This window comes from Nocardia jiangsuensis, from assembly GCF_042650385.1.
GTDB lineage: Bacteria > Actinomycetota > Actinomycetes > Mycobacteriales > Mycobacteriaceae > Nocardia > Nocardia jiangsuensis.
In genome coordinates this window covers 1-100,223 of the sequence record NZ_JBHSAX010000019.1, presented here as the reverse complement: position 1 = coordinate 100,223, position 100,223 = coordinate 1, and the positions used below count along the sequence as shown (strand labels likewise).

At 73.0% G+C, this 100,223-nt stretch carries 100 protein-coding genes and 2 pseudogenes; 66 read left to right on the top strand and 36 right to left on the bottom strand.

All coding sequences use genetic code 11. The features are described from left to right. The 7 genes from ACFO0B_RS23335 to ACFO0B_RS23305 all read right to left on the bottom strand — a co-directional run. Positions 1-471: M14 family zinc carboxypeptidase (locus ACFO0B_RS23335; protein ID WP_378614698.1), on the bottom strand; the 471-nt coding region annotated here is incomplete at its 3' end. Positions 472-557: 86 nt separating this feature from the next. After that, entirely contained in the window at positions 558-1,115 is a 558-nt protein-coding gene (locus ACFO0B_RS23330; protein WP_269821826.1) for a MerR family transcriptional regulator, read from the bottom strand. A gap of 253 nt (positions 1,116-1,368) precedes the next feature. Beyond that, positions 1,369-1,842, bottom strand: a complete 474-nt coding sequence (locus tag ACFO0B_RS23325; RefSeq protein ID WP_378614697.1) for a bifunctional nuclease family protein — start codon at positions 1,840-1,842, stop codon at positions 1,369-1,371. A 161-nt stretch (positions 1,843-2,003) separates the two neighbouring features. Further along, entirely contained in the window at positions 2,004-2,762 is a 759-nt protein-coding gene (gene ftsR, locus ACFO0B_RS23320; RefSeq protein ID WP_378614695.1) for a transcriptional regulator FtsR, read from the bottom strand. A gap of 118 nt (positions 2,763-2,880) precedes the next feature. After that, on the bottom strand, positions 2,881-3,366 hold the full coding sequence (gene odhI / locus ACFO0B_RS23315; RefSeq protein WP_378614694.1) for an oxoglutarate dehydrogenase inhibitor Odhl: 486 nt from the start codon (positions 3,364-3,366) through the stop codon (positions 2,881-2,883). Positions 3,367-3,531: 165 nt separating this feature from the next. Then, on the bottom strand, positions 3,532-3,930 hold the full coding sequence (gcvH, locus tag ACFO0B_RS23310; RefSeq protein WP_378614693.1) for a glycine cleavage system protein GcvH: 399 nt from the start codon (positions 3,928-3,930) through the stop codon (positions 3,532-3,534). Next, entirely contained in the window at positions 3,927-4,553 is a 627-nt protein-coding gene (locus ACFO0B_RS23305; RefSeq protein WP_378614692.1) for a CDP-alcohol phosphatidyltransferase family protein, read from the bottom strand. The genes gcvH and ACFO0B_RS23305 overlap by 4 nt, the downstream gene beginning before the upstream one ends. Before the next feature lie 225 nt (positions 4,554-4,778). On the opposite strand from ACFO0B_RS23305, the gene ACFO0B_RS23300 reads away from it, so the two are divergent. Then, a complete protein-coding gene (locus ACFO0B_RS23300) occupies positions 4,779-6,128 on the top strand; it encodes a DUF2252 domain-containing protein (RefSeq protein WP_378615279.1) in 1,350 nt (449 codons plus the stop codon). 54 nt (positions 6,129-6,182) lie between these two features. Further along, a complete protein-coding gene (locus ACFO0B_RS23295) occupies positions 6,183-7,061 on the top strand; it encodes a nuclease-related domain-containing protein (RefSeq protein ID WP_378614691.1) in 879 nt (292 codons plus the stop codon). Between the two features lie 42 nt (positions 7,062-7,103). Here ACFO0B_RS23295 and ACFO0B_RS23290 read toward each other — a convergent pair whose 3' ends face one another. Further along, positions 7,104-9,041 carry an acyl-CoA dehydrogenase family protein gene (locus tag ACFO0B_RS23290; protein WP_378614690.1) on the bottom strand — a complete coding sequence of 646 codons (1,938 nt, stop codon included), beginning with the start codon at positions 9,039-9,041 and terminating at the stop codon, positions 7,104-7,106. Between the two features lie 115 nt (positions 9,042-9,156). On the opposite strand from ACFO0B_RS23290, the gene ACFO0B_RS23285 reads away from it, so the two are divergent. The 8 genes from ACFO0B_RS23285 (at position 9,157) to ACFO0B_RS23250 (ending at position 18,675) form a co-directional block, all read left to right on the top strand. Beyond that, a complete protein-coding gene (locus tag ACFO0B_RS23285; protein WP_378614689.1) occupies positions 9,157-9,789 on the top strand; it encodes a TetR/AcrR family transcriptional regulator in 633 nt (210 codons plus the stop codon). Continuing rightward, positions 9,789-10,709 carry an ABC transporter ATP-binding protein gene (locus ACFO0B_RS23280; protein WP_378614688.1) on the top strand — a complete coding sequence of 307 codons (921 nt, stop codon included), beginning with the start codon at positions 9,789-9,791 and terminating at the stop codon, positions 10,707-10,709. The genes ACFO0B_RS23285 and ACFO0B_RS23280 overlap by 1 nt, the downstream gene beginning before the upstream one ends. Beyond that, positions 10,706-12,385 carry an ABC transporter permease gene (locus ACFO0B_RS23275; protein ID WP_378614687.1) on the top strand — a complete coding sequence of 560 codons (1,680 nt, stop codon included), beginning with the start codon at positions 10,706-10,708 and terminating at the stop codon, positions 12,383-12,385. The genes ACFO0B_RS23280 and ACFO0B_RS23275 overlap by 4 nt, the downstream gene beginning before the upstream one ends. Positions 12,386-12,673: 288 nt before the next feature. Further along, positions 12,674-14,155 (top strand): threonine/serine exporter family protein, encoded by a 1,482-nt coding sequence (locus ACFO0B_RS23270; protein ID WP_378615277.1) that lies wholly within the window; start codon positions 12,674-12,676, stop codon positions 14,153-14,155. A gap of 64 nt (positions 14,156-14,219) precedes the next feature. Further along, the gene (locus ACFO0B_RS23265) at positions 14,220-14,882 is read left to right on the top strand and encodes a biliverdin-producing heme oxygenase (RefSeq protein WP_378614686.1); all 663 of its coding nucleotides are present in this window, start codon (positions 14,220-14,222) and stop codon (positions 14,880-14,882) included. 353 nt (positions 14,883-15,235) lie between these two features. Further along, positions 15,236-16,291: an SDR family oxidoreductase gene (locus tag ACFO0B_RS23260; RefSeq protein ID WP_378614685.1), complete on the top strand. Its 1,056-nt coding sequence runs from the start codon at positions 15,236-15,238 to the stop codon at positions 16,289-16,291. A gap of 63 nt (positions 16,292-16,354) precedes the next feature. Beyond that, positions 16,355-17,002 carry a TetR/AcrR family transcriptional regulator gene (locus tag ACFO0B_RS23255; RefSeq protein WP_378614684.1) on the top strand — a complete coding sequence of 216 codons (648 nt, stop codon included), beginning with the start codon at positions 16,355-16,357 and terminating at the stop codon, positions 17,000-17,002. Then, the gene (locus ACFO0B_RS23250; RefSeq protein WP_378614683.1) at positions 16,999-18,675 is read left to right on the top strand and encodes an FAD-binding dehydrogenase; all 1,677 of its coding nucleotides are present in this window, start codon (positions 16,999-17,001) and stop codon (positions 18,673-18,675) included. Before ACFO0B_RS23255 ends, ACFO0B_RS23250 begins: the two co-directional genes overlap by 4 nt. Before the next feature lie 9 nt (positions 18,676-18,684). Here ACFO0B_RS23250 and ACFO0B_RS23245 read toward each other — a convergent pair whose 3' ends face one another. The 4 genes from ACFO0B_RS23245 to ACFO0B_RS23230 form a co-directional block, all read right to left on the bottom strand. Beyond that, entirely contained in the window at positions 18,685-19,497 is an 813-nt protein-coding gene (locus ACFO0B_RS23245) for an IclR family transcriptional regulator (RefSeq protein WP_378614682.1), read from the bottom strand. 130 nt (positions 19,498-19,627) lie between these two features. Further along, positions 19,628-19,888, bottom strand: a complete 261-nt coding sequence (locus tag ACFO0B_RS23240) for a three-helix bundle dimerization domain-containing protein (RefSeq protein WP_378614681.1) — start codon at positions 19,886-19,888, stop codon at positions 19,628-19,630. Between the two features lie 140 nt (positions 19,889-20,028). Continuing rightward, positions 20,029-21,096, bottom strand: a complete 1,068-nt coding sequence (locus ACFO0B_RS23235) for an NAD(P)H-dependent amine dehydrogenase family protein (protein WP_378614680.1) — start codon at positions 21,094-21,096, stop codon at positions 20,029-20,031. A gap of 1 nt (position 21,097) precedes the next feature. Beyond that, positions 21,098-21,889 carry an SDR family oxidoreductase gene (locus ACFO0B_RS23230; RefSeq protein ID WP_378614679.1) on the bottom strand — a complete coding sequence of 264 codons (792 nt, stop codon included), beginning with the start codon at positions 21,887-21,889 and terminating at the stop codon, positions 21,098-21,100. 112 nt (positions 21,890-22,001) lie between these two features. On the opposite strand from ACFO0B_RS23230, the gene ACFO0B_RS23225 reads away from it, so the two are divergent. The 6 genes from ACFO0B_RS23225 (at position 22,002) to idi (ending at position 29,874) form a co-directional block, all read left to right on the top strand. Beyond that, positions 22,002-22,862 carry a helix-turn-helix domain-containing protein gene (locus tag ACFO0B_RS23225; protein ID WP_378614678.1) on the top strand — a complete coding sequence of 287 codons (861 nt, stop codon included), beginning with the start codon at positions 22,002-22,004 and terminating at the stop codon, positions 22,860-22,862. A gap of 345 nt (positions 22,863-23,207) precedes the next feature. Then, positions 23,208-24,608: a family 2B encapsulin nanocompartment shell protein gene (locus ACFO0B_RS23220; RefSeq protein WP_378614677.1), complete on the top strand. Its 1,401-nt coding sequence runs from the start codon at positions 23,208-23,210 to the stop codon at positions 24,606-24,608. Between the two features lie 4 nt (positions 24,609-24,612). Further along, the gene (locus ACFO0B_RS23215; RefSeq protein ID WP_378614676.1) at positions 24,613-26,886 is read left to right on the top strand and encodes a terpene synthase family protein; all 2,274 of its coding nucleotides are present in this window, start codon (positions 24,613-24,615) and stop codon (positions 26,884-26,886) included. Then, positions 26,883-28,262 (top strand): family 2B encapsulin nanocompartment shell protein, encoded by a 1,380-nt coding sequence (locus ACFO0B_RS23210; protein WP_378614675.1) that lies wholly within the window; start codon positions 26,883-26,885, stop codon positions 28,260-28,262. Before ACFO0B_RS23215 ends, ACFO0B_RS23210 begins: the two co-directional genes overlap by 4 nt. A gap of 35 nt (positions 28,263-28,297) precedes the next feature. Then, a complete protein-coding gene (locus ACFO0B_RS23205) occupies positions 28,298-29,329 on the top strand; it encodes a polyprenyl synthetase family protein (protein WP_378614674.1) in 1,032 nt (343 codons plus the stop codon). After that, positions 29,323-29,874, top strand: coding sequence for an isopentenyl-diphosphate Delta-isomerase (idi, locus tag ACFO0B_RS23200; RefSeq protein ID WP_378614673.1), 552 nt, complete (start codon positions 29,323-29,325; stop codon positions 29,872-29,874). The genes ACFO0B_RS23205 and idi overlap by 7 nt, the downstream gene beginning before the upstream one ends. On the opposite strand, the gene ACFO0B_RS23195 is transcribed toward idi, so the two are convergent. Then, entirely contained in the window at positions 29,875-30,240 is a 366-nt protein-coding gene (locus ACFO0B_RS23195; RefSeq protein ID WP_378614672.1) for a hypothetical protein, read from the bottom strand. Between the two features lie 81 nt (positions 30,241-30,321). Between ACFO0B_RS23195 and ACFO0B_RS23190 the strand changes: the two genes are divergently transcribed. The 3 genes from ACFO0B_RS23190 to ACFO0B_RS23180 all read left to right on the top strand — a co-directional run bounded on the left by ACFO0B_RS23190 (position 30,322) and on the right by ACFO0B_RS23180 (position 32,389). Then, a complete protein-coding gene (locus ACFO0B_RS23190) occupies positions 30,322-30,957 on the top strand; it encodes a maleylpyruvate isomerase family mycothiol-dependent enzyme (RefSeq protein ID WP_378614671.1) in 636 nt (211 codons plus the stop codon). Between the two features lie 164 nt (positions 30,958-31,121). Next, positions 31,122-31,643 carry a DinB family protein gene (locus ACFO0B_RS23185; protein ID WP_378614670.1) on the top strand — a complete coding sequence of 174 codons (522 nt, stop codon included), beginning with the start codon at positions 31,122-31,124 and terminating at the stop codon, positions 31,641-31,643. Positions 31,644-31,717: 74 nt separating this feature from the next. Further along, positions 31,718-32,389 (top strand): PaaI family thioesterase, encoded by a 672-nt coding sequence (locus tag ACFO0B_RS23180; RefSeq protein ID WP_378614669.1) that lies wholly within the window; start codon positions 31,718-31,720, stop codon positions 32,387-32,389. Between the two features lie 3 nt (positions 32,390-32,392). On the opposite strand, the gene ACFO0B_RS23175 is transcribed toward ACFO0B_RS23180, so the two are convergent. From ACFO0B_RS23175 to ACFO0B_RS23165, 3 genes are read right to left on the bottom strand one after another with little or no spacing between them, the layout of a single operon-like run. Then, complete coding sequence (locus tag ACFO0B_RS23175) at positions 32,393-33,559, bottom strand: sulfotransferase family protein (protein WP_378614668.1); 1,167 nt, start codon at positions 33,557-33,559, stop codon at positions 32,393-32,395. 10 nt (positions 33,560-33,569) lie between these two features. Continuing rightward, positions 33,570-34,409, bottom strand: coding sequence for an SDR family oxidoreductase (locus ACFO0B_RS23170; protein ID WP_378614667.1), 840 nt, complete (start codon positions 34,407-34,409; stop codon positions 33,570-33,572). Further along, positions 34,406-35,566, bottom strand: a complete 1,161-nt coding sequence (locus tag ACFO0B_RS23165) for a hypothetical protein (protein WP_378614665.1) — start codon at positions 35,564-35,566, stop codon at positions 34,406-34,408. The genes ACFO0B_RS23170 and ACFO0B_RS23165 overlap by 4 nt, the downstream gene beginning before the upstream one ends. 88 nt (positions 35,567-35,654) lie before the next feature. Here ACFO0B_RS23165 and ACFO0B_RS23160 point away from each other — a divergent pair, with 88 nt between their 5' ends. From ACFO0B_RS23160 to ACFO0B_RS23105, 12 genes are all read left to right on the top strand, one after another. Continuing rightward, complete coding sequence (locus ACFO0B_RS23160; RefSeq protein ID WP_378614664.1) at positions 35,655-36,563, top strand: helix-turn-helix domain-containing protein; 909 nt, start codon at positions 35,655-35,657, stop codon at positions 36,561-36,563. A gap of 41 nt (positions 36,564-36,604) precedes the next feature. After that, entirely contained in the window at positions 36,605-37,534 is a 930-nt protein-coding gene (gene cysD / locus ACFO0B_RS23155) for a sulfate adenylyltransferase subunit CysD (RefSeq protein ID WP_378614663.1), read from the top strand. Then, positions 37,534-39,360, top strand: a complete 1,827-nt coding sequence (gene cysC, locus ACFO0B_RS23150; RefSeq protein ID WP_378614662.1) for an adenylyl-sulfate kinase — start codon at positions 37,534-37,536, stop codon at positions 39,358-39,360. The genes cysD and cysC overlap by 1 nt, the downstream gene beginning before the upstream one ends. A gap of 59 nt (positions 39,361-39,419) precedes the next feature. Continuing rightward, positions 39,420-41,213 carry an acyl-CoA dehydrogenase gene (locus ACFO0B_RS23145; protein WP_378614661.1) on the top strand — a complete coding sequence of 598 codons (1,794 nt, stop codon included), beginning with the start codon at positions 39,420-39,422 and terminating at the stop codon, positions 41,211-41,213. Then, positions 41,204-41,821, top strand: a complete 618-nt coding sequence (locus ACFO0B_RS23140; RefSeq protein ID WP_378614660.1) for a QsdR family transcriptional regulator — start codon at positions 41,204-41,206, stop codon at positions 41,819-41,821. The genes ACFO0B_RS23145 and ACFO0B_RS23140 overlap by 10 nt, the downstream gene beginning before the upstream one ends. A gap of 316 nt (positions 41,822-42,137) precedes the next feature. Beyond that, on the top strand, positions 42,138-42,932 hold the full coding sequence (locus tag ACFO0B_RS23135) for a GntR family transcriptional regulator (protein WP_378614659.1): 795 nt from the start codon (positions 42,138-42,140) through the stop codon (positions 42,930-42,932). Further along, complete coding sequence (locus tag ACFO0B_RS23130; protein ID WP_357013138.1) at positions 42,933-43,160, top strand: 4Fe-4S dicluster domain-containing protein; 228 nt, start codon at positions 42,933-42,935, stop codon at positions 43,158-43,160. A gap of 8 nt (positions 43,161-43,168) precedes the next feature. Continuing rightward, on the top strand, positions 43,169-44,548 hold the full coding sequence (locus ACFO0B_RS23125; RefSeq protein WP_378614658.1) for an ABC transporter substrate-binding protein: 1,380 nt from the start codon (positions 43,169-43,171) through the stop codon (positions 44,546-44,548). 134 nt (positions 44,549-44,682) lie between these two features. Continuing rightward, on the top strand, positions 44,683-45,522 hold the full coding sequence (locus ACFO0B_RS23120) for an ABC transporter permease (RefSeq protein ID WP_378615275.1): 840 nt from the start codon (positions 44,683-44,685) through the stop codon (positions 45,520-45,522). Then, positions 45,519-46,256: an ABC transporter ATP-binding protein gene (locus ACFO0B_RS23115; RefSeq protein WP_378614657.1), complete on the top strand. Its 738-nt coding sequence runs from the start codon at positions 45,519-45,521 to the stop codon at positions 46,254-46,256. Before ACFO0B_RS23120 ends, ACFO0B_RS23115 begins: the two co-directional genes overlap by 4 nt. A 202-nt stretch (positions 46,257-46,458) precedes the next feature. Next, complete coding sequence (locus ACFO0B_RS23110) at positions 46,459-49,377, top strand: fumarate reductase/succinate dehydrogenase flavoprotein subunit (protein ID WP_378614656.1); 2,919 nt, start codon at positions 46,459-46,461, stop codon at positions 49,375-49,377. Positions 49,378-49,489: 112 nt separating this feature from the next. Continuing rightward, entirely contained in the window at positions 49,490-50,671 is a 1,182-nt protein-coding gene (locus ACFO0B_RS23105) for a MarP family serine protease (protein WP_378614655.1), read from the top strand. Between the two features lie 66 nt (positions 50,672-50,737). Here the strand turns inward: ACFO0B_RS23105 and ACFO0B_RS23100 are convergent, their stop codons facing one another. Beyond that, positions 50,738-51,205: a DUF4254 domain-containing protein gene (locus ACFO0B_RS23100; protein ID WP_378614654.1), complete on the bottom strand. Its 468-nt coding sequence runs from the start codon at positions 51,203-51,205 to the stop codon at positions 50,738-50,740. A 114-nt stretch (positions 51,206-51,319) separates the two neighbouring features. Next, the gene (locus tag ACFO0B_RS23095) at positions 51,320-51,772 is read right to left on the bottom strand and encodes a MarR family winged helix-turn-helix transcriptional regulator (RefSeq protein ID WP_378615273.1); all 453 of its coding nucleotides are present in this window, start codon (positions 51,770-51,772) and stop codon (positions 51,320-51,322) included. 295 nt (positions 51,773-52,067) lie between these two features. Between ACFO0B_RS23095 and ACFO0B_RS23090 the strand changes: the two genes are divergently transcribed. After that, positions 52,068-52,421 carry a hypothetical protein gene (locus ACFO0B_RS23090; RefSeq protein WP_378614653.1) on the top strand — a complete coding sequence of 118 codons (354 nt, stop codon included), beginning with the start codon at positions 52,068-52,070 and terminating at the stop codon, positions 52,419-52,421. Here the strand turns inward: ACFO0B_RS23090 and ACFO0B_RS23085 are convergent, their stop codons facing one another. Next, the gene (locus ACFO0B_RS23085; protein ID WP_378614652.1) at positions 52,422-53,159 is read right to left on the bottom strand and encodes an ATP-binding protein; all 738 of its coding nucleotides are present in this window, start codon (positions 53,157-53,159) and stop codon (positions 52,422-52,424) included. Between the two features lie 104 nt (positions 53,160-53,263). Between ACFO0B_RS23085 and ACFO0B_RS23080 the strand changes: the two genes are divergently transcribed. Then, complete coding sequence (locus tag ACFO0B_RS23080) at positions 53,264-53,728, top strand: hypothetical protein (protein WP_378614651.1); 465 nt, start codon at positions 53,264-53,266, stop codon at positions 53,726-53,728. Positions 53,729-53,746: 18 nt separating this feature from the next. On the opposite strand, the gene ACFO0B_RS23075 is transcribed toward ACFO0B_RS23080, so the two are convergent. After that, entirely contained in the window at positions 53,747-53,890 is a 144-nt protein-coding gene (locus ACFO0B_RS23075; protein WP_378614650.1) for a hypothetical protein, read from the bottom strand. Between the two features lie 344 nt (positions 53,891-54,234). Here ACFO0B_RS23075 and ACFO0B_RS23070 point away from each other — a divergent pair, with 344 nt between their 5' ends. The 4 genes from ACFO0B_RS23070 to ACFO0B_RS23055 all read left to right on the top strand — a co-directional run bounded on the left by ACFO0B_RS23070 (position 54,235) and on the right by ACFO0B_RS23055 (position 58,051). Next, on the top strand, positions 54,235-54,591 hold the full coding sequence (locus ACFO0B_RS23070) for a histone-like nucleoid-structuring protein Lsr2 (RefSeq protein WP_378615271.1): 357 nt from the start codon (positions 54,235-54,237) through the stop codon (positions 54,589-54,591). A 129-nt stretch (positions 54,592-54,720) separates the two neighbouring features. Further along, positions 54,721-55,947, top strand: a complete 1,227-nt coding sequence (locus tag ACFO0B_RS23065; RefSeq protein WP_378614649.1) for a transcriptional regulator — start codon at positions 54,721-54,723, stop codon at positions 55,945-55,947. Between the two features lie 188 nt (positions 55,948-56,135). Next, a complete protein-coding gene (adh, locus tag ACFO0B_RS23060; RefSeq protein WP_378614648.1) occupies positions 56,136-57,653 on the top strand; it encodes an aldehyde dehydrogenase in 1,518 nt (505 codons plus the stop codon). Next, positions 57,653-58,051, top strand: coding sequence for a DUF779 domain-containing protein (locus tag ACFO0B_RS23055; protein ID WP_378614647.1), 399 nt, complete (start codon positions 57,653-57,655; stop codon positions 58,049-58,051). Before adh ends, ACFO0B_RS23055 begins: the two co-directional genes overlap by 1 nt. 155 nt (positions 58,052-58,206) lie before the next feature. On the opposite strand, the gene ACFO0B_RS23050 is transcribed toward ACFO0B_RS23055, so the two are convergent. Then, positions 58,207-59,895 (bottom strand): putative PEP-binding protein, encoded by a 1,689-nt coding sequence (locus ACFO0B_RS23050; RefSeq protein ID WP_378614646.1) that lies wholly within the window; start codon positions 59,893-59,895, stop codon positions 58,207-58,209. A gap of 127 nt (positions 59,896-60,022) precedes the next feature. Between ACFO0B_RS23050 and ACFO0B_RS23045 the strand changes: the two genes are divergently transcribed. From ACFO0B_RS23045 to ACFO0B_RS22995, 11 genes are all read left to right on the top strand, one after another. Then, positions 60,023-60,790: a DeoR/GlpR family DNA-binding transcription regulator gene (locus ACFO0B_RS23045; protein WP_378614645.1), complete on the top strand. Its 768-nt coding sequence runs from the start codon at positions 60,023-60,025 to the stop codon at positions 60,788-60,790. Beyond that, positions 60,787-61,737 (top strand): 1-phosphofructokinase family hexose kinase, encoded by a 951-nt coding sequence (locus ACFO0B_RS23040; protein ID WP_378614644.1) that lies wholly within the window; start codon positions 60,787-60,789, stop codon positions 61,735-61,737. The genes ACFO0B_RS23045 and ACFO0B_RS23040 overlap by 4 nt, the downstream gene beginning before the upstream one ends. Positions 61,738-61,748: 11 nt before the next feature. After that, positions 61,749-63,992, top strand: a complete 2,244-nt coding sequence (locus ACFO0B_RS23035; RefSeq protein ID WP_378614643.1) for a PTS fructose transporter subunit IIABC — start codon at positions 61,749-61,751, stop codon at positions 63,990-63,992. Positions 63,993-64,034: 42 nt separating this feature from the next. Beyond that, positions 64,035-64,292: an HPr family phosphocarrier protein gene (locus ACFO0B_RS23030; RefSeq protein ID WP_378615269.1), complete on the top strand. Its 258-nt coding sequence runs from the start codon at positions 64,035-64,037 to the stop codon at positions 64,290-64,292. An 81-nt stretch (positions 64,293-64,373) separates the two neighbouring features. Then, positions 64,374-65,018, top strand: a complete 645-nt coding sequence (locus ACFO0B_RS23025; RefSeq protein ID WP_378614642.1) for a DUF6968 family protein — start codon at positions 64,374-64,376, stop codon at positions 65,016-65,018. An 18-nt stretch (positions 65,019-65,036) separates the two neighbouring features. Further along, complete coding sequence (lexA, locus tag ACFO0B_RS23020) at positions 65,037-65,702, top strand: transcriptional repressor LexA (RefSeq protein WP_378614641.1); 666 nt, start codon at positions 65,037-65,039, stop codon at positions 65,700-65,702. Positions 65,703-66,004: 302 nt separating this feature from the next. Then, the gene (locus ACFO0B_RS23015; RefSeq protein ID WP_378614640.1) at positions 66,005-66,535 is read left to right on the top strand and encodes a hypothetical protein; all 531 of its coding nucleotides are present in this window, start codon (positions 66,005-66,007) and stop codon (positions 66,533-66,535) included. A gap of 136 nt (positions 66,536-66,671) precedes the next feature. After that, entirely contained in the window at positions 66,672-67,088 is a 417-nt protein-coding gene (locus tag ACFO0B_RS23010) for an anti-sigma factor (RefSeq protein ID WP_378614638.1), read from the top strand. A gap of 117 nt (positions 67,089-67,205) precedes the next feature. After that, positions 67,206-68,477, top strand: coding sequence for a PP2C family protein-serine/threonine phosphatase (locus tag ACFO0B_RS23005; protein ID WP_378614637.1), 1,272 nt, complete (start codon positions 67,206-67,208; stop codon positions 68,475-68,477). Then, positions 68,474-70,093, top strand: coding sequence for a sensor histidine kinase (locus ACFO0B_RS23000; RefSeq protein WP_378614636.1), 1,620 nt, complete (start codon positions 68,474-68,476; stop codon positions 70,091-70,093). The genes ACFO0B_RS23005 and ACFO0B_RS23000 overlap by 4 nt, the downstream gene beginning before the upstream one ends. After that, the gene (locus tag ACFO0B_RS22995; RefSeq protein ID WP_378614635.1) at positions 70,090-70,533 is read left to right on the top strand and encodes a response regulator; all 444 of its coding nucleotides are present in this window, start codon (positions 70,090-70,092) and stop codon (positions 70,531-70,533) included. The genes ACFO0B_RS23000 and ACFO0B_RS22995 overlap by 4 nt, the downstream gene beginning before the upstream one ends. 155 nt (positions 70,534-70,688) lie before the next feature. On the opposite strand, the gene ACFO0B_RS22990 is transcribed toward ACFO0B_RS22995, so the two are convergent. After that, a complete protein-coding gene (locus tag ACFO0B_RS22990; RefSeq protein ID WP_067649504.1) occupies positions 70,689-71,051 on the bottom strand; it encodes an STAS domain-containing protein in 363 nt (120 codons plus the stop codon). 175 nt (positions 71,052-71,226) lie between these two features. Further along, the gene (locus ACFO0B_RS22985) at positions 71,227-71,976 is read right to left on the bottom strand and encodes an oxygenase MpaB family protein (protein WP_378614634.1); all 750 of its coding nucleotides are present in this window, start codon (positions 71,974-71,976) and stop codon (positions 71,227-71,229) included. Between the two features lie 138 nt (positions 71,977-72,114). Between ACFO0B_RS22985 and ACFO0B_RS22980 the strand changes: the two genes are divergently transcribed. Beyond that, positions 72,115-73,569 carry an MDR family MFS transporter gene (locus ACFO0B_RS22980; RefSeq protein WP_378614633.1) on the top strand — a complete coding sequence of 485 codons (1,455 nt, stop codon included), beginning with the start codon at positions 72,115-72,117 and terminating at the stop codon, positions 73,567-73,569. A gap of 160 nt (positions 73,570-73,729) precedes the next feature. On the opposite strand, the gene ACFO0B_RS22975 is transcribed toward ACFO0B_RS22980, so the two are convergent. Further along, positions 73,730-74,806: an NAD-dependent epimerase/dehydratase family protein gene (locus tag ACFO0B_RS22975; RefSeq protein ID WP_378614632.1), complete on the bottom strand. Its 1,077-nt coding sequence runs from the start codon at positions 74,804-74,806 to the stop codon at positions 73,730-73,732. Positions 74,807-74,942: 136 nt separating this feature from the next. On the opposite strand from ACFO0B_RS22975, the gene ACFO0B_RS22970 reads away from it, so the two are divergent. The 4 genes from ACFO0B_RS22970 to ACFO0B_RS22955 all read left to right on the top strand — a co-directional run bounded on the left by ACFO0B_RS22970 (position 74,943) and on the right by ACFO0B_RS22955 (position 78,355). Then, the gene (locus ACFO0B_RS22970) at positions 74,943-75,695 is read left to right on the top strand and encodes a siderophore-interacting protein (protein ID WP_378614631.1); all 753 of its coding nucleotides are present in this window, start codon (positions 74,943-74,945) and stop codon (positions 75,693-75,695) included. A 104-nt stretch (positions 75,696-75,799) separates the two neighbouring features. Beyond that, positions 75,800-76,852, top strand: a complete 1,053-nt coding sequence (locus ACFO0B_RS22965; protein WP_378614630.1) for a Gfo/Idh/MocA family protein — start codon at positions 75,800-75,802, stop codon at positions 76,850-76,852. A gap of 65 nt (positions 76,853-76,917) precedes the next feature. Beyond that, positions 76,918-77,709, top strand: a complete 792-nt coding sequence (locus ACFO0B_RS22960) for a M50 family metallopeptidase (RefSeq protein WP_378614629.1) — start codon at positions 76,918-76,920, stop codon at positions 77,707-77,709. 82 nt (positions 77,710-77,791) lie between these two features. Beyond that, a complete protein-coding gene (locus ACFO0B_RS22955; protein ID WP_378614628.1) occupies positions 77,792-78,355 on the top strand; it encodes a type 1 glutamine amidotransferase domain-containing protein in 564 nt (187 codons plus the stop codon). 4 nt (positions 78,356-78,359) lie between these two features. Here the strand turns inward: ACFO0B_RS22955 and ACFO0B_RS22950 are convergent, their stop codons facing one another. Continuing rightward, the gene (locus ACFO0B_RS22950) at positions 78,360-78,848 is read right to left on the bottom strand and encodes a gluconokinase (protein WP_378614627.1); all 489 of its coding nucleotides are present in this window, start codon (positions 78,846-78,848) and stop codon (positions 78,360-78,362) included. Then, entirely contained in the window at positions 78,845-78,976 is a 132-nt protein-coding gene (locus tag ACFO0B_RS22945; protein WP_378614626.1) for a hypothetical protein, read from the bottom strand. Before ACFO0B_RS22945 ends, ACFO0B_RS22950 begins: the two co-directional genes overlap by 4 nt. 273 nt (positions 78,977-79,249) lie before the next feature. On the opposite strand from ACFO0B_RS22945, the gene ACFO0B_RS22940 reads away from it, so the two are divergent. The 5 genes from ACFO0B_RS22940 to ACFO0B_RS22920 all read left to right on the top strand — a co-directional run bounded on the left by ACFO0B_RS22940 (position 79,250) and on the right by ACFO0B_RS22920 (position 83,122). Continuing rightward, a complete protein-coding gene (locus ACFO0B_RS22940; RefSeq protein WP_378614625.1) occupies positions 79,250-80,167 on the top strand; it encodes an LLM class F420-dependent oxidoreductase in 918 nt (305 codons plus the stop codon). A 104-nt stretch (positions 80,168-80,271) separates the two neighbouring features. Beyond that, positions 80,272-80,511 carry a microaggregate-binding protein 1 gene (gene mbp1, locus ACFO0B_RS22935; protein ID WP_378614624.1) on the top strand — a complete coding sequence of 80 codons (240 nt, stop codon included), beginning with the start codon at positions 80,272-80,274 and terminating at the stop codon, positions 80,509-80,511. Positions 80,512-80,640: 129 nt separating this feature from the next. Next, on the top strand, positions 80,641-81,456 hold the full coding sequence (locus ACFO0B_RS22930) for an RNA polymerase sigma factor SigF (RefSeq protein WP_378614623.1): 816 nt from the start codon (positions 80,641-80,643) through the stop codon (positions 81,454-81,456). Then, positions 81,446-81,985 (top strand): CinA family protein, encoded by a 540-nt coding sequence (locus ACFO0B_RS22925; protein WP_378614622.1) that lies wholly within the window; start codon positions 81,446-81,448, stop codon positions 81,983-81,985. Before ACFO0B_RS22930 ends, ACFO0B_RS22925 begins: the two co-directional genes overlap by 11 nt. 18 nt (positions 81,986-82,003) lie before the next feature. Next, entirely contained in the window at positions 82,004-83,122 is a 1,119-nt protein-coding gene (locus ACFO0B_RS22920; RefSeq protein ID WP_378614621.1) for a PQQ-dependent sugar dehydrogenase, read from the top strand. Here ACFO0B_RS22920 and ACFO0B_RS22915 read toward each other — a convergent pair. Beyond that, positions 83,096-83,537: pseudogene (locus ACFO0B_RS22915) on the bottom strand (transglycosylase family protein); the annotation flags it as partial. The gene ACFO0B_RS22920 and the pseudogene ACFO0B_RS22915 sit on opposite strands and share 27 nt — an antisense overlap. 288 nt (positions 83,538-83,825) lie before the next feature. After that, positions 83,826-85,391, bottom strand: a complete 1,566-nt coding sequence (locus tag ACFO0B_RS22910) for a phytoene desaturase family protein (RefSeq protein WP_378614620.1) — start codon at positions 85,389-85,391, stop codon at positions 83,826-83,828. Between the two features lie 176 nt (positions 85,392-85,567). On the opposite strand from ACFO0B_RS22910, the gene ACFO0B_RS22905 reads away from it, so the two are divergent. Beyond that, positions 85,568-85,792 carry a hypothetical protein gene (locus ACFO0B_RS22905; RefSeq protein WP_378614619.1) on the top strand — a complete coding sequence of 75 codons (225 nt, stop codon included), beginning with the start codon at positions 85,568-85,570 and terminating at the stop codon, positions 85,790-85,792. A 3-nt stretch (positions 85,793-85,795) separates the two neighbouring features. On the opposite strand, the gene ACFO0B_RS22900 is transcribed toward ACFO0B_RS22905, so the two are convergent. Both ACFO0B_RS22900 and ACFO0B_RS22895 read right to left on the bottom strand, forming a co-directional pair. Continuing rightward, positions 85,796-86,173 (bottom strand): hypothetical protein, encoded by a 378-nt coding sequence (locus ACFO0B_RS22900; protein WP_378614618.1) that lies wholly within the window; start codon positions 86,171-86,173, stop codon positions 85,796-85,798. A 332-nt stretch (positions 86,174-86,505) separates the two neighbouring features. After that, complete coding sequence (locus tag ACFO0B_RS22895) at positions 86,506-87,363, bottom strand: universal stress protein (RefSeq protein ID WP_378615267.1); 858 nt, start codon at positions 87,361-87,363, stop codon at positions 86,506-86,508. 161 nt (positions 87,364-87,524) lie between these two features. On the opposite strand from ACFO0B_RS22895, the gene ACFO0B_RS22890 reads away from it, so the two are divergent. The 5 genes from ACFO0B_RS22890 to ACFO0B_RS22870 are packed head-to-tail and all read left to right on the top strand — an operon-like array spanning position 87,525 to position 92,547. Further along, positions 87,525-89,081 (top strand): amidase, encoded by a 1,557-nt coding sequence (locus ACFO0B_RS22890; protein ID WP_378614617.1) that lies wholly within the window; start codon positions 87,525-87,527, stop codon positions 89,079-89,081. Then, on the top strand, positions 88,996-89,496 hold the full coding sequence (locus tag ACFO0B_RS22885; RefSeq protein WP_378614616.1) for a hemerythrin domain-containing protein: 501 nt from the start codon (positions 88,996-88,998) through the stop codon (positions 89,494-89,496). The genes ACFO0B_RS22890 and ACFO0B_RS22885 overlap by 86 nt, the downstream gene beginning before the upstream one ends. Continuing rightward, positions 89,496-90,614 carry a carboxylate-amine ligase gene (locus ACFO0B_RS22880; protein ID WP_378614615.1) on the top strand — a complete coding sequence of 373 codons (1,119 nt, stop codon included), beginning with the start codon at positions 89,496-89,498 and terminating at the stop codon, positions 90,612-90,614. Before ACFO0B_RS22885 ends, ACFO0B_RS22880 begins: the two co-directional genes overlap by 1 nt. A gap of 26 nt (positions 90,615-90,640) precedes the next feature. Continuing rightward, a complete protein-coding gene (locus tag ACFO0B_RS22875) occupies positions 90,641-91,828 on the top strand; it encodes a zinc-dependent alcohol dehydrogenase (RefSeq protein WP_378614614.1) in 1,188 nt (395 codons plus the stop codon). Positions 91,829-91,869: 41 nt separating this feature from the next. Further along, positions 91,870-92,547, top strand: a complete 678-nt coding sequence (locus tag ACFO0B_RS22870; protein ID WP_378614613.1) for a phosphoribosylanthranilate isomerase — start codon at positions 91,870-91,872, stop codon at positions 92,545-92,547. 51 nt (positions 92,548-92,598) lie between these two features. On the opposite strand, the gene ACFO0B_RS22865 is transcribed toward ACFO0B_RS22870, so the two are convergent. The 5 genes from ACFO0B_RS22865 to aztB form a co-directional block, all read right to left on the bottom strand. Continuing rightward, a complete protein-coding gene (locus ACFO0B_RS22865) occupies positions 92,599-93,183 on the bottom strand; it encodes a dihydrofolate reductase family protein (protein WP_378614612.1) in 585 nt (194 codons plus the stop codon). Between the two features lie 70 nt (positions 93,184-93,253). Then, positions 93,254-93,916 (bottom strand): S1 family peptidase, encoded by a 663-nt coding sequence (locus ACFO0B_RS22860; protein WP_378614611.1) that lies wholly within the window; start codon positions 93,914-93,916, stop codon positions 93,254-93,256. A gap of 86 nt (positions 93,917-94,002) precedes the next feature. Beyond that, positions 94,003-95,139, bottom strand: coding sequence for a zinc metallochaperone AztD (aztD, locus tag ACFO0B_RS22855; protein WP_378614610.1), 1,137 nt, complete (start codon positions 95,137-95,139; stop codon positions 94,003-94,005). 20 nt (positions 95,140-95,159) lie between these two features. Continuing rightward, a complete protein-coding gene (gene aztC, locus ACFO0B_RS22850; protein WP_378614609.1) occupies positions 95,160-96,050 on the bottom strand; it encodes a zinc ABC transporter substrate-binding protein AztC in 891 nt (296 codons plus the stop codon). After that, the gene (aztB, locus tag ACFO0B_RS22845; RefSeq protein WP_378614608.1) at positions 96,047-98,098 is read right to left on the bottom strand and encodes a zinc ABC transporter permease AztB; all 2,052 of its coding nucleotides are present in this window, start codon (positions 98,096-98,098) and stop codon (positions 96,047-96,049) included. The genes aztC and aztB overlap by 4 nt, the downstream gene beginning before the upstream one ends. 59 nt (positions 98,099-98,157) lie before the next feature. Between aztB and aztA the strand changes: the two genes are divergently transcribed. Both aztA and ACFO0B_RS22835 read left to right on the top strand, forming a co-directional pair. After that, positions 98,158-98,850, top strand: coding sequence for a zinc ABC transporter ATP-binding protein AztA (aztA, locus tag ACFO0B_RS22840; RefSeq protein WP_378614607.1), 693 nt, complete (start codon positions 98,158-98,160; stop codon positions 98,848-98,850). 56 nt (positions 98,851-98,906) lie between these two features. Next, positions 98,907-99,800 (top strand): SGNH/GDSL hydrolase family protein, encoded by an 894-nt coding sequence (locus ACFO0B_RS22835; protein WP_378614606.1) that lies wholly within the window; start codon positions 98,907-98,909, stop codon positions 99,798-99,800. A 236-nt stretch (positions 99,801-100,036) separates the two neighbouring features. On the opposite strand, the pseudogene ACFO0B_RS22830 reads toward ACFO0B_RS22835, so the two are convergent. After that, positions 100,037-100,223, bottom strand: a pseudogene (locus tag ACFO0B_RS22830) (ATP-binding protein); the annotation flags it as partial.

The window sequence follows — 100,223 nt, the reverse complement described above, 5'->3', positions numbered from 1 at the left end:
GGGGGCCCCGCGCCAGGTGGTCGGGAAGCACCACTCGGGCTGCTCGGCGGCGGGCGGGCGGTAGAAGTGCCTGGCGACCGCGGTGCGGGTGAGCGGCCCGGCGTACCACTCCTCGTTCAGCCGGGTGCCGTCCGGATCGACGCAGAGCACGAAGTGCCAGGTGGCGCCGAGGCAGTCGGATTCGGGAGCGGCCAGCCTGCCGAGCAGGTGCCTGATGGTGGCGAGCCCGATCGGCTCGTTCGGGTGCGGATTGCCGAAGACCAGGATGTTGTGCCCGCCCGACCCCACGCGGACCGCGCGGATCGGGTCACCGCCGCGGGAGCGGCCGAGCTCGCTGATCCGGACCCGGTCCGGGTGCGCGGCGGCAAGCCGGTCGGCGAAGGCGTAGAGCTCGTCCACCGTGGGAAAGGCGTCGATCTCGCCGATCCGGCCGACGACCTCCGCCACCCCCATCACGTCCCCCTGGCTCACGTCCCCCCTCTGTCCTGCCGATCCGCACCGCCCGCCGACGCGGCACCGGCCGGCCCTCCCGGGCCGGCGCCGCGCGTCCCCCGCGATCAGCCGGTCTTGCGGTTCAATTTCGCCTTGCGCCGGTACGCCAGCTCGTCCTCCGGCCGGTCGGTGGCCGAGGTTGCCCGCTCCGCCGGGAAGTTGGCGATCACCCCGGAGAGTTCCCGCATGGCGCCGCTCACCGCGATGCCGAAGACGCCCTGCCCGCCCTGCAGTAGATCGACGACCTCCTCGGCCGACGTGCATTCGTAGACCGACGTCCCGTCCGAGAACAACGTGATCCCGGCCAGATCCCGCACCCCCCTGCTGCGCAGATGATCGACGGCGATCCGGATGTTCTGTAAGGAAATACCGGCGTCCAGCAGTCGTTTCACGATCTTCAGGACCAGGATGTCCTTGAACGAATAGAGACGCTGACTCCCCGAGCCCGCCGCACCGCGGACGGACGGCACCACCAGGCCGGTTCTGGCCCAGTAATCGAGCTGCCGATAGGTGATGCCGGCCACCTGGCAGGCACTGGGCACGCGGTAACCGACGAGCTCGTCGGGCACCGTGTCGTCGGGAAACAGGCCTGGCTGTACTGCGTCCTGCGATTCCTCTGCCATTGACCACTCCCTTGCTACGCGACGCCGCACCCGACCGGCGCGCACCCGATGCATCTCGGCACCGGGCCGCGCTCACCTCACGGCACTGGTCACCGTCCGGCTTTGTCACCACCGGTTCCCCGCACCTGGGGTCCCGGTCCAACTTTCGAGATTACTCTTTCTGTTTAGATTCTCGGTCGAAGGGCATCGTCGAACCAAACGCGACGCGCGGTCAATGTCTAGACCTGTACTTCAGGTCAAGACATTTTCCGGCTCAGCTGTCGGTGGCCTTGAAATCATCGGGCGAAACCGACTCGAGGAATTCCTTGAATTTCTCGACCTCGTCCTCGCGCTCGTCCGGCATCACCAGCCCGGCCTCCGCCAGCACCGGCTCCTCGGCGTAGATGGGGCAGCCGACGCGCAGCGCGATGGCCACCGAGTCCGACGGGCGGGCCGAGATCCGCTTGTCGTTGTCGAAGACCAGGTCGGCGTAGAAGGTGCCCTCCTGCAGGTCGACGATGCGGACCTCCTTGAGGGTATGCCCGAGCTCGGTGACGATGAGCTTGATCAGGTCGTGGGTGAGCGGCCGGATCGGCGTCACGCCCTCCTGCTCCAGCACGATCGCGGTGGCCTCGGCCTGCCCGATCCAGATCGGCAGGTACCGGTCGCCGGAGACCTCGCGGAGCAGCAGCACGGGCTGGTTCTGTGGCTGCTCCACACGGATGCCGATCACGCGCATTTCGCTCATCGCACTGCCTCCCATACCTCGCCGGCCAACCGGCATGACGCCGCGGAGCTCGCCGCACCACGAGTCTAAGCGAATTCCGAGCGGCACCGCGATGGCCCGGATCCGGCGCGCGGCGCGCCGGAAGAGCGTTGCCCCAGCAAGACCGGGGTGCCGCGGGGCGGTCAGCTGCCGAGTGCGCGCACGCCGGCCTTCACCAGGCAGGCATGCAGGGTGAGCGAGAGCGCGGCCAGTTCGCGCACGGTCTCGTCGGCGCGCGCCCGTGCGCCCGCGTCCCGGTTCTTGGCGATCGGCGCGACGATCTGGGCCACCAGCGCGGCCTCCCGATCGGCGGCCAGCTTGAAGGCGCGCAGGTGTCTGGCCTCCAGGCCGAACTCGGCCATCGCCCGCGCGACCCTGGCCAGGGTGACGGCGTCGCCGTCGAAGAAGCCGGCCGCGCCCGGCGTGATCAGCCCGGCACGGATCAGGTCGTTGAGGAAGGCATCGGTGATCTCGGCCTGGGCGCACAGGTCGGCTCTCGTCACCCGAATCTGGTGGTCCACTCGCAGCTCGTCCGCGCTGATCTCCCCCGGAACGACACCGAGCCGGCGCGGCGGCGGCACGCTCGCCGGACCGCGCGGCGCGCGATCGGCCGGACGCTCCGGCGCAGCCGCCCGCGCGCGCGCTTCCCGCACGCCGAGCGTCGCGGCGCCGCTGTCGATCGCCTCCAGCTGCTCCTTGATCACCTTGAGCGGGAGGTATTGGTCCCGCTGCGCGGTGAGCACGAAGCGCAGCCGTTCACAGTCGGCCACCGAGAAGCGGCGGTACCCGGACGGCGTGCGTTCGGGGCGGATGAGCCCCTCGGATTCCAGGAAGCGGATCTTGGAGATGGTGATGTCCGGGAAATCGGGGCGCAGCAGATCCAGCACGGAGCCGATCGACATTCCTCCGCGTGCCCACTGCGCCGCCCCGGTCACCGCAATCCGTCCCTTTCCGTCCGGAACCGTGTGCGGCGCCGGAGCCAGGGCGGTGCACCACCGCCCTGCCCCGGCGCCGCCGATCTCACAGGCTGCCCGCGCCCGTCGACGACTCGTTCACCGAGGCGCGCGGCCCGGTGAGGAAGACCAGACGGAACTTGCCGATCTGTACCTCGTCGCCGTTCTGCAGCTCCGAGGAGTCGACCGGCTCCCGGTTGACGTAGGTGCCGTTCAGGCTGCCGACGTCGACCACCTGGAAGGAATCGTCGTCCTGCCGGAACTCGGCGTGCCGACGGCTCACGGTGACGTCGTCGAGGAAGATGTCGCTGTCCGGATGGCGGCCCGCCGACGTGGTCGGCTGGTCCAGCAGGAACCGCGAACCCGCGTTGGGACCCCGCTTGACGACCAGGAGGGCGGCCCCGACGGGCAGCCCCTCGACCCCCTGCACCGGCTGTTCGCCGGTCGGCTCTGCGGAGCGCGACGCCTCGACCTCGTTCAGGAAATCCGCGCGGAAGACCGACGTGGTCTCAGCCGCGCTCTCCCCGTAACCCGGGTCATTGTTCTCGCTCACCGTTTCTCTCCTCCTCGAACCTGATTATCCATGCAAGCAGGTGAAGCCATGTCCGACACGAGCGTGTCGCGACGCCGGATTCCGCATTCGGCGACGGCCGATGGCGTTGGCATCGACCGTACCCTGCCAGGGTGTCGCTGTGCAGGGAGAACCGGGAAGGCTGGATCAGCCCCCGATAACTCCTCGATAACCCTCCGCGTCGAGCAGTTCGTCGAGCGTTTTCCCGAGGCCGTCCGCGTCGGCGACCTCCAGCTCGAAGAGCCACCCGGCGTCGTACGGGTCGCTGTTCAGCGCCTCCGGCGCCGACCCCAGATCCTCGTTCACCGCAACGATTCTCGCGGCCAGCGGGGCGTAGATGTCGGAGACGCTCTTGGTCGACTCCACCTCCGCGATGCCGTCACCCGCGGCGACCTCCTTGTCGACCTCGGGCAACTGCACGAACACGACGTCACCCAGTTGTGACTGGGCGTAGTCGGTGATGCCGACCCGGACCCGCGCCGGGCCGACCCTGCGCACCCACTCGTGCTCCTCGGTGTACCGCAGGTCCTCCGGAGTCAGGGTCACGGGCCGTCCTTTCGTCGTGAACGTCGGGGCAACTCTATGCGAGGACCGGCACCGGCGACCGGCGGGATCGCCCGCGCCACCGCGGCGGCCTTCCCGAGGTAGAGCAGGCCGGTCCAGACGTACACGGCCGTGCCCCAGATCAACAGTGCCCCGCCGAAGGCCCGTCCGAAACCGTCGGCGGGCCAGTCCATCTCCCCCGCGAGCAGCCAGGGCAGCGCCGACATCAGCGCGAAGGTGGCCGCCTTGCCCAGGTAGATCACCTCGGGCGGGGGCAGCTCGCGGCGCCGGTAGATCGGCAGCGTCGCGGTCAGGATCAGATCCCGGCCGACGAGGATCAGCGCCACCCAGAGCGGAAGCAGGTCGCGCAGGACGAAGGCGGCCAGCGTGGTGACCAGGAAGAGCCGGTCGACGAACGGGTCGAGCAGCGCGCCGAGCTTCGAGGACTGGTCGAGCAGCCGGGCCAGCTTGCCGTCGAGGAAGTCGGTGAAGCCGCTGGCGAGCAGCAGCGCGAAGGCCCAGCCGTCGGCGCGCTCCACCAGCAGCAGCCAGAGGAATACCGGGACGCCGACCAGGCGCAGCACACTCAGCACGTTGGGCACGGTGAGTATCCGGTCGCTCGTCACGCCCCGTGCTTACCGCACGCATCGCCGCCGCGCCACGGCCGGGCCGGTGTTTCGGCGCCGCGGGCTCGCGGGAATGTGCCGAAGATCATCTCGGCGCCGTGGTCCGAACCGGACGTTCCGGGCGAGCATCGCGCCGCGCCCCGCCGGGAGCCCGGCAACCGGCTAGCGTATTCCTTCGTGTCCGATGAGCTGCTCGACCTGCGCAGGTACTCCCCCGCCGCGGAGATGCGCGAACGCGGCCGCGCGCTGCGACAGCGCACGCCGCTCGGCGCGCGGGACCGGGCGGCCGAGGGCGCGCACCGCCCGGCGGTGCTCGACTTCATCGCGGCCAGCAACCGCGGGCGGCTGCCCCACCTGATCCCGCTGCGGATGGGGCGGATGGCGGCATCGCCGTTCAGCTTCTACCGCGGCGCCGCCGGGCTGATGGCCGCCGATCTGGCCGGCGGCCCGGAGAGCGGGCTCACCGCGCAGCTCTGCGGCGACGCGCACGCCGCCAACTTCGGGCTCTACGGCAGCGCCTCCGGCGAGATCATCATGGACATCAACGACTTCGACGAGACCGTCGCGGGGCCATGGGAGTGGGACCTGGAGCGGCTCGCCGCCAGCCTGGTGCTGGCCGGGCGGGTGGCCGGGGCAGGCGAGGACGACTGCCGCACCGCCGCCCGCGACGCCGCGCGCTCCTACCGCAGGGCCGCCGCCGAGCTGGCCGAGCTGCCGTTCATGCAGTCCTGGTCCGCGCTGCCGGACGAGTCGGTGCTGGAGCGGGCGCAGGCGCACGGGCTCATCGACGACTTCGAGAAGGCCGCGAAGAAGGCGCGCAAGAACACCAGCGCCAAGGTGGTCGCCAAGTGGGTGGAGGAGCGCGACGAGCACGGCGAGGGGCTGCGCAGGCACCGCTTCGTCAGCGACCCGCCGCTGCTCACCCGGGTCGAGGAGAGCGTGCGCGAGGCGGTGCTCGGCGGGCTGGAGCGGTACGGCGCCTCGCTGCGCGAATCGCGGCGCACCCTGCTCTCCCGCTTCGCGCTCTCCGACGTGGCGCTCCGGATCGTCGGCACCGGCAGCGTCGGGCTGCGCACCTACGTGGCGCTGCTGCACGGCAACGGACGCGAATCGCTGGTGCTGCAGGTGAAGCAGGCCATCCCGTCCTCGCTCGCGCCCTTCCTGCCCGGCACGCCGCCCGCGCACGACGGCGAGCGGATCGTGCAGGGCGCCAGGCTGGTTCAGGTCGACACCGACATCCTGCTCGGCTGGACCTCGTTCGACCCGGACGGGACCGGCACCGAGCTGCCCTTCATCGTGCGGCAGTTCCGCAACCAGAAGGGCAGCATCGACCCGGCCGGGCTCACCAGCCAGGATCTGGACGACTACGGCAGGCTCGCCGGCGCGCTGCTGGCCAGGGCGCACACCCGCTCGCTCGACCCGCGGCTGCTCGCCGGATACCTCGGCGACGAGGCGGAATTCGACGCCGCCGTGGAGAATTTCGCGGTCCGCTACGCCGACCGCACCGAGGCCGATCACGCCGAGCTGACCTCGGCCATCCGCTCCGGCGTTGTCGCGGCGGAGGAGCCCCGGTAATTTCGAACACGTCACTTTCGACGCGAAGGGCGGTTCTCTCGAATGCTCGTCCGCATGCAGAACTCCGGGGGCAGCAATGCCGAACGCGCCCTGCTCGACTGGTTGCGCACCTGGAAGGACCCGCGCAGCCCGCACGGCGTCGCCACGCTCAATGTCAGCCTGTTCCACACCAATCGGCTCTTCCCGCTGGACGCGGTGATCTGGACGCCGACCAGCTGCGTGATCATCGAGGCCGAGGCGCTCGCCGCGCGCCAGGACGGCGTGCTCCGCATTCCGCTGAACGGGCCGTGGACCATCGACGGCGAGCCGGCCGCCGTGGAGAGCCGGGATCGGCGCACCCCGCTGGAGCGCTCCCGCGAGCACACCTTCGCGCTGCAGGACTGGCTCTCCGCGCGCGGGCTCGGGCAGCGGGTGGTGCACGGGCTGGCGCTGATCGTGCCGGTGCGCGGTGCCGACGTCTCGGTCGAACAGGGCTGGAGCGATCCGAGTTTCGACGTCATCCTCGGTGACGACCCGGAGCGGCTGCGGCACTACTTCCAGACGCTCGCGGTGCAGGAGAAGCACCTGTGGACGGCGAACGACATCGCCGTCGCCTTCCGCGGCCTCGGCATCCTGCCCTACCTGCCTGCCCCGCAGGAGCTGCTCAACGAGGGGTTCCTCGGGCCGATCGACATCACGCTCTGGCACGGCGGGCCGAACCAGGCGCAGGCCGAGGCCTACGCCGCCGAGCAGGCGGCGGGCACCGACACCCGGCTTCCGCTGCTCGCCGTCGAGACCCCCTGGTACAGCCCGTGGAAGCTGTACCCGCGCAAGCACGACGACATCGACTTCGGCCAGGCGGTCATGCGCACCGGCCTCGCCATCGGCATGTTCGTCGCCTTCGTCTGGGTCCTCTGGTTCGTCGTGACAGCGGTCCTCACCGTCGCCACCTGACCCGCGGGCCGCACCTCCGGCGAAAGGCCCGGCGCGCGGGGGTCAGCGGCTGCGGTCGTAGACGCTGGCGTCGCTGAGCAGGGCGGCGCGGAGCATGGAGTCCGGAACGCCCATGGCGTCGACCAGGGTGAGGGCGTCCGGGCGCAGCCGGTCGACCAGCTCGTTGACGCCGCGGCGCACCGCCTTGGCCCGCTCCACGGACATGAAGCGGTGCATGATGTACCAGTCCGCGTTCTCCTCCAGGGTGGAGAAGACGAAGAGGTCGCAGACGGTCTCGGCGAGGGTTCGGGCATCCGGGTCCTCGATGTCGGCGATGCCCTCGATGAACGTCTCCAGGATCAGCCGGTCGATGTGCGCGGTGCCCGCGGTCAGGATGTGGTCCTGGGCGTTGTTGAAGGCCTCGAAGGGGCCGGTCTCCTGCGCCCTGGCGCGGAGCCGGTGCGCGGCGGTGCGCACCAGGTAGTCCTCGCGGTCGGCGAAGAGCGCGAGCTGGGTGGAGCGGCGGGAGAGGTCGCCCTCGTCCACCGCGTCGTCGCCGCGGTCGCGCAGTGTCTGGATGAGCTGGCGCACGCCGGAGCGCTTGCGCACGACGTCGCCCGCGGTGGTCGCGACGAACCGCACCCAGCCGAGCGCGTCCAGGTCGCGCACCTCGTCGGCGTAGGCGGTGAGCAGCTCCTTGGCGACGAGCTGGGTGAGCACCACGTTGTCGCCCTCGAAGGTGGTGAAGACGTCGGTGTCGGCCTTCAGCGTCACCAGCCGGTTCTCGGTGAGGTAGCCTGCGCCGCCGCAGGCCTCGCGGCACTCCTGGATGGCCCTGGTGGCATGCCTGGTCTGCGCCACCTTGAGCCCGGCGGCCCGCTTCTCCAGCGCGCGCTGCGAGCTGGCGTCCAGGTCCTGCCCGGTCTGGATGAGGTGCATCCGGCGCACCAGGTCGTTCTGCGCGAAGGCGAGCGCGTAGGACTTGGCGATCAGCGGAAACAGCCTGCGCTGGTGCGCCCGGTAGTCCATGAGCACGACCTCCTCCCCGGTGTCCGGGTCGGAGAACTGCTTGCGCTGCACCGCGTACTTGACCGCGATGCTGAGCGCCACCCTGGCGCCGGCGGCGGCCGCGCCGCCCACGCTGATCCGGCCGCGCACCAGGGTGCCGAGGGTGGTGAAGAAGCGCCTGCTCGGGTTCTCGATCTCGGAGGTGTACGCACCGTCGGGGGCGACATCGGCGTACCGGTTGAGCAGGTTCTCCCGCGGGATGCGCACCTGGTCGAAGACGATCCGGCCGTTGTCGACGCCGGGCAGCCCGCCCTTGAGGCCGTCGTCGGAGGTGGTGACGCCGGGCAGGTCGTTGCCGTCGGAGTCCCGGATCGGGACCAGGAAGCAGTGCACGCCCCTGCTCTCGCCGCCGGTGATCAGCTGCGCGAAGACCGCCGCCATGCTGGCGTGCTCGGCGGCGCCGCCGATGTAGTCCTTGCGCGCCGACGGGGTCGGCGAGTGCACCACGAACTCCTGGGTCGCCGGGTCGTAGGTGGCGGTGGTCTCCAGGCTCTGCACGTCGCTGCCGTGGCCGGTCTCGGTCATGGCGAAGCAGCCGAGCAGGTCGAGCGTGATGAGCCTGCGCACGTACTCGCGGTGCCGCTCGGTGCCGAGGTTCTCCACCGCGCCGCCGAAGAGCCCCCACTGCACGCCGGACTTCACCCAGAGCGAGAGGTCGGCGTAGGCCAGCATCTCCAACCCGACCACGGCGGCGCCCGGCTCGCCGGTGCCGCCGTTCTCCCTGCGGAAGTTACGGTCGGCGATGCCGAGCTTGGTGATCTCCCGCATCTGCTCCAGGACCCGGGCGCGGGCCGCCTTGTGATCGAGGGTCGGATCACCGGCGAACTTCTCGTCCGCCAGCAGCGCCCTCGCTTCCTCCCGGACGGCGCCCCACGGACCGTCCAGAGCACCGCGCAGGTGCGTGATCACGGGGTTCTCGGTCGTCGTCGACATGCCGCTCTCCATATCTCAGACGATAGCCCGCTGGATGCCGGGCAAACCGTGACGAACATCGTGTCGCCCCGCTCGACCCCTTGTGGTTTAAACGCGCGTTCAATATCCTGTACGAGTGTTCAACCAGAGCGCCGACCTCAGCACCGCGGCCCGGATCCGCGATGCCGCCGTCGCCGAGTTCGGGCACAACGGCTTCGGGGTCGGCGTCCGGGCCATCGCGGCCCGCGCCGGGGTCTCCCCCGGCCTGGTCAACCACCATTTCGGCTCCAAGGAGGGATTGCGCCGGGCCTGCGACGACCACGTGCTCGGCTTCGTCCGCGAGCACAAGGCGAGCGTGCTGAGCGGCGACGACCTGGCCGGCGGGATGCTCGCCGCCATCGCCGAGCTGGACGAGTTCGCCCCGCTCTTCGCGTACCTGGTGCGCAGCCTGGAGGACGGCGGGCCGCTGGCGGACCAGCTCTTCGACCACATGGTCGACGACGCCGTCGCCTACACCGAGCAGGCGGTGGCGGCCGGAATCGTCAAACCGAGCCGCGATCCGCATGCCCGCGCCCGCTACCTCATGCTTCTCAACCTGGGCGCCACCCTGCTCTACCTGCGCATGCGGCGCGCCCGCGAACCCGAGCTCGACGATCGGCAGGCGCTGCGCGACCTCATGTCCGAACTCACCGTCCCGGCGCTGGAGATGTACACCCAGGGCCTGCTCACCGACCCCACCGTTCTCGATTCCTTCACACAGGAGAAGTGATGTCCGAGGTCATCGACATCAAGGGCTTGCGCAAGACCTTCGGCCACGTGGCCGCGCTCGACGGGCTGGAACTGTCCGTCGCCGAAGGCGAGATCCACGGCTTCCTCGGCCCCAACGGGGCGGGCAAGTCGACCACCATCCGGGTGCTGCTCGGGCTGATCAGGGCGACCTCCGGCGCGGTCGCGCTGCTCGGCCGCGACCCGTGGCGGGACGCGGTGGCGCTGCACCGGCAGCTGGCCTACGTGCCGGGCGACGTCACGCTGTGGCCGTCGCTCTCCGGCGGCGAGACCATCGACCTGCTGGCCCGGCTGCGCGGCGGGATCGACCAGGAGCGGCGGGCGGAGCTGATCGAGCGCTTCGACTTCGACCCGCGCAAGAAGGCGCGCACCTACTCCAAGGGCAACCGGCAGAAGGTCGCGCTGATCTCGGCCTTCGCCTCCGACGTTCCGCTGCTGCTGCTGGACGAGCCGACCTCGGGGCTGGACCCGCTGATGGAGCAGGTCTTCCGGGAGTGCGTGCGGGAGGCGGGGGCGCGCGGTGCCACGGTGCTGCTCTCCAGCCACATCCTCTCCGAGGTGGAGGCGCTGTGCGAGCGGGTCACCATCATCCGGGCCGGGAAGACGGTGGAGACCGGGTCGCTGGCCGCCATGCGGCACCTGAGCCGCACCTCGATCACGGCCGAGCTGACCGGCGACCCCGGTGATGTGGCCGCGCTGCCCGGCGTCGCCGACGTCCAGCGGGACGGGCCGATCCTGAAGTTGCAGGTGGACGGGGAGCACCTGGGCGCGGTCGTCCGGCTGCTCGGCGACGCCGGGGTGCGCAGCCTGACCAGCGCGCCGCCGACGCTGGAGGAACTGTTCCTGCGGCACTACAGCGCCGACGGCACCGAGCCCGCCGACCGGCAGCAGGTCCGGGCATGAGCGCGCCGGGCCGGGAGGCGGGAAATTCGGGGAGCCGCGCGGGGTCCGCGTCCGATCGCCCCGGGGCGGGAACCGCTTCCGTGCCGCGCCGGGCGGCGGATTTCACCGGCACCCGCCGGCTTTTCCTGCTCTCCCTGCGGCGGGATCGGGTCGTCGCGCCGCTGTGGGCGCTGGCGATCGGGCTGATGCCCGCGGTCCAGCTGGTCAGCGTCGAGGACCTGTACTCGTCGCAGGAGCAGCTGGCGCAGTTCGCCGCGACCACCGCGGCCAGCCCGGCACTGCTCGCCATGTACGGGCCGGTGTTCGGGACGTCGCTCGGGTCGATCGGCACCTGGAAGGCGGGGGCGATGTACACCGTCATCGCCATCGCCGCCGTGCTCACCGTGGTCAGGCACACCAGGGTCGAGGAGGAGACCGGGCGCGCGGAGCTGGTCGGCGCCACCGGGATCGGCCGCTTCGCCGGGCTCACCGCGGCGCTGCTGCTCACCGGCGGCGGATCGCTGGTGGCCGGGCTGGTGTGCGCGCTCTCGCTGCTCGGCAGCGGCGAGCCGCTCGCCGGTTCGGTGGCATGGGGTACGTCACTGGCCGCCTCCGGGCTGGTCTGGGCCGGGATCGCGGCGGTCGCGGCGCAGGCGAGCACCGGCGCTCGGGTGGCCCGCGGCATCGCCTTCGCCGCGCTCGGCACCGCCTTCGCGCTGCGCGCGGCGGGCGACGCGGGCAACGGCGTGCTCTCCTGGTTCTCCCCGCTCGGCTGGTGCCTGCAGATCCGCCCCTACGCCGGCGAGCGCTGGTGGGTGCTGCTGCCGCTGCTCACCGTCGCGGTCTTCGCGGTGGGGTTCGCCTACGCGCTGCTGGACCGGCGCGACACCGGCGCCGGGCTGATCGCGGAGCGGCCGGGCCGTCCGGCCGCGAAGAAATCGCTCTCCGGCGCCTTCCGGCTCGCGGCTCGTCTGCAGCGCGGCGCGCTGCTCGGCTGGGCGATCGGGTTCGCGCTCTACGGGCTGCTGATCGGCGGCGCGGTCGGCAGCGTCGGGGACATGCTCGGCGACAACGACACGCTCCGCGACCTCATGGACCGGATGGGCGGGTCGTCGGCGCTGGAGGACTCCTTCGTCACCTACGCGCTCACCCTGCTCGCCGCGGTCGCCGCCGCCTACTCGGTCTCGGCGCTGCTCCGGCTGCACGACGAGGAGAGCAGCGGGCGGATGGAGGCCACGCTCGCGGGCGCGGTGAGCCGACCCCGGCTCGCCGCCGCGCACCTGACCTTCGCCCTCGGCGGCCCCGCCCTGCTGCTCTTCGTGGCGAGCGCCGCGATCGGGCTCGTCTACGCGCCGCAGACCGCCGACCCCGAGCACACCTTCGACGCCGTGGTCGCCGCGGCGGCGGTGCAGCTGCCCGCGGTCTGGGTGGTCACCGGGATCGCGACCGCGCTCTACGGGTCGCTTCCCCGCTTCGCCCCGTTCGCCTGGGGGGTGCTGAGCGCCATGATCGTGCTCTACTTCGTCGGCTCGCTGGACGCGCTGCCGCAGTGGGTGATGGACCTGGTGCCGTTCACCCATCCGCCGAAGCTGCCCGGCGGGGAGTTCACCGCCGAACCGCTGCTCTGGTTGCTTGCGATCGCCACGATTCTGATCGCCGCAGGGATGATCTGCTTTCGACGGCGTGATCTGCGCTGATACCGACCGGCCGGGGTGTGATGGGAGCCATTTCCGCGCAGGGGCGGATGCGAGCCGCGCGGTGATGTGACTACTTTCGCGGGCATGGTGCGAGGAATCTTCCCCGGAATCGGAGCCGCCCGCGATGCCCGCGGCGCGGCCCGGGCCCCCCGCGCCGATGTCCTCGGTGGCGGATCCGCAGTGGATGCGCTCTCGCGCGGCGTCGGCGCCGACGAGACAGCGGGCGGTGCGCCCGGCCGGAGTATCCAGCACGGCTCGCGGCGCGCGCCGTGGCGCCGACGCAGCCCGGTGTCGCCGGTGGTCAGCCAGGCGGTCGGCCTGCTCGTCGCGGACCGGCAGGCGACCGCCGACACCATCGTCTCCGCACCCGCCCCGCTGCAGCCGATCGACCTCGGCGACGACGCCCAGGTCACCGAGGTGCTCGACCTGGCGGTCCGGGTCGGCGAGGTGGTGCTCGCCTCCGGCACCGGCGTGATCGACACGACCACGCAGGTGCAGTTCATCGCCGCCACCTACGGCCTGGCCAAGGTGGACGTGGACGTCACCTACGACAGCATCCGAATCTGGGCCGACCGCGGCTCGCTGCTGCCACCGGCCAGCATGATGCGGGTGGTGCGGTACCGCTCGCTCGACTTCACCCGGCTCGCCGCGGTGGACCGGCTGACCCGCCGGATCCGCTCGGAGATCGTCTCCCCCGGCGACGCGCGCGCCGCGCTGGACGCCATCACCACCGCCCCGCACCCCTACCAGCGCTGGGCGGCGACCCTCGGCTGGTCGCTGCTGGCGGCATCGATCGCGGCGCTGCTCGGCGCGGGGCCGATCGTGGCGCTGCTCGCCTTCCTGACCACGGCCGTCATCGACCGGACCAACCGGCTGCTGAACCGGTTCGGGCTCCCCTTCTTCTTCCAGCACATGGTGGGCGGGATGCTGGCCGCCGCCCCCGCGGTCGGGCTGGCCGCGGTGGCGGGGCCGCTCGGCCTCTCGGTGGATCCGACGCTGATCATCGCGGCCGGGATCACCGTGCTGCTCTCCGGGTTGTCGCTGGTCGGCTCGGTGCAGGACGCGATAACCGGGGCGCCGATCACGGCGGCGGCGCGGATGCTGGAGGTGGTCATGATGACCGGCGCGATCATCGCCGGGATCGCGCTGGCGCTGCGGGTCGGCGAGGTGATCGCGACCCCGGTGCTGCCGGTGGACATGAGCCCGGCGCGCGCGCTCACCGACCTGCCGGTGCAGATCGTCGCGGGCGCCGTCGCGGCGCTCGCCTTCGCGCTGGCCTGCTACGCGGAGCGGCGCGCGCTGGCCGCGGCGGCGTTCAGCGGGGCGGCGGGCACCATCTGTTACGTGATCGCCGGGCACATCGGCTTCGGCCCGGTGACCGGCTCCGGCTTCGCGGCCACCGTGGTCGGGCTGGCGGGCGGCCTCATGGCGCGCCGCGCGCTGACGCCGCCGCTGGTCGTCGCGGTCGCCGGGATCACCCCGCTGCTGCCCGGCCTCGCGCTGTACCGGGGGCTGTACGGGCTGCTGAACGACCAGCTGCTACTCGGCTTCAACCAGCTCTTCGGCGCCATCGGCATCGGCTGCGCGCTGGCCGCGGGCGTCACGCTCGGCGAGTGGGTCGACCGGACCGTCCGCAGGCCGCGCATCCTGCGCCGCTTCGGCGCGCTGCGCAGGCCGACCATCGTCCGGCGGCAGAAGATCTCGCTGCGCCGCAGGCGCGCATCGCCAACGGGGGACAACGCTGCTGCGGCACGCGGGGCCGCCCGGTAAAGTCGAGACGTCAATCAGGTCATCCGGCTGCCGCCGGGCGGCGAGTCGAGGTGGAGGCCCGCTCATGTCGGATACGGTTCCGTTCTCCGTGCAGATCCGTACCGCCACCGAGCGGCAGCACACCGAGGCGGAGAACTCCCGCTTCATGGCCGACATGCTCGGCGGCATGCTCGGCCTCGACTCCTACCAGCGCTACACCGGCCAGCTGTGGTTCGTGTACCGGGCGCTGGAGGGCCGCTGGGACGAGCTCGCGGCCGATCCCGTCGCCGGCCCGTTCATCAAGCCGGAGCTGGCCCGCACCGCCGAACTCGAGCGCGACCTCACCCACCTCGTCGGGCCGGACTGGCGCGCCGGCCTCACCGCGCTCCCGGCGACCGCCGCCTACGCGGCCCGCATCGACGAGTGCGCCAGGGACTGGCCGGCCGGCTACATCGCCCACCACTACACCCGCTACCTCGGCGATCTCTCCGGCGGGCAGGTGATCCGCGGGACCGCCGAGAAGCTCTGGGATCTGCCGCACCGCGGCGACGGCGTGCGCTTCTACGTCTTCGAGGGCGTCCGGAATCCGGCCGCCTTCAAGCGCGAATACCGCGCCCTGCTGGACGAACTCGACCTCGACGACCTGGAGCGGCGGCGGGTGCTCGACGAGGGGCAGCGCGCATTCTCGCTGAACACCGCGGTCTTCGCCGAACTGGACGCCGAGTTCGCCGAGCGCAGGCTCTCCTGACACGAGATCGACATCTTTCTCGTAATCCCTTGTCACACTCGGGGATTACCCCTGTCCGGAGCTGTCCGGCGTAACAGATCACATTGCCCCGTGTGCGGGCTCACCATTACCATCGACTATCAGTCGGGACGACGACGTTCCATCCGCGGGGCCCGACAGACAGAATTCTTGCCGTTGCCCCCGCACTCGGTTCCCCGAACGTGAACTGCCCGGGAGCCGGTGTCGCACACCCCGTTCCCCGTGTGATGCCGCACACGCCGGCCGGTCTCCACCATGCCCTGGGTCACAACGCGCGGGGGACCCACCCGAGGCACCGCCGCCTCCGCACACCCCCAGCCGACCCCGGAGGAGTCATGGTTTCCTACATCGTCACCGGCGGCAGCGAGTTCCTGCGCGGGCGAGTCGTGCGGCGACTACTCGACGCCGACGGCACCGCCGTCGTGCACGTGCCGACCGACCGCACCGGTGCCACCCTGCTCGCGCTGCCCGCCGGAGTCCGGGTGCCGCAGCGCGACGTCCCCGCCATCGACCACATCGTGCACCTCGGCCCGGCGAGCGCCGCCGCCGAGCAGGCCAACCACGTCACCGAGCTGCGCTGGACCCTCGCCTCCGCCGCCCGGCTCGGCGCCACGCTCAACTACCTCTCCTCGGTCGCCGTCGCCGGCGCGCACCCCGGCCGCTTCTTCGAGGACGACTTCGACATCGGCCAGCCGCTCACCTGCGCCGCGCACCGCGTCGCCTTCGCCGCCGAGGAGCTGGTGCGCCGCGCCCGCGACGTGCACTGGCGGATCTTCCGCTCCGGCATCCTCACCGGCGACTCGCGCACCGGCGAGATCGACCGCGGCGGCGGCACCGCGCCCTTCCTCGCCGCGGTCGCCCGGCTCACCGGGCTCCCCGCCGAGCTGCCGGTGATCCTGCCGGACTGGGGCACCACCAATGTGGTCCCGGTCGACTACGTGGCCGCCGCGCTGGCCGAGCTGGTGCGCAGGCCCGGCCAGCACAGCCGCACCTTCCACCTGGTGAACCCGGCCAGGCAGGGCTTCGGCGAGCTGTACGCGGCACTGGCCCGCGCGGCGGGCGCCCCGCGCGGGATCGCGCTGCCCGGCAGCGGAATCCTCTTCGACCGGCTGGCCCGGCTACCCGGCTACCCGCTGCTCCGCGACCACGTGCTCGACCTGCTCGGCATCCCCGCGCTCGCGCCCGCCCAGGTCCGGGTGCCGGCCGAGTTCATCGATGACACCACCCGCGCCCGGCTGCGGAACACCGGCATCGCAGTGCCCGCCTTCGACAGCTACGCCGACCGGCTCTGGACGCACTGGCGGCGCGAGACCGAGACCGCCCCGCTCGCCCTGGAGACCATCCACCGCGTCGCCGCCCCCGCCCCGCGGCGCGCACTCGCCGAGGTCTGAGCACCGAACCGCTCTCGATACAGAGACGTATCTGATACCTTCGTGTATCGAGAGTGAGGGGCGATGATGCCTGCGGTCGGCGGCAAGCGGGTCACGCGGCGGCGCGAGGAGACGCGCGCCCGGCTGCTCGCCGCCGCCTACGAGGTCTTCGCCGAGGACGGGTTCGGCCGCGCCACCGTCGAGAGGGTCTGCGAGCGCGCCGGGTTCACCCGCGGCGCCTTCTACTCCAATTTCACCTCACTGGACGAGCTCTTCCTCGCCATGTGGGAGCAGCGCTCGGCCGCCATGGTCGCCGGGGTGGCCGCCGCCCTCGACGAGCTCGCCGCGGGCGCGGAGCCCGGCCTCACCGCCATGGTCGCCCGCTTCGAGCAGGCCGTCCCGGTCGAGGAGGCCTGGTACCGGATCACCGCCGAGTTCACCACGCACGCCCTGCGCAACCCCGCGCTGCGCCGGGTCACCGCCGCGCGCGAGGAGGCCATCGTCGCCGCGCTGATGCCGACCGTCGTCGCCGCGCTGGCCCGCACCGGCCGCGTCGTCCCCGACCCGGCCGCGCTCGGCCGCGCGCTGGTCGCGGTGCACGACGGCACCAGCCTGCAGATCGTGCTCGCCCCCGACGATCCCGCGGTGCGGCGCGAGCGCACCGAACTCTTCCGGCGGGTGGTGCTCGCCTACAGCACACCCCGCCGGACCACCACGGAAGGAAATCCATGACATCGATCGGTAGCGACCCCGAGGTGATCGTCGTCGGAGCGGGGCTGGCCGGCCTCGTCGCCACCTACGAACTCACCAGGGCCGGGCACCGGGTGCGCGTGCTCGACCAGGAGAACCGGGCCAACCTGGGCGGGCAGGCGTTCTGGTCGCTCGGCGGGCTGTTCCTGGTCGACACCCCCGAGCAGCGCAGGCTCGGCATCGAGGATTCCTACGAGCTGGCGCTGCAGGACTGGTACGGCTCGGCCGGGTTCGACCGGGCGGACGAGGACCACTGGGCGCGGCGCTGGGCCGAGGCCTACGTGCGCTTCGCCGCCACCGAGAAGCGCGAGTACCTGCGCGAACTCGGGCTGCGGGTGACCCCGCTGGTCGGCTGGGCCGAGCGCGGCGGCGCGCTCGCCGACGGCCACGGCAACTCGGTGCCGCGCTTCCACCTCACCTGGGGCACCGGCCCCGAGGTGGTCCGGGTCTTCCTGGAGCCGGTGCTCGAGGCCGAGCGGCGCGGGCTGGTGACCTTCGAGTTCCGGCACCGGGTGGACGAGCTGCTGGTCGCCGACGGCGCGGTCACCGGGGTGCGCGGCAGCGTGCTCGAGCCCAGCGGGCTGGAGCGCGGGCAGGCCAGCTCGCGCGAGGTCACCGGCGAGTTCGAGTTCAGCGGGAAGGCGGTGGTGGTGACCTCCGGCGGGATCGGGCACAACCACGAGCTGATCCGGCGCAACTGGCCCACCGAGCGGCTCGGGAAGTGCCCGGAGACGCTGATCTCCGGCGTTCCCGCGCACGTGGACGGCCGGATGCTCGGCATCTCCGAGGCCGCGGGCGGGCGGATCGTGAACCGCGACCGCATGTGGCACTACACCGAGGGCATCGTCAACTGGGATCCGATCTGGCCGGACCACGCCATCCGGATCATCCCCGGCCCCTCCTCGCTCTGGTTCGACGCCGACGGCAAGCGGCTCCCCGCCCCCTGCTTCCCCGGCTTCGACACCAACAGCACGATGAAGGCGATCCTGGCCGGCGGTCACGACTACTCGTGGTTCGTGCTCACCCAGTCGATCATCGAGAAGGAGTTCGCGCTGTCGGGCTCCGAGCAGAACCCCGACGTCACCGGCAAGGACCTCACGCTGGTGCTGAAGAGCCGGGTGGCCAAGGGCGCACCCGGCCCGGTGGAGGCGTTCAAGAAGCACGGCGTCGACTTCGTGGTCGCCGACACGCTGCCCGCGCTGGTCGACGGCATGAACGCCATCGCCCGCGGCCCGAAGCTCGACCACGACGAACTGGAGCGCCAGATCGTCGCCAGGGACCGCGAGATCACCAACAAGTTCACCAAGGACGCCCAGGTCATGGCGATCCACAACGCCCGCAACTTCTTCGGTGACAAGGCGGGGCGGGTGGCCAAGCCGCACCGCATCCTGGACCCGGAGGCGGGGCCGCTGATCGCGGTCCGGCTGAACATCCTGACCCGCAAGACGCTCGGCGGGCTGCAGACCGATCTGGATTCCCGGGTCATCGGCCCGGACGGCGGGCCGCTGCCGGGGCTCTGGGCCGCGGGCGAGGTCGCCGGGTTCGGCGGCGGCGGGGTGCACGGGTACAACGCGCTGGAGGGCACGTTCCTCGGCGGCTGCATCTTCTCCGGCCGGTCGGCCGGGCGGGCGATCGCCGCGGAGCTGTCGCGCTGAGCCGGTAGGTCAGTGCCTGCCGGGGGGCTGCGGGCGCAGTGAGCGCCCGCACTCCTGGGCCACCTCGACCAGCAGCCCGGCGAGCCGGGCGGTGTCGAGCGCGGGCAGTTCGACGCCTGCCCGGACGGAGAGCGAGAGCGCGGCGACCACCGAGCCGGGGGTGCGCACCGGCACCGCGACGCAGGTGACGCCGGTGAAGGACTCCTCGCTGTCCACCGCGACGCACTGCCTGCCGCGGATGCGGGAGAGTTCGCGATTCAGCTCGACCCGGTCGCAGATGGTGCGCGGGGTGAGCCGGGGCAGCGGCTCGCGCGCCGCGGCGACGATGCCGCGCTCCTGGGCGGCCAGCATGGCCTTGCCGAGCGCGGTGCTGTGCGCGGGCATGCGGCCGCCGAGCCGGGTGGGCAGCGTCGGGCAGGAGCGGCCGACCTTGTCCAGGTAGAGCACCTCGCGGCCGTCGAGGACACCGAGGTGGCCGACCATGTCGGCGCGGTACGCGAGATCGTGCAGCAGCGGGCTGACCGCCTCGCGCACCTCGTTGTGGTCGGCGGCGAGGCCGCCCAGCTCCAGGGTGCGCGAGCCGAGCCGGTAGCCGCCCGGAGCGTGCGCCAGCCAGCGCAGCTTGATCATCTGGTCCAGGATGCGGTGCACCGTCGAACGCGGCAGCCCGGTGCGTTCGCACAGCTCGACCAGGGTGAGCGCGGGCGAGGCGGCGTCGAAGGCCTCCAGGATCAGCGTCATCCGCTCGATCATCGACACCGGTGCGGTGGCGGGGCAGCGGCCGATCGGCCTGGTCGCGTGGGGTGGCGCGTCGACCGTCATCACACATCCTCCAAAGACTGGCGGCCCCAGCTTAGGGGGATTCCCGTTGTGCACACACCATTCCGAGCGGTTCTCCCGTGTGACGTGTCACAGCGTTCGGTGCGGCGACCGGGCAGCTACCCCGCGCGGATCAGGATTCCGCGCGCTCGTTCTCCGCCGCGTCCTGCAGCTGCTCGCGGGTGTTGCGCTCGGCGAGCAGCGGCAGGAAGGTCTCGACGGTGGCGCCCTCGGCGACCTCCTCGTAGGAGTCGTGCAGGGCGCGCTCGATGGTGGTCTCGTCGGCGACGTCGCCGTACTCCTGCTCCAGGCGCCGCGCGGCGGCCCGCAGCGCGAGGTCGGGGTCGAGGGCGGGGTCGTGCTGCGGGGGCGGGGCGATGTGCTCGTCGCTCATCGGAGACTCCTCGGTGTGCGGGTTCGGCACGGCACGGGTCCCCCGTGCCGTTCGTCCGATTACCCGGCGGGTCAGGTGCGACACCGCGCCCCGGGTGAACACCCGGCACCGCTCCGGTTAACAGCGGTGCCGGGCGAGGGTCAGCGCGTGGCGGGCGCGGTGATGAGCGGGATATCGAGCGCGGTCAGGATGCCGGGACCCGCGGCGACCACGGCAGGCACCGCGTTCACGATCCGCATGGCGGTGCCGACCAGGGTGGCGTAGTTGTGGTCGCCGTTGCGGCTGGAGGCGACCAGGTCCAGCGCGTACGACGGCTCGCCGGTGATCCGCACCTGGTAGCAGCCCTCGGGGTGGGTTGGCTGCGGCCACTCCGGACACAGGTCCCGGCGCAGCCGGGTGACGTGCTCCAGCACCGTGACCACGCGGTCTCCCGCCATGCCGCGCACCTCGAACCGCAGCGCCGCCGCGCTGCCTGCCGCGATGTGCCCGGTCGCGATGTCGAACGGCTCCGGCGCGGGCGCGCGCTCGTAGGTCTCGGTGACGGCGTCCAGCTCGACCCCGATCCCCGCGGCGAGCTGCCGCACCACGCTCCCCCAGGCCAGCGAAAGGACACCGGGCTGCAGCAGCATCGGCGTCTCGTCCAGCGGCCTGCCGAACCCCATGATGTCGACCATGACCGCGCGGTTGTCGTAGCTGGCGTAGTCGACGATCTCCAGGCAGCGCACCTGCTCGACGGAGAGGCAGGTGCCGGTGAGCGCCAGCGGCAGCAGGTCGTTGGCGAAGCCGGGGTCGATGCCGTTGACCCACAGGGTGGCCCCGCCCGCCGCGGCGGCCTCCTCGATCGGGCGGAGCAGGTCGTCCGGCAGGACGCCGTACGGGTACTGGAAGAAGACCGGCGCGCAGGCCACGACGTCGACCCCGGCGCGCAGGATCGCCGCCAGCTCCTGCACCGCCTCGAACAGGCGGTTGTCGGTCATGGCGCAGTAGACGACGCAGTCCGGCTCCGCCGCGAGCAGCGCGGCGGTGTCGGTGGTGGCGGCGACGCCGGACGGGTCGGGCAGCCCGGCCAGGGTGGCGGCGTCCACCCCGGCCTTGGCGTCGGAGCTGACCCGCACGCCGACGAGGTCGAGGCCGGGGTTGGCGATGATGCCGGCCAGGGCGTGCCGCCCCACGTTGCCGGTGCCGAAGAGCGCTACGCGAAGTGTCATGTCAGAGATCCGCAATCGGGAGTGCGAGGTTGGGGGTGATCAGCCCGCCGTCGGCCTCCAGCACCTTGCCGGTGAGGTAGGCGCCCGCGGGCGAGGCCAGGTAGACGGCGGCGGCGGCGATGTCCTCCGGGGTGCCGAGCCGGCGCAGCGGGGTGTGCTTCTCGATCTCGCCGCGCATGCCCGGGTCGTTCGCCACGAACTCCAGCGCCGAGGTGTGGATGGCGCCGGGGGCGATGGCGTTCACCCGGATGCGCGGGTTCAGGTCGAGCGCGGCCAGCCGGGTGTAGTGCGCGAGCGCGGCCTTGGCGGTGCCGTAGGCGGCGAAGGCGCGGCCGGGCAGCCTGCCCATGGTGGAGGTGATGTTGATGATCGCGCCCTCGCCCGCGCTCTCCAGGATGTGCGGGACGGCCGCGCGGGTGAGCGCGTGCGCGGTGCCGACATTGAACTCGAAGGCCGCGGTCAGCGCCTTCGGCGTGAGGTCGAGCAGCGGGGTGGGCGGGGCGCCGCCGACATTGTTGACCACGATGTCGAGCCGGTCGAAGCGGGCCACGGCGGCGTCCGCCAGACCGGCGACCGCGTCCAGGTCGCGCAGGTCGGCCGGGACGACGTGCGCCTGCCTGCCCCGCGCGCTGACCCGCTCGGCCACCTCGTGCAGCTGGTCGGAGGTGCGCGCCGAGATGAGCACGTCCGCGCCCGCCTCGGCGAAGGCGATCGCGATGGCGGCGCCCAGCCCGCGGCCCGCACCGGTGACGACGGCGACCTTGCCGTCGAGCCGGAATCTGTCGAGAATCATGATCCTCCCATACCGTCGAATATTCGACGATCTAGCGACTAATATTCGTCATGGTACGAACCAGTGCGCGCGGATCACAAGGTTTCGCGCGGAATCCGGTCTGGAGGTCGCCGTGGATCGCTCGCCCTCACCCCCGACCCGGCGGGTGCTGGACGTGCTCACGCTGCTCGCCGACGCGGCCGAGGCGCTGCCGGTGGCGGCGGTGGCGGACCGGCTCGGGCTGGCCCGCGCCACGGTCACCGCCATCCTGGCCGAGCTGGACGCGGCGGGCTGGGCGCAGCGCGACGCCGAGCGGCGCTACCGGCTCGGCCCCGCCCCAGCCGCGCTGCTCGGCGCCGCCCCCGACACCGGCGTCGCCGAGGCGCTGGCGGCGCTGGTGGCGCGCACCGGCGCGGGCGCGACGCTCTCCCGGGTGGACAGCGACGGCATCACCGTGCTCGCGGTGCGGCACGGGCCGGACCGGGACATCGCGGGCGTCCCGCTCGGGCACCGCATTCCGATCCGCTTCCCGGTCGGCGCGGCGGTGCTGCCCTGGCGGCCGAAGGCCGAGCTGCGGCGCTGGCTGGCCACCGCGCCGGACGCCGAGCGCGCGGCCGCCCTGCCGGAGCTGGTGCGGGCGCGCGGGGTCGCGGTGTTCGGGCCGCGCGCCGAGGACGCGAACACCGTCGAGCTGCTCGCCGACCTGCTCACCGCGCTCGGGCCGGAGATGCTGGAGCCGCGGTTGCGCACCCGCACCCTGCGCGGGCTGAGCGAGCTCACCGGAAGGCCCTACACCGCCGCCGATCTGGACTCGGCCGACCCGCTCCCGGTCAGCTACCTGGCCGCGCCGGTCTTCGCCGGGGACACCGCCACGCACGAGGTGCAGCTGGGGCCGCTGCGCTCGGCCGTCACCAGGGCCGAGCGGGACGCCTACGTGGCGGCGACAATCGCTGCCGCACAGCGGATCAGCGCCGCGCTCGGCAGCGCGCACTGAGCGCGAAACAGCGGGATATCGTGCGACACAGCGGTTCGCGCCGTCCCGTCGCCCGTGTCGCGCGGGATCGGTCGTCCCCCGGACTGTTTCCGCGCCGCTGAGCCGCGCCGCGGCTTCCCCGCGCCGGTACCGACAAGATCATCGGTCTGGAAATCAGCGGAAAGCTGTTCCCCATCAACAATTTTCGGCACTGGCGGCGCCCGGCCGATCTCAGCTACCATTGCGAGCGCACCATTCAATAACCGGGGGATTGCTGCTCTAGCCCTCCGTTTTCGCTCGGACGCCATCTGCTGACGCACGCACACCGCGAAACGAGAAGAGCTCATGACTGAACTGGCTGAACCTGTGTCCGGAATCGATGAGGCTCCGCAGCTGAGCCTCAGTACCGACGCCGCGCGGAATCTCGCGACCACCACCAAGTCCACTCCGCAAATGCAGGGCATCACCTCCCGGTGGCTGCTGCGGTTGCTGCCGTGGGTGCAGGCCGACGGCGGCGTGTACCGGGTCAACCGGCGGCTCACCTACACCCTGGGCGACGGGCTGATCACCGTCTTCACCACCGCGGGCGCGACGAAGGTGCTCGCGCCCGAGCTGCGCGAGCTGCGCTACCTGCGCGATTTCGGCGATGAGGCGGCGCTGCAGGCGCTCGCCGACCGGTTCGTCGAACGCCGGTACGAGGCAGGCGAAGTCATCGCCGAGGCCGGGCGCCCGGCGGCCGAGCTGGTGGTGCTCGCGCACGGCAAGGCCGACAAGCGCGGCACCGGCCGGTACGGCGAGGAGACCAGCCTGGAGGTGCTCACCAGCGGCCGCTTCTTCGGCGAGCAGCTGCTCGCCGCGGACACCACGCCCACCGACTTCACGGTCAGGGCCGTCACCCCGTGCACCGTGCTCACGCTCACCGAGCGCGCGCTGGCCGAGGCGGGCGACCGCATCGAGGCGCTGCGCGAGCACGTGCGCGACGCGCGGCTGGCGGAGACCAGCCGCAACGGCTTCGCCAATCCGCACGGCGAGGCCTCGATCGACCTGATCTCGGCGCACCAGGGCGAGCCCCGGCTGCCCGGTACCTTCGTCGACTACGAATTGTCCCCGCGCGAGTACGAATTGAGCGTCGCGCAGACCGTGCTGCGGGTGCACAGCCGGGTCGCCGACCTCTACAACAAGCCGATGGACCAGATCGAGCAGCAGCTGCGGCTGACCGTCGAGGCGCTGCGCGAGCGCCAGGAGGACGAGACCGTCAACAACCGCGAGTTCGGGCTGCTGCACAATGCCGCCCCGCAGCAGCGGATCAGCACCCGCTCCGGCCCGCCGACCCCGGACGACCTGGACGAGCTGCTGGCCCTGGTCTGGAAGGAGCCGAGCTTCCTGCTCGCCCACCCGAAGGCCATCGCGGCGTTCGGTGCCGAGTGCAGCAAGCGCGGCATCTACCCGGCGACCACCGAGCTGAACGGGCACAAGGTGCCGTCCTGGCGCGGGGTCCCGCTGCTGCCGTGCAACAAGCTCGGGGTCTCGGCGACCCGCACCACCTCGATCATGCTGCTGCGCACCGGCGAAGCGGCGCAGGGCGTGATCGGGCTGCGGCAGACCGGGATCCCGGACGAGTACGAGCCGGGGCTGAACGTGCGCTTCATGGGCGTCGACGACCGGGCCATCATCTCCTACCTGGTCAGCACCTACTACTCGGCGGCGATCCTGGTGCCGGACGCGCTCGGCATCCTCGACGACGTGCAGCTCGGCGCCGAAAGCTGAGCCGGTGCAGCCCTTCGCACTGCCGGATTTCTACACCGCCCATCCGGCACGGCTGAACCCGCACGTGGAGACCGCGCGCACGCACACCAAGCACTGGGCCTACGAGATGGGCATGCTCGGTGATTCGGTGGGCGGCGCGGTGGTGTGGGACGAGGCGAGCTTCGACGGCATGGACTACGCGGGGCTGTGCGCGTACACCCACCCGGAGGCCGACGCGGCGACCCTGGACACCGTCACCGATTGGTACACCTGGGTCTTCTACTTCGACGACCACTTCCTCGAGCGGTTCAAGCGCACCGGCGATCTGGAGGGCGCACGGGCCTACCTGGACCGGCTGGCCGGCTTCATGCCCGCCGACGGCGCCGCCGCGCCGGAGCCGACCAACCCCGACGAGCGGGGGCTGGGCGATCTGTGGGCGCGCACGGTGCCCGCGATGTCGATCGGCTGGCGCGAGCGGTTCGCGCAGAGCACCAGGAATCTGCTGCTCGACTGCGTGTGGGAGCTGCGCAACATCAACACCGCGCGGGTGCCGAACCCGATCGACTACATCGAGATGCGGCGCAAGGTCGGCGGCGCGCCGTGGTCGGCGGATCTGGTGGAGTACGCGCGCGGCACCGAGATCCCGCCCGCGCTGGTCGGCACCAGGGCGCTGCGGGTGCTGAAGGACACCTTCGCCGACGCGGTGCACCTGCGCAACGACATCTTCTCCTACCAGCGCGAGACCGAGCAGGAGGGCGAGGTGAACAACGGGGTCCTGGTGCTGGAGCGGTTCTTCGGCTGTTCGCCGCAGCAGGCCGCCGATATCGTCAACGACCAGCTGACCTCCCGGATGCACCAGTTCGAGAACACGGTGCTGACCGAGCTGCCGGTGCTCTTCGAGGAGCACGCGCTGGACGCGGCGCAGCGCGCGGCGGCGCTGTCGTACGCGCAGGGGTTGCAGGACTGGCAGTCCGGCGGGCACGAGTGGCACCTGCGCTCCAACCGCTACATGAACGCCGGTGCGCGCGCTGTGCCGCTGGGGCCGAGCGGAATCGGCACCGAGCTGTCCCGGCCCGGGTTCTGGCGCGGGCTGGCGGGCCCCGGCGGCGCGCGCAGCCACACCCCGGTTCCGTTCCGGAGTACCGGCCCGCTGCCGCTGCCCGAGTTCGACGTTCCCTTCGATCTCGGGCTGAGCCCGCACCTCGGTACCGCGCGGGCGGAGAGCGTGGAGTGGGCCGAGCGGGTCGGGTTCCACGATCCGCTGCCCGAGTTCGGCGGCAGGCGGCTCTGGACGCGGGCCGACACCGTCGGCTTCGATTTCGCGCTCTGCTCGGCGGGGCTCGACCCGGACGCCGGGCCCGACGCGCTGACGCTGTCGGCGGAGTGGCTCACCTGGGGTACCTGGGGTGACGACTACTTCCCGGTCGCCTTCCCGGCCTCGGGCTCGGTGGGATCGTTGGCGGCGGCCAAGGCCTGCGCCGCCCGGCTGGCGGAGTTCACGCCGCTCGCGCTCGATGCCATGCCCGAGCCGGGCACCCCGCTGGAGCGCGGCCTGGCCGAGCTGTGGCCGCGCACCGCGGGGCCGATGCCCGCTGCGGCCCGAGCGACCTTCCGCGCGGCCGTGCACTCGATGGTCGAGAGCTGGCTGTGGGAGCTGGCCAACCACATCCAGCACCGGGTGCCCGACCCGGTCGACTACCTGGAGATGCGGCGCCGCACCTTCGGCTCGGATCTCACCATCGCGCTCTCCAAGCTCGCGCGCGGCGGCACCGTGCCGGACGCGGTGTTCGAGTCCACCACCATGCGGGGCATCGAGCACGCCGCGCAGGACTACGGCTGCCTCATCAACGACCTGTTCTCCTACCAGAAGGAGATCGAGTACGAGGGCGAGCTGCACAATGCCGTGCTGGTGGTCGAGACCTTCTTCGGCTGCGGGCGGGAGCGGGCCGCCGCCGTGGTCGACGATCTGATGCGGGCCAGGATGCGCCAGTTCCAGCGGCTCGTCGCCGAGGAGCTGCCGGTGCTGTTCGAGCACCACCGGCTCGACAGCGCGGCCCGCGCCGCGGTCACCGGCTACATCGGCGAGCTGCGCGACTGGATCGCGGGCATCCTGCACTGGCACCGCGGCACCAGCCGGTACCGGCCGGAGAACCTGCGCCACCCGGTCGGGCACGCACCGGCGGGCGGCGCCCCGGCGGCGCCGGCCGGGGCACCGCGCGGGCTCGGCACCTCGGCGGCGCGGATCGCCGCCCGCCCGCGCTCCGGGTATCGGACCATCGAGGGAAGGACCGCTTCGTGACCACTCCCGACACCACCCGCGCGGCGCCGACCGCGCTGCACCCGGCCGCGGCGAGGGCGCTGGCGACAACGACCAAGTCGGTGCCGCAGATGCAGGGCAGCACGCCGCGCTGGCTGCTGCGCATGCTGCCCTGGGTGGAGGTGGACAGCGGCACCTACCGGGTGAACCGGCGGCTCACCTACACCGTCGGCGACGGCCGGATCACCTGCACCGCCGCCGCCGGTGAGTACCGCCTGGTGCCCGCGGAGCTGCAGGAGGTCAGGGCGCTGCGCGGGCTCGACGACGACGCGCTCCGGCAGCTCGCGACGGCGTTCCGGCAGCGCGAGTACCAGCCGGGCGAGACGCTCTGCGAGTTCGGCAACGAGCTCGACGCGGTGCACGTGATCGCGCACGGCCGGGTCACCGTCGACGTCCCGGACGCCTACGGCGCGCGGGTCCGGCTGGAGGTGATCGACGCGGGCGCCCACATCGGCGCCGAGCTGCTGGCCGGGGCGCGGCCGATCTGGGAGTTCACCGCCACCGCCGAGACGGCGTGCACCGTGCTCTCGCTCCCGCGCGCCCGGTTCGATCCGCTCCGCACCGAAATCCCCGGCCTGGCAGGCCATCTGGCCGGCTTCCGGGAGGCGGCCGGTACCGACAGGTTCGGCCAGGCGGCCATCGATCTCAGCGCGGGCCACGACGGCGAGCCCGCCATCCCCGGCACCTACGTCGACTACGAACCGCGGCCGCGGGAGTACGCGCTCAGCGTGGCGCAGCTGCGGCTCCGGGTGCACACCCGCGTCACCGACCTCTACAACGAGCCGATGGACCAGCTGGAGCAGCAGCTGCGGCTCTCGCTGGAAGCGCTGCGGGAGCGGCAGGAGCGCGATCTGCTGACCCACCCCGACTACGGGCTGCTGCACAATGTGGACCCGTCCCAGCGGGTGGTCCCGGCCACCGGCCCGCCGACCCCGGCCGATCTCGACCGGCTGCTCGCCCGCCGCCGCAAGACCGCCTTCTTCCTCGCGCACCCCCTGGTCATCGCCCAGTTCGGCCGGGAGTGCACCGCGCGCGGCATCTACCCGCACCCGGTCGAGGTAGAGGGCAGGCGGGTGCAGGCCTGGCGCGACATCCCGTTCCTGCCCTCGGACAAGATCCCGATCACGGCGGCGCGCACGAGCACCGTGCTCGCCATGCGGATCGGCGAGCGCGACGACGGGGTGATCGGGCTCAGGCAGACCGGGCTCCCGGACGAGTACCGGCCGGGCATCTCGGTGCGCTTCGGCGGCATCGACGACCACGCCGTCGCCTCGTACCTGATCAGCGCCAACCATGCCGCGGCGGTGCTGGTGCCGGACGCGCTCGGCGCGCTCACCGATGTGCAACTGAGTCTCTGACATTCCATCCCTGCGAACCGATCAGGACACCGCTCATGACCCGGGAAATCGCCAAGGATCACCACACCGACGTACTCGCCAACGGCCGTGCGGCGTGTGCGGCCACCCTGCACGCCGCCGTCGACGCCATGCCGCCCACGATCCGCCACATCGCCGGCTACCACTTCGGGTGGTGGGACCGGGACGGGCGGCCCGAGCAACACACCGGCGGCAAGGCGCTGCGGCCCGCCTTCGTGCTGGCGGCCACCACCGTGACCGGCGGCGAGATCGCGAACGCGCTGCCCGCCGCCGCCGCAGTGGAACTCGTGCACAACTTCTCGCTGCTGCACGACGACGTCATGGACCGCGACACCACCCGCAGGCACCGGCCCACCGCGTGGACCGTCTTCGGCATCGGGCCCGCGATCCTGGCAGGCGACGCGCTCGCCGGCCAGGCCTTCGCGCTGCTCGCCGGGACCGCGGACGCCAGGGCCGCCGCCGCGGCCGAGCTGCTGAACCACGCGGTGCTCGAGCTCGTCGAAGGGCAGTGCGCCGACCTGAGTTTCGAGGGCCGCCGCGACGTCACCGTCGCCGAGTGCCTGGCGATGACCGATCGGAAGACCGGCGCGCTCTTCGGCTGCGCGGCCGAGCTCGGCGGGCTCTTCGGTGCCGCCGGACCGGGTGAGCGGCTGCGGCTGCGCGAGATCGGCAGGCTCGTCGGCCGGGCCTTCCAGCACGTCGACGACCTGCTCGGGATCTGGGGCGACGCGCACAGCACCGGCAAATCGGTCTACTCCGATCTGCGCAGCCGGAAGAAATCGCTGCCGGTGGTCTTCGCGCTCGCCGCCGGGACGGCCGAGGCAACCGCGCTCGCCACGCTCTACCACCGGGACGAGCCGCTCGACGACGCCGAGCTGCGCACGGCGGCGGAGCTCGTCGAGGCCGCGGGCGGGCGGGACTGGAGCCGGAGCCAGGCCGCCGAGCTGTGCGAGCGGGCGCGGACGATGATCGCGAAGCTGAGCAGCGATCCGGCGGCCGGTGCGGATCTGGACGCACTCGCCGCGCTCGCCGCGGACCGGACATGGTGAACGACGACGCGCCGACCGGCCGGGAGGCGCTGCCGATCGAGCTGGTCGACGCGGCCGGGGCGGCGGTCGGCACCTGCTCGGTGGCGCGGGCGCACCGCTCCCCCGGCATGCTGCACCGCGCCTTCTCGGTGCTGCTCTTCGACGCCTCCGGGCGGGTGCTGCTCCAGCAGCGGGCAGCGGTGAAGACCCGGTTCCCGCTGCGCTGGGCCAACACCTGCTGCGGGCACCCGGCGCCGGGGCAGCCGGTGACCGAGGCCGCTGCCATCCGGCTCCGCGAGGAGCTCGGCCTCGCCGCCGCGCTCGGCGAGGCCGGTGCCTTCACCTACCGGGCCGCCGACCCGCGCACCGGGCGGGTCGAGTTCGAGTACGACCACGTGGTCGTCGGCCCGCACGCGGGCGACGAACCGCACCCGGACCCGGCGGAGGTCGCCGACTACGCCTGGGTCGAGCCGGGGCAGCTCGAGCGCGACCTGCGGGAACACCCGGAGCGGTACGCGCCGTGGCTGGGCGGGGTGCTCGGGCTCGCCCTCGTGGCATCCCGCTGATCAGTCGTCCCGGTCGAGCCGGGCGACCTCGGCGTCGAACCGGGCCAGCGCGTCGTCCATGACGTCGAGCGCGGACTCGAAGCCGCCGAGGCCGTCCAGCATGCCGGTGAGTTCGTCGCGGAGCGCGCGCATCTCGGCGACGGCCGGGTCGATCCGCGACCAGGCGACGGTGCGGTGCCACCACGCCTCCCCGTCCAGCCAGGACACCAGGACGTCGCGGACCAGCACGGCGTCCGCGGTGAAGAGCTGGTAGCGGTCGCCGCCGGCGCCGTGCTCGAGCTCGTACATCCCGTCAGGCAGCCGCCGGGCCAGGATGTGGTCGGCGCCGCGGCGGATCTCCAGCAGCGGTGCGCGGTTCTCGGACACGAACCCGAGTGTCGCAGATACCGATGACTCCGGCGGCCGGGCACCGTCTCCACTCTGCAGAGCGACCCTGAAGGGAGACGTATGTCCGACACCGAGGTGCGCGCCGCCATCGCGGCCGAGCGCACCGAGCTCGCCGAGGTCTTCGCCGGGCTCGACGCCGCGGCGTGGGAGGCGCCGACGCTGTGCGCCGGCTGGCGGCCGCGCGAGGTACTGGCGCACATGACGATGGCCTACCGCCTCTCGCTGCCGCGCTTCGCGCTGGACATGGTGAAGGCGCGCGGGAACTTCAACCGGATGTCCGATCGCCGGGCGCGCGCCGATGCCGCCGCGCTGACGCCGGAGGAGCTGGTGGCGAGCCTGCGCGACAACGCAGACCACCCCTGGAAGCCGCCGGGCAGCGGATACGAGGCCACGCTGGCGCACGAGGTGATCCACGGCATGGACATCACGGTCGCGCTCGGCCTGCCGCGCCGGGTCCCGGTCGACCGGGTCGCGGTCGTGCTCGCCGACACCGAGGTGGAGCAGGTGCGGTACTTCGGCACCGACCTGTCCGGGGTCGAGCTCCGCGCCGACGACCTGGACTGGAGCCTGGCGGGCGATGCCCCGGAGTCCGTCGTCACCGGCGCCGCCCAGGACCTGTTGCTCGTGCTCTGCGGGCGCAAGCTCCCCGCCGGGCGGCTCGCCGGGGAGCAGGCTGCCCGGTACGAGGCCCGGTAGCCGCGGCGAGCTCCGCTCGCGAGGCGTCGGGCGGAGCGCACAGTCCGCGCTCGGTCGTGCGAGGTGCGGTACCCGCGCGCAGCGTGCGGGTCCGGCGCCGGGTGCGCGGCGCCGCGGCGTGACATCGTTCGCGGAGCGATCGCGCCCGCACTACCGTCACCGGCGTGACATGGACAGCACCGGCCGTCGAGCGCGACCCCGTCCCGCCGACCGGCACCGAGGCGGCGCAGCTGCGCGCGCGGCTCGCGCACCAGCGCGCCACCCTGCTCGACCGCTGCGCCGGACTCGACGGCGAGCAACTCGCCCGCCGGGCGATCCCACCCTCAACCCTGTCCCTGCTCGGGCTGGTCCGGCACCTGTCCGAGGTCGAGCGCGGCTGGCTCCGCGCAACTGCCGCGGCCGCGGATCTCGGCTACCTCTACTGCGCCACGGACAACCCGGACGGCGATTTCGACGACGCCCGCCCGGCGGACGCCGCCACCGATTTCGCGACCTACCACCGGGAGACGACGGCGGCCGACGCGGCGGTCGGACAGCTCGCCCTCGACCACGAGGGCCGCCACCCGATCACCGGAACGGCGTACTCGCTGCGCTGGATCTACCTGCACCTGATCGAGGAGTACGCCCGGCACAACGGCCACGCCGACCTGCTCCGCCAGTGCGTCGACGGCCGTACCGGCAGCTGAGCGGAGTGTGCCGCTGCTCACCTCCACCGTTCCCGCCCGCGAAGCGACCATCCGGTTACCGATACCGTGAGGGGATGAACGAACAGCGGCTCGACCCGGCGCTGCCGAGCGCCGACCACCACGAAGGCGGCTTCCGGCCGATGGTCGAGCTGATCGAGGCGAACGCGGCGGCGGACGCGGCCAAGCGCGGCGGCGAACTCTACGGCGACTTCATCGAACAGGTCCGGCTGCTCATGGACCGGGCCCGCATGGCCGACCCCGGCGACGAACTCTCCCAGCACATCATCACCCAGCTGACCAAGCTGAACGACGAACTGGCCGGTGCTGCGGTGGACGAGTGGTCGCTGCCCAACTGGACCCGCAACGACCTGCCCTCCCGCGGCAACCTGACGCTGCCGCCCTACCAGATCGACGCTGCCGACGCGACCGGCGTGCACGGCCGCATCGTCTTCCGCGCCTTCCACCTCGGCGGCAACGCGGCCGCGCACGGCGGCCACATCGCGCTCGGCTTCGACGACCTGCTCGGCATGGCCGCCGCGCTCACCTCCGGCGCGATCACCCGCACCGCCTCGCTCACCGTCGACTACCGCGCCATCACCCCGCTCGACCGCGAACTGAAGCTGCACGCGTGGACCGAGCGGCAGGAGGGCCGCAAGGTCTACGTCCGCGGCACGCTGCACGACGGCGACCGCCTCTGCGCCGAGGCACACGGCCTCTTCATCGTCCTGAAGCCGGGCCAGCAGTAACCGCTATCCGGGGAAGTGCGCGGCGCGGTACTCCGCGAAACGCTCGTCGACCTGCTCGGTGGTGAGCCCGTAGTCGTCCAGCGTGTACCGGTGCTGCGGCCGGGCCGCGCCGGAGGTGCTCCGGTTGTGCAGCGCGGTCATCTTCTGCTCGGCGGCCGGGGTCAGGTCGATGCCGAAGTGCCGGTAGATGCCGCGCACGGCGGCGATCGGGTCGGCGACGAAGTCGTCGTAGCGGACATCGATGAACTGGCCCCGGTCGTACTTCGCCCGATCGGCGCGGAAGGTGTCGGCGCCGCGCGCCCACAGCTCGAGCTGGGTGCTGCCGACCACGTCGCCGCGGAACTTCTCCGACCACCCCTCGCTGGCCTTCTCGTTCAAGCTGCACACCGAGGCGATGATGGTGCTCGGCTCGCGGTGCAGCTGCACCACCAGCGCGTCCGGGTAGACGGCGAAGAGGGCGTCGAGGGCGAAGAGGTGGCTGGGGTTCTTGAGCACCCAGCGCTGCTCGGCATTGGGTAACCCGATGAGCTGCAAGTTCTTCTTGTGCCGCCGATAGGCCGGGGTCCAGTCCTGACCGCGCAGCCAGTCGGAGTAGGTGGGCAGGTAGGCGAGGCACTCGTAGGAGATCGACATGGCGGACTGCCGCAGCAGCTGCCAGCACTCCTCGACCTGGTCGGCCGAGATGTGGTGCACGCCCATGAATTCGGGATGCTCCACGTGATGTTTCTCGTACCCGGCCGCGATGCCCTGGTACACCGGGTTGGCCGCCCAGGTCTCGCGCGGCGGGCGCGGCTGCGGCATCTCGGTGAGCCACATCTCCAGCCCCTGGTGCATGGGGTCGGCGGTGAGCAGCCGGTGCACCGCCGTGGTGCCGGAGCGCGGCAGCCCGGTGACGAAGATCGGGCGCTCGATCGGCACCCGCGCGTGCTCGGGGTACTTCTGCCAAGCGCTCTCGCTCAGCGCCCTGGCGATCAGCCCGCCGCGCAGCAGCGCCCGGTTGATCTTGTTCCCCCACGGGGTCAGCTCGGCGTCGGCGGCATACGACTCCAGCAGCACCTCCAGCCCCGCCCGGTAGTCGTCGGCGCCGAAATCCTCGAGACCGATCACCTTGGTCGCCGAGGCGTGCAGGTCGTCGATCGTGCCGATCTCGGCACGGCCCATCGTGGTCATGGCAGTGCTCCTAGTGGTGGAATTCGCCGGCGTTGACGTCGAGACAGGCGCCGGTGACGATGCGGGAGAGCGGGGAGGCGAAGAAGAGCACCGCGTCGGCGATCTCGTCCGGCTCCGGCAGTTTGCGCAGGTCGGTGGTTTCGGCGGTCTCCGCGTAGACCTCCTCGTGGGTGATCCCGCGCTCCTCGGCCTGGTAGTCGAAGTACCACTTCAGGTTGCCCGCGTAGATGTAGCCGGGGGCGACCGAGTTCACCCGGATGCCCTGCGGGCCGAGCTCGGTGGCCAGGCTCTGTGCCAGCGCCAGCAGGCTGGCCTTGGCCATCTTGTACGGGCCGAAGGTGCGCCTGGAGTGCCGCAGCACCGCCGAGTTGATCATCACGACCGAGCCCCTCGCCTCGGCCAGCGCGGGCACGAAGAGCCGGGTCAGCCGCAGCGCGGCCAGCACGTTGGTCTCGAAGCCGGCGCGGACGCCGTCCAGCTCGACGGTGACGAGGTCGGTGATCGGCGGGATCGCGAAGGCATTGTTCACCAGCGCGTCCACCCGGCCGAGTTCGTCCACCGTCCTGCGCACCAGGTTCTCGGCGGCGGCCTCGTCGGTGATGTCGGTGGGAACCACCAGGGCCTTCCGGCCGATCTCGCGCACCTCGGCGGCGACCTTGTCCAGCCGCTTCTCGGTGCGCGAGGCGAGCACGACGTCGGCGCCTGCCCGCGCCGCCCGGACGGCGATCGAGCGGCCGAGCCCGGGGCCGATCCCGGAGACCACCACGACCTTGCCGGTCAGCAGCCCGGCGCCGCCGAGCGCGGCGTCGGCGGCCGCGTCGTGGCCGGTTCCGATACGCGTGTCGCTCATCCCAGCATCCGATCCGCGTGCGTGCGCTGGCGGAAGGCGATCCGTTCGCGCCACTGCTCGGGCGTCACCCTGGCCTCGTCGTAGTAGGGCAGCTTCTCCGGGAGTTCGTCGAACGAGACGAGTTGCACCTCGGGACCATCCTCCGGTTTCAGGTCGCGGGCCAGCCGCTGCCAGCGGAACTGCAGGTAGCCGCGGTCGTGGCCGGTGCGCTCGACCCAGTTGGCCAGCCCGGGGTCGCGCTCGCTGACGACGAGCCGGATCTTTCCGTCCGGGTCCACCCGGGACTGGTCGGCGTTCAGGCTGGTCTGGTGGTTGATGTAGTCCAGCGAGAGGTACCAGATGGTGCCGAGCTGGAAGCCCTGGTACGGGGCATCCGACTTCGGCACGGTCAGGATGAGCACCTGGTCGTCGGTGAGGTCGTAGTGGCCGACCGAGGAGAACTGGGTGGAGAGCCCGCCGGGGGTGCGGCGCGGCTCGGTCATGGTGTTGACCGGCAGGTTCAGATAGAACCACTCCGGGAAGGCGAGGAAGGTGCGCAGCCGGGAGGTGAGGTTCCTGGCCGCCACCCGGTACCGCTTGGCGAGCAGGTCGCGGGTGAGCGCGGGCGGCGCATCGCCGACGGTGTCCACCCGCTCGATCCGGATGGTGCCGGGCCGCTCGGACCAGTCGCCGTAGACCTCGCGCACCGCGAGCATGGACGAGTCCGCGGCGAGCTGCACGTAGCCGGGCCGGGCCGGGCCCGGGCCGAAGCGGATCCGGTAGCTGCCGTCCGGCGCGATATCCAGTTCGCGGTCGTCGAAGGCGGTCAGGCTGTCCGGCACCTCGGCGGGGGTGTAATTGCCGTTGAGCACCTGGAAGCTCAGGTCGCGGGTGGTGCCGCGGACCCCGGTGACCAAGTACTCCGCGTTCGGGCGGAGGAAGGCGTGGAAGTAGAGGGTGTCCGGGTTGTCCAGCCCCATCTTGGTGTAGGGGCCGGTGGACCTGGCGAAGAACGGGAAGTCGCGGTCGTAGGCCCAGGCCAGCTGGAGCGCGGCGCGAATGCTGCCGCCGAGATAGTCGAACCCCTCGACGAGGTCCTGTTCGGTCTTCACCTGCGCGGCCGAGGTGATGATCTCCTCCGCCTCGGCGATCGCCTCCGCGAACGGCTTGCTGAGCACGTAGCCTCCCGGTCGTGTTCCATATATGTACCGGCGTGGTACATTTCGTCTGTTCGAAGATTAGAACTTGTTCTAGGAGTGGTCAACAGTGTCCAAGGTCGCGATCGGAGACGGCACCGTCGCCCGGCGCTCCGCCCCCACCGTCCGGGTGCTGCGGGTGCTCGATTTCCTGGTGGCGAACCGCGGCTCGCGCTACGGCCTCTCCGAGATCGCGCGCGAACTCGGGCTCGCCAAACCCACCTGCCTGGGCATTCTCACCGAGCTCACCGCCGCCGGGTACCTGATCCGGGACCCGCGCACCCGTGGCTACGGGCTCGGCCCCGCGCTGATCGGGGCCGGGCGGGCGGCCCAGGAGAACTTCGCGGTCTCCGCGCTGGCCCGCGCCGAGCTGGAGCCGCTGAGCGTGCGCTACCGCACCACCTGCACGGCATCGGCCGTGGTCGGCGACAAGATCGTGGTACTGGACGCCACCGGGCCGGGCCGGGTGCAGGTGGGCGCCACCTACCCCTTCGCGCCGCCGGTCGGGCTCATGTACGTGCTCTGGGACACCGACGCCGCCCTCGACGCCTGGCTGCGCACCCCGGCAGCGGTGCCGCTGGAGCAGGACGAGCGGCGGCTGCGCACGGTCGTCGCCGAGTGTCGCGAGCGCGGCTACCTGATCGAGAGCACCTCGGCCGCGGGGCGGCGACTCTACTCGCTGCTGGCTGGCGCGGCAGGCGCAGAAATGCCCGCCGAGCTGCGCGAACTCGTCGCCGAGTTGGTGACGAGCCTGGGCGAGCGGGTGTATCTGGGCAGCGATCTGCGCCCGCGCAAGGAGCACCCGGTGAGCCTGCTCGCCGCGCCCACCTACGACGAGCGCGGCAGGCAGAGCATGGTGCTCACGATGTACGTCGGCAGGGCGGTCACCGGGGCCGAGATCGAGCGCCGCGGCACCGCGCTCGCGGCCGCGGCGGCGGCCGTCACCGCGGCCGCGGGCGGGCGGCCGCCGCTGCGCTGAAGCGTTGACGGTCAGACCGAAACGTGTTCTAGTTTTTTCTCGTGAGCCCGAACCAGAAGTCCGTCACCGGCTGGGAGCTGTCGCACCTCGACGCGCTCGAAGCCGAATCGGTGCACATCTTCCGCGAGGTGGCCGCCACCTTCGAACGCCCCGTGCTGCTCTTCTCCGGCGGCAAGGACTCGGTGGTCATGCTGCACCTGGCCGCCAAGGCGTTCTGGCCCGCGCCGCTGCCATTCCCGGTGTTGCACGTCGACACCGGCCACAACTTCGACGAGGTGATCGCCTACCGGGACGAGACCGTCGCGCGGCTCGGCCTGCGGCTGCTGGTCGGCAGCGTGCAGGACGACATCGACGCGGGCGCGGTCACCGAGGAGACCGGCCCGCGGGCCAGCCGCAACCGGCTGCAGACGCACACGCTGCTGCGCTCGATCCGGGAGGGCGGCTTCGACGCCGTCTTCGGCGGCGCCAGGCGCGACGAGGAGAAGGCGCGCGCCAAGGAGCGGGTCTTCAGCTTCCGCGACGAGTACGGCCAGTGGGACCCGCGCAACCAGCGCCCCGAGCTCTGGAACCTGTACAACGGCAGGCACCGGCGCGGCGAGCACATCCGGGTCTTCCCGCTCTCCAACTGGACCGAGCTGGACATCTGGAACTACGTCGCCGCGGAGGAGATCGCGCTGCCGCCGCTCTACTACGCACACCGCAGGGAGGTGGTGCAGCGCGACGGCATGCTGCTGGCGCACACCGGGTTCCTGCGGCTGCTCGACGGGGAGCAGCCCTACGAGGCCACCGTGCGGTTCCGCACCGTCGGCGACGCCACCTGCACCGGCTGCGTGGAGTCGACCGCGGCGAACGCGGACGACGTGGTGCTCGAGGTGGCCGCAACCCGGGTCACCGAACGCGGCGCCACCCGCGCCGACGACCGCATCTCCGAGGCGGGGATGGAAGATCGCAAACGCGAGGGGTACTTCTGATGACCACCCTGCTCCGGCTGGCCACCGCGGGCAGCGTCGACGACGGTAAGTCGACGCTGATCGGGCGCCTGCTCTTCGATTCCAAGGCGATCCTCGCCGACCAGCTCGCCGCGGTCGAGCGCACCAGCAAGGAGCGCGGCGCGGGCCGGACCGACCTCTCGCTGCTCACCGACGGCCTGCGCGCCGAGCGCGAGCAGGGCATCACCATCGACGTCGCGCACCGCTACTTCACCACGCCGCGGCGGAAGTTCGTCATCGCCGACACCCCGGGGCACATCCAGTACACCCGCAACATGGTCACCGGCGCCTCCACCGCCGACGTCGCGCTGATCCTGGTCGACGCGCGCAAGGGCGTGGTGGAGCAGACCCGCAGGCACGCCTTCCTCGCCGGGCTGCTCGGCGTGGCGCACCTGGTGCTCTGCGTGAACAAGATGGACCTGGTGGACTGGAGCCAGGAGCGCTTCGAGGAGATCAGGGACGACTTCACCCGGTTCGCCGCCCGGCTCGAGGTGAGCGACCTGACCTTCGTGCCCATGTCGGCGCTGACCGGCGACAACATCGTGCACCGCACCGCGAGCATGCCCTGGTACGAGGGCACTCCCCTGCTGCACCAGCTGGAGCAGGTGCACATCGCCTCGGACCGCAACCTGATCGACGCCAGGCTGCCGGTGCAGTACGTGACCCGCACGCACAACCCGGATTTCCGCGGGTACGCGGGCACCGTGGCCGGCGGCGTTTTCAAGCCGGGTGACGAGGTCACCGTGCTGCCGTCGGGGTTCAGCACGACGGTGGCGGCGCTGTGGGGTCCGGGCGGCGCGCCGCTGGCCGAGGCCTTCCCGCCGCAGGCGGTGACGGTGCAGCTCACCGACGAGCTCGACGTGGCCCGCGGCGACCTGCTCTGCCGCCCGGCGAACCGGCCGCAGACGGCCCGCGACCTGGACGCCATGGTCTGCTGGTTCGCCGAGGAGAGCGCGCTCACCCCCGGCGCCACCTACACGCTGCGGCACACCACCCGCGCCGAACCGGTGCGGGTGCAGCGGCTGGACTACCGGCTGGACGTCAACACCTTGCACCGCGACGAGACCGCGAACGCGCTGGCGCTCAACGAGATCGGGCGGGTGCAGCTGCGCGCGCGGCGGCCGGTGCTCTTCGACCCGTACCGGCGCAACCGGAACACCGGCAGCTTCGTGCTGGTCGACGACGTCACCAACAACACCGTGGCGGCCGGCATGATCACCGGGCCGACGCCGACCGCCGCCGGGGTGGTGTGGCACCGCAGCGCGGTGGAGCGCACCGAGCGCGCGACCCGCGGCGGCACGGTCTGGCTCACCGGGCTCTCCGCCTCCGGGAAGTCCACGGTCGCGGTGGAGCTGGAGCGCAGGCTGGTCGCCTCGGGCAGGCCCGCCTTCCTGCTGGACGGCGACAACCTGCGGCACGGGCTCAACGCCGACCTCGGCTTCGCCCCCGAGGACCGCACCGAGAACATCCGCCGGGTGGCCGAGGTGGCCAAGCTCTTCGCCGAGGCCGGGGTGCTCGCGGTGGTCTCGCTGATCAGCCCGTACCGGGAGGATCGGGAGCGGGCCAGGCAGGCGCACCTGGCCGCCGGGCTTCCGTTCCTGGAGATCTTCGTCGACACGCCGCTCGCGATGTGCGAGGCTCGCGACCCGAAGGGGCTCTACGCCAAGGCGCGCGCGGGCGAGGTGCGCGGCTTCACCGGGATCGACGCCCCGTACGAGGCGCCGGAGCAGCCGGACCTGGTGCTGCGGCCGGACGACGGCGACCCGGCCGAGCAGGCGGCGCGGATCGCGGCGCTGCTGGGGTTCTGATCCGGCGGGGTGCGCATATTTGATACTCTGCGCGATACGTGTCTCGAAAGGACGGGCGTATGCGCACCCTGCTGCTCAACCCGCGCGATCTGGAGTTCCTGCTCTACCGGTGGCTCGATGTCGAGGCGCTGACGAAGCACCCGCGCTTCACCGAGCACTCGCGGGAGACCTTCGACGCGGTGCTCGCGCTCAGCGCCGAGATCGCCGAGACGCACTTCGCGCCGCACAACAAGAAGGCCGACGCCAACGAGCCGCGGTTCGTGGACGGCAAGGTGGAGCTGATCCCGGAGGTCGCGACGGCGCTGCGGGCCTTCGCCGCGGCCGGGCTGCCCGGCGCCACCGTGGCCACCGAGCTCGGCGGCATCCAGCTGCCCGCCGTCGTGGCCCAGGCCTCCTTCGCCTGGTTCCACGCCGCCAACACCGGAACGGCCGCCTATCCCTTCCTCACCATCGCCAATGCGAATCTGCTGATCGCGCACGGCGAGCAGTACGTGGAGCGGTTCGTCCGGCCGATGCTGGAGGGGCGCTTCTTCGGGACCATGTGCCTCTCCGAGCCGCAGGCCGGGTCGTCGCTGGCCGACATCACCACGCGCGCCGAGCCGCAGGGCGACGGCAGCTACCGGCTCTTCGGCACCAAGATGTGGATCTCCGGCGGGGATCACGAGCTCGGCGAGAACATCGTGCACCTGGTGCTGGCCCGGATCCCGGGCGGGCCTGCGGGCACACGGGGGATCTCGTTGTTCGTGGTGCCGCGCTTCCTGGTGGGCGAGGACGGCGTGCTGGGCGAGCGCAACGACGTCACGCTGGCCGGGCTGAACCACAAGATGGGGTTCCGCGGCACCGTCAACACGCTGTTGAACTTCGGCGAGGGCACGCACACCCCCGGCGGGGCGCCCGGCGCGATCGGGTACCTGGTCGGCGCGGAGCACCGCGGGCTGAGCCTGATGTTCCACATGATGAACGAGGCGCGGATCGGGGTCGGGCTGGTGGCGGCGGCGCTCGGGTACACCGGGTACCTCAAGTCGCTGGAGTACGCGCGGGGCAGGCCGCAGGGGCGGGCCAAGGTCGGGGCGGATCCGGCGAGCCCGCAGCGACCCATCGTGGAGCACGCCGACGTGCGGCGCATGCTGCTGGCGCAGAAGAGCTACGCCGAGGGGGCGCTGGCGCTGGTGCTGTACAGCGCGCGGCTGGTCGACGAGCAGCGGATCGCAGAGACCGAGGACGAGCGTCGGCGTCTCGGGCTGCTGCTCGACATCCTCACGCCGATCGCCAAGAGCTGGCCGTCGCAGTGGTGCCTGACCGCCAACGACCTGGCCATCCAGGTGCTCGGGGGGTACGGGTACACGCGGGAGTACGACGTCGAGCAGCACTACCGGGACAACCGGCTCAACCCGATCCACGAGGGAACGCACGGGATCCAGGGGCTGGACCTGCTTGGGCGCAAGGTGACGCAGCAGGGTGGGGCGAGCCTGCTCGCGCTCGACGCGCGGATTCGGGCCACGCTGGACGCCGCCGCCGCGGCGGGTGGTGAGGCGGGCGCGCTGGGGGCCGGGCTCGGGACGGTCTGGCAGCGGGTGGTCGAGGTGACCGCGGGGCTCTTCGCGAGCGGGGACATCGAGGCGGCGCTGGCCAACAGCAGCGTCTACCTGGAGGTGTTCGGGCACACGGTGGTGGCGTGGATCTGGTTGGAGCAGTACCTCGCCGCAGCGGAGGGCGAGGACGCGTTCCACGAGGGAAAGCGGCAGGCGGCGCGGTACTTCCATCGGTACGAGTTGCCCAGGACGGGGGCGGGGCTGGAGCTGCTGGCAAGTCTGGATCGGACCACGCTCGATATGCGCGAGGAGTGGTTCTGAGCGGGCCGGAGGCGCGGCAGCGGACGCCGCGACGGCCGGGGCGGCCCGCGGCGGCCACCCCGGCAGAGGTCGTGGCCGCGGCGCGGGCCGCGTTCCTGGCGGGTGAGCGGATCGATGTGCAGTCCATCGCCGCCGGGCTCGGATTGAGCCGGGCCTCGGTGTACCGCTGGTTCGGGTCGCGCGAGGGGCTGCTCGGGGCGGTGCTCGCCGGGGAGTACGAGGCGCTGGTCGCGCGGGCCGACAGCCGCAGGCGCAGTGCGGGCGGAGCCCGCGTGCTCGAGGTGCTGGCCAGGGTGAACCGCTGGATGAGCGACAACGAGCCGTTTCGGCGCTACTTCGAGCACGAGCAGCGGGCGGGGTTGCGCACCCTCACCGCGGGTGACGGGCCGGTGCAGCCACGTGCGGTGCGCGCGGTCGAGGAACTGGTGCGGCGTGCGGTCCGCGACGACGGCTACGAGCCGCCCATGGCTCCGGACCTGCTGGCCTACGCCATGGTGCGGCTCGGCGAGGCGTTCCTCTACAACGACAGTGCCGTCGGCATCACCGGCGATGTGGAGCGGTTGCGGACCGTCCAGGCGGCGCTGCTCGGCCTGCCCGCCGACAGCTGACCGGGGCGGTTCCGCGCGGCGCGCGCGTCGCGGCGCCCGCGGCGGCTCGGCTGATTCCTGCGGAGTGTCCTGACGGTCGCCGAGTGCGCTCACCGAGGCTCGCGGGCAACCCGGCGGACCGGTGCCGCGCCGCCGGGAGTGGAACCGGGACTGTTCCGATCACTGTGATCGCAAGTCCCCGCCCGCCGAGCCGGGTGGCGCAATGCCGGGTGGGACCCAGGTCGCACCCGCCCGTACCCGGCGCATTCCGAGCGCGTGAACGCGGTTCGCATCCGCACCGGCGAACCAACCGCCGCGAGCCCGTTATCGTCGGTTCATGCAGGTCAGAGGTGTGGATCCAATTCCCGAGCCGGGCGAGGCGCACGGTCAGGCGCCGGTGCGGCGGCTGCGGGCGGATCAGGCGCGCCGGGTGGCGGACGTGCTGCGGCACCAGATCCACACCGGCGCGTTCCCGGACGGGCTGCCGTCGGAACCGAGCCTGGCCGAGGAGTTCGAGACCTCCCGCAACACCGTGCGCGAGGCGCTGGCGCTGCTGCGCGACGAGGGGCTGATCGACCGCGCGCCCCGGCTCGGCACCCGGGTGGCCAACCGCAAGTACGACCACGGGCTCGACGCCCTGCTCGGCTTGCAGGAGACGCTCAAGGGGCACGGCACGGTGCGCAACGAGGTGCGCGCCGCGACCGCCGTCACCGCTCCGCCCGCGGTGGCCCGCAGGCTGCGACTGGAGCCGGGCGAGCGGGTGGTCTACCTGGAGCGGCTGCGCTACCTGGGCGATACCCCGCTCAGCCTCGACCTGACCTACCTGGCCCCCGACATCGGCGCCGCCGTCCTCGACCTGGACCTGGCGGGCACCGACATCTTCGTGCTCATCGAGCAGGTCAGCGGCCAGTCGCTCGGCTCGGCGGACCTGGCGCTGGAGGCCGTCTCCGCCGACCCGCACACCGCCGCGACCCTGGAGACCGCCGACGGCGCCGCGCTGCTCATGCTCGAGCGGCTGACCAGGCTGGAGGACGGCAGACCGGTCGATCTCGAGTACATCCGGATGCGCGGCGACCGGATCACCATGCGGGGCAGCCTGTCCCGCACCGCACCCGAGTGGAAGGTCCTGTAGATGGCCCTCGCGAACAACCGCGCCGACGTGCCGGTGACGATCGACGAATCGCTCTGTATCGAGGGCTGCACGCTCTGCGTCGAGATCTGCCCGCTCGACTCGCTCGCCATCGACACCAGCACCGGCAAGGCGTTCATGCACGTGGACGAGTGCTGGTACTGCGGCCCGTGCGCCGCCCGCTGCCCCACCGGTGCCGTCACCGTCAACATGCCGTATCTCCTGAGGTGAAGAACTCCATGAAACGCCTGATCGCGGTGGCCGCCGCCGCTGCCCTCACCCTGACCGGCTGCTCGCTGGAGCAGTCCGCCGCCGGCGGCGGCGACACCGTGCGCGTCGTCGTCGGCTACCAGTCCAAGACCGTCAACACCGTCACCGCGGGCACCCTGCTGCGCGCCAAGGGCTACCTGGAGCAGCGGTTGCGGGCGATCACCGACGCGGGCGGCGCGGCGTACGAGGTGGAGTGGCAGGACTACGACACCGGAGCCCCGATCACCGCCCAGATGGTGGCGGAGAAGATCGACATCGGCTCGATGGGCGACTACCCGCTGCTGATCAACGGCTCCCGCACGCAGGCCGGCGAGCGTTCGCGCACCGACTTCGTCTCGGTCACCGGGTACAACCCGAAGGGCGCGCTGAACATGGTGGTGGTGCCGCCGGATTCGCCCGCCACCACGCTCGCCGACCTGCGCGGGCAGAAGATCTCGGCCAGCGTCGGCTCGGCCGGGCACGGCACCCTGGTGCAGGCGCTCACCCGCGCCGGGATCGACCCCGGCACCGGGGTCGAGGTGCTGAACCAGCAGCCGCAGGTGGGGGCGTCGGCGCTGGAATCCGGCCAGGTGGCCGCGCTCTCGCAGTTCGTGGCCTGGCCCGGGCTGCTGGTCTTCCAGGGCAAGGCCGAGCTGCTCTACGACGGCGCCGAGCTGAACGTGCCGACTTTCCACGGCGTCGTCGCGCGGCAGGACTACACCGAGCGGCACCCGGAGGTGCTCGACGCCTTCCTGCAGGCCCAGCTGGACGCCACCGAGTTCCTGCACGGTGCGCCGCTGGCGGCGGCGAAGCTCGTGGCCGACGGGTCGGGGCTGCCGCAGGAGGTGGTCTATCTCTACAACGGCCCGGGCGGCACCACCTTCGACACCACGCTCGAGCCGAGCCTGATCGCGGCCTTCAAGGACGACGTGCGGTACCTGGAGTCCATCGGTGACTTCGCCGAGCTCGACATCGACGGCTTCGTCGACGACGCCGCGCTGCGCAAGGCCTTCGCCGAGCGCGGCGGCACCACCTACGACGCCGCGCTGGCCGACACCGGCAATGCGACCACCGGCTCCGGCAACGAGGTCTGGGTGGACGGGCAGCAGCAGACCAGGCCCGCCGCCGACCCCACCGAGCTGCTTCGCATCGTCAACCAGGCGCGGGCGCGGGGCGAGACGGTGCGCACCGCCTACGTGCTCGATGCCGAGCTCGGCACCCGCTGGTTCGCGAACGAGTCGGTCTGGCTGCGCGACGGTGACCGCTTCCTGCCCTTCACCACCGAGGCGGCCGCGCAGCGCTACCGCGGTGCCCACCCCGGTGCGGTTCCGGTGAGTTACGACCAGGCGGTCCAGGAGGTGCGGACGTGACGCGCACCGACGCGGTCACCGCTCCGGCGACCGCGGCCGGAACCGCGCAGCCGGATGCCGTGCCGCGCACGGACGCACCGGATTCCGCGGCGGACCCGACGCCCGGATCGGTCGCGCCGGACCCGACGCCCGAGCTGGTCGAGGCGGGCCCGGCGGCGGCCGCGCTCACCCCGGCACCGGCGAAGGGCACGGGCTCCCCCTGGCCCGGCCGGCTGACCAAACTGGTCTCGGTCAGTGCCGCGATCGGCGTCTGGCAGCTGCTGACAGCGAACGACGTCCGGTTCTGGCTCCGCTTCGACACCCTGCCGACGGTCACCGAGATCCTCACCGCCTTCGGCCGCCGGCTCGGCACCGACACCTACTTCCTCGACCTGGCGCAGTCGCTGCTCCGCATCCTCAGCGGCTTCGGCCTCGCCACGGTGGCGGGCGTGCTCACCGGGATCGCGCTCGGCCGCTCGCGGAGGTTCGCGAACGTGGTCGGCCCGCTCACCGAACTGGCCCGCCCGGTCCCGGCGATCGCGGTGGTGCCGATCGCCATCCTGCTCTTCCCGGACGACGAAGCGGGCATCGTCTTCATCACCTTCCTCGCCGCCTACTTCCCGATCATGGTCAGCACCAGGCACGCGGTGCGCGCGCTGCCGACGCTGTGGGAGGACTCGGTGCGCACGCTCGGCGGCGGCCGCTGGGACGTGCTGCTGCGGGTGGTCTTCCCCGGCTCGCTGCCCGGCGTGTTCGGCGGGCTCTCGGTCGGGATCGGGGTGGCGTGGATCTGCGTCATCTCCGCGGAGATGATCTCCGGCAGGCTCGGCGTCGGCTACCGCACCTGGCAGGCGTACACCATCGTCGACTACCCCGGCGTCTTCGTCGGCATCATCACCATCGGCGTGCTCGGCTTCGGCACATCGGCCGCGGTGGAGCTGCTCGGCAGGCGGGTCACCCGCTGGCTGCCGCGCGGACAGGAGAACGCGCGATGACCACCGCGAACCGCACCGGCATGGGGCTCGGCCTCGCCGACGTACACCTCTCCTACGGTGGGGACCCGGTGATCGCCGGGCTCACCCTCGACGTGCGCCCCGGCGAGATCCTGGTGCTCACCGGCCCATCCGGCTGCGGCAAGTCCACGGTGCTGCGCGCGCTGGCCGGGCTGCTCGCGCCGGACTCCGGCCGCGTGCTGGCCGACGGGGAGCCGGTGCGCACCACCTCGCGTGACCGCGCGGTGGTCTTCCAGGACAACGCGCTGCTGCCCTGGCGCACCGTGCGCGCCAATATCGAGCTGGCGCTGAAGCTGCGCGGCGAGCCGAGGCAGGGGCGGCGGGCGGCCGCGGAGCGGTGGATCGACGAGGTCGGGCTGACCGGGTTCGGCGACTTCCTGCCCAAGAGCCTCTCCGGCGGGATGCGGCAGCGGGTACAGCTGGCCCGCGGGCTGGCCGGGGCGCCGCGCGCGGTCATGATGGACGAGCCGTTCGGCGCGCTGGACACCCAGACCCGCGCCACCGTGCAGCGGCTGCTGATCGACACCTGGAACACGCACCCGGCCACCGTCGTCTTCGTCACCCACGACGTGGACGAGGCGCTGCTGATCGGCGACCGGGTCGCCGTGCTCGGCCGGGCCGGGCAGCCGCTGCGCGCCCTCGTCGACCTCCCCGAGCCGCGGACCGGGGCCGATCGCTCCGCCGCGCGCGCCGAGATCCTGGCGGCGCTCTCGTGACGGGCTGCTGTCCGCCCGCTCCCCGATCCGGCGGCTCACCCCGGCTCGGCGGCCCTGAACTCCACCCCGCGCCGTACGCCGGGAATGACGACTCCGCTCCCCCGGCTCCGGCACGAGCACTCCCCCGGGCCGCCACGTCCACCGGCCGGGCCCGGCTCCGGTGCACGGCCCTTCCGCACCCCCCGACCGTTGGAGGCCGCTCATGACCGCCCCCGCGCCGACCCCGGCGATCCCCGACCTCGCGGACGCGATCCGCCTGGACTGCGACGTCCTCGTCATCGGCGGCGGCACCGCGGGAACCATGGCCGCGCTCACCGCCGCCGAGCGCGGCGCGAACGTGCTGCTGCTGGAGAAGGCGCACGTGCGGCACTCCGGCGCGCTCGCCATGGGCATGGACGGCGTGAACAACGCCGTCGTGCCGGGCAAGGCCGAGCCGGAGGACTACGTCGCCGAGATCACCCGGGCCAACGACGGCATCGTCGACCAGCGCACCGTCTACCAGACGGCGACCCGCGGCTTCGCCATGGTGCAGCGGCTGGAGCGGTACGGGGTGAAGTTCGAGAAGGACGCCTACGGCGAGTACGCGGTGCGCCGCGTGCACCGCTCCGGCTCCTACGTGCTGCCGATGCCGGAGGGCAAGGACGTCAAGAAGGCGCTGTACCGGGTGCTGCGCCAGCGCAGCATGCGCGAGCGGATCCGGATCGAGAACCGGCTCATGCCGGTCCGGGTACTCACCGCGGGCGGCCGCGCGGTCGGCGCCGCCGCCCTGAACACGCGCACCGGCGAGTTCGTCACGGTCGCCGCGAAGGCGGTGATCCTGGCGACCGGCCCGTGCGGCCGGCTCGGGCTGCCCGCCTCCGGCTACCTGTACGGCACCTACGAGAACCCGACCAATGCCGGCGACGGCTACTCCATGGCCTACCACGCGGGCGCGGAGCTGTCCGGGATCGAGTGCTTCCAGATCAACCCGCTGATCAAGGATTACAACGGCCCGGCCTGCGCCTACGTCGCCAACCCGTTCGGCGGGTACCAGGTGAACGCGCACGGCGAGCGCTTCGTCGACTCCGACTACTGGTCCGGCGCGATGATGGCCGAGGTCAAGCGGGAGATCGAGTCCGCGCGCGGCCCCATCTACCTGAAGGTGTCGCATCTGCCCGAGGAGACGCTCTCCACCCTGGAGGGCATCCTGCACACCACCGAGCGGCCCACCCGCGGCACCTTCCACGCCAATCGCGGCCACGACTACCGCACGCACGACATCGAGATGCACATCTCCGAGATCGGGCTGTGCGGCGGGCATTCGGCCTCCGGCGTCTGGGTGGACGACCGCGCCCGCACCACCGTCCCCGGGCTGTACGCCGCCGGTGACCTGGCCTGCGTACCGCACAACTACATGATCGGCGCCTTCGTCTACGGCGATCTGGCCGGCGAGCACGCGGCGTCCACGCTGGCCGAGCTGGACGCGCCCGCCGAGCTGCCCGCCGACCAGCTGGCGGCGGCGCACGAGCTGATCTACCGGCCGCTGCGCAACCCGGAGGGGCCGCCACAGCCGCAGGTCGAGTACAAGCTGCGCCGCTTCGTCAACGACTACGTGGCGCCGCCGAAGACGGCCGCCAAGCTCTCGCTCGCGGTGGAGACCTTCGAGCGGATGCGCGCCGAGGTCGAGGGGATCGGGGCGCGCACCGCGCACGAGCTCATGCGCGCCGCGGAGGTGTCGTTCATCCGGGACTGCGCGGAGATGGCGGCGCGCAGCTCGCTGACCCGCACCGAATCGCGCTGGGGGCTCTACCACGACCGGGCCGACCTGCCCGAGCGCGACGACGTCGACTGGCGCTACCACCTGAACCTGCGCAAGAACGGCTCCGGCGAGATGGAGTTCGTCAAGCGGGCGGTGGCGCCGTACCTGGTCCAGGTGCCGGAGTTCGACGACGTGCCGGGCGCGGTGCCGGCCGAGGTGCCGGTGCGGGCCACGGAGCCGGTCGCGGTCCGCGGTGGCGCGCAGCCGACGCCGGAGCGGATCGAGCCGGTACTGCGCGAGGAGGCGCCGTCGCCGCGGATCGTCACGCTGCTGGCACTGGACGCGCCGGATGTCGCGGAGCTGGAGCCGTACCTGCGCGATTCCGACCCGGTGGTGCGGGTCGCCGCGCTCTCGGTGCTCACCGAGCACACGCCGGACGGCTTCGCCGGTGCGCTGATCCCGGCGTTGGACGACCCGGCGGTCACCGTACGCCGGGCCGCGGCGGACAGTCTGCGCGAGCTGGTCGAGGTGCTGCCCGAGCACGCCGGGCTGCCGGAGCGGATCGGCTCCCCGGACGCCGGGGTGCGCGCCACCGTGGTGGATCTGGTGCGCGCGCTGCGCGGCGGATCCGCCGGCTGGTTCGCGGGCGCGGCGCGCGACCCCGATCACCGGGTGCGGCTGGAGGCGGTGCGCGGGCTGGTCTCGCTGGACGAGGCCGCCGGCGTCGCCGCGCTCGCGGGTGACCCCAACCGCGAGGTGCGCGTGGTGGTCGCGCACGGGTTGGCCGAGATCGGCCCGGTCGCCGTCGCGGCCGGCGCGCGCCAGGTCATCCGGGCCCTCGCCGCCGACCCGGACCCCCTGGTCCGCGCCGCCGCCCTCGCCGCCTTCGGCCCCCTCGGCGCCGAGGGCCCGTTCGACGCCGTCGGCTCCGGACCGTCCACACCGGCGCCGCACACCGGCGGCGTGAGCGCGGGTGCACCCGCCACGACCGCGAGCGCGCCGGCAGGCGGGAACGCCGTGACTCCGCAGGCCGAGGGCGGCGCCGCACGAACCAACGGCGTCGCGCCGCGGGCACCGCGCAGGCGGGCGCCCGCGCCGGGGGACGACGTGGCCCTGCTCATCGCGGCACTCTCCGACACCGCGTGGCAGGTCCGGGTCGGCGCGGCGAAGGGGCTGGCGGGGGCCGATCCGGGCGCCGCGATCCCGGCCCTGAGCACCGCGCTGGGCGATCCGCACCTGGATGTGCGCAAGGCGGCGGTACTGTCGGTGAGCGCTCGTGCCGAGCGGGACGACGCGCAGGACGCGCTGGCCCGCGCGGTGCACGACAGCGATGCCGACGTCAGGGCGTACGCGCGCCGCGCGGCGCGGTTGCTGCCCCGCTGATCGGTCGCTAGTTTGTCGGCGTGACCGTGGCCGACTCCCGAGCGGCCCGCGGTTGCCGGGCGCGGTCGGCCCGGCGCTGGGTCGGCTCGGGCCGGTGGACGGGAGACGCGGCGTGACGGTGGCGATCTGGCTCGATCTCGTCGTGCTCGTCGCCGCCGTGCTCGCCGCACTGGCGGGCTGGCGGCGCGGCGCGATCGTTGGGCTGCTCGGCTTCGCCGGGGTCGTCCTCGGCGCCGTGCTCGGCGCGCTGCTCGCGGGCGGGGTGCTGCACCGGGTGCAGCCGGGCTGGCCCCGGCTCACCGTGGTGATCGCGGTGGTCGCGATCTTCCTGGTCACCGGCGAGCTGATCGGCCACCGGATCGGCCGCTCGGCGCGGGACGCCGTGCGCGGCAGCGGAACCAGGAGGGCCGACGCGGTCGGCGGCGCGGTCACGCACGCCGCCGCGGTGCCGGTGCTGGTCTGGCTGGTGGCGGGCGCCTTGGCCGGCTCCGCGCAGGCGCAGGCGGTGCAGGGCTCGGTGGTGCTCCGCACCGTGGACGACCTGGCCCCCGGCTGGGCCGCCGACCTGCCGGAGCGCGTCGCCGAGCCGCTGCGCGACGCCGGGCTGCCCGCCGCCTCCGCCTGGCCCCGCGAGGAGACCGGGCGCTCCCGCGAACAGCCCGACCCCGCCGTCGCCGGGCTCCCGCTCACCACCGCACTGCAGCCGAGCGTGCTCCGGATCCGGGACATCGCAGCGGATTGCGGTTTGCGGCAGACCGGATCCGGTTTCGTGATCGCGGCCGAGCGGGTGCTGACCAACGCGCACGTAGTCGCGGGCGCCACGAACATCTCGGTGGACACCCCCGATGGCCCGCTCGACGCCCGGGTGGTGCAGTTCGAGCCCGCCATCGATATCGCGGTGCTCGCGGTGCCCGGGCTCACCGCGGTCCCGGTGCCGATCGCGCCGCTGCCCGCCGAGCCGGGCGACGACGCCGTCGTGCTCGGCTATCCGCAGGGCGGCCCGTACACCGCGAGCGCGGCGCGGGTGCGCAGCCGGGTGCAGCGCCCGGTGCGCGACATCTACCGCACCGCGGGCATCGAGCGGAAGTTCTACGCGGTGGCCGGCGAGATCCGCAGCGGCAACTCCGGCGGGCCGCTGGTGGATGCGGAGGGCCGGGTGCTCGGCGTGGTCTTCGGAGTCGACGAGGAGCGCGGCGAACTCGGCTACGCCTCCGGGCTCCCGGACGTCCTCGAGCAGCTCGGCGAGCGCTGGCGGTCGGGTACCCCCGTCGGCGCCGGAAACTGCGCGCCCTGAACCCAGCTCTGCCGGGACCGCGCGCCTCGGACGCGGTTCAGCGAGCCCGCGGGTCCTGACCACGATTCAGCGCGGCAGTGCGAGCCAGCCGCTCTCCAGCGCCGCGGCCAGCTCCCCGTAGCCGATCTCCTGCTCGGCCAGCGCGGTCCACGCCGCGTGCATCTCGTCGCTACCGGGGTCGATCGTCATGAGCAGGTCGAAGGCACGCTCGGAGGCCGCCGCCATCCGGTCGATCACGGCGCCGAGCGGGTCCGGGTGGCACCGCGCCCCCGCCCGCGGCGCCGGCAGGTTGCGCCGCACCCAGCCGTCGATGCGGCGCACCAGATCGGCGCGATCCCGGTCGAATTCGGCGGCGCGGGCGGGCAGCCGACGGCGGGCCCGGTGCAGCTCGGCGATGGCGTGCGCCTCCCGGCAGAGCGGCCCGGCGAGGTAGTGGCCGCGCAGCGCGGCCAGCAGCTCGTCCTTCGAGGGGAGCACCGGGTCGGCCGGCGGCTCGGTCTCGGACAGCGCGCGCCGAACTTGTTGCGCTGTCATCGGACCGACCTCCCGTCCACGGCGACACGAGTCACATCACGTCGGATTCACACGCCGCGCCGAACGGAAACCGTGGCGCAGATCGCGTTTCTCCCGCAGTGACATGACGCGTGGTCAGCCGCGTGCGCCGGCCACCGCGGGCGGGCGTAGCCGCTCGGGGGCGAGCGCGGAGAGCTCGGCGGCGTGCTGGCGATCGGCGGTGATGGCGTCCAGGCGCTTACCGAGCGCCTTCACCTCGTCGCGCAGCGCGATCACCCGGTCCAGCGGGTAATCCACCTCGGCCAGCACGGATTCCACCATGCGCCTGGCCTGGCGCTGCAGCGCGCGCCCTGCCTCGGTGGCGCGCAGCTCGACGGCGCGGCGGTCGTGCGCGCTGCGCACGCTCTCCACCAGGCCGTGCGCCTGCAGCCGCTGGATCAGCGGGGAGACGGTGCCGTAGTCGAGGTGCAGCTTCTCGCCGAGTTCGCGCATGGTCATGCCCGGCCGCTCCCAGAGCGCGAGCAGCGCCAGGTACTGCGGGTAGGTCACCCGCATCTCGTCCAGGAAGGGACGGTAGGCCGCGGTCATCGACCGGGAGGTGGAGTAGAGCGCGAAGCAGAGCTGAGCGGTGAGCGAGAGCGGGTCGGCGCCGGGTAGCGCGGCCCCGGCGGGGGCGCTCCGGTGCGGGCGGAATTCGGATTCTCGGGCAAGATCGGGCAACGGTGCCTCGGGCATGACTGCACTGTACGCACCGGGCCGACCCGGGCGTGCCGGGTCGGCCGGGTATACCGCGCGGTCTGCGAATTTCGGCCGGCGACGCCGATCTCGGCCACCCGGTTGTGCGCAATGTTTGTGACGAGCCACTCCGGCAATCACCGGGCACGTGGTGAACGATGTCGAGAAGCGCTGGAACGACCCGGGCGCCGTGCGCGGCGCGACCCGCTACCTCGCGGCGGTGCTCGTGATCACCGCCGCGGTCTTCGGAGTCTGCGTGCTCTGGGCGAGCGGCCGCGCCGAGTGCTCCGGCGAGCGCATGCTCTGCGACACCGCGGCGCAGGGCGTCACGCTGCTCGCGCCCGCGGTGACCCTGCTGCTCGGCGCGATCGGCGCCTTCGTCCGGACGTTCCTGGTGTGGCGGCGGGGCGGTAGCTGGCCGATCTGGCAGGGCGCGGGCTGGTTCGCCCTCGTCCTCTTCATGGCCTACCTGTCGATCGGCGGCGGCGCACTCGCCGGGTGATCACACCGGCAGCGTCGCCCAGACCACCTTCCCCGTCGGCCAGCACGGCGCGCAGCCCCAGGCCGCGGCCAGATCGGCGACCACGTGCAGGCCGTACGCCTGCACCTCGCCCGCGGCGGGCTCGCGCAGCACGGCGGGCTGCGGATCGGCATCGGCCACCGCGACGGTGACCCCGCGGGCCCGCAGGTCGAGCCGGACCCGGACGTCGCCGATCGCGTGCCGCATCGCGTTCTCCACCAGCTCGGTCACCAGCAGCTGCGCGTCGTTGAAGAGTTCCGCGATGCGCCAGCGCACACACATCCGCGCCACGAACTCGCGCGCGGCCCGGGCACTGGCCGCGGCGGCAGCCATGTCCAGCCGAGCCCGCTGCCGGTACGGCGGCACCGGCGCCTGCGCGAGCGCGGCAGGCACCGACTCCAGCACCGGCACCCGGCGCACCACGGCCGCCACCCGCCGGCGCAGCGGCTCGTCCGCCGCGGCGAGCAGGATCGGCACCCCCGGCCAGTCGCCGACCCGGATCCGGGCGGCGCTGAAGGCGGTGAGCGCACCGTCGTCGGCGAGCGCGAGTTCGTCCAGTGCGACGATCAGCGCCCGCGGCTCGTCCATCGCGAACCGCACCAGGTCGGCACCGAAGCGCCGATACGTGTCGGTGTCGAGCACGCCGCGCGGCCGCAGCACCGCGCACTCCCCCGCGATCTCGGGCCGCCAGGAGACCTTTCCGCCACTGATCCGCTCCACCCGGATCGGCTACCCGTCCGCACCGCACTCAACCGGATTTACGGCCGGGCCAGCGGGTATAGCGGGCACACAGCCTCAGGGGACGATCGAGAAAGGGACGCCACATGACCGAGACGGCCACTGAAAGCGCCGCGATCACCGACCGCCCGTCCCCGGAGCATCGCCGGCCGCCGGGGGTGGACGACGCGACGGTCGCCGCGGGCGGCAAGCTCTCCGAGGCACTGGAGACCATCGAGCGCGCCAGGGGCCACCTCTACGAGCTGCACCAGCTGATCGGCGGCGCCGACCTGCGGCTCGACGAGGCGGTGTCGAAGTTCAGGGAGGCAGGCCACCCGGAGATCGCCGAGCGCATCGAGCGCGAGCTGATCGGCCGGAACGTGCTGCCCGGCCGCTGGACCTTCCAGATCGTCGAGGAGTTCGACGACGGGTACTACGCGGAGTTCCTGCAGATCGAACGGGACGTCCGCGACAAGCTGTTCGACGGCAAGCGCCACCTATTCGAGGCGGAGATGAAGGAAGCGCGCCGCACCCGAGGGCGCAAGGGCCATTCGGCCGCGCCCCGAGGGTAGCCGCCCCGGAATAGCGCCTCAGCCGCCGACGGGCCGCTCGGGCAACCGGACGGCGGCGCGGCGTGCCTCCAGCCAGAAGGTGGCGCCGACCGTCAGATACGAGGCGACCACCGCGAGCAGGGGAAGACCGAGGATCATCAGCAACACCGGGAACATCGACATGGCCCGCGCCCCTCTCCACCGCACAGCACTCGTCCCGTGGCCCGATACCCGGACCCGGGGGCGCCACCTGCGCCTGCTCGGCTATTACCCGGAACCGATCGCCACACGCGATCCATACCGCAACATCACTGTGAATTGGGTCACCGACCCTCGCTAATTCCCCGACGCCGCCACCGGCGCCAATTCGGCGTTCCGCTCCGGTGCGAATTCGCTATCGATTGCCGAAAGTCCGGAGCGCCTTTGCCGGAACCACCCGCAAAGGCGTATGCGGCACCGCGGGGCGCGGAATGGGATGTAATGTCGTGCTGTCGAATCCGGCGTCCGGAAAGGGGCAGCACAACAATATGGCCAAGAAGGTCATCGTCCAGACCATCGACGATCTCGACGGCGAGTCGGTCGCGGACGAAACGATCGAGTTCGCGCTCGACGGAGTCGGTTACGAAATCGACCTGTCCAGCGCCAACGCGAAGAAGCTGCGCGACGAGCTGGAGGCGTGGGCCAAACATGCCCGCCGGGTGAGCGGCAGACGGCGCCAGCCCAAGACCCCAGCCCCGCGTGCCAAGTCCGCCGACAACCGCGAGCAGACCGCGGCGATCCGGGAATGGGCCCGCAACAACGGGTTCGAGGTCTCCGCCCGTGGCCGGATCCCGGCCGAGGTGCAGCAGGCCTACCGCGCCGCGAACAGCGACCCGGAGGACTGACCCGCCGCGCGGTCGGCGGGCCGTTTCCCGGCCCGCCCCCGCTCGCGCCGGGTTCCGCCCCGCACGGTGCCGCGCCGGGGCAGAATGGAGTTCCGCGCACCATCGAACCAACGACCCCAGGATCGCGGGATGGCCCAACGGCGTAGCCTCTCGCAGCGACGAGCTGCCCTCGAAGCGGAATGGACCCGCCGGGTGCCCGGCGTGCCCGGCCCGGATGCCATCCGGGCACCCGCCGAACTCGCGCGGCCCGATGCGCTCGACTCCGCCGTCGCGCAGTCCTGGGCGCGATCGCTGCGCACCGTCGACCCGGCCAGGGACCACGCACCGGGCGATGCCGTCGACGTCAGGACCCGCTGGGCCGAGTCGCCGCTGCGCACCCCCGTGCTGGAGCTGGCCGATCAGCTGCGCGCGGTGGCCGACGGCTCCGGTTTCGTCGCCGCCGTCACCGACGAGAGCGGCACCATCCTCTGGTCCTACGGCGGGCCGGTCATGCGCCGCCGCGCCGAACAGGTGAACTTCGCCCCCGGCGGCCGCTGGGACGAGCCGCACATGGGCACCAACGCGCTCTCGCTGGCGCTGCGCACCGAGCGGCCGCACACCGTCTTCTCCGCCGAGCATCTGGTCGCCGCGCTGCACGGCTGGGTCTGCTACTGCGCGCCGATCCACGGCACCGACGGCAGGCAGCTGGGCGTGCTCGACCTCTCCACCGCCTGGGACCGGGCGCACCCGCTCGCCATGTCCACCGCCATGGCGCTGGCCAGCGCGATCGAGGCGCGGGTCAGGCCGGCCGCGCCCGGCGCGCGGCTGCGCTGCCTCGGCGGCGCGGAGCTGGTGCGCGCGGGCCGGCCGGTGCGGCTGCGGCCCCGGCACCTGGAGATCCTCACGCTGCTGGCGCTGGAGCCGGAGGGGTTCACGCACGAGCGGCTGCACTTCGCCGTCTACGGCGACCGGCCGGTCGGGACCAGCACGCTGAAATCGGAGATGTCGTACCTGCGCCGGGCCACCGACGGGGAGATCAGCAGCCGGGTCTACCGGCTGGCGCACCCGCCCGCCTGCGATGCCGTCGAGCTGCTCGCCGCGCTGGAGGCCGGTGACACCGGCGCCGCCGTCGAGCTGTACCGCGGGCCGCTGCTGCCGGGTTCGGACACCCCGGGGATCGTCACCTGGCGCGATCACCTCGAGGTGGCGATCCGCACCGCCGTGCTCTCCAGCCCGGACCCCGGCCACGCGCTGCGCTACGGCGAGTTCGCCCCGGACGACATCGCCGTGCACGAGCACGCGCTCCACCTGCTCGCACCCGGCGACACCCGGCGCGCCATCGCCGCCGCTCGACTGCATTCCGCCCTTCGCGACTGAACCGCGCCGTCGCTGCCGTGCGCGACTGCACCACGCCGGTACGACCGGGTACGGCGCGCCGGGGCGCCACACGGCGGCACCTTCGGTTCCGGGCGTCAACGTTTCGCCAACCTCGGCGGCGCATAGTGACACGCGTCACGGCCGTGCGCCGTGGGTTCACTGTCGCCAACAGCGAGGAGTCGTTCGCCATGATCTACGCGAAGCCGGGAGCCGAGGGCAGCGTCGTCGAGTACGCCCGCCGATACGACAACTTCATCGGCGGTGACTGGGTGGCCCCGGCGGAGGGCCGCTACTTCGAGAACCCCTCCCCGGTGGACGGCGCCACCTTCACCGAGGTCGCCCGCTCCACCGCCCCCGACGTCGACCGCGCGCTGGACGCCGCGCACCAGGCCGCCGACGGCTGGGGCCGCACCTCGACCACCGAGCGCGCCAATATCCTGAACCGCATCGCCGACCGGATCGAGGAGAACCTCACCGCGCTCGCCGTCGCGGAGACCTGGGAGAACGGCAAGCCGGTCCGCGAGACCCTGGCCGCCGACCTGCCGCTCGCCGTCGACCACTTCCGCTATTTCGCCGGGGCGCTGCGGGCCCAGGAGGGCGGCATCTCGGAGATCGACGGCGACACCATCGCCTACCACTTCCACGAGCCGCTCGGCGTGGTCGGCCAGATCATCCCGTGGAATTTCCCGATCCTGATGGCCACCTGGAAGCTGGCCCCCGCGCTCGCCGCGGGCAATGCCGTGGTGCTCAAGCCCGCCGAGCAGACCCCGGCCTCCATTCTCAAGGTGGTCGAGCTGATCGCCGACCTGCTCCCGCCCGGTGTGCTGAACGTGGTCAACGGCTTCGGCGTCGAGGCGGGCAAGCCGCTCGCCTCCAGCCCGCGGGTGGCCAAGATCGCCTTCACCGGCGAGACCACCACCGGCAGGCTGATCATGCAGTACGCCAGCGAGAACATCATCCCGGTCACCCTGGAACTGGGCGGCAAGAGCCCGAACATCTTCCTGCCGGACGTGGCCGCCGCGGACGACGAGTTCTTCGACAAGGCGATCGAGGGCTTCGTCATGTTCGCCCTGAACCAGGGCGAGGTCTGCACCTGCCCCTCGCGCGCGCTGGTGCACTCCTCGATCTACGACGAGTTCATGGAGCGCGCGGTGGCGCGCACCGAGGCCATCGTGAGCGGCAACCCGCTCGACGACGCCACCATGATCGGCGCGCAGGCCAGCAACGACCAGTACGAGAAGATCCTCTCCTACATCGACATCGGGCGACAGGAGGGCGCCGAGGTGCTCACCGGCGGCGGCACCCGCACGGTCGACGGCCTTCCCGACGGGTACTACGTGGAGCCGACCATCTTCAAGGGCCGCAACGACATGCGGATCTTCCAGGAGGAGATCTTCGGCCCCGTGGTCTCGGTGACGACCTTCGACTCGGTGGACGAGGCGCTCAAGATCGCCAACGACACCCTGTACGGGCTCGGCGCCGGCGTCTGGTCGCGGGACATGAACACCGCCTACCGGCTGGGCCGGGAGATCAAGGCGGGGCGGGTGTGGACCAACTGCTACCACGCCTACCCGGCGCACGCGGCGTTCGGCGGCTACAAGAAGTCGGGCATCGGGCGGGAGAACCACCGCATGATGCTCGAGCACTACCAGCAGACCAAGAACCTGCTGGTCAGCTACTCCCCCAACAAGCAGGGCTTCTTCTGATGGCTGTGCCGCGGGTGGAACTCACCGATCCGGCGACCGAGCTGCTGCGCGCGCTGGAGGCGCAGCACGGGCCGGTGATGTTCCACCAGTCGGGCGGCTGCTGCGACGGCAGCGCTCCGATGTGTTACCCGCGCAACGAGTTCCGGGTGGGCTCGGCCGATGTGCTGCTCGGCCGGGTCGCCGGCGACACCCCGTTCTGGATGAGCGCGGACCAGTTCGAGTACTGGAAGCACACGCATCTCACCGTGGACGTGGTGCCCGGCCGGGGCAGCGGATTCTCGCTGGAGGCGCCGGAGGGCGTGCGCTTCCTGATCCGGTCCCGGCTGCTCACCGACGACGAGGTGCTGGCGCTGGCGGCCGAGCCGCCGCCGGCGACCGGGGCCGAGTACGAGGGGTGAGTTCGTGGAGCGGGCCGGCACTTCGGTGCCCGCCCGTTTCGCATTCCGGAGATGCGGCCCACCGGGCTCGGTGCACACCGCATGCGGACCGGCCGCCCGAGTGGCCCCGCGCAGCGCAGGCTATGACGGTGCACCGCGTACGGCCCGCCCCTCGCTCAGTAGCCGAGAGCGGCACGGGCGGCCGTACGGGCTCCCTGCGGATCCTCCGCGGTGCTCGCCGCGGCGGCCGCGCGTTCGCAGTCCTTGGCGGTGACCCCGGCCAGCGCGGCGCCGACGGCGGCGACCGCACCCGCGGCGGCGGAGAGCGAGGTGACTCCGAGCCCGACCAGCACGCAGGCGAGCAGCGGGTCGGCCGCGGCCTCGCCGCACACCCCGACCGGCTTCTCCCGCACCCGCCCGGCCAGCGCGGTGCGCCCGATCAACCCGAGCACCGGCGGCTGCCACGGGTCGGTGAGCGCGGCCAGCTCGGCCGACATGCGATCCGCCGCCATCGTGTACTGGGTGAGGTCGTTGGTGCCGATGGACAGGAAGTCGACGTGCCGCAGGATCGCGGTCGCCGCCAGCGCCGCCGATGGCACCTCGATCATCACCCCCGGCACCAGCCCGCGCTCGCGTACCTTGCCCGCGAACCACTCCGCCTCCGCCGGCGTCGCCACCATGGGCGCCATCACCCACGGCACCGGGGTACGGCCGCGCGCGGCCTCGGCGATGGCGTCCAGCTGGCGGTCGAGGATGCCGCTCTCGCGCAGCGCGATTCGCAGCCCGCGCACGCCGAGCGCCGGATTGGCTTCGTCCGGGTGCCCGGCGAAGCGGAGCGGTTTGTCCGAGCCGGCGTCCAGGGTGCGGAGCACGACCTTGCGGCCGGGGTAGGCGTCGAGCACCTCGCGGTAGACGCCGGCCTGCTCGGCGACGGACGGCTCGGCTTCCCGGTCGAGAAAGCAGAGCTCGGTGCGGAAGAGCCCGATCCCCGCGGCCGGGGTCGCGGCGGCGGCGCGGGCGCCCGCGCCGTCCTGCACGTTGGCGAGCACCTCGATCGGGCGGCCGTCGGCGGTGCGGCCCGGCCCGGTCCAGGCGGCGCTGCGGGCCGCGGTGTCACGGTGCGCGGCCAGCGCGGCGGCGGCGCGCTCGGGGTCGGGAGCGACCCGGATCTCGCCGGTTCCGCCGTCGACGAGCACCTCGGTGCCCGCGGTGAGCCCGGCCGCACCCGGTACGGCGACCACGCACGGGATGTTCAGCTGCCTGGCGATGATGGCGGTGTGGCTGGTCGGCCCGCCGAGCGCGGTGACGATCGCGATCACCAGCGCCGGGTCGAGCCCGGCGGTGTCGGCGGGGGCGAGGTCGTCGGCGACCAGGATCGAAGGGCGCTCCGGCACCGGGATACCCGGCTCGGGTGCGCCGAGCAGCTCGGCGACCACCCGGTCGCAGATATCGCGCAGGTCGGTGACGCGCTCGGCCAGCACCCCGCCGAGCTTGGTCAGCATGCCCGCGAAGCGCTCGCTCGCGGCGATCGCGGCGGCGGGTGCGGGGGTACCGGTGCCGATGGCCTGCTCGGCGGTGGCGAGCCAGCCCCGATCGGCGGCCAGCGCGGCATTCGCGGCCAGTACCTCGGAGGCGGCGCCGGTCGCGTTCGCCGCCCTTGCCCGCAGCCGTGCGGCCACGGTGGCCGCTGCCGCACGGAACGCCTCGGCCTCGCCCGCCCGTTCGGACTCGGGCACTGTCCGATCGGACATGTCCGGACGCACCCGGGCCGCGGCCCTGATCACCGGGCCGAGAGCGACACCGGGCACGGCCGGGGTGCCGACGAGCACATCACCATCCGGGATCACCTGCTTGTTTCGGATCATCGGTCCTCCTGGGAGCGCGTCGGCCGGTCGATATCGGTTGTGACCCAGCTTACGCGGATCGCTTGACAAAGCAATACATCCGGGCATAAAACAATATAAGCAAACATTCCAGCGGTCGGAGGTTCACATGTACGCGGAGGAGCGCCAGCAGGCGATCGCCACCCTCGTCGGGCAGGCCGGCCGCGTCTCCGTCGCGGAGCTGGCGGCGCTGTACGAGGTCACCAACGAGACGGTGCGCCGGGATCTGGCGGCGCTGGACCGGATGGGGCTGGTCCGCCGGGTGCACGGCGGCGCGGTCCCGGCCGCCGCGCTCACCGCCATCGAGCTCGGCACCGGCGAGCGCGAGCACACCAGGGCGGGCGAGAAGGACCGGATCGCCAAGGCCGCGCTGGACTTCCTGCCGCCGAGCAGCGGCACGGTCCTCTTCGACGCGGGCACCACCACCGCGCGGGTGGCCGCCGCGCTGCCCGCCGATCGGGAGCTCTTCGCGGTCACCAACTCGGTGCCGATCGCGGCCCGGCTCAGCGCCGCCGCCGGGGTGCACCTGCACCTGCTCGGCGGCCGGGTCCGCGGGGTCACGCAGGCCGCGGTCGGTGCCGAGACGCTGCGCATGCTCGGTGATCTACGGGTGGATGTCGCCTTCGTCGGCACCAACGCGATCTCCGTGCCGCACGGCCTCTCCACCCCGGACCCGGACGAGGCGGCGGTCAAGCGCGCGATGATCGCCGCGGCCAACCGGATCGTGGTGGTGGCCGACTCGCGCAAGATCGGGCGCGAGGATTTCGTCCGGTTCGGCACCGTGGACGAGGTCGACGTGCTGGTCACCGACACCGAACTCGCGCCGTCGGTCGGCCGGGAGCTCGCCGACCACGGCATCGAGGTGGTGACCGCGTGATCGTCACCCTGACCGCCAACCCGAGCATCGACCGCACGGTCACGCTGCCGGGGCCGCTGCGCCCCGGCGCGGTACACCGCGCGCTGGCCGTCACCTCCGAACCGGGCGGCAAGGGCGTCAACGTCTCCCGAGTGCTGGCCGCGGCCGGGGCCGAGACCGTCGCGGTGCTGCCGACCCGGCCGGACGATCCGCTGCCCGGGCTGCTCGCCGCCGCCCGGATCCCGATGCGCACGGTTCCGGCCGGTGGGCCGGTGCGGATCAATCTGGCCGTCACCGAGCCGGACGGCACCACCACCAAGATCAACGAGCCCGGGGCGGCGCTGCCCGCGGCGTCGCGGGGTGAGCTGGCGGCGCTGCTGGCCGGGCTCGCGGCGGAGGCCGAGTGGGTGGTGCTCTCCGGCTCGCTGCCGCCGGGCGTGCCCGCGGAGTGGTACGCCGAGCTGGTCGCGCTGCTGCCGGATACCAGGGTCGCGGTGGACACCTCGGACGCGCCGCTCGCCGCGCTCGCCGCCCGGCTCGACCGCGCCGCCCCGCAGCTGCTGAAACCCAACGGCGAGGAGCTGGCCCAGCTCACCGGCGCCGACCCGGCCGGGCTGGACGATCCCGCCGCCGCGGCGGCCGCCGCGGGCGAACTGGTGCGGCGCGGGGTCGGCGCGGTGCTGGCCACGCTCGGCGCGGCCGGCGCCGTCCTGGTGGACGCGACCGGTGCCTGGCACGCCACCGCGCCGCCGATCGTGCCGCGCAGCACCGTCGGCGCGGGCGATTCCGCGCTCGCCGGCTACCTGCTCGCCGACCTCGCCGGGGCCGATGCCCCCGGCCGCCTGCGGCACGCCGTCGCGAGCGGCAGCGCCGCCGCGGCGCTGCCCGGCACCCAGCTGCCCGCTCCGGGCGACCTCGACCCCGGCGCGGTATCCGTCACCGCGCTCACCCCCCTCCCTCATCGTTGAAGGACACCCCGATGGCCGATCCGATCATCACCCCGGAACTGATCGCCCTCGACGCCGACCTCGGCGCCGACAAGGACGCGGTGATCGCCGCGCTCGCCGGCACCCTCGCCGCCGCGGGGCGTGCCTCCGACGCGGGCGAGCTGCGCGCCGCCGCGCTGGCGCGCGAGGCGCAGTCGGCCACCGGGCTGCCCGGCGGGATCGCCATTCCGCACTGCCGGAGCGCGGCGGTGCGCACGGCGTCGCTCGGGTTCGCCCGGCTCTCCCCCGCCGTCGATTTCGGTGCTGCGGACGGCCCCGCCGATCTGGTGTTCCTGATCGCCGCCCCGGAGGGGGCCGGGAGCGAGCACATGAAGCTGCTCTCCGCGCTGGCGCGGGCGCTGGTGCGCAAGGATTTCGTCGCCGCGCTGCGCGGGGCGGGGTCGGCGGACCAGGTTGTCGCGCTCGTCGAGGGTGTGGTGGGCGGAAGGAGCTCCGCCGGCGCAACGGGCGCTCCCGCGAACACGGCCGCCGGGGTCACGGGTGCCGGCAGCAAAGCAGGCACCGCGGGCGGCGGCGGTGCCGCGGCCAATGCGGCGGTAGGCACCGAGGCAGCCGCGGACGGCGGGTCGGCGACGAGCACCGCCTCGACGCCGGGCGCCGGGTCGGCCGCGACGGGTACTGCGGCGGCGGGTGCCGGTGTGGCAGCCGGTAGCGCGACAGCGGGCGACGGTTCGGCGGCCGGCGGAGTCGCTGCCGCCTCGTCCGGTGTTGCTGCCGCTGCCGACGGCACCGGAGGAGGCGAGGCAGCTGACCGCCCGCTGATCGTCGCGGTCACCGCGTGCCCGACCGGGATCGCGCACACCTATATGGCGGCCGACGCCCTGGTCGCCGCGGGGCATGAGGCCGGGGTCGAGGTGCAGGTCGAGACCCAGGGCTCGAGCGGGAGCACGCCGCTGGCCGCGAGCACGCTGGCCAGGGCCGCCGCGGTCATCTTCGCCACCGATGTCGGAGTGCGTGGGCGCGAACGCTTCGCGGGCAAGCCGGTGATCGAGTCCGGCGTGAAACGCGCGATCAGCGAGCCGGGCACCATGGTGGCCGAGGCGCTGCGCGCGGCGCGCGACCCGAAGGCCGCCACCGTCGCGGGGGCGACCCCGGCCGACGGTCCCGGCGAGCAGGCGACGCTCGGCTGGGGTACCCGGCTCCGGCAGATCCTGCTCACCGGTGTGAGCTACATGATCCCGTTCGTCGCGGCGGGCGGCCTGCTCATCGCCCTCGGCTTCCTGCTCGGCGGCTACGAGATCTCCGACAACGCGAAGACCATCGTGCTGGAGAACTCGCTGACCGCGCTGCCTGCTGGCGGGCTCGGCACCTACCTGGGCGCGCTGCTCTACCAGCTCGGCTCTCTCGCCTTCTCGTTCCTGGTCCCGGCGCTGGCGGGCTACATCGCCTACGCCATCGCCGACCGGCCCGGCCTGGCGCCAGGTTTCACGGCGGGCGCGGTGGCCGTGTTCGTCGGCGCGGGCTTCCTCGGCGGCCTGGTCGGCGGCATCGTCGCCGGTTTCCTCGCGCTCTGGGTGGCCCGCATTCCGGTGCCGCAGTGGGCCCGCGGCCTCATGCCGGTGGTGGTGATCCCGCTGCTCGCCACGCTCGGCGTCGGCGTGCTCATGTTCGCCGTGCTCGGCAAGCCGCTGGCCGCGGTGAGCAGCGGCCTCACCGACTGGCTGAACGGCCTGAGCGGCACCTCCGCCATCGCGCTCGGCGTGATCCTCGGGCTGATGATGTGCTTCGACCTCGGCGGCCCGGTGAACAAGGCGGCGTACTCGTTCGCGGCGGCCGGGCTCTCGGTCACCGACCCCGCGTCGCTGCGGATCATGGCCGCGGTGATGGCGGCGGGCATGGTGCCGCCGCTGGCCATGGCGCTGGCCGCGCTGGTGCGGCCGCGGCTCTTCACCCCCGCCGAGCGGGAGAACGGCAAGGCGGCCTGGCTGCTCGGTGCCTCCTTCATCTCCGAGGGTGCCATCCCGTTCGCCGCGGCCGACCCGCTGCGGGTGATCCCGTCGATGATGGCGGGCGGCGCCGTGACCGGCGCGATCGTCATGGCGGCCGGGACGACGCTGCGTGCCCCGCACGGCGGCATCTTCGTCTTCTTCGCGGTCGGCGGACTCGGCGGCTTCCTGCTCGCGCTGGCCGCGGGCACGGTGGTCGGCGCGGGCTGCGTGGTCGCCGCCAAGCAGTTCACCCGGCGGACGCCCGTCGCCGCGGCCGTCCCCGCCTGACTTCAGCACCGAATACCCGACATGTCCGAACAGGAGAACCCCATGCACACCGTCACCGTCGCCGTCGGATCCTCGATCGGCCTGCACGCCCGCCCCGCCGCCGTCATCTCCGAAGCCGTGATCGCGGCGGGCACCCCGATCACCCTCGCGCTGGGTGACGGCGAGCCGGTGCCTGCCGACTCCGCGCTCATGATCATGACGCTCGGCGCGACGCAGGGCACCGAGGTGGTGGTGGCCGGCGAGGACCGAGCCGCCGTCGACCGGATCGCCGAGCTGGTCGCCCAGGATCTCGACGCCTGAACTCCGCAGGCCACGACGGCTGCCGCCGGCCGTGGCCGCGACCAGGTTACGAAAACGGACCGATCGGGTACCCAGTGACACATGAGACCGATAGACATCCGGGAAAGGGAGGACACGGCGCCGCCCGCGGTGGGCGGGTCCGGCCACCACACCGGCGGGCACCAGTGGCGGCGCATCCGTGACGTGATCGCGTCGCGGACGGTGTCCGATGGTTCGCGACCGGTCTCCATCGACATCGGGGCGCCGCAGGTCGCCGCCGAGACGCAGGGGGTGGTGTGCGGATTCCGCATCGCGGGGGTCGGCGAGCGCTGGGCCTCCGGCACCGATTCGCTGGCCGCGCTCTACCGCGCGCTGCTCGGCGTCGCCGACGACCTCGCCGCCGCCAACCGCCGCGGCGCCCGCTTCGAACTGCTCGACCCGGCCGATCTCGCCTTCCCGGCACCGGCGACGGGCACCACCCTGCGTCCCGCCGACCCGGAGCACACGTCGCAGTCGCTGGTCGCCGCGCGCACCCTGCACGGCGCGGACGGGCCGTACTCGATCATCGTCGGCCGTCCGTACCCGTCCGAGGACGGCCGGTACACACTGTGCCGCTTCCACATCAGCGAGCATCGGCCCGCCGTCGCCTCCGGGGTGGACGGAATCCAGGCGCTGCTCACCGCGTTCCGGATGATCGCCGGGCTGTGCGACCTGCCCGCGGACTGGCCGGTCAGCCGGCTCGCCTGACCGATCTAGCATGAGCGGGTGACCCGCTTCCGCCAGCCCGCCCCCGACCTCGACCTTCCCGACACCTCGGTGCTGCCGCCGCGACAGCGGCAGATCCTCGGCGCCATCCGGGATTGGGCCGTCGCGCACGGGTATTCGCCCTCGACCAGGCAGATCGGCGATGCGGTCGGGCTGCGCTCCACCTCGACCGTGTCCCGGCACCTGCGCGACCTGGAGGAGCGTGGCTTCCTGCGGCGCGGCGCAGCCGCCACCCGGCCGATCGATGTCCGGCTGTTCCTCGCCACCGACGGCGAGCGGGCCGGTTCTCCCGATTCGGTGCCGGTGCCGCTGCTCGGCGATATCGCCGCCGGTGCGCCGATCACCGCCGAGGAGCACTTGGACGAGGTGCTCGACCTGCCGCGCGAGCTGGTCGGCCGCGGCGAGGTGTTCGCGCTCCGGGTGCGCGGCGACTCCATGGTCGACGCCGCCATCTGCGACGGCGACACCGTGGTGGTGCGGCGCCAACCGGACGCGCACTCCGGCGAGATCGTCGCCGCGCTGCTGGACGGCGAGGCCACCGTGAAGGTGCTGCGCAGGCGGGGCGGCCACGTCTTCCTCGAGCCGCGCAACCCCGCCTACCCGGTGCTCGACGGCGACGGGGCGGCGGTGCTCGGCAAGGTGGTTTCGGTGCTGCGCCGGGTCTGAGCCGCGGCCCCGACGCGCCGCTGATCCGGCCGTGCACTCGGCGATTCCCGTCCGAATCCGCCGAAACGATTGCCCCGCACCGCAGCTCACGCGAGAATGAACAGGCCGAATGCCTCCGGGCATTCCGCACGCAGGGGACGTACCGGCCGCGCGCCGAGTTCGATCCCGCGCCCGGCGACCGGTCGAGACCTCCGGCCGCGCCGCGGACGCGTGCGCCGCGCTCGACGTGGCCGGATCTCCCGCTCGGGTGCCGCGCGGCCGAATCGAACTCGGCCGCCGTTGCCGAGAGACAGTGGGGAATCATGAGAGTCGATCGAATCGCCGTCACCGCCGTGCTCGCCGCCGCCGTCACCGCCGGCGCCGCGGGGGTGGTGCACGCCGCGCCCGCCCCGGCCGCCGCGGTTTCGGTGCAGGGCAACGAGCAGGGCATCGCCTTCACCACCACGCCGGCCGCCGACGGCAGGCTGGTCACCACCGTCGCGGCCGGGAGCTTCGCGGTCACCGGCGGGGCCGTCGCGCTCAGCGACGCGGCAGGCACCGTCGTTGCCGTGGTCCCCCTGACCGTGCAGACCGGGGGCGGCGCGGTCGACCTGCGGCCCGTCGTCGGCGACGCCGGGCGCACGCTCACCCTCGCCCCGGTCTCCGCGACCGGCGAGGTGCAGCCGGTGCAGGACGAGACGACGGCGCGCAAGCAGTACAACGCGGGGGTCGGCGCCATCATCGGGGCCGGGATCGGCGCGGTGCTCGGCTTCTTCCTCGGGGGGGTCGGGGCGCTGGTCACGGTGCCGATCGGGGCCGGAATCGGCGCGCTCATCGGTTTCTCCACCCCGTGAGCGAAGCTCTGTCGCAGCACGCGCGGCGCGTCTGCCCCTCGGGGACAGGCGCGCCGCGCGCGTTGCGGGGAAGTTCTCCCGGCGCCACGCCCGGCGTCCCCTCGGGGCGCATCCTCGGCCCGACGGCGGGCGTGTGATGGCGATGCCGGAGCCGGAGGTCGCGGCGCCGGGGGACACCGTGGTGACGGTGCGGATCCCGGCGGCGGCGGAGCGGCTGCCGACGCTGCGGGCGCTCGCGGTCGCGACCGCGGCGGCGGCCGGGTTCGGGGCGCGTGAGTCCGGCGAGGTGCGGGACGCGCTGGGCCGGGTCGCCGAGGCATTGCTGGCCCGAACGGTGCCGGGCAGCGCCGTCGACGGCACGCTGACCGGTCGGGGCGGAACCGTGCTGGTCCGGCTGCAGACGGTGACCAGGGCCGGGCCCATCCCGCGGACCGCAGTCGGCGCTGCCACCCCGTCGCTGACGCACCGCGCCGCCGCCTTCCGCGCGCCCTTCGACGGCACCGCAGGCGGGCACCCGACCGTGGTCGACCTCTGCTGGGCCGGCCCGGAGTGAGACCGGGCGCGCCACGCCGCCGATCCGCGCGCGCGGGTGCGCACCGAATGTGGCACAGTTGCGCGGCGGCACCGGTGACCCTGTCGGTCGCGCGGGACGATCGAGGAGGCGAGGCGCATGCTGTCCGGGCAGCGGGAGTCGGCGGTCGGCGCCGCGCGCGCGGAGGCCGAGCGCGTCGCAGCGGGGCTCGTGCACGCCGCCGGTGACTTCCAGGTGCAGGCCGAGCCCGCCGTGCTGCTGGTCGAGGACGACCGGGCGGACGCGCTGCTGGTCGAGGAGCTGGTCGCGGACGGCGCCCCCGGCCTCCGGATGACCTGGGTGCGCACCATGGCCGAGGCCGGGGAGCACCTGGAGCGGCACCGCCCCGACTGCGTCCTGCTCGACCTGCACCTGCCCGATGCCAGCGGCATGGAGGCGGTCGCCCGGATCCGCGGCTTCACCGACCAGGTCGCCATCGTGGTGCTCACCGGCCTGGACGAGGAGCAGACCGGGCTCGCCGCGGTCGCGGCGGGCGCGCAGGACTACCTGGTCAAGGGCCGGGTGGAGCCGGAGCTGTTCGGCCGCGCGGTGCGCTACGCCATCCAGCGCAAGCAGACCGAGCGCGCCGCCGTCGCGCTGCGCGCCAGCCAGATGCAGGCGCAGGAGAACTCCCGGCTGGAGCGCGGCCTGCTGCCCACCCCGCTGCTGCGCGGCGAGCGGGTGGCCGACATCTATACCCGGTACCGCCCCGGCCGCGCCTACGCCCTGCTCGGCGGTGATTTCTACGACGTGGTGCAGGACGCCGACGGCACCGTGCACGCGCTGATCGGCGACGTCGCCGGGCACGGCCCGGACGAGGCCGCGATCGGCGTCGCGCTCCGGCTGGCCTGGCGCACCCTGGTACTCAGCGGGATCAGCGGGTCGCGGCAGCTGGAGCTGCTGGAGGAGGTGCTGCTCGCCGAGCGGGCGGGCAACCACACCTTCGCCACGCTGACCACGCTGGTACTCGACCCGCGCAAGCGGGTGGCGCGGGTGATCCGCGCCGGGCACCCCGGCATGCTGGCCCGCACCGACTCGGGCACCGACTGGGTGGAGGTGGCGGGCGGCCCCGCGCTCGGGCTGCTGCCCGGCCGCGCGGTCTGGCCGAGCCACCAGTACCCGATGAGCGAGGACACCGGGCTGGTGCTCTTCACCGACGGCCTCTACGAGGGCCACATCGGCCCTGGCAATCAGCGGCTCGGCGAGGACGGGCTCTACGAGCTGGTCTCCTCGGTGCCGCGGATCGACCCGAACGTCTTCATCGATGCGCTGATCGCCAAGGTCGAGGCGATGGCCGACGAGCACGGCGGCCTCGCCGACGACGTCGCGGTCATGTACCTGCGCTGGGCGCGCCCGGAAACGGGCGCATGAACCGCGCGGCGAACGGCGTCTCCGGCCGGTTCACCGTCCAGACCTGGTTCCAGCTGGTGCTCGGGGCGATGGTGCTGATCGTGCTGCTCGGCGGCGCCGCGGGCGCCGAGGTGATCGCTGACACCAACCGCAGCACCGACCGGCTGCTCGATCGCATCCAGCCCGCCGCGGCCGAGGCCTATCTGCTGCAGGGCGCGCTGATCAACCAGGAGACCGGGGTGCGCGGCTACGCCATCGCGGCCGACCCGCAGTTCCTGCAGCCGTACACCATCGGCAGGCAGGAGGAGGAGCGCGCCGCCGGCCGGATCCGCGAGCTGGCCGGCGACAACGCGGCGCTGATGGCCGATCTGGATACGCTGGAGCGGCTGGCCGACGCGTGGCGCGCCTCCTACGCGGCCCCGGTCACCGAGGCCACGACGCCCGCGGCGGCACAGGAGGTCGCCGGGCAGAGCGTGGAGCGGAGCAAGGCGCTCTTCGACCAGCTGCGCGCCCAGTTCATCACGCAGAACCAGGGTTTCGCGACGGCGCTGGCCGCGGACCGCGCGGATCTGACCCGCACCAGGAACATCCGCAATGCCGTGCTCGGCGGGGTGGTCGGGATCTTCGTGCTGGCCGCCGTGCTGCTCACCGTCATCGTGCGCAGGCTGGTGGCGCGGCCGCTGGCCGAGCTGGAGCGGGCGTCGCTGCGGGTGGCCGGTGGCGAGTTCGATCACCATATCGAGGCGCGGGGTCCGTCGGATCTGCGGACGGTGGCCGAGGCGGTGGAGGACATGCGGCGCCGGATCGTGGCGGAGTTGCAGTCCTCGCGGGCGCAGGAGGCGAAGCTGGCCGAGCAGGCGGCGGATCTGGATGCCCAGACCGTGGAGCTGCGGCGGTCGAATCAGGAGCTGGAGCAGTTCGCGTATGTGGCCTCGCACGATCTGCAGGAGCCGCTGCGGAAGGTGGCGTCGTTCTGTCAGCTGCTGGAGAAGCGGTACGGCGATCAGCTCGACGAGCGGGGTAAGCAGTACATCGACTTCGCGGTCGACGGTGCCAAGCGGATGCAGGTGCTGATCAACGATCTGCTCACCTTCTCCCGGGTCGGCAGGCTCACCGACGCCGCCGAGCCCGTCCCGCTGGACGACACCCTGGACAAGGCGCTGACCAACCTGGCATCGATCGTCGAGGAGACCGGTACCGAGGTGCGGCGGCCGGACCGGCTGCCCGAGATCGTCGGCGACCGCACGCTGATGACCATGCTGTGGCAGAACCTGATCGGCAACGCGGTGAAGTTCGCGGCGCCCGGCCGTCCGCCGGTGATCGAGGTGGAGGCAGGCGTCGACGGCGCCGAGCACCGATTCCGGGTCACCGACAACGGCATCGGGATCGCGCCGGAGTTCGCGGAGAAGGTCTTCGTGATCTTCCAGCGGCTGCACAACCGGGAGGAGTACTCGGGCACCGGGATCGGGCTGGCGATCTGCAAGAAGATCGTGGAATTCCACGGCGGCCGGATCTGGATCGACACCGAGTTCACCGGCGGCGCCCGCTTCTGCTTCACTCTTCCACGCACGGCCGACCTCGAATCGTCCACCGGGACCGGGGCCGCCGAGACCAATGAAACCGAGGAGACCTCGTGACGAGTTCCGGCGAGCCCATCGACATCCTGCTGGTGGAGGACGACCCCGGCGACGAGTTGATGACCCGCGAAGCCTTCGAGGACAACAAGATCGGCAACAACCTCTACGTGGCGCACGACGGCGAGGAGGCGCTGGACTTCCTCTACCGGAGGGGGCCGTGGGGCGAGGCGCCGCGGCCGGATCTGATCCTGCTCGACCTGAACCTGCCGAAATACGACGGACGCCAGGTGCTGGAGCGGATCAAATCCGATCCCGACCTGGCGTCCATTCCGGTGGTGGTGCTCACCACCTCGGCGGCGGAGGAGGACATCCTGCGCAGCTACAAGCTGCACGCCAACGCCTACGTGACGAAACCGGTCGACCTGGACCAGTTCGTCGCGGCGATCAAGCAGATCGACGACTTCTTCGTGCAGGTGGTGCGGCTGCCGCGGCAGCGGTAGGGGGTTTCGCCGGGCTCCGCCCCGGGGACCCGGTGGCCGCCTGCCGCCACGCGGCCCGATCGGCGCGGGCCGCGGGCGGATCGGGAATCCGGGGCCCGCGGACCGCTACTCGACCTCGTCGCGCCGGGCCACCGGAGCTCCCGGCAGGTGACCCGTCACTCGGACGGGCGAACCTCCTCCGACGCCAGCGCGTCGTCCCTGGTCGCGAAGACCTGGAGCACCCGGTCCAGCCCGGTGATCTCGATCGGCCTGCGCACCGGCTCGGACGCCACCACCCGGAGCGAGCGCTCCGGCGCCGCCTCGGCGGCCACGAGCAGCACGCTGAGCCCGGCGGAGCCGAAGAATCCGACGCCGGACAGATCCACCACCAGTACGGGCGGCTCCGCCCGCAACGCCTCCTCGACCGCCGACTGCAGGTCGGGCGCCGACGCCATGTCGATCTCACCCGCCGCCGTCAGCACGACGGTCGACCCCACCGTCTCGGTACGGACGTCCAACGCCCTGTCCTCAGCGCTCACCGGGCGACCGCTCCGTCAGTGTCCGGGATCATCATCAACAACCTCCGCCAATGTCGAGGCCGCCCACGTGCCCGTGGCTGGACACCGGGTGGCCTTCAGCGGCCAAACTACCCCATCGAGCCGCGCCGATCCGACACACCGACGTGGACGGGCCGTTTCGGTGGCCGCCGATCCGCTACCGGCGCGCGGCCGGGATCAGCCTGGCCCGCGGGGTGAGCCCGGCGAGCACGGTACGCACCGCGATCGCGTGCGCCGCGCTCGCCGCCCGATCGCCCGGTCGCAGCGGCACCTCGAGCAGTTCCCGGGTGCGCGGGTGCAGCAGTGTGCGCACCGCCGGGCCGGGCAGGGTGCGCGGCCACCAGGCGTCCGGGCGCAGCAGCGCGGGGGTGAGCAGCGCGCTGTCCGGGGTCACCGCGAGCTCGGTGGCGCAGACCCGGTCCAGGTACGCGGTGAAACCGGCCCAGGTCTCCGGCATGGGCCGGGCGGAGATGCCGTAGCGCAGGTACCAGCGGCGGCAGTCGGCGTAGAGCTCCTCCTTCTCGGCAGCGCGGAGCGGGCGGGCGAAGGTCTCGATGGCGGTCACCAGGGTGTCCACGTAGGTGGCGTGCTGGAAGAAGAACAGCTCCGGGTTGAGGCCGTGATAGCGGCGTCCCCTGCTGTCGACGCCGTGCACCAGCTCGTGGCCGTAGCGGACGGCCGGGTGCGGGTCGCGCGGGGTGTAGGCCAGGTGCACGAGGTGCGAGACCACCCGTTTCTTGTGGTGCCAGAGCGAGCTCGGCGCGTGCGCCACGATGGCGGCGGCCACCGCGGGATGCAGGATCTGCAGCCCGACCGCGCGCGGCAGCGCGAGCGCGAAGCGGCGGTCGCCGAGGTAGCGGCCGAGCAGCGAATCGGCATCGGGGTCGGTGGCGCGGAGCCGGGACACGTCGATGTGCCACCTCCGAGTAGATGAAACAGATTATCTCTCATTATATCAGCAGGGATCGGCGGAAACCCCCGTGCGCCGGCCCGAACCGGCCCGATAAATTCGATAGCGAATCAAACGATCCCGAGGAGCGCGCCCGTGCCCACCGACACCCCCGTGTCAACGACCCCGGCGGGCGGGGTCGGGTTCCGCTCCGAGCGCGGCCCGATCCTGGCCGCCATGATGCTGGCCGCCGGGCTGATCGCGCTGGACTCGACCATCCTGGCCACCGCGGTGCCCGCGATCACCGCGAGCGTCGGCGGTTTCGACCGCTTTCCCTGGCTGTTCTCGGTCTACCTGCTGGCCCAGGCGGTGACGGTACCGCTGTACGGCAAGCTCGCCGACGCCGTCGGCCGCAAGCCGGTGCTGCTCGGCGGGATCGCGGTCTTCGCGCTCGGCTCGCTGCTCTGCGGGCTGGCCACCGGGATGACCTGGCTCATCGTGTTCCGCGCGGTGCAGGGCATCGGCGCGGGCGCCATCATGCCGATGACCATGACCATGGCGAGCGACCTCTACACGCTGCGCGAGCGGGCCACCGTGCAGGGTTACATGGCCAGCGTGTGGGCCGCGTCCTCGGTGCTCGGGCCGCTGCTCGGCGGGCTCTTCGCCGACTACCTGGACTGGCGCTGGATCTTCCTGGTGAACCTGCCGCTCTCCGCGGTCGCCGGGTGGATGCTGATCCGGCACTTCCACGAGCGGCGGAGCACCGCGCGCGGCCCGATCGACGCGCTCGGCGCGGTGCTGCTGACCCTCGGCGCGGGCGCGCTGATCCTCGGGCTGCTGGAGGGCGGCACCAGCTGGGCCTGGGGCTCCCCCGCCGGGCTCGGCGTCTTCGCGGGCGGCGGGCTGGCGCTGCTGCTCTTCGTGCTGGTGGAGCGGCGGGCGCGGGATCCGATCCTGCCGCTCGGGCTCTGTACCCGGCGTCCGGTGCTCGCCGCGGCGGCGGTCTCGCTGCTGGTCGGGGCGGTGCTGATGGGCGTTACCTCGTTCGTGCCGACCTTCGCCCAGGGCGTGCTCGGCGTGAGCGCGCTGGCCGCCGGGCTCACCGTCGGGGTGCTCACGCTGGGCTGGCCGGTCACCGCCTCCCAGGCGGGCCGCTTCTACCTGCGCATCGGCTTCCGCCGGACCTCGCTGCTCGGCAGCCTGCTCTGCGCCGCGGGCGCGGGCACCACGCTGCTGATCTCCGCGGCGTCGCCGCTGTGGCAGGTGGCGCTCTCCTGCTTCCTGATCGGCGCCGGGCTCGGCATGGTCTCCACCCCGACGCTCATCGCGGCGCAGTCACACGCGCCGTGGGGCGGGCGCGGGGTGGTGACCTCGACCGTCATGTTCACCCGCGCGATCGGCAGCGCGGTCGGCGTCGCGATCTTCGGCGCGCTGGTGAACGCCAGGGTCGGGGACGTCGACCCGCCGCGCCCCGCCGACCTCGAGGCAGGCACGCACCTGGTGTTCATCGCGGTGGTGGTGGCCGCGGTGGCCATGATCGCGGCCTGTGCGCTCGTCGTCGAGCCGCCGCCGGAGGGTGCGCAGCGCGACGAGGCGGAGAGTCAGCGCTGAGCGGAGCGCGATGCGGGGGCGATGCACGGTGAGCGTGGAGGTGACGACGGCGTCCTCTCTCGCGATTCGCTCGGCGAGGAGGATCGTCGCCCGGGGCGGGGGCGCCGGCTGCGGGGGTTCGGCCGCGGCGGCACTGAACTTCAGCCTTCCGAGCCGAGGGTCAGTTCGAAACCGGCTCCCGATCCACCGGGTCGTACCCGCCGATCCCGGAGCGCAGTTCGCGCCAGCGCCAGCGCCCGCCCGCGCCGGTGGCCAGCGCGGGGGTCGCGCCGCCCGCGCCGTCACGCAGCCCGTCGATCAGTTCGCGCAGCGCCTCGACGGCGGTGTAGCGCGGCCGCCAGCGCAGCTCGGCGGCGGCCCGGCCGCTGTCCAGCACGGGCAGCCGGAGGAAGGCGGCGAAGAGCTCGGGAGCGGCGGGGGCGAGCCGAAGCCCCCATGCCGCGGCGACCGCGCCCTTGACGACGCGGTCCGGCACGGTGATCGGGCGGGCGCCGAAGATCTGGGCGAGCCGGTCGCGGTCGAGCACCGGCTCGGCGGCCAGGTTGAACGGCCCGCCCACCTCGCGGGTGAGCGCGGCCAGGACGGCGGCCGCGACGTCGGTGGCGTGCACCGCCTGCATGGTCAGCCGGGCGGGCAGCGGCAGCATCGGGATCGCCCCGGTGCGCAGCAGCCGATTCGGGAAGAACGGGCCGAGGAAGAGCCTGCGCTGCTCGGCGGCGGCCGCGCGCTGGAAGACGAAGGCGGGCCGCAGCCGGACCACCCGGCAGCCGGGGTGCTCCCACTCGAAGGTGTCGAGCAGCCGCTCCACGTAGGCCTTCTCCCTGGTGTAGGCGGCGGTCGGGCGGCCGTCGGTGGGCCAGCTCTCGGTCACCGGACGCAGGTCGACGCGGGGTGAGTAGGCGCCGACCGAGGAGGTGTAGATCAGCGAGGTCACCGAGGAGGCCGCGACCGCGCGCAGCACCCGCTCGGTGCCGATGACATTGCCGCGCCAGGTGTCCAGCGGGGCGCGCATGGGCTGCATCATCCAGGCCAGGTGCACGACGGCGTCCGCGCCCGCGCAGATCGGGGCCAGGTCGTCGGTGCGGATGTCGGCGCGCACCCACTCGACGCCGAGTGCCGGTTCGTCGGGGATCCGGCGCGCCACCGCCCTGATCTTGTCGACGGCGGGGTCCCCGTTCAGCGCGGCGAGCACGGCGGTACCCACATTGCCCGACGCACCGAGCACAACGACTCGCATTTCGGCCTCCTCGTTCGGTTCTCCTCCCCCGCGCCCTACCCCCGCCGCCGCGCGGCACACCGGAGGTTCGCCACCCGCCGCGATCGGGGCGTAGCGTAGTAAGGCAACCCTTATTGCCGATATCGGAGGTAGCCACGTGGCCCGACCCCGTACCACCCTCACCGTGTTGCGCACCGAACAGCTCACCCCGCACCTGATCCGGGTGCACTTCGGCGGCCCCGGCTTCGCGGCGTTCCGGCCGAGCGAGCACAGCGACTCCTACATCAAGCTGCTCTTCCCGCAGGAAGACGGTACCGAGGTGCAGCGCACGTACACCGTGCGCAGCGTCGACGTGGAGGCGGGCACGCTGGCCGCCGACTTCGTCTACCACGGCGCCGAGGGCATCGCCGGGCCGTGGGCCGCCTCGGTCCAGCCGGGCACCACCATCGACGTCTACGGCCCCGGCGGCGCCTACACGCCGCGCGCGGACGCCGACTGGCACCTGCTGGCCGGGGACGAGGCGGCGCTGCCCGCCATCGCGGCCGGGCTGGAGGCCATGCCCGCCGACGCCGTCGGGGTGGCGTTCGTCGAGGTGGCCGGGCCGGAGGAGGAGCTCAAGCTCGATCATCCGGACGGGATCGAGCTCACCTGGCTGCACCGCGGCGACCGGCCGCCGGGTGAGCTGCTCGCCGAGACGGTGCGGGTCGCCGAGTGGCGCGAGGGGCAGGTGCAGGTGTTCGTGCACGGTGAGGCGCAGGCCGTGATGCACGACATCCGCCGGTACGTGCGCCGGGAGCGCAATGTGCCCGCCGAGTGGGCGGCCTCCATCTCCGGGTACTGGCGGCGGGGGCGCACCGAGGAGGGGTTCCGGGAGTGGAAATCCGATCTCAAGAAGACCGAGGGCCCCTGACCTTCCGACCCGGCACATGGGTCGAGCCGGCGGAGCCGAAGCGATATGGGGGCGCGCCGGACGGGGGCCCTCCGTAGCCGGCGCGCGCAGGTAGCGTCGGGAGCATGAGCGCTCTCGACGTCGCGATCATCGGCTACGGCCTCGCCGGCTCCGTCTTCCACGCCCCGCTGATCGCGGCCGACCCGCGCCTCCGCGTCGCCACCGTGATCACCGGCTCGGCCGAGCGCGCCGAGCAGGCCCGCCGCGAGCACCCGGGCGTCCGGGTCCTCGAGACTCCCGACGCCCTCTTCGCCGACCCGGCGGGCACGGCGTTGACGGTCGTCGCCTCCCCGAACCGCACGCACGCCCCGCTGGCCGCGCGGGCACTCGACGCGGGCATCCCGGTGGTCGTCGACAAACCGTTCACGGTGACCGCCGCCGAGGCCGCCGCCCTGGTGACCCGCGCGGAAGAGCACTCCCTGCTGCTCACCGTGTTCCAGAACCGCCGCTGGGACGGCGACTTCCGCACCGTCCGCCGCCTGGTCGAGGAGGGTGTGCTCGGCCGGGTGCACCGCTTCGAGAGCCGCTTCGAGCGCTGGCGCCCGACCCCGAAGGGCGGTTGGCGCGAGGTCGGCGGCCCGGCGGACGCCGCGGGCATCCTCTACGACCTGGGCCCGCACCTGGTCGACCAGGCCATCGTGCTGAACGGCCCGGTCACCGAGGTCTACTGCGAACTCGACCGGCTGCGCCCCGGTATCAGCACCGACGACGATGCCTTCGTCGCCCTGCGGCACGCCTCCGGCGCCCGCTCCCACCTCTGGGCCAGCGCGCTCGCCCCCCGCCTCGGCCCCCGCTTCCGCGTCCTCGGCGACCACGCCGGCTACCAGGTCGACGGCCTCGACCCGCAGGAGGCCGCGCTCCGTGCCGGCCGCCGGCCGGACGACGGAAGACCATGGGGAACGGTCGATTCCGCGCACTGGGGAACCGTCGGCGCGGAGCCGGACGCCGAGCCGGTCCCCACCCTCCCCGGCGACTACCCGGCCTTCTACGCAGGCGTCGCCGCCGCGCTCCTCGACGGCGCCCCGGCCCCGGTCGATCCCCGCGACGCCGTCACCGGCCTCCGCGTCCTCGAGGCCGCCCGCACCTCGGCCGGATCCGGCACGGTCCAGCGGCTGTAGCCGGCGCCGGTTCCGAACCCGCTTGCCGGGCACCGCGATCGGGCCCGGCCCGGTAGGGTGCGGCGGTGGACTCCGCCGAGTTGATCGACCGGGGCAGGTCGCTCGCCGACAACCTGACCTCGACCCAGCTGCCGCCGCCGTGGTGGCTGGTGCTCGCCACCGGTGCGGTGGCCTTCCTCCTCGTGGCCTACACGCCGGTCTGGCGGGTCACCCGCGCCGCGGTGACGATCGCGCACGAGGGCGGGCACGCCGGGGTGGCGCTGCTCTCCGGCCGCAGGTTGAGCGCCATCACGCTGCACTCGGACACCTCGGGGCTGACGGTCTCCAGCGGCAAGCCGTACGGCATCGGCATGATCCTCACCGCGTTCGCGGGCTATCCGGCGCCGCCGCTGGTGGGGCTGGGGTTCGCGGCGCTGCTCGGCGCCGACCGGATCACCCTGGTGCTGTGGACGACCATCGTGCTGCTGGCCGCCATGCTGATCAAGATCCGCAATCTGTACGGCGCGCTCACCGTCTTCGTGGTCGGCGGGGCGGTGTTCGCGGTCTCCTGGTTCGGCAGCGACCTGCTGCAGGCCGGGTTCGCCTACCTGACCACCTGGTTCCTGCTGATCGCCGGGATCAGGCCGGTGGTGGAGCTGCAGCGCACCCGAAGCCGGGACCGCTCCCGGGATTCCGACGCCGACCAGCTGGCCGGGCTGACCCGGCTCCCCGCGGTGTTCTGGGTGCTGGTCTTCGCCGCGCTCGCCATGTTCGCGCTGCTCATCGGGGGTCGCATGTTGCTCGCCGATGCGACGGGGGTCTGCGTGCCCTACCTCTCCGACGCCCGCTGCTCCGGCCCCGAGGTCACCGCTCCGTAGCCGCGCCGGGGTTTGCGCCCGCCCGCTCGCGGCACGACTACCGCGAAGGCACGATCCGGCGAACGGAAGGAGCGACCCCACCATGACCGAGAACCTCGACGGCGTGCGGGCCCTGATCATCACCGCGCAGACCGGGGTGGAGCACGACGAACTCGTCGACCCGAGGCAATGGCTGCTCGGCAGGAACGCGACCGTCGTGCACGCCGCCCCGGAGCGCGGCGACGTGCAGACCTTCCGGCACGACACCGAGAAGGACGAGGTGGCCACCGCCGACTCCGCGCTGGCCGACGTCACCGCCGCCGACTTCGACATCCTGGTCGTTCCCGGCGGCACGGTGAACGCGGACAAGCTGCGCACCGAGCCGAAGGCGGTCGAGCTGGCCACCGAGTTCGCCAGGGCGGGCAAGCCGATCGCGGCCATCTGCCACGGGCCGTGGCTGCTGGTCGAGGCCGGGCTGGTGCGCGGCAAGACGCTCACCTCCTATCCCTCGCTGCGCACCGATATCGGCAATGCGGGTGGCGCCTGGGTGGACGAGGCGGTGGTGCGCTCCACCGACGACGGCTGGACCCTCATCACCTCCCGCAACCCCGGTGACCTGCCCGATTTCGAGACCGCCATCGGTTCCCAGCTGGGGCGGACGGACTGATCGCTCACCCCTGCCCGGCGAGCAGGTCCGCGATGTGGGCGGCCTGCTCGTCGGGCCCGCCCGCCGCGGGAACCGTCCAGCCGGGCTCGTCGGCGCGCAGCGGCTCCAGCGCCGCCAGCTGACTCTCCAGCAGGCTCGCGGGCATGAAGTGCCCGCGCCGGGCGGCGAGCCTGCGCGCCAGCTCGGCGCGCGGGACGTCGAGGTGCGCGAACCGGACGGCGGGGACCAGCTCCCGCAACCGATCCCGGTAGCGCAGGGCCAGCGCCGAGCAGCTCAGCACCCCGCCGACGGCGGCCAGCCGGGCGCCCGCGGCATCCAGCCACGGCCACCGGTCGGCGTCGGTGAGCGGGACACCCGCGCGCATCTTCGCGAGGTTGGCGGCCGGGTGCAGCTCGTCCCCCTCGGTGAACGGCACCCCCAGCCGGGCCGCGAGCAGGGCGCCGACCGTGCTCTTCCCACTGCCGGAGACCCCCGTCAGCACCAGCGGGGTCACGGCGTGCGCCGCTTCTCGTCGGTGAGCCGCGCACTCACCTGCGGCCCCGAGCGCGGCATGCCGCCGTCCACCACGGAGGGGGCGCCGGTGAGGTACCCGGCCGCGGGCGTGGTCAGCAAGGCCGCCACCGCCGCCACCTCCTCCGCGTGCCCCGGCCTGCCCAGCGGGGAGCCGGGGCACGGCTGCTCCGCGGGTCGGCATCGTCCTCCCCGGTCATCGGCCTCGCGATATCGCCGGGCGCCACCGTGATCCGGTACTCGGCCAGCACCAGCACCTCGGTGAGCGCACCGAACCGGGCCTCGGTTGCACAGTACGGTGCCGCGGCGGCGGTCTCCCCGGCGCCGCCCGACCCTCGGCGCGCGGCCCCACACCCCGTCGCCACCTGCGGCAGGATGGGCCGCATGGAACTGCGTATCTTCACCGAACCGCAGCAGGGCGCGGACTACGACACCCTGCTGACCGTCGCGCGCACCGCCGAGGATCTGGGGTACGACGCGTTCTTCCGCTCCGACCACTACCTGGCCATGGGCGGCGCCGACGGCCTGCCCGGCCCCACCGACGCCTGGATCACGCTGGCCGGGCTGGCCCGCGACACCAGCCGCATCCGGCTCGGCACCCTGGTCACCGCCGCCACCTTCCGGCTGCCGGGCCCGCTCGCCATCCAGGTGGCGCAGGTGGACCGGATGTCCGGCGGGCGGGTCGAATTCGGCCTCGGCTCCGGCTGGTACGCCGACGAGCACACCGCCTACGGCATCCCCTTCCCGGACCGGCGGCTGGCCCGGCTGGAGGAGCAGCTGGCGATCGTCACCGGGCTGTGGTCGACCAAGCCGGGCGACACCTTCGACTACGCGGGCGAGTTCTACACCCTCACTGGCTCCCCCGCGCTGCCCAAGCCGGTGCAGGACCCGATCCCGGTGCTCGTCGGCGGCGCGGGCCCGAGCCGGACCCCGCGGCTCGCCGCCCGCTACGCGAGCGAGTTCAACATGCCGTTCGCCTCGATCGAGGACTCCGCCGCACAGTTCGACCGGGTGCGCACCGCGGTCGCCGAGCACGGCCGCCGGGACGATCTGGTCTACTCCAACGCACTCGTCGCCTGCGTCGGCGACAGTGACGCGGAGGTCGCTCGCCGGGCCGCCGCCATCGGCCGCGAGGTCGACGAGCTGAAACAGAACGGCCTGGCGGGCTCGCCCGCGGAGGTCGTCGACAAGCTCGGCCGCTACGCCGAGATCGGCTCCAGCCGGGTCTACCTGCAGATTCTCGACCTCGATGACCTCGACCACCTGGCGCTGGTGGCCGGGCAGGTACTGCCGCACCTGTGATCCCGGACTCATAGCCGAGAATTAGCCGCCTCCACCCGATTCGAGTTGTGACTCACGGGTAAGCCTCCCGATGTCAACACTGAACGCGACTTTCGGAGGACATCGTGGCCGAGAACACCAGTGGACCCCGCGAGGGCATCAAGGGCGTTGTCGAGGATGTGAAGGGCAAGGTCAAGGAGGCCGCCGGGATCGTCACCGGGAGCGACCGCCTGGAGGGCGAGGGCCGGGCCCAGCAGGACAAGGCGGAATCCCAGCGCGAGGTCGCGCAGAAGGAAGCCGAGGCCGAGAAGGCCAGGGCCGAGGCGAAGGTGGACGAGGCGCGGCAGCGCGGGTACCAGAACTAGGAAGTGTGCGCGGCCCCGAGAGGGGAACGCCGCGGGTGGGCTGTCCGGACGGACAGCCCACCTTCCGTCGGTTCGGGCAGGGAACCGGCGACCGTATCCACCCCCGAGTCCGAACGCGAGGATGCCCCGATGACGCGCGAGACCACGGCGGCCGGCTCCGGCGCCGACAGCTACGAGAACGTCGAACCCTGGTTCGAGAAGCTGGCCGCGCTCGCGCCGGGCGATCCGGGCCGGGAGGCCGTGCGCCGCGAGATCATCGCTCGCTGTCTCCCGCTGGCCACGCACATCGCGCGCAAGTTCGCCGGGCGCGGCGAGTCCTTCGACGACCTGTTGCAGATCGCCCGGCTCGGCCTGGTGCTCGCGGTCGACCGCTTCGACGTCGAGCGCGGCTCGTCCTTCCTCTCCTTTGCGGTGCCGACCGTGATGGGTGAGGTCCGCCGCCACTTCCGGGACCACACCTGGTCGCTGCGGGTGCCGCGCCGGCTCAAGGAGATCCAGCAACGGATCGGCCCGGCCGTCGAGGCGCTCTCGCAGTCGCTGGGCCGGATGCCGACTGCCCGCGAGATCGCCGCCGACCTGGAGCTCGACCTCGCCGAGGTGACCCAGGCGATGGTGGCGAGCAACGCCTACCAGACCAACTCGATCGACGCCGCGAGCAACGACGACGGCGAGAACACCCCGCTCGCGCTGCGCGACACCCTCGGCAGCGAGGAGCCCTCCTACCAGCTGCTCGAGGACGCCATCGCGGTGCGCCCGCTGCTGGCGGCACTGCCCGAGCGCGAGCGCGAGGTGCTGATCATGCGGTTCTTCGAGAACCGGACGCAGACCCAGATCGCCACCCACCTCGGGGTGTCGCAGATGCAGGTCTCGCGCATCCTCACCAGGACCCTCGCCGCGCTGCGCGCGCAGGCACTCGGTGCCGAGGCGGCCGGCCGTGTCGCCTGAAGCGGTCGGCGAGCAGCCGGAGGTCCCGGAGTCGGAGCGCACCGCGGCGCTGGCCGAGCGGGTCGCCGAGGAGGCCGCTCGCACCGGGCACACCGTGGCGGTGGCCGAATCGCTGACCGCGGGCCGGATCGCCGCCGCGCTCGGCGCCGCACCGGATTCCGGCACCTGGTTCCGCGGCGGCGTCGTCGCCTACGCCGCCGAGGTCAAACGCACCGTGCTCGGCGTCCCGGACGTGCCGGTCGTCACCGCAACCGCCGCCGGGACCATGGCCACCGGCGTGCGCGGGCTGCTCGGCGCCGATGTCGGGGTCGCGGTGACCGGGGTCGGCGGCCCCGGCCCGCAGGACGGCGAGCCGGCCGGGTCGGTGTGGTTCGGGGTGACCGTCGGCAGCGATGCCGCGACCAGCCACCACGTCTTCGACGGCGACCCGGTCGAGGTGCTGGAGCAGACCGTCACCCGCGCGCTGGAGCTGCTGCGGGACGCGGTGGCGACCGGCCACGCGGAGCTCGGCGACCCCGTGTCCGAATAATCCGGATACTGGTTCGGTATGCGCCTACACCGACCCGTCCGTGCCCTGACCGTCGCCTGCGTCGTCATCACGGCCGTCGCCTGCGGCGCGACGGACCCGGACGACTTCCCGCCGCCACCCAGCGGCCTCACCACCGCACCGGTCGCTACCTCGGCCGCGCCGAGCAGCCCGGGCGGCAGCCCCGATCTGGACATCCCGGAAGAGATCGGCACCGGTCTCGACGTGCCGTGGGGGCTCGCCTTCCGCCCGGACGGCACCGCCTTCGTCGCCGAGCGGGACACCGGCCGCATCCTGCGGATCGCGCCGGGCGGCGGCGCGGCCGAGCCGGTCCACCAGGTGCCCGGCGTGGTAGCGCGCGGCGAGGGCGGGCTGCTCGGCCTCGCCGTCTCACCCACCGACCCGGAAGTGCTCTACGCCTACTTCACCGCGGAGTCGGACAACCGGATCGTGCGGTTCCGGCTCGGCGAGCAGCCGCAGGTGGTGTTCCAGGGGCTGGCAAAGGCAGGCAACCACAACGGCGGGCGAATCGCCTTCGGCCCGGACGGCATGCTCTACGTCGGCACCGGCGACGCCGGGGAGCCGCGCCGCTCCCCCGACCCCGCCGACCCGGGCGGCAAGATCCTGCGGCTCACCCCGGACGGGCAGGCGGCGCCGGGCAACCCGGCGCCCGGCTCACCGGTCTACAGCCGCGGGCACCGCAATGTGCAGGGGCTGGCCTGGGATTCCAGGGGCAGGCTCTTCGCCGCCGAGTTCGGCCAGAACCGGGTGGACGAGATCAACCTGATCGAGCCGGGCCGCGACTACGGCTGGCCCGCGGTGGAGGGCGCAGGCGGGGCCGACCGCGGCTACGCCGACCCGCTCGTCACCTGGGGCACCGACGAGGCGTCACCGTCCGGGATCGCCGTCGCAGGCGACACGCTCTACGTCGCCGCGCTGCGCGGGGAGCGGCTGTGGACGGTGCCGATCGGCCCGGACGGGCTCGGCACGCCGAGCGCCGAACTGGCCGGCCGCTACGGCCGGCTGCGCACGGTGGCCGTCGCACCGGACGGGGCGCTCTGGCTCACCACCTCGAACACCGACGGCCGCGGTGACCCGAGCGACGGCGACGACCGGATCATCCGCTTTCCCGCGGGCTGATCCGGCCGCCGGAGGTCCCGTCAGGGGCGCCGGCCGCGAACCGGCCGCGCGCCCCGCTCCCCGGGAGTCAGAGGTACTGACCGCAGACCGGCCACGCCCCGGCGCCCTGGGTGGCGAGCACGTTCTCGGCCACCCGGATCTGCTCCGCGCGGCTGGCGTTGTGCGGCATGCCGCTGCCGCCGTTGGCGGACCAGGTGCTCGGGGTGAACTGCAACCCGCCGTAGTAGCCGTTGCCGGTGTTGGTCGACCAGTTGCCGCCGCTCTCGCACTGGGCGACCTGATCCCAGTTGTTGCCCGCGGCCGATGCCGTCGCGGCCATCCCGAACGGCACCGCCGCGAGTGCGCCGGTGACCGCCGCGACGCCGATCGCGCGGCCGATGGTCCGGGTCTGCTTGGTCTTCCGCTGCTGGGACATGCGTTTCCTTCCCTGCGCCCGCCGGTCCGCACCGCGAACCCCCGCCCCCGGGACGATCTCGGGGTCCGCCGGACCGCGGGGCGGGGTCGCCGGCTTACGCCGGTCCGGCTCGGGCCGCGCGTCGAGCGCAACCGCAGGCGACCATAACGAAGCAATCTCAGCAGATCACGTACCGGTAACTACTTCGCAATTCGCATTGTTGTCCGAAATGCGGCGAGCATTCCCAGGTGGAAAGCATCTTCCGGGATCGACCAAAACTTGTCGCCCCGGATCAAACAGTGACGATTGTCACCGAGATATCGCGCTCTCGAGCACGGCCATGGCCGCGTTGTGGCCGCCGATTCCGCTCACCCCGCCGCCGCGCACCGCGCCGGCGCCGCAACAGAAGACCCCCGGCTGCCCGGTCGCGACGCCCCACCGGACGGCCGGATCGTCGTCCTCCGCCTCGTCCCGGAAGGGAAAGGCCAGGTCACCATGGAAGATGTGGCCGCCGGGGAGCCCGACCTCGGCCTCCAGGTCGAGCGGTGTCTTGGCCTCCAGGCAGGGCCTGCCGTCGACGTCGCGCGCCAGGCAGTCGGCGATGGGCTCGGCGAGTACCGCGTCGAGGCGGGCCAGCGCCGCCGCCACCGCGCGCTCCCGCGCGATATCCGGATCGGCCTCGAACAATCGCGCGGGGGTGTGCAGCCCGAAAAGGGTGAGCGTGTGCATTCCGCGCTCGGCGGAATCGCGATCGAGAATCGAGCGGTCGGTCACGGTATGGCAATAGATCTCCGAAGGCAGCGCGGCCGGGAGCCTGCCCGCCTCGGCTTCTCGATAGGCCGCGGCCAGTTGCGAATACGTCTCGGCGATATGGAAGGTGCCCGAGAACGCCTCCCGCGGCGACACTTCCGGGTCGCGCAGCCGGGGCAGCCGGTCCAGCACCATATTGATCTTGAGCTGCGCGCCCTCCGGCTTCGGCCCCGGTACGTGGCCGAGCAGCCGATCCAGTTCGTAGGGCGCGGCATTCACGAGTACGTGCCCGGCGGCCACCTCCCCGGTGCCACCGGTCGCGCCGTCGGTGTAGGCCACCGCGCCGGTCTCGATCCGGGTGACCGCGCAGCCGGTGACGATCTCGGCGCCTGCCCCGGCCGCCGCCACGGCGAGTTCGGCGGTGAGCGCGCCCATGCCGCCGATCGGGACGTCCCAGTCGCCGGTGCCGCCGCCGATCACGTGGTAGAGGAAGCAGCGGTTCTGCCGCAGCGAGGGGTCGTGCGCGTGCGTGAAGGTGCCGATCAGGGCATCGGTGCAGGCGACGCCGCGTACCACGTCGTCGGTGAAGGTGCGCTCGAGCAGCGCGCCGAGCGGCTCCTCGACGACCGCAGCCCAGAGTTCGTCGTCCCCGAGCCGTGCCCGCAGCTCGGCGGCGGTCGGCAGCGGCTCGGTGAGCGTCGGGAAGACGGCCCGCGCGAGTGTGCCGGTGCGGGCGCCGAACTCGGTCCAGGCGCGGTGCTCGCGGTCCGCGCCGGTGATCCGCCGGAAGCTCGCCGCGGTGCGCGCCGGATCGCCGGTGTCGACCAGCAGACCGGTCTCGCCGACCGGCGTGTACGAGGAGATCCGGCGGCGCGCGGTGCGGAAGTTCAGCCCGAGGTCGGTGACGATCCGCGCGGGCAGCAGGCTCACCAGGTACGAGTAGCGGGAGAGCCGGGCCCCGACCCCGGGGAAGGTCTGCGCCGAGACGGCGGCGCCGCCGGTGTGCGCGGCGCGCTCCAGCACCGCGACCCGGCGGCCCGCCCGCGCCAGGTAGGCCGCGGCGACCAGGCCGTTGTGCCCGCCGCCGACGACGACCGCGTCGTAGTTCCCGTGCTTCGGTCGCATATCACCTCGTTACCACCCCGCACCGGCGATTCGCGGCAGGCGACACACGGCGATCCAGCACAACGCCCGGACCTCGCCGCTGTGAGTCTCCCCGACTACCGCTCCACCGGCAGCTTTCCAGCGATCCCGCTCCTACCGTGAGGTGTACCACACTTCCCACGTCCCGAGAGCGGCCCATGAACTCCACTGACAGCCCCCTGGTGGTCTACTCGCGCGAGAGCGAGATCCTCGACTACTTCGGCAAATGCGAGGCGTGCGGCTACCCGGCCCGCGCCACGGCCACCACCGAGATGCTGGCGGGCGGCGGCGTGCGGACCGCCGTCGTCGCCGCCTGCTCGCTGCCCTGCGGCTGGACCGGCCGGGTCCCGCTCACCACCATGACCGGGCGGGTGCGCCGCTGACACTCAGCCGCCGCTGACCACGCAGGCGTAGCCGAGGTGCGTTCCGATGCCGACCCGCACATCGCCCGCGACCGTCGGCTCCCGGTCGGGCGCCTGGACGGCCTCCAGCCGGTGCGGGCCCGGCACCGCCGGAATCCAGGTGAAGAGCGCGTTGCCGCTGTCCGGCACCCGCACCGCGATCGGGATTCCGTTGTCGAGCAGCGTCACCGGCTCCACCGCATTCGTCACCAGCACCTGCACGGTGTAGGTGCAGCCGGTGCCGTAGGTGGTGGACGAGCCGAAGTTGATGTCGCCGAGCACCCGCATCTGGGTGGCGGTGGCGGCGGCCTCCGGCGCGCCGGTCGCGCCCAGCGCCGCGGTGAACGCGAGTGCCGCGGCCACCCGCAGTACACCCCCGCGGCGCAAGCGGGTGTGACCGCGGGCGGACAGCGGCGCCCCCGCGCGCGGCCCGCGATCGCGGCGGGCTCCGCACACACCGGGCACCGGCGGCGCCCCCGCAGGTAACGCCCTCGAGACGGACCACGGTCCGGAGCGGCGGCGATCCCCGCCGCGCGGGGACGGAGTTTCCTGGGCTTTCCGGCTGGCACGGGGCACGGCACGATCCATGGCGGTCCCTTCGACGTCGGAGGGCGAGCGGACCTCGATCCTCGCCCGGCCACCGGGTGCCGGGGACCGGAATCGCGGAGCTCGCTGCCGGGCAAGGGGGTTCGCGCTCAGCTCGCGGCGCGCACCACCACGATCGGAATGTCCACCGAGTGCAGCAGGCCGTTGCTGGTGGAGCCGAGCAGCATCCCGGTGAAACCGCCGCGCCCCCGGCTGCCCACCACCACGAGCTGGGCATTCGCCGATTCGTCGAGCAGCGAGCGCACCGGCCGGTCGGCCACGACGATCCGGCGCACCGGCACCTCCGGGTACCGCTCGGCGTAGCCGGCCAGGCTCTCCGCGAGCGCGGCCTCCTCGCCGTCGCGCACCCCGGCCCAGTCGTCGATCGGCAGGTCGAGCCCGCTGGTGTCGCGCCAGGCGTGCAGCGCGGTCAGCCCGACGCCGCGGAAGGCCGCCTCGGCGAAGGCGACCTCGAGCGCACCGACGCTGTTCTCGGTGCCGTCCACCCCGACCAGCACGGGTTTGCTCGCGGCCACCGGATCGGTGGCGGCCGGGGTGCGGACCACCGCGACCGGGCAGTGCGCGTGCCCCGCCACCGCCGTGCTCACCGAGCCGAGCAGCCCGCGCCGGAAGGCGCCGAGCCCGCGGCTGCCGAGGACCACCCGGTGCGCGCTGCGCGAGCGGTCGAGCAGGGTGGGCACGATGAAGTCGAAGGTCAGCTCGGCGGTCACGGTGATCGGGCCGCCCGCCGCGGCCTCGGCGATCCGGGCGGCCTCGCGCAGCGCCCGTTCGCCCTCGTCACGCAGCCAATCGCGCTCGCCGACCGGCAGCGTCGGCCGGTCGCCGTAGCCGAACGGGACGGCCATCGAGCAGAGCAGGTGCAGCGGGCGGCCGTGCAGCCGCGCGTCCACCGCGGCCCAGGCGGCGGCGTGGTACGCCGTCTCCGAGCCGTCCACCGCGGCGACGATCGGGCGTTCGGGGCGGGTGTCGGATCCGGCACGATACTTCCTCTCCGTCGGGGAAATCCCCCTCCATCATTCCCCGCGACCCGCCCGGCACGGGTAGGTGTCGCCGTGGTGTTGCGCACCGTAGCGTTCACCCCGATACACCGGCGGAAGGGAGCCGAACAATGACGGATTCCACGGCCGCTCCACTGCCGTACGCCGGAGTTGCCGAGACCGCGGCCGAGGTGCGCGCGGGCAAGATCACCGCCGCGGAGGCGGTGGACCAGGCACTGGCCAGGATCGCGGCCGCCGAGCCACTGCGCGCCTTCGCACTGGTCAACGCCGAGCGGGCGCGGGCGGAGGCGGCCGAGCGGGACGCCGGGCAGGCCGCGGGGGCGCCGCTCGGGCCGCTGCACGGCGTGCCGATCGCGGTGAAGGACGAACTCGACGTCGCCGGGGCGCCGACCCGCTACGGCGGCGTCGCCGCCGGGGGCGAACCCGCCGCGGCCGATGCCGAGGCGGTGCGCCGGCTGCGCGCGGCCGGTGCGGTGATCGTCGGCAAGACCGCCATGCCGGAGTTCGGCATCTGGCCCTACACCGAGAGCGCGGCGGGCGGCTACACGCACAATCCGTGGTCGCCCCGGCACAGCCCGGGCGGGTCGAGCGGCGGCTCCGCGGCGGCGGTGGCGGCCGGGCTGGTCCCGGCGGCGACCGGCGGCGACGGCGGCGGCTCGATCCGCATCCCGGCCGCCTGCTGCGGGGTGTTCGGGCTGAAACCGCAGCGCGGCCGGGTCAGCACCGCACCGCACCCCGACCTGTGGGGCGCGCTCGGCACGGTCGGCGTGCTCACCAGGGCGGTGGCGGACAGCGCGCTGCTCTACGACGTGCTCGCGGGCACCGTGGCCGCCGACCGCTGGCACGCCCCCGCGCCCGCCGCCTCCTACACCGATCTCGATCCCGGGCCGCGGCTGCGGATCGGGCTGCTGCTGCGCACCGCCGTCCCCGGCGTCGGCGCGGCCCCCTCCTGCGTAGCCGCGGTGCGGGAGACCGCCGAGGCACTGGCCGGGCTCGGCCACGAGATCGCCGAGGACCGGTACCGGCTGCCCGACCCCACCGACGCCTTCCTGCCGCAGGTGCTGGACGGGGTCAGGACGGAGGCCGCCCGGATGCCGCACCCCCACCTGCTGGAGCGGCGCACCCGCGCGGTGGTCCGGCTGAGCCGGGCGGCGCCGCCGCCGGTGCTGCGCTGGGCCGAGCGCCGCGGCGAGCACCTCGCCGCGCGGGTCGACAGGCTCTTCGACCGCTACGACCTGCTGCTCACCCCCACCCTCGCCGGACCGCCGCCCCCGATCGGCAGGCTGGACGGTACCGGCATCATCCGTGCGACCCTGCGCGCGGTGCCGATGATCGCCTACACCGCGCTCTGGAACGTCTGCGGCAACCCGGCCGCCGCCGTCCCCGCCGGGTTCGCGGACGGGTTGCCACGCAGCGTGCAGCTGGTCGGGCCGCCGAACGGCGAGCACACCCTGCTGCGCGTGGCCGCGGAGCTGGAGCGGGTCCGGCCGTGGACGGCGGTGCCGCCGAGCTGGACCGGTTTCGCCGCACGCCGCCCGGGCACTTCGCCTGCACCCGGACAGCCCACCGAGGAGGAACCCCATGTCCAGCGATGCCATCGTGCTGCTGCGCGAGGACCACAAGCAGATCCGCAAGCTCTTCCGCGAGTTCGAGAAGGCGAGCGATGACGCGCACGCCACCAAGGGCCGCGTGATCGACAAGGTCATCGAGGCGCTCACCGTGCACACCTACATCGAGAACGAGTGCATGTACCCGGCGGTGCGCGAGCTGGTGCCGGAGCTGGAGGACGACATCCTGGAGTCCTACGAGGAGCACCACGTCGCCGACATCCTGGTCTTCGAGCTCTCCCTGCTGAAGCCGGAGGACGAGCGCTTCACCGCCAAGGCGTCGGTGCTGATCGAGAACGTCGACCACCACATCGACGAGGAGGAGCAGGAGTGGTTCCCCAAGGTGCGGGAGGCGCTCGGCCGCAAGCAGCTGCAGGAGATCGGCGCGCGGATGCGGGAGCTGAAGGAGAAGGCGCCGCGCAAACCGACGCAGCCGTCGGCGCTGAAGAAAGCCGTCCACGCGGTCACGGCCTGATGGCCGAGCTCACCATGGGCGTCGAAGAGGAGTTCCTCCTCGTCGACCCGGAGACCGGCGCGCCCGCCGCCGCCAACCGCGCGGTCGCCGAAACCGCCGCGGCGGCGGGCGTCGAGCTCCAGCTGGAGCTCACCCGCTGCCAGGTCGAGACCAGCTCCGACGTGCACACCGACGCCGCCGCGCTGGACCGGCAGCTGCACGAGCTGCGCCGCGCGGTCGCGCACTGCGCCGAGCGCAACCGGGTCCGGCTGCTCGCGACGGCCGCGCCGCCGACCGTTCCGCACGAATTCCCGCTCACCGACACCCCGCGCTACCGCGCCATCGGCGACGCCTTCGGCATGATCGCGCACGAGCAGGGGCTCTCCGGCTGCCACGTGCACGTGGCGGTCCCGGATCAGGAGATCGCGGTGCGGGTGAGCAACCACCTGCGGCCGTGGCTGCCCGCGCTGCTCGCGCTCAGCGCCAACTCCGCGATCTACCGCGGCTCGGACACCGGCTACGCGAGCTGGCGCAGCATCCTCTGGCGGCGCTGGCCGAGCGCCGGGCCGCCGCCGTACTTCCGCTCGGTGCGCGACTACGAGGCGGTGGTCGACACCATGCTCGCCTGCGGCAGCATCCTGGACCGCAAGATGGTCTATTGGGACGTCCGCCCGTCGCTCACCTTCCCGACCGTCGAGGTCAGGGTCGGCGACGTGCCCGCCACCGCGCGCGAGAGCACGCTGCTCGCGCTGCTGGTCCGCGGCCTGGTCCTGCACGCGCGGAAAGCGCTGGCGCGCCGCGAGGAAGCCCCCGACATCCCGCACGAGATCCTGCTCGCCGCCTACTGGACCGCGGCCCGCTCCGGCCTCGACGGCGAGACACTGGAGCCGGTCTCCGGCCGGGTGCTCCCGGTGCCCGCGCTGCTCGACGAGCTGGTCCGGCGGATCGGTCCCGAGCTGGACGAGCTCGGCGACCGCGCCTTCGTCACCGACGCCATGGCCGAGGTGCTGAGCCGCGGCAACGGCGCGCGCAGGCAGCGCCGCGCCTACGCCACGCGGCACGACGCCGCCGACGTGATCACCGAACTGGCAGGCGCGACGCTGGAAGGTTACGAGTTTTCCCCCGCACACCTCGGGTAGCCGCCCGCTGACAACGAGGAGGATTCATGAAAGCGGTGACCTGGCAGGGCAAGCGCAAGGTCTCGGTCGACACCGTGCCCGACCCGCGGATCGAGGACCCCACCGACATGGTGATCCGGGTGACCTCGACCGCCATCTGCGGCTCGGACCTGCACCTCTACGAGGTGCTCGGCCCGTTCATGAGCCCAGGCGACATCCTCGGCCACGAGCCGATGGGGATCGTCGAGGAGGTGGGCAGCGAGGTCCGCTCGGTCGAGGTCGGCGACCGGGTGGTGATCCCGTTCCAGATCAGCTGCGGCCACTGCTTCATGTGCGACCAGGGCCTCTCCACCCAGTGCGAGACCACCCAGGTGCGCGACCAGGGCTCCGGCGCCGCGCTCTTCGGCTACTCCAAGCTCTACGGCCAGGTGCCCGGCGGGCAGGCGCAGTACCTGCGGGTGCCCTACGCCGACCACACCCACGTCACGGTGCCGTCCGGCCCGCCCGACGACCGCTTCCTGTACCTGTCCGACGTGCTGCCCACCGCCTGGCAGGCGGTGCAGTACGCGGGAATCCCCGACGGCGGCTCGGTGACCGTGCTCGGACTCGGCCCGATCGGCGACATGGCCTGCCGGATCGCCGCGCACCTGGGGTATCGGGTGATCGGCGTGGACCGGGTGCCGGAGCGGCTGGCACGGGTCGCCGCGCGCGGCATCGAGACCATCGATTTCGCGGAAGCGGGCGAGTCGCTCGGTGAGGTTGTTCGCGACCGCACCCTCGGCCGCGGCACCGACACCGTGATCGACGCCGTCGGCATGGAGGCGCACGGGTCGCCCGTCGCCAAGTTCGCGCAGACGACCACCGGTTTCCTGCCCGACGCGGTCGCGGAGAAGCTCATGAACACCGCCGGCGTCGACCGGCTCGCCGCCCTGGAGTCGGCGATCGATATCGTGCGCCGCGGCGGCACCATCTCGCTCGTCGGCGTCTACGGGGGTATGGCCGATCCGCTTCCGCTGCGGGTTCTCTTCGACAAGCAGGTCCAGATGCGCATGGGGCAGGCGAACGTCAAGCGGTGGGCACCGGAGATCCTGCCCCTGCTCACCGACGACGATCCGCTCGGCGTCGACACCTTCGCCACGCATCGGTTACCGCTGATCGGAGCACCGCAGGCGTACGAGAAGTTCCAGCAGAAGAAGGACGGGGTGATCAAGGTGGTGCTCGACCCGGCGGCCTGATCGTCGGTTCGCGCGGGGGTCGCCGTCGGTAGAGTGCGGTGGTGACTGTTCGCGCGAAGATCTGCGGAATTCGCTCCGAGCAGGACCTGCGCATCGCAGTTGCCGCCGGGGCGGATGCGATCGGCTTCATCTGCGGCGTCACCCATGTCAGCGAGGACGCCCTGCGGCCGGATCGTGCGGCTGAACTTTCCCGGCGCACACCGGCTTTCGTGACCCGTGTGCTCGTCACCCACCTGGAGGAGGCCGACGCGATCATCGCGCTCGCGGATCTGGTCGGCGTCGATGTGATTCAAGTGCACGGGTTGGTGACCGAGGAGACCACCCGGGAGGTGCACGCGCGGTCCCGCAGCCGGAAAGTGCTGCGCGCAGTCCACGTGACCGCCTCCGATGCGGTCGGCGCGGCACAGCGGGCTGCCGCGCATTGTGATGGCGTACTGCTGGATTCGCGTACCGCCGACCGCCTCGGTGGTACCGGCGAGACGCATGACTGGTCGATCAGCGCGCAGGTCGTCCGCTCGCTACGCGAGATCGGCCGCCCGGTGATCCTCGCGGGGGGCCTCCGTCCCGGCAACGTCGCCGCCGCCATCGAGGCGGTCCGGCCCGACGCCGTCGATGCGAACAGCGGGGTCGAGACGCCCACCGGGGACAAGGATGTCGAAGCATGCGCGGCCTTCGTCCGCGCTGCGCATCGGACGCCGAGGACGTTCGAACGGCTGTAGCCGGCCGCCCGCCCTCGCCACGGGCCCCGGCCCGGGAAGGTGCGTCGCGCCTCAGTGCCGCGAGTAGTGGGCGATGATGACGCCGGTGCCGGTGGTGACGCTGCGGGTGAGCTCGAACTCGGTGAGCGGGGCGGGGCCGTCGAAGAGGCGGGTGCCGGTGCCGAGGGTGAGGGGGTGGATGAGGAGGGAGTACCGGTCGATCAGGGACGCGGCGTGCAGGGTGCGGACGAGGGCGGCGCTGCCGATGATGGACAGGGCGGGGCCAGGGGTCGCCTTCAACTCGGCGACGGTCTCGACAGCGTCACCGCGGAGCAGGATCGAGTTCTGCCAGGCGTCGGCGTCGCCGAGCGCGGTGGAGGCGACGTACTTGGTGGCGGCGTTCAGGTGCGTGCTGAAGGGGTTGCCATCGGTGGCGCTGCCCCACGCGCGGTGGAAATCCTCCCAGGTGCGGCGGCCGAAGAGCATGTCACCGGGCTCGGCCATGCCGCGCGCCATCTCCGCGCCCATGATCTCGTCGTTGTACCGCAGCCCCCACCCGCCGTGCGGAAACCCGCCGCGGGTGTCCTCATCGGGACGGCCGAGCCCCTGCACGACACCGTCGAGGGTGATGGACATGGTGACCGAGATCGAGCGCATACGTCTTCCTTCCGCTGCCTGACATCAACAGCGGTGCAGACGACGTGCGGGAACGAAATTCATCGGCCGATCAGAGCGGGTGGAACCCCGCCCCGACCGAACCGCGGGCGTTCAGATCGTGCACGATGGCGGCCATGGTGGTCCCGACCTCGGGGCCGAGGCACCCGACCGCCAGGTACGCATTGACCATGCCGACCAGCGTGCTGCCGACCATGACCGGCGCCCCGGAGTCGCCTTCGAGCACGCACAGCTGGGTCCAGGTCTCCTGCGCGGTGTTCAGCACATCACCCCAGGCGACTCCGCAGGTCTCGCCGCTGGTGCGCCCCTTCTTGCAGACCACGGCGGGGAACTGGGCGGGCGCCCCGATGCCGGTGATGGTGGCGTTGCCGACCCGGTTCACCGGCATCACCTTGGCGGGGTCGAACTGGATGACGGCGTAGTCGAGGTCGGGGTCGGAGTGCACGAAGCGGCCGACGACGCCCAGGTCGTGGTCGCGCTCGGCGACCACGGTGGCCCCGGCGTCGCCGCAGTGCCCGGCGGTCAGCCCGACGAGGCTGCCCGCGGCGTCGTAGCCGATGGTGGTGACGGTGCACTGCGCGGTGTTGTCGACGACGATCCCCGAGCCGCCGCCCAGCGGGACGGGGGCGTCCTGGGCGGCGGCCGCGCCCGCCCCGAGCGGTACCAGGGCGAGCGCGGCTCCCGCGGTGACGGCGCGGGCGAGGCTGCGGTTCATGTCGGACTCCCGTCGGTACCGCGGGGCGCGCGTCGTCCCCGGCGTACCCCTCGTCTACCCGGGCCGCACCGCGCGGAAACGGGCACTCAGTGGCCGGGCTGCACCCCGCTCAGCTCATTCGGCGCGCCGGGCAGCGTCACGGTGGCGGTGCGCTCGCCGTTCGCCAGGTCGATGCGGTGCACCTGGCCGGTGGCGGGGTCGGAGACGTAGGCGGCGCCGCCGCGGACGAAGAGCGCGGGGCGCGGCTGCTGCCACTCCAGCGGCTCCTGCCAGGGCGCGATCACCGGGATGCTGCGGGTGACGGTGGCGCGCACCGGGTCTATCACGTGCAGCGCGCCGTCGGTGCCGAGGACCAGCGCCTCGCCCGCCGGGCCGCGGCCGAGCGAGCGGAAGGTGTAGCTGGTGCCGAGCTCGACCAGGCGCAGCCCGCCGGTGGCGGTGTCGATCAGCGAGACCTGCTGCGGGCGTTCCAGTTCCGCGTCCTTGTCCTTTTTGTAGTCGCCGAGCACGATGGGCGAATCGTCGCTGCCCGCCTGATTGCCGATGCGGCCGTACGGGGTCGGGCTGGTGACCTTGGTGATCACGCCGTCGCGGTAGACCAGCGCGCCGTTCTGGCAGCCGATCACCACGGCCTCGCCCTGCGCGGTGGCCTCACCGTGCACGCCGGGGCAGTCCTCGCTGCGGGCGATCTCGCGGCCGCCGGGGTCGAGCACGAGCATGCCGGTGCGGCGCTCCTCGGTGCCGAGCGAGACCACGAGCCTGCCGTCGGCGAGCTCGATGGCGACGCCGTGGTGCGGGGCGGCGGTGGTGTAGACGTCGGTCTTCGGGGTGCCGTCGGCCAGCGCGGCGGTGTCGAAGGCGGTGACCTCGCCGCTGCCGTCGGCGAAGAGGACGGTGCGCCCGGCGTGCCGCACCACGTGGCCCGGCTTCTCGGCCGGGAACTCGGCGCCGGTGAACTGCCCGGTGGTGGCATCGAGCACCCGGAAGGCCGAGCCGCTGGTGACCACGACGTGCCGGTCGTCGCCCGCGGGGTTGAGCCGGGTGAAGCCGTCCAGGGCGACGGTGTGCCCGACCTCGAGGGTGGTGCCGTCGAGCACCGCGATGCCGCCCTCGTAGGTCACCGTCACCGGGTCGGCCACGGTGGCGGGCTCGTCGCTGCCGCCACAGGCGGTCGCGGTGAGCGCCAGCGCGCAGGCTCCCGCGGCGAGAGAACGGAACTTCATGTGCTACCTCATCTTTCGGATCACCCGGCGATGATGGCGTCGGTGTTGACGCGCATCATGTCCAGGTAGGTGGGGGCGCCGCCGTCCGGCGGGGTGAGCGATTCGGTGTGCAGGGCGGTGACCTCCACTCGCACACCCGCCTGTTCGGCGAGGACGCGGGCGAGCTTGTCGGGCTGCGCGGAATCGGCGAAGATCGTGGTCACTCCGGCCGCGCGCACCGCGCCGGCCAGCCCGGCCAGGTCGGCGGCGCTGGGCGAGGCGAGCGCGCTGCCGCTCGGCAGTACGACGCCGATCACGTCGAGCCCGAACCGCGCGGCGAGGTAGCCGAAGACGTGGTGATTGGTGACCAGCCTGCGGCGCTCGGCCGGGAGTGCGGTGAAGCGCTCGGTCATCCAGCGGTCCAGCTCGTCCAGCCGGGTGAGGTAGCCGTCGGTGCGGGCGCGAACAGCCGCGGTATCGATGCCGGGGACGTCGGCGAGTACCCGGTCCCGGATGGCCTCGACCGCTGTCCGCACCCGGGCGGGGTCGGTCCAGAAGTGCGGGTCCGGGTTGGCGCTGTCCCGGTACGGCAGCGGGTTCACCTGCTCGCCGACCAGCAGCGTCGGCGTGCCCGCCGCCGCGGCGGACTCGACGTGCCGCAGCACGCCCTCCTCCAGGCCGAGGCCGTTGGCGACGACGAGCGCGGCCCGCTCCAGCCCGGCCGCCTGCTTGGCGGAGACGCCGAACGAGTGCGGGTCGCCGCCGGTCGGCATGAGCACGGTGACCGGCGCGGCGTCGCCGACAACGGCGCGGGTGAGGTCGCCGAGCAGGTCGGTGGTCACCACGATCCCGGCGCGCTCGGCGGTACCGCCGCAGGCCGCGGCGGTGAGCACGGTCAGCCCGGCGAGCACCGCCGTCAGCAGGCGCTTCACCGCCCGGCCCGGGCGAGGTGCGCGGGGGTGATGTCGAGCGGGAACTCGCGGGCGACGCGCAGGGCGTCCAGGTAGTCGATCTCGTACACGATGCGGCGCTCCGGGTCGGTGAGGTAGGCGCGGGTGGTGTCGACGGCGATCCGCGCGGGGGCGCCGGGGGTGGTCAGGGGGCGGCGGGCGAGTTCGGCGCCGGTCGCGGGGTCGAGGGCGCGGAGCACGCCGTCCGGGCCGAGCGTGAGAACCGGGGTTCCCTCCCCCGCCGTCGCGGCGGCCAGGACCGGGCCGGTCTCGAAACGGGTCCAGGTGCCGCGGGCGACGTCGAGCAGCCAGAGCCCGCGCTGCCCGGCCGGGGCGGTGAGCGCGCTCGCGCCGGGGCGCTGGGTGAAGGTGGTGGCGCGGTCCTCCGGGGCGGTGCCCGGCGGGTACGGGACCGGGCGGGCGGTCTCGCCGGAGACCACGAGCGCGCCGGTGGCGCAGCCGAACACGGCGCCGCGCCTGGTCACGCCCGCTGCGCGTGGTTCGGGGCAGGACTCGGCGATGGCGCGGCGGACGGCGCCGTCGCGTTCGCGCAGCTGCACCTGCCCGCTCGCGGGGTCGACGCTCGCCAGGGCGCCGTCGACCGGGAGGGCGGGGCCGGGCACCGTCACCGGATCGGGGATGCGGCCCGCGTCCAGCGCGGTGCGGTCGAGGACGGTGGCGGTTTCGCCGGAGGTCAGCACGGCGACAGCGCGATCGGCCGCGGCCGTGGTGCCGGAGGGCACTGTCCTGGTAGGCGCGGTATCGGGGGGCGCGGCTCCGGCAGGCGCGGTGACAGGGGGCTCGGTGACAGAGGGCTCGGTGACCGTAGGCACGGCGAACTCGCCGCGGACCCCGGGGGCCGTGCGGTAGTAGTGCACGTGGTCGTCGTGGTCGACCATCCAGGCGCCGGCGTCGGCGACCCGGACGGTGCCGCCGGCGGAGAGGTAGGCGTAGCGGCCGTCGCTCGTGGCGGCGGTGACGCCGGGGAGCGGGTCGAGCTCGGTGATCTCCTCCGTGATCAGGTCGAGCACCCGGACGGCGCCGGTTCCGGCATCGGCCAGCACCAGCCGGGTCTGGGCCTCGGCGGTCTCCTCCGCACCCGCGACGTAGCCGTGTGGCACATCCGTCTCAGGAGCGGGCCCGGGGTCGGCGGCGCAGCCGGTCAGGACCGCGGCGGCCGCCGCCACCGCCACCGCGGGGCCGGCACCGCGGCGCAGCCGCTCGCGCAGAGCGGCCAGCAGCGCGGAGCCGAAGAACAGCCCGACCGCGCAGGCCGCGATGGTCGCCCCGGCCGCGGTGCCCGCATGCCAGGAGACCAGCAACCCGCACACGGTCGCCACGGCGCCGAAGGCCGCGGCCAGCGCCATGGTGGTCGGGATCCGGTGCGCCCAGTAGGTGGCGGCGGCGGGCGGCGCGATCAGCAGCCCGAAGACCAGCAGCGTCCCGGCCAGGTGGAACGAGCCGACCACGGCCAGCGTCACCAGAGCGAGCAGCCCCACCCTGGCCAGCCGCGGCCGCAGCCCGAGCGTCTCCGCGATCCGCGGATCGAAGGTGAGCGCGGTGAACCCACGATGCCCGGCGACCGCGAGCACCGCGGCGACCAGCACCGCGGCGACCAGCAGCCAGAGGTCGCCCGCGCCGATGGCGAGCACGTCGCCGAACAGGTAGCCGGTGAGGTCGACCGCGAAGCTCTCCGAGCGGGAGACGATCAGCACGCCGAGCGAGAGCATGGCGACGAAGAGCAGCCCGATCGCCACGTCCGGGGTGAAGCGGCGGTTCCGCCCGAGCACCGAGACCCCGGCGGCCATCGCCACCGCGCTCAACGCCGCCCCGGCGAGCGGATTGCCGCCGAGCAGCGCGGCGACGGCGACGCCGGGGAGCATGCCGTGCGCCATCGCCTCGCCCAGAAAGGCCATGCCGCGCACCACGACCCACGTTCCGGCGACGGCGCAGAGGCAGGAGACGAGCAGTCCGCCCCAGAGTGCCCGCCGCACGAAGGTCACCGCGAAGGGGTCGAAGAGCCAGTCCATGAGGCGACACCCTAGAATGAATATGATTTTCATTTCAACTGGAGTGACAGGGGACACAGATGGTCACCGAGGTGCGGCTGACCGGGATCGTCGCCGGTTACGAGGCCGGGCCGGTGCTGCACGGCGTGGACGCGGTACTGCCCGCCGGGCGGGTGACGGCGCTGGTGGGGCCGAACGGGTCGGGGAAGTCGACGCTGCTCGCGGTGCTCGCCGGCGTGCTCGCGCCGACGGCCGGGACGATCGTCCAGCCGCTGGGGCGGCCCGCGCTCGTGCTGCAGCACAGTGCGGTTCCGCCGACGCTGCCGATCACCGTCCGGGAGACGGTGGCGATGGGGCGCTGGGGGGAGCGCGGATGGTGGCGCAGGCTCACGCGGGCGGATCGCGCCCTGGTCGACGAGTCGCTCGAGGCGCTCGGGCTCGGCGCGCTGGCCGGGTGCCGGCTGGACACGCTCTCCGGTGGGCAGCGGCAGCGGGCACTGCTCGCCCAGGCGCTGGCGGCGCGGTCCCGGCTGCTGCTGCTCGACGAGCCGGGGACCGCCCTGGATGCCGAGGCGCGTGCCGCCGTGCACACGGCGCTCGACCTGGCCGGGGAGCGGGGCGTCACCGTCGTGCACGCCACCCACGATCGGGACGACGCGCTGCGCGCCGACCACGCCGTGGCGCTGGCCGCGGGCCGGGTCACGGCGGCGGGCCCGCCGGACCGTGTCTTGACGCCCGACGTGACCTCGGCCACACTTCCTACCAGCCGGTAGCCGGACGCTGGTGTCCGGCGGTCATCCGTGTTCCGGCACAGGCGAGGATCCGAATCATGCAGCACTCCCGTCAGTTTCCCGCGCTGCGCGCCGTCTGCGCCGCGCTGGGCGCGTGCGCGTTCGCGGTGGCCGGTGCCGGTGCCGCACCGGCGGCGCCGCAGCCCGAGGTGTACGTCGCGCTGGGCGATTCGTTCTCGGCCGGCTCCGGGATCGCGCCGAGCGCGCCTGCCAGCGGTATTCCCGGCGACTGCACCCGCTCCGCGCTGAACTACCCCAAGCTGGTGGCGCAGGCGCTGCGTCCGAGCGAGTTCCGCGACGTCACCTGCGGTGCGGCGGTGAGCGCCGATCTGGCGGGCAGGCAGTTCGGGCTGAGCGGGCTCGCCGCGCCGCAGTACGATGCGCTGACCCCGGACACCACGCTGGTGACGCTCGGCATGGGCGGCAACGACATCGGGCTGGTGCAGCTCGGGGTGAGCTGCATCAACCCGCTGCCGGAGCCGAACGGCGTCTCCTGCGCGGCGACGCAGACCGCGGGCGGCCGGGATCGGGTCGGCGAGCAGATCGAGCGCTTCGCCCCGACCTACGGGGTCATGATCGAGGAGATCCGCCGCCGCTCCCCCGCCGCCACCATCGTGCTGGTCGGCTACCCGATCGGCATCCGTGACGGCGGCTGCCCGGAGACCCAGCCCGCCTGGGCCGCGGACGCCACCTACCTGCAGGGCAAGATCAATCAGCTGAACGATGTCATGCGGCGCGAGGCGGTCGAGCACGGAGCCGGGTACGTGGATCTGGAGCCGTCGACGCAGGGGCACGACGTGTGCGCGGAGCCGGGCCGGAGCTGGATGGTCGGCGCATTGCCGACCTCGGCGGATGCCATAGTCCCGCTGCACCCGAATGCCGCCGGGCACCGCAATACCGCGAAGCAGGTACTGGCCGCTCTCGACCGCTGAGCGGTGCCGTCGATCATGCCAACTCCACCTCGGGTTCCGGTTCGCCCACCGCGGCGGCCACGGCAACGGCGTTCCGCTCGACCCCGGCGCGAAGCCCGCGCCCGGACGGCTCGAATGCCGTCACGGTGACGACTCGCTCCCGGTGGCCGGATACCGCCAGACCCCGGCCACCTCCCCGTCGGCGAGAACCGCCCCGGGCCGGGAGACGGCCCCCCGGCTCACCGTGACCGGCCGATTCACATCCGCGATTCGAGCCGATGGAAGAGGAACTCCACCAGGGTGATCAGCGAGCGCAGGCAGGTGCTGCGATTGCGGGCGTCGAGCCGGACCAGCGGCGTCTCCGGAGCGAGGTCGAGTGCGTCGCGGACCTCCTCCAGCGGATAGGTACGCGACCCGTCGAACTCGTTGATCCCCACCGCATAC

Excerpts from the sequence above, each read along its gene's own strand:
- ACFO0B_RS22875 (WP_378614614.1), top strand. The coding sequence starts at position 90,641 with ATGAAAGCGGTGACCTGGCAGGGCAAGCGCAAGGTCTCGGTCGACACC.
- ACFO0B_RS23265 (WP_378614686.1), top strand. The coding sequence starts at position 14,220 with ATGTCGGATACGGTTCCGTTCTCCGTGCAGATCCGTACCGCCACCGAG.
- aztD (WP_378614610.1), bottom strand. The coding sequence starts at position 95,139 with ATGAAGTTCCGTTCTCTCGCCGCGGGAGCCTGCGCGCTGGCGCTCACC.
- ACFO0B_RS23180 (WP_378614669.1), top strand. The coding sequence starts at position 31,718 with ATGAACGAACAGCGGCTCGACCCGGCGCTGCCGAGCGCCGACCACCAC.
- ACFO0B_RS23290 (WP_378614690.1), bottom strand. The coding sequence starts at position 9,041 with ATGTCGACGACGACCGAGAACCCCGTGATCACGCACCTGCGCGGTGCT.
- ACFO0B_RS23280 (WP_378614688.1), top strand. The coding sequence starts at position 9,789 with ATGTCCGAGGTCATCGACATCAAGGGCTTGCGCAAGACCTTCGGCCAC.
- ACFO0B_RS22835 (WP_378614606.1), top strand. The coding sequence starts at position 98,907 with ATGCAGCACTCCCGTCAGTTTCCCGCGCTGCGCGCCGTCTGCGCCGCG.
- ACFO0B_RS23065 (WP_378614649.1), top strand. The coding sequence starts at position 54,721 with ATGGCCCAACGGCGTAGCCTCTCGCAGCGACGAGCTGCCCTCGAAGCG.
- ACFO0B_RS23175 (WP_378614668.1), bottom strand. The coding sequence starts at position 33,559 with ATGACCACGATGGGCCGTGCCGAGATCGGCACGATCGACGACCTGCAC.
- ACFO0B_RS23255 (WP_378614684.1), top strand. The coding sequence starts at position 16,355 with ATGATGCCTGCGGTCGGCGGCAAGCGGGTCACGCGGCGGCGCGAGGAG.
- ACFO0B_RS23010 (WP_378614638.1), top strand. The coding sequence starts at position 66,672 with ATGGCGATGCCGGAGCCGGAGGTCGCGGCGCCGGGGGACACCGTGGTG.
- idi (WP_378614673.1), top strand. The coding sequence starts at position 29,323 with ATGGTGAACGACGACGCGCCGACCGGCCGGGAGGCGCTGCCGATCGAG.
- ACFO0B_RS22905 (WP_378614619.1), top strand. The coding sequence starts at position 85,568 with ATGAACTCCACTGACAGCCCCCTGGTGGTCTACTCGCGCGAGAGCGAG.
- ACFO0B_RS23170 (WP_378614667.1), bottom strand. The coding sequence starts at position 34,409 with ATGAGCGACACGCGTATCGGAACCGGCCACGACGCGGCCGCCGACGCC.
- ACFO0B_RS23050 (WP_378614646.1), bottom strand. The coding sequence starts at position 59,895 with ATGATCCGAAACAAGCAGGTGATCCCGGATGGTGATGTGCTCGTCGGC.
- ACFO0B_RS23245 (WP_378614682.1), bottom strand. The coding sequence starts at position 19,497 with ATGACGGTCGACGCGCCACCCCACGCGACCAGGCCGATCGGCCGCTGC.
- ACFO0B_RS22940 (WP_378614625.1), top strand. The coding sequence starts at position 79,250 with ATGGAACTGCGTATCTTCACCGAACCGCAGCAGGGCGCGGACTACGAC.
- ACFO0B_RS23130 (WP_357013138.1), top strand. The coding sequence starts at position 42,933 with ATGGCCCTCGCGAACAACCGCGCCGACGTGCCGGTGACGATCGACGAA.
- ACFO0B_RS23095 (WP_378615273.1), bottom strand. The coding sequence starts at position 51,772 with ATGACCGCGGCCTACCGTCCCTTCCTGGACGAGATGCGGGTGACCTAC.
- ACFO0B_RS23330 (WP_269821826.1), bottom strand. The coding sequence starts at position 1,115 with ATGGCAGAGGAATCGCAGGACGCAGTACAGCCAGGCCTGTTTCCCGAC.
- ACFO0B_RS23295 (WP_378614691.1), top strand. The coding sequence starts at position 6,183 with ATGCAGAACTCCGGGGGCAGCAATGCCGAACGCGCCCTGCTCGACTGG.
- ACFO0B_RS23110 (WP_378614656.1), top strand. The coding sequence starts at position 46,459 with ATGACCGCCCCCGCGCCGACCCCGGCGATCCCCGACCTCGCGGACGCG.
- ACFO0B_RS22890 (WP_378614617.1), top strand. The coding sequence starts at position 87,525 with ATGACGGATTCCACGGCCGCTCCACTGCCGTACGCCGGAGTTGCCGAG.
- ACFO0B_RS22885 (WP_378614616.1), top strand. The coding sequence starts at position 88,996 with ATGTCCAGCGATGCCATCGTGCTGCTGCGCGAGGACCACAAGCAGATC.
- ACFO0B_RS23300 (WP_378615279.1), top strand. The coding sequence starts at position 4,779 with ATGCGCGAACGCGGCCGCGCGCTGCGACAGCGCACGCCGCTCGGCGCG.
- ACFO0B_RS23135 (WP_378614659.1), top strand. The coding sequence starts at position 42,138 with ATGCAGGTCAGAGGTGTGGATCCAATTCCCGAGCCGGGCGAGGCGCAC.
- ACFO0B_RS23240 (WP_378614681.1), bottom strand. The coding sequence starts at position 19,888 with ATGAGCGACGAGCACATCGCCCCGCCCCCGCAGCACGACCCCGCCCTC.
- ACFO0B_RS23000 (WP_378614636.1), top strand. The coding sequence starts at position 68,474 with ATGAACCGCGCGGCGAACGGCGTCTCCGGCCGGTTCACCGTCCAGACC.
- ACFO0B_RS22955 (WP_378614628.1), top strand. The coding sequence starts at position 77,792 with ATGACCGAGAACCTCGACGGCGTGCGGGCCCTGATCATCACCGCGCAG.
- ACFO0B_RS22860 (WP_378614611.1), bottom strand. The coding sequence starts at position 93,916 with ATGAACCGCAGCCTCGCCCGCGCCGTCACCGCGGGAGCCGCGCTCGCC.
- ACFO0B_RS23015 (WP_378614640.1), top strand. The coding sequence starts at position 66,005 with ATGAGAGTCGATCGAATCGCCGTCACCGCCGTGCTCGCCGCCGCCGTC.
- ACFO0B_RS22930 (WP_378614623.1), top strand. The coding sequence starts at position 80,641 with ATGACGCGCGAGACCACGGCGGCCGGCTCCGGCGCCGACAGCTACGAG.
- ACFO0B_RS23275 (WP_378614687.1), top strand. The coding sequence starts at position 10,706 with ATGAGCGCGCCGGGCCGGGAGGCGGGAAATTCGGGGAGCCGCGCGGGG.
- ACFO0B_RS23100 (WP_378614654.1), bottom strand. The coding sequence starts at position 51,205 with ATGACAGCGCAACAAGTTCGGCGCGCGCTGTCCGAGACCGAGCCGCCG.
- ACFO0B_RS23005 (WP_378614637.1), top strand. The coding sequence starts at position 67,206 with ATGCTGTCCGGGCAGCGGGAGTCGGCGGTCGGCGCCGCGCGCGCGGAG.
- ACFO0B_RS23025 (WP_378614642.1), top strand. The coding sequence starts at position 64,374 with ATGAGACCGATAGACATCCGGGAAAGGGAGGACACGGCGCCGCCCGCG.
- ACFO0B_RS22920 (WP_378614621.1), top strand. The coding sequence starts at position 82,004 with ATGCGCCTACACCGACCCGTCCGTGCCCTGACCGTCGCCTGCGTCGTC.
- ACFO0B_RS23080 (WP_378614651.1), top strand. The coding sequence starts at position 53,264 with ATGACCGAGACGGCCACTGAAAGCGCCGCGATCACCGACCGCCCGTCC.
- ACFO0B_RS23115 (WP_378614657.1), top strand. The coding sequence starts at position 45,519 with ATGACCACCGCGAACCGCACCGGCATGGGGCTCGGCCTCGCCGACGTA.
- ACFO0B_RS23205 (WP_378614674.1), top strand. The coding sequence starts at position 28,298 with ATGACCCGGGAAATCGCCAAGGATCACCACACCGACGTACTCGCCAAC.
- ACFO0B_RS23045 (WP_378614645.1), top strand. The coding sequence starts at position 60,023 with ATGTACGCGGAGGAGCGCCAGCAGGCGATCGCCACCCTCGTCGGGCAG.
- ACFO0B_RS22975 (WP_378614632.1), bottom strand. The coding sequence starts at position 74,806 with ATGCGAGTCGTTGTGCTCGGTGCGTCGGGCAATGTGGGTACCGCCGTG.
- ACFO0B_RS23055 (WP_378614647.1), top strand. The coding sequence starts at position 57,653 with ATGGCTGTGCCGCGGGTGGAACTCACCGATCCGGCGACCGAGCTGCTG.
- aztB (WP_378614608.1), bottom strand. The coding sequence starts at position 98,098 with ATGGACTGGCTCTTCGACCCCTTCGCGGTGACCTTCGTGCGGCGGGCA.
- ACFO0B_RS23030 (WP_378615269.1), top strand. The coding sequence starts at position 64,035 with ATGCACACCGTCACCGTCGCCGTCGGATCCTCGATCGGCCTGCACGCC.
- ACFO0B_RS23125 (WP_378614658.1), top strand. The coding sequence starts at position 43,169 with ATGAAACGCCTGATCGCGGTGGCCGCCGCCGCTGCCCTCACCCTGACC.
- ACFO0B_RS23035 (WP_378614643.1), top strand. The coding sequence starts at position 61,749 with ATGGCCGATCCGATCATCACCCCGGAACTGATCGCCCTCGACGCCGAC.
- ACFO0B_RS22865 (WP_378614612.1), bottom strand. The coding sequence starts at position 93,183 with ATGCGCTCGATCTCGGTCACCATGTCCATCACCCTCGACGGTGTCGTG.
- ACFO0B_RS23260 (WP_378614685.1), top strand. The coding sequence starts at position 15,236 with ATGGTTTCCTACATCGTCACCGGCGGCAGCGAGTTCCTGCGCGGGCGA.
- ACFO0B_RS22880 (WP_378614615.1), top strand. The coding sequence starts at position 89,496 with ATGGCCGAGCTCACCATGGGCGTCGAAGAGGAGTTCCTCCTCGTCGAC.
- ACFO0B_RS22965 (WP_378614630.1), top strand. The coding sequence starts at position 75,800 with ATGAGCGCTCTCGACGTCGCGATCATCGGCTACGGCCTCGCCGGCTCC.
- adh (WP_378614648.1), top strand. The coding sequence starts at position 56,136 with ATGATCTACGCGAAGCCGGGAGCCGAGGGCAGCGTCGTCGAGTACGCC.
- ACFO0B_RS23235 (WP_378614680.1), bottom strand. The coding sequence starts at position 21,096 with ATGACACTTCGCGTAGCGCTCTTCGGCACCGGCAACGTGGGGCGGCAC.
- ftsR (WP_378614695.1), bottom strand. The coding sequence starts at position 2,762 with ATGTCGATCGGCTCCGTGCTGGATCTGCTGCGCCCCGATTTCCCGGAC.
- aztA (WP_378614607.1), top strand. The coding sequence starts at position 98,158 with ATGGTCACCGAGGTGCGGCTGACCGGGATCGTCGCCGGTTACGAGGCC.
- ACFO0B_RS23075 (WP_378614650.1), bottom strand. The coding sequence starts at position 53,890 with ATGTCGATGTTCCCGGTGTTGCTGATGATCCTCGGTCTTCCCCTGCTC.
- ACFO0B_RS23190 (WP_378614671.1), top strand. The coding sequence starts at position 30,322 with ATGTCCGACACCGAGGTGCGCGCCGCCATCGCGGCCGAGCGCACCGAG.
- ACFO0B_RS23070 (WP_378615271.1), top strand. The coding sequence starts at position 54,235 with ATGGCCAAGAAGGTCATCGTCCAGACCATCGACGATCTCGACGGCGAG.
- ACFO0B_RS23250 (WP_378614683.1), top strand. The coding sequence starts at position 16,999 with ATGACATCGATCGGTAGCGACCCCGAGGTGATCGTCGTCGGAGCGGGG.
- ACFO0B_RS23230 (WP_378614679.1), bottom strand. The coding sequence starts at position 21,889 with ATGATTCTCGACAGATTCCGGCTCGACGGCAAGGTCGCCGTCGTCACC.
- ACFO0B_RS23325 (WP_378614697.1), bottom strand. The coding sequence starts at position 1,842 with ATGAGCGAAATGCGCGTGATCGGCATCCGTGTGGAGCAGCCACAGAAC.
- cysC (WP_378614662.1), top strand. The coding sequence starts at position 37,534 with ATGACCACCCTGCTCCGGCTGGCCACCGCGGGCAGCGTCGACGACGGT.
- ACFO0B_RS23145 (WP_378614661.1), top strand. The coding sequence starts at position 39,420 with ATGCGCACCCTGCTGCTCAACCCGCGCGATCTGGAGTTCCTGCTCTAC.
- ACFO0B_RS22910 (WP_378614620.1), bottom strand. The coding sequence starts at position 85,391 with ATGCGACCGAAGCACGGGAACTACGACGCGGTCGTCGTCGGCGGCGGG.